The sequence below is a fragment of the Enhygromyxa salina genome, from assembly GCF_002994615.1.
In the GTDB taxonomy this organism is placed as follows: domain Bacteria; phylum Myxococcota_A; class Polyangia; order Nannocystales; family Nannocystaceae; genus Plesiocystis; species Plesiocystis salina_A.
This window is the reverse complement of the sequence record NZ_PVNK01000136.1, coordinates 1-115,343: the sequence shown is the minus strand read 5'-3', so window position 1 is coordinate 115,343 and position 115,343 is coordinate 1. Positions and strand designations below refer to the sequence as shown.

The window sequence follows — 115,343 nt, the reverse complement described above, 5'->3', positions numbered from 1 at the left end:
GTCGCCCGACGACAACCCCGCCGCGTTCGTGGCCGTGGCCCTCGCCCTGGCCGTGTGGCCGCGGGTCGGCGCGCAGTCGATCCTGTTGCTGGCGGCGGCCCTGCTCGCCGCGCGCCTCGTCAACCGCAGCACGGGCAAGGCCGCCGAGCTCGGCGACACGGCCCTCGCGACCGTGGGCTTCGCCGCGCTCGCGTGGTGGGTCAGCTGGACCGTGGGGGTCGTCGGCGCGGTCGCGCTCAGCCTCGACGCCGTGCTCGCGCGGCCCGGAGACCAGCCCGCGCGTCGGCGTCACCTCGGCTGCGCGGTCGGGCTCGCGCTGGTGACGGCGGCGCGTGTCATCGTCGGCGTCGAGGCGCCGAAGCTCCCCGCTCACCTTCCCGTGTTCGCAAGCATCGCGGGCCTGTGTGCGCTGGCGGTGCTGCTCTATCCGAGGCCCAGCTCGGTCGGCGACGTCGATCGTCGGCCGCTCTCGCGCGCGCGGGTCCGCGGCGGCCTCGCGATGGGCTTGCTCGCCGCCGCCTTGGTCAGCCTCGATGGTGGGATCGAGCTGGAGCGCGCGGCGGCCCTGTGGGCGTGCGTGTTGGCGGTCCCGCTGGGCTTGCCGATCGTCGCCCTCCGCCGCCGCAGCAGCAACAAGCGATGAGTCGGCGGGGGTCGGTTTTCGTGGCGCCGAAGCGAACGGTCGACGTGGGGGCTCGCTGTCAGCGCAGCTTGATCCGCCAGATCTTGGCGTTCGACTGATCGGCGACGAGCAGGTCGTCGCCATCGAGGGCGACCCGAGCGGTGAAGCCCAGGGTGGACTCGATCGCCGGCCCGGGGACGCCGCCGCCTTGCACGCCCGTGCCCGCGATCGTGTCGATGACCCCGTCCGGAGTGACCCTGCGGATCTCGAAATTGCCGCGATCGCCGATGTAGAGGGTCCCGTCGTCGTCGCGGGCGAGGCCAAAGGGCTGCTCGAGCCGGGCCTCGGTCGCGGGGCCGCCGTCGCCCTCGTGGCCCCCGACGCCGCTGCCAGCGACGGTCGTGATCGTGCCATCGACGGCCAGCCGCCGGACCGCGTGGTTGAAGGTGTCGACGATGAAGAGGTTGCCCTCGCCGTCGAGCTCGAGCGCGGTCGGCCAGTGCAAGCCGGCTTCGGTGCCCGGCCCGCCGTCACCGCTGAAGGTCGCCGCGCCGGTCCCGGCGACGGTCGTGATGACGCCGTCTTCGATCTTGCGCACGCGGTTGGCGAGGCTGTCCGAGACGTAGATCGAGTCGTCGGGCGCGACCGCGATGCCGTCGAGCTGCATGAACAGGGCCTCGGTCGCCGGACCGCCGTCGCCCTCGTCGCCGACCGTACCCTCGACGCCGTCGGCGGCCCCGGCGATCGCCTCGAGCGTGCCGTCTTCGCCGACCGCGAGCACGCGGGGATCGTGGTAGGACACGAACACGAGCTGGCCGTCGCTGAAGAAGCCGAAGTCGATCGGGTTCTCGAGCGGCGTGTCCAAGAGCGGCAGATCGACCGCGGCGAAGGCATGAAATCCGCTGCCGACCACGGTCTCGACCCGGCCGTCGTCGGCGATCCGACGCAGCCGCTGATTGTTGAAGTCCATGATGTAGAGCCGGCCGTCGGGGCCGCGGCGCGCGGCCGAGGGCAAGAACAGATCGGTCTGCTCGGGCGCCAGGCCATCGCGGTTGTAGCCGAGCTCACCGGTGCCGACGACCAGGCAGATCTCGCCGGGCTCGGGCAGCTCGCACGGCTCCCGGGCGCAGGCCGACAGCGACAGGGACAGCGCGAGCAGCCCGTGGTGCAATGCCTCGCGCCTCATGTGCTCCCCGCCGCCATCACTGCGCAGGTGTGACCATCAGGGCGACCAACTCCCAGCTGTTGGGGCCGTGGTTGTGGACGTGAAGCTGCATCTCGCTGCCGGCTGGCACGGCGCGATCGATCGTGAAGGTCTCGTCGATCTCGGCCGCGTCGCTCGGGATCGGGGCATGAAATTCCCACTCGATCTCGCCGTCGATCGACAGCGCCAGGTAGCCCTCGCCCGGGTCGGGCGCGGTGAGCACGTCGTGAAAGGCGAGGACGTTGACGACGTCGCCGGGGACCAGGGCCTCGAGCGTGGCCTGACGCAGGGTGAGGTAGTTGCAGAGCTCGGTCTCGATCTCGAGGGTCTGCTTGAAGGGATCGAGGTACCAGCCCGCGTCGTCGCAGACGGCGTCGGCCGGCCGCTGGTCCGCGAACAGGTCCACGCTCGGGTCGATGACCCGGGCCCAGCCGTCGACCCGCGCGAGCGCGAAGGGCTCGCGCTCGGGCTCGGGCGTGGGCTCGGCCGGACACCCACACAGGACCACGGCGCTCGCAACCAGCGCCTGGACTGACCGCTTCAGGGGACCGCGCACGTCCACTCGTAACCGTCGGGGCCGACCCCGCAGCCTGTGTGACAGCCGATGCAGCGCGGGGCGTCTTCGTCGAGCACGCGACGGTCGAGATCGACCCGCTGCCACGCCCAGTCGAGGGTCTCGGGCGCGCTCTCGTCGGGCAGTCGGCGCATCACGGTCCACTGCTTGATCGGGCCGGAGCAGGTCAGATCACCGAAGTCGTACTCTTCTTTGAGCACCACGGCGTCGACGGGGAAGGGCTCGACGCGCTCTTGGTAGGGCGCGAGCGCCGAGGGGCTGGCCAGGATCCGGATGTTGTTGAGATCGTGGTCGCCGCTGCCCCGGCAGTTGCGAACCTCGACGTAGCTGCTCTCGTAGTCCGCCGGAAAGTCAGGCTCGGCGCCGTCGTCCTGGGTGTCGTCGGCCGGGCACGCGCTGAGCAGCGCGACGCCGAGGGCGGCCGTCAAACTCCAACTGCAGCGATGAAGGGCGCCGATCATGGCATCACGATGGTCCGGATCACGCTGTTGCCAGTGTCGGACACGACCAGGGTGCCGTCGGCCCACTCGACACCAAAGGGCAGGTTGAGCAGCGCGTCCTCGGGCGGACCGCCGTCGCCCTCGTAGCCAGATTCGCCGCACTGGCCGACCGCGGTGCGGATGATCCCCTCGCTGTCGATCGCGCGGACGCAGTGATTGTAGACGTCGGTGAAGTACAAGGTGCCGTCATCGGCCAGCGCGAGGTCGACGGGGAAGTTGAGCTCGGCCTCGAGCGCGGGCCCGCCGTCGCCCGAGTAGCCGTTTTGGGGCACGCCGTCGACGGGCGCGGTGCCGGCGACGCGGCGGACGAAGCCCTCGGTGTCGATCATGCGGATCAGGTGATTGGCGGTGTCGGCGAAATACAGGTTGCCGCTACCGTCATACAGGATGCGCCCGGCCGGGGACGCGGACTGACCGAAGGGCTGGGCCATCCGCATCTGCGTGGCGGGGATGTCGTCGCCGGAGTAGCCGGGCGTGCACGGCTTGTCACAGTGCTCGTCCGGATCGCCGCAGGTGAATTTGCCGGACGGGCCGTTGGGCCCGTCGGGGCACTGGACCGGCTCGACGCCCTCGGCGCACGGACCGGGGCCGCCGGGGGCCGGGGCGTCGACGATGCAGCGGCCCGCGAGCAGGTGGATGTCGCCGGCCTGGTCGACCATGCGCAGGACTTGATTGGCCTGATCCATGATGACCAGGTTGCCGTCGGGATCGAAAGCCAAGCTGGCGGGGAGATCCAGCGATGAGCTCTCCGCGGGCCCCTCGTCGCCGAAGTAGGCCCGCTTGCCGTCACCGCAGGTGTCCGAGACGAGGCCGGTCGCCCGGTTGACGATGCGGACCTTGCTGTTGTGCCAGGCCGCCATCACGATGTTCTCGCCGCTTTGGTCGAAGATGATGTTGGTCGGATGGTTGAAGTCGCCGTTGGCCGGATCGTCGAGGCTGCCGCCCAGCTCGCCGCGCCCGGCGACCCAGCTGAGGTTGCCGTCGTTGTCGAGCAGGCGCAGGCGGTGGTTGTTCCAGTCGAGGATGTAGATCGAGCCGTCGGGGGCCGTGAGGGTGTCTTGGGGCAGCGACATCTTGGCCTCGAGCGCCGCGAGGACCGTGGTGTCGGCGTCGCGGTCGTAGCCGTTCTCGCCGTTGCCGACGATCGTGCAGATCGTGCCTTCGATGGTCGGATCACACGATGGCTCGGGCTCGGCGGGGCAGCCGGTCAGCGCGAGGAGGGGCCCGAGCGAGAGAACCGAGCGGCCCGACAGGAGCGAGGGCCGGGTCATCGGGCCACCTTCACGATCCGCGAATTGAGTGAGTCCATCACGTAGAGGTTGCCCTCGGGATCGAAGGCGACGCCAAAGGGGCGGCGGAGCTTGATCTCGGTCGCGAGCTGGCCCTCGGCGTCCTCGATGCCGAGCTCACCCGTGCCCACGACGGTCCGGATCACCCCGGTGTCGAGGTCGATCGCGCGGACCTTGCCGTTGTCGGTGTCGGCGAAGTAGAGGTCGCCGTCGGGGCCAATCTCGAGGTCGCGGGGCGCGTTGAGCTGGGCTTCGAGCGCCGGGCCGCCGTCGCCCGCGGCGCCGCCCTCACCCGTCCCGGCGAAGCGATCGATCGTGCCCGAGGCGAGGTCGAGCACGCGGATGGTGTCGGCCTCGGTGTCGGAGATGTAGAGGCGACCCTGGTGGTGGACGATCCCGCCGCTGGGGTTGGGGTTGGAGCCCCGGGCCCACGAGAACTCGGCCATGAGCGCGGGCCCACCGTCGCCGGCGCTGCCGAGCTCTCCGGTGCCTGCGATGGTTGTGATGAGTCCGTTGGTGTCGATCATCCGAATACGAGCGTTTTGTTGATCGACGATATAGAGATTGCCCGCGTCGTCATAGGTCGCGTCGCTGAGCTGCTTGAACAGCGTCGAGGCCGACGCGGGCTCGCCGTCGCCAGCGAAGCCCGCACCGCCGCCGCACACGACCTTCACGAACGCGGTGTCCGGATCGACCGTGAGCAGCTTGTGGTTGTGCCACGCGACAACCAGGACGTCGCCGTCGGGCTGCAGCAACAGGTTGGTCGGGTGATTGAGCAGCCACTCGCTGCCCTCGGCGCCGGTCGGAGGCAGCCCGCCGAGGGGACCGTCGCCAGGAAAGATCGGGTTGGTCGAGCCGATGACCGACTCGACCGTGCCATCGGGCAGGATCCGGCGGATCAGGAAGTTGTTGAAGTCGGTGACCCACGCGCTGCCGTCGGGCAGGAACAAGAGATCTTGGGGCTGGCTGAACGAGGTCTCGAGCCGATGGTTGTCGCCGTTGTAGCCCTCGCCGGTCCGGAGCCCGGCCCAGGTGCACGCGTGGCCCGGCTCGAGGTCTCGGCAGGCCGCGTCGGGGTCGGGGTCGGGCTCACGGTCACAGCCTGGCCCGAGGCCGAGCAGCGCGCACAGTGATGTCGCGATCGAGAACCTCAGTTTTATCTTTAGTTTACTCATAATCCCTCGCTGGGGATGGAGGGCCCCCGATGGATCATCACGCCCTCGTCAAATGGTGGGCTGTAGACTTGCCCGCCGACTGCCCACATGCAACCTTCGTCATCGATCCACGCCGCGTGCAGGGTGTGGGCGAGGTTGAACCCAAGGTCCTCCTCGGCCCAGCCGCCCGCGTCGGAGCGCGTGAACACGGCCCCAAACGCACCGACGGCGACGCCGAGGCCGTCGTCACCGAGCACGACCCCCGACAACCCGGGCGGCGGGGGAGTTGGCGTCACGTTGGTCCACGCGTCCCCTTCGTACTCCAGGATGATGCCCGTCGCCCCGCCGCCGACCGCGGCGTAGCGGCCCTGCTTCGCGTGAACGGTGAACAGCGACGAGCCGACTCCGGTGTCCTCGTACTGGAGTGATGCGCCGTCCCAATGCAGGGCCACGCCGTTGCTGCCGACGAGGTGGGCGTCGTTGGCGGTGGTCCCAAACACTTTCCAGACCGCGGAGTCTGCGGTGACCTCGGCCGGCAGCGAGGGTTCGGGGATCCAGGCGTCGCCGGACAGGCGCCAGGCAAAGCCGCCGCTCGCGTCCGAGGCACCGCCGACGGCCCAGACATCGTCCGGGGTCGCGCCCCAGATGCCGAACACGGTCTCGGTCCCGGGTGTGTCCATGAGGGTGTAGTCCCCGTCCTCGTAGCGGAGGATCACGCCGCCTTCGCCGCCCATGTAGACGGGACCCTCGTCGAAGCCGAACACCCACCACAGGTTGCCCTGTGACTCGCCGGTGGGCACCCGTGACCACGACTCGCCGTCGAAGTGGATCACGGTCGGCCCGGTCCCGTCGAGGGCGTCGCCTCCGACCGCCCAGACATCTCGTGAGCTGGTGCCCCAGACCGAGAGCAGAGCGCCCGACAACCCGCGATGGACCAGCTCCCAGGCGTCTTCAGTCGGTGGAGTCGGCTCGGGACAGGCCGCCAGAGATGACGCTACGACGAGAAGTAGAAGCTGGCGATGCACGACGGGGTCAGGCTATCAGGGCGGGAATTGCGAGACAACGCGTGGCCGCGAGCGCAGCGGTGGCGCCGAGGGGGGGACGGGACGAGCTCACCCTCCTTGGTGCCATCAGCGATGCGAAGCGATCACCTGGGCTCGCGCAGCAGCTGCGCGGCCGCGGCCGCGCTCGCCGGGAGCCCTGCGCCGCAGTTGGCCAGTAGCACCACCGCCCGACGCCCGGGGACGAAGAGCAGCTCCGCCGCGAACGCGACGTTGTTGCCGCTGTGGCCGTAGGCGCGGGTGTCGGCGTCGAGCGCCCACGAGCGGAGGCCGTAGCCGTAGCGCTCGTCAGCTCGGGTGGGGCTGCGCTGCTCGGGCGGCAGGGGAGCGCCAGGCTCGAGCATCGCCGCGCTCCCGGGCAGGCGCTCGGTACCGATCGCGAGGGCGAAGCTCGCGAGGTCTGCGGCCGAGCCGAGTACGCCGCCAGCCGGGTTCATCCAGCGCGGATCGCCGGGCATGAAGTCGAGATCCTCGCGGACCGGGATCGGGTGGCGATCCTCGTCGTGGGTCAGGTGGCCACAGGCCGCGGCCTCGGCTCGTTTGGCCTCGGCGGTGAAGCTGCTCAGGCCGAGCGGGGTCGCAACGCGCTCGGCGACGAGGGCCTCGTAGTCTCGCGCGGCAGCGCTGGCGACCATGGCCCCGATCAGCGAGTAGCCCGCGTTGCTGTAGTGGTACTCGCCCGGTCGGCCGACCTCGCTGCGGCCCAGCGCGGGCAGCCACGCGCCGTCGAGCTCGACGAGGTCTTCGGGGGCGATGTCACGCAGCCCGCTGCGGTGGCGCAGGAGCGCGGCCAGGGCCGGGTCGCGGCCAGACGGGCTCTCGTAGCCGGGGACCACGGCGCTCGCGGTGGTCGTGAGCGAGAGCCGGCCCTCGTCGACGAGAGCCAGCGCGAGCGCGGCGGTGACCGGCTTCGAGATCGAGCCGAAGCGAAAGGGCGTGCTCGGCTCGACCCGCGCGGCCTCGCTGAAGCAGCGCACGCCGAGCTCGAGGTGGAAGGGATCGACGCCGGGCTCGGCGACCGCGAGCGCGACCCCGGGGATGTCGCGCTCGATCCACTCGGCGCACACGGAGCGGATCAGGCCGTGGACGTGGGGGGCGGCGCCGACGAGCGCGTCGCGGACACACGCGCGCTTGTCTGCCGCCTTGGGGTCGGTTGGCTCGGTCGGCTCGGCCGGCCCGGTCGCGTCGGATGCGGGGCCGGGCGTCTCGCGCTTGGTCGGCTGCGTCTCGGTCTGCGAGCGGCTACCCGAGTAGCAGCCCGCGATCAGAACCGCCGTAGCGATGACGCCGCGGCCCGGAGTCGACCACCGGGCGCGGGCCGAGCTCGACACTCAGTACAGCGCCTCGAAGATGCCCGCGGCACCCATGCCGCCGCCGATGCACATGGTCACCATCCCGTAGCGACCCTTGCGACGACGCAGCTCCGACAGCAAGGTCGCGGTCAGCTTGGCGCCCGTGCACCCGAGCGGGTGGCCGAGGGCGATCGCCCCGCCGTTGACGTTGACCTTGGCCGGATCGAGCTTCAGCTCGCGGACGACGGCCAGCGACTGCGCGGCGAAGGCCTCGTTGAGCTCGAAGAGATCGATGTCGTCCTTGCTGAGCCCGCACTGACGCAGGACCCGAGGGATCGCCTCGACGGGGCCGATGCCCATGAGCTCCGGGGCGACGCCCGCGACCGCGAAGCCGACGAAGCGCGCGAGCGGGGTCGCGCCGATCTCCTTGGCCTTGGCGGCGGACATGATCACGCTCATCGCCACGCCGTCGCTGGTCTGCGACGAGTTGCCAGCGGTGACGCTGCCCTTGACGTGGAACACCGGGCGCAGCTTGGCGAGCGCCTTGGCGTTGGTGTCGGCGCGGGGGCCCTCGTCGGTGTCGAAGGTGCCGCCTTCCGTCAGGGTCACGGGGACGATCTCGTCCTTGAAGCGACCCTCGGAGATCGCGGCGATCGCCCGCTTGTGGCTCTCGAGCGCGAACGCGTCCTGATCTTCGCGGCTGATGTCGAACTTGCGCGCGACGTTCTCGGCGGTGACGCCCATCGAGACGTAGACCTCGGGCCGCTCGGCGATCATCTTGGGGCTCACGCGCGGCTTGTTGCCGCCCATCGGGACCATCGACATCGACTCGATGCCGCCGCCGACCCCGACGTCGAGGGCGCCAACCATGACGCGCTCGGCGATCATGGCGATCGTCTGCAGCCCGGAGCTGCAGAAGCGGTTGACGGTCAGGGCCGCGGTCTGGTCGGGGCACCCGGCCCCGATCCCGATCGTGCGGCCGACGTTGAGGCCCTGCTCGGCCTCGGGCATCGCGCAACCGATCGCGATGTCCTCGATCATGCCGGGCTCGAGCCCGTTGACGCTCGCGATGGTGGCGCGGAGGACCTCGGCGCCGAGGTCGTCGGGCCGGGTGTTGCGCAGGGTCCCGCGCGGGGCCTTGCCGACGGCCGAGCGCTTGCTGGCGACGATGACTGCTTCTCGGAGTTCTGCCATGTGCTTGCTTCCTTTGCGTTCAGTCTCGTGCTCAGTTGCGCAGCGGCTTGCGCTTGTCGAGCATGTGTTGGATGCGGGCGAGGGTCTTCTCGGTCCCGCACAGTGACAAGAAGGCCTCGCGCTCGAGGTCGAGCAGATCCTGGGCGGTGACGGTCCCGGCGATCGGCTTCATGCCGCCCGACAGGACGTGGATCATCTTGGTTCCGATCAGCTGGTCGTGCTCGCTGGCGAACCCGCCCCAGCCGAACTCGTGGATCCCGAGGACCAAGTTGGCGCCTCCGGGCGCGCCCATCACGTGGATCGGCTCGTTGCGGTCGGGCGGCACGTAGTTGCCGGCCGCGAGCGCGAGCGCGGCCCGCTTGGCGTCGGCGACGACGCGGTTCTTGTGGAAGGTGATGCCGTCGTTGACGCTCAGCCAGCCCGTGTCCCGGGCTTCGAACGCGGACATCGAGACCTTGCCGGTCGCCGCGGCTTCGAACCCGCGCCGGACCCAGTTGAAGACCTCGCCGGGCTGCAGCTGGGCGGCGTGGGCCGAGGCCCGCCGGGCGATCTCTTTCATGCCGCCGCCAGCCGGGAGGACCCCGACGGCGATCTCGACCAGGCCCATGAACAGGTCCGCGCCCGCCTGGATGTGGTCGGCGTGCATCGAGACCTCGCAGCCGCCGCCGAGGGTCTGGCCGTAGGGGGCGACCACGACCGGGAGCGGCCCGTGGCGCAGGTTCATCAGCGTCTGCTGGAGCGCGTTGACGGCGGTGTCGAGCTCGTCCCACTTCTTTTGCATCGCGGCCATGCCGATCTGCAAGAGGTTGGCGCCGCGGCAGAAGTGGTCGTCCTGCGAGCCGATGACCAGGGCGTCGAAGCCCTTCTCGCGCAGGAACTCGGGGGCCTCGCTCATCAAGGTGACCACGCCCTCGTCGAGGACGTTGGCCTTGCTGCGGAACTCGAGCAGCGCGACGCCGTCGCCGATGTCGATCAGCGCGGCCGAGGAGTTGGACTTGATCTCGCGCTCGGGCTTGTGAGCGCCGAGGATCAGCATCCCAGCGGGGGTCTCGACGTCGACGTAGGCCTCGCCGTCGAAGATCTGCTGGTCCTTGCCGGGCCGACCCTTGTACCAGGTCGCGTCATCACCCTGGGCGAGCAGCTTGACGATCGAGGGCGCCGGCTCGATGCCCAGCTCGCGCATCTGGGCCGCGCACCAGGCGGGCCCGGCCGCGTCCATCAGCTCGAAGGGCCCCATGCCCCAGCCGTAGCCCCACTTCATCGCGTCGTCGATCTGCTTGGGCGTGTCGCAGATCTTGCCCGTGAGCGTGGCCGAGTAGTTGAACAGCGGGAGGTAGACCTTGCGGTAGAAGTCGCCGGCCCGGCCTTCGAGGCGCATGGCCTTGTTGACCTTGGCGGCCGGGGAGCCGCGCAGCCCCTTGAGCTCGGGGAAGTCGGGCTTGATCTGCTCGCGGTACTCGCCCGTCTCGAGGTCGAGCGAGAGGATCACGCGCTTGCCGCTCGCGTCCTTGGTCTTCTTGTAGAAGCCCTGGCCCGCCTTGTCGCCGTACCAGCCCTTGTCGAGCAGGGTCTGGAGCGCGGGGCTGATCTGCATCTTGTCGTGGAGCGGATCGTAGTTGTCGGCGCTCGGGTCGCCGCTGAGGGCCTCACGCAGGTTGCGGATCACGTGGCCGGCGACGTCGAGGCCGACCATGTCGCCGAGGCGGTAGCTGCCGGTCTTGGGCCGCCCGACGGGCTTGCCGTTGAGGGTGTCGACCTCTTCGATCGTGTAGTTGCCCTCGGCGGTCGCGGCGAAGGTCAGGAGCATCTCGCCGATGCCGATCCGGTTGCCGATGAAGTTGGGCGTGTCGCGGCACAGGACCACGCCCTTGCCGAGCACGCGGTCCGAGAAGCGGGCGACGTCGTCGACGATCGCCTGAGCCGTGAACTTCGAGGGGATGACCTCGAGCAGGTGCATCCACCGCGGCGGGTTGAAAAAGTGGAGGCCGAGCAGGCGCTCGCGCGCGCCCTCGGGCAGGGCCTCGGCGATGTCGCCGATCGGGATGCCCGAGGTGTTGGTGGCCAGGATCGTGTGCTCGCCAGCCGCGGCTGCGACCTGCTTGAACACGCTGCGCTTGATGTCGAGGCGCTCGACGATCGCTTCGATCACGATGTCGCTCTGGCCGACAGCGTCGGCGAGATCGTCGTCGAAGTTGCCCGCCGTGATCCGGGCTGCGAAGCCCTTGAGCATCAGTGCGGGCGGCTTGGCTTTGGGCAGGGCCTTGAGCGCCCCGGCGGCGAGCTTGTTGCGGGCGGCCTTGGGGGCGTCGGCGCCGACGCCCTTGGGTACGATGTCGAGCAGGTAGGTCCGGATGCCGGCGTTGGCCAGGTGGGCGGCGATACCTGCCCCCATCGTCCCGGCACCCAGCACTGTGGCCACGAGCTGGTGAGGAGGTCGATTCAGCGTCACGGGGCGGACCATAGTCGCCGCGGCCGGCCTTGGCTACATGGAAGGGGTCACGCGGGCGCGCGGGTTGTGCGCGAATGCGCACGGCGCAGCGATCTCGGCCACCGTCGAATGGACCCAGCGGCTGCTGCGTAGCCCCACGGGCGGGCTGTCCTGCGCAAACCCTCGCGCGGTGGCCGAGAAGATTCTCCGTAAAATGGCCCCAGGCGACCGAGTTGCTAGAATTGCATGGGTCTTGGGTGTGTCGAGCAAACGTCGAGCCTACGGGACGATCAGCGCCGCGCTGATCGTGGGCCTGGCGTTCGGGGCTGCCGAGGGCTGCGTGACCTCCGAGCCGCTGGCCTCGGTCCCGCCCGACGAGGTCGTCGATGCGCAGGGGACACAGGTCGAGGTCGCGAGCCGTGAGCTCAGCACCGAGCCGTCCGAGCCCGAGCGTCCGCCGCCGTGGTCCCCGCCCGACGAGCCGATCCTCGACGGCGTCGACGGAGCCGCGCAGCTCCTCGCGCGCGGGCAGGCCGAGGCCGCGCTCGAGCAGCTCGAGGCCGCCAACAAGCTCGACACCGTCGAGGGCGAGGCCGCGCTCGAGCCCGAGTCGCGCGAATGGTTCCTGGCCGGGGCGATCGCCGGTCGGGCGTACATGCAGACCGGCCAGTGGGAGCTGGCCGTGCTCGCGCTCGAGCCCCTCGCGGCGAGCAAGAAATTCGCCGACATGCTCCCGCGGGACATCGTCGGCTACGAGCTCGCTCGGGCTCGGACCGCGTGGGCGACCGCGGGCGGCCTCGATCCGACGACCGCGGACATCCAGCTGCGCAAGGCGGTCCGCGAGCTCGGCAAGCTCAAGGGGGCCAAGCCCAATCGGATCCAGGCGGCGCTGCGCGTGGCCCAGGGCGAGGCGATGGTCGCGATCGCGGGCGCCGACAAGCGCTCGCGCAAGACCGCGGCCAAGAAGGCCGACCAGGCCCTCGAACGCCTGATCTCGAGCTTCCCCAACCACGCGGAGGTCGGCGAGTGGATGCTCGAGCGCGCCCTGGCCAAGGAGCGCGCGGGGCAGACGAGCGAAGCGGCGGCGGCCCTGCGTCAGGTCTCGATCGACCGCGCAGGTGAGCCCGAGGCCGCTCGGGCCTGGGCCGAGCTCGAGCGCCTCGCCGCCGAGCACGACAAGATCGAGGCTCGCCCGCTCGATACCGCCGAGCGCCTCGCCGCCGGTCAGGCCGCGCGGATCCTGCGGCGGATCGAGCGCTCGAAGGAGCTGCTCGAGGGGGTGTGGAACGATCCCGAGCAGCCCCGCCACCGCCACCGCGAGGCCGGCCACTCGCTCGGCTGGACCTACTACAAGGCCCGCGAGTACAGCCGCTGCGCCGACGTGCTCAACGAGCTCTACGCCGACGTCCGGTCGATGAGCACGCGCAACGATCTCTCGCGCTGCCTCGAGCGAGCCGGGCGCTACGACGAGCTCATCCAGCTGTGGGTCGAGGTCTACGACGGCAACAAGAGGGCGTCCGGGTCCACGGCGCTGTGGAACGCGATCGAGCTGGCCGTCAACGGCGGCGAGTACCAGCGCGCGAGCGAGCTGCTGGCCGAGTTCGAGACCCGGTTCAAGGGCCACGGGAGCGAGCGCCGCTGGCTCCGCGCGTGGCTGCCGATGCGCCTCGGTCAGGATGACGAGGCCCGGGACGCGTTCACCCAGTTGCTCGACAGCGGTCGAACGGGCGGGCGCGAGCGGGCGATCACCTACTTCCTGGCCAAGCTCGAGCTGCGCAGTGACGACCCGGAGATCCGTCAGCAGGGCGTCGCGCGCCTGCGCGGCCTGGTCGACACGGCCTACCAGCGGATCGCGGCCAACGGGGTGATCGGCGGTCACCCGATCTACTACGGGCTGATGGCGCGTCAGCGCTTGCTCGAGGCGGGCGAAGATCCTGGCGAGCCGCCGCGGGTCGAGCCGATCGAGCACACGCAGCCGTGGATCGGCCATCGCGAGACCCTCGCGCTGCTGGCCAAGATGGCGGCCGAGCACGGTGACTCGTTCAGCTCCCTGGTCCGGGCCGAGCAGCTGTTCGCGGCTGGCTGGCACGAAGAGGCCAGCCGCGAGGTTCGGATGGCCGCCGACGAGTTCATCAACGGCGCGAGCGTCTACGGCGGCTCGTCGATGCCCGGGACCCGGAGCGAGGCGCTCGTCGCCGGGCTCGCGTGGGCGCCCGAGTGGCGTCAGCCCGTGGCGACCGCGGGCCGCAACGCGCGCAAGGCCATGCGCGACGAGGACTACCGCGCCGTCCTCAACGCCGACTTCTCTCGGCTGACCTGGGCGATGAACGAGCCCTACCGCTTCGGCAAGCTGTCGAGCTCCGGGGAGCCCTACCGCGCCCGCTGGCACCTGCGCGCCTATCGGGAGCCAATCGAGCGCCACGCCTGGGAGCGCGAGGTCGATCCGCACCACCTGTGGGCGCTGATGTACACCGAGTCACGCTATCGTCGGCACGTCGTCTCCTACGTCGGCGCGCGCGGGGCCCTGCAGATCATGCCGTGGACCGGTCGTCAGCTCGTCGAGGACCTCGGGGAGATCGAGCGCGGCGAGCGTTTTGATCCGGATATCCTGTTCTTGATCGAAGACAACAGCCGCCTCGCGACCTACTACATCAGCGAGCTGCTGACCAAGTTCCACGGCCAGCCGGCCTTCGCCTACGCCAGCTACAACGGCGGCCCCAACAACGTCGCGCGGTGGCTGGCGGCCAAGAGCCAGGGGCCGACGGGGGTCGGGCTCGACGAGTTCATCGAGGAGATCCCCTTCCAGGAGTCGGCCCGCTACGCCCGGCGGGTGATGGAGGTCCACGCGACCTACGATCTGCTCTACCGCGGAAGCCTGCCGACCTGGACCAACGAGGTCGATCCGGTGTTCGAGGACAACATCGACTACTAACCCAAAGCCCAAAGCCCAAAGCCCAGAGCCCATGGCAAAGCCCGTGAACCTGGCCCGATGTCGGGCAAGGTTCACGGGCTTCGATCGCCGGGGCGCTGTGAAGGATCAGGCGGCTTCGGCCTGTTCGGCGGCCTCGTCCGTCGCGTTCACGACTTCGGGCGGCGGCAGCTCGTACTGAGCGAGCAGATCCTCGCGCGCGGCCTTTCGCAGCGTCTCCCAGATGAAGTCGTAGACGTCGAGCAGGTCCCGGGGCGGGAGCCCGGCGGCCTCGAGCTCGTCGGACACGGTCTTGGCCATGTGCAGGTAGCGGGCGTAGTTCTTGAAGCGCGGGCGCCTCACGGCCTTGAAGTTGGGCAGCAGCATCGTGCCCTGTTCGGTGTACACGCTCGGACGCACGCAGGTGTGGTGCTCGGGGTCGACGAGCCCGCCGATCATGCTGACGATCGGCCAGGTCGCGGCGTCGCCGAGGTAGCGCACGAGCACGTTGAAGCGGCGCTCGGTGTCGTCGTCGTCCATGTCGCTTTTGAGCCAGTCGTAGATCGCAACCGAGAGGTCACGCGACGGCCTGATCTTGCGCAGTTTCTTGACGTGTGAGCTCGGGACCAGGTTGCTGCCGGTCGCGAGGGCGAGCAAGCGGTCGAAGATTTCGTCCCAGTCGCGAGCCTCGATCAGCGGCTCGAGCTTGTCGACGCTGAGCCGATGGGCGTCGCTGATCGCCGGATCGCGGTGCCGCTTGAGCCGCTTGCGTGCATCGAGGCCGCGGTACTTCTTCATCCACGCCTTGCCACTGAAGCCTTCGGGGAAGTTGCGACGAAACAGCAGGATCTGATCGCGGAGCGTGGGCAGGCGGGTTGACTCGGTGACCGAGTCGGCGCGGGCGAGGCGTGTGAGCCTGCGAACCGCCTTGGCGCTGCCGTCGCCGGGCGCCTGCGCGTCTTCCAACAGGTGGTAGTAGCCCTCTTTGAACACGCGCATCTTGCCATCGGAGAACTGATATCCGCGCTTGCCGTCGCGCTCCCACAAGAGCCCTGCGACGCCCCAATGGCCGCGCTTGCTATGACGATACAATGGAATATTGGTGGTGGTGGGTTGGGCTACTTGCTGCATCCGGCGATCTCCTTACAATCGGCGTGGCTGGGGAAGGGGAGGCCTCAATGGCTCCCTGCGACTATCATGAGTGGCGCCAACGACTGGCGACGAGTGGCGTGTCGACCGGAGATGCGCAGCACCTCCACGGGACACGAACCTCCACACTATAACACGTCTGAGACCGAACGCAAGTCTCAGGCCAGTCTGCGCGGGTTGGCCCGCACAGATCGACGCTCAGTTGTGATCGCGAGCGACGCTCAGCTCATCAGCTTGTTGATCGCGATCTGCCAGTGTTGGCGTGCAGGCGGTCGAGCGCGAACACGAATTCCTGATTCTTGTCCTGATTCTTGTCCTGATTCTTGTCGAAGTGGAACAGTCGCTTCTTCTCGACCTCCATCATCACCTTCACGTTGGTCCCGAAATACTCGATGTCGAGCTTGACGTCGGTGATGTCGAGCTTCTGACGCAGGCCCATCGGCGTACTGGCGTACTGGCGTACCGTGGCTGAGTTGGCGGCGCGGCCTGCTGTTGCTGCGCACGCAGGGCCAGCATCACCAGCATCACCAGCATCACCAGCATCACCAGCATGACCGGCGAGGGCGGCGCCGTGTTGGTCGTGGCCTGCGCGCCCTGTGCAGGCCATCCGACGTGGGTGGACCAGATCGCTGTGACGCTGACCGGTGATCGAGGGGGCGTGACGGGATTCGAACCCGCGGCCTTCGGAGTCACTCCGAGCCGCGCTGGGTTCTTCAGCAGCCTGCTAGCAGCCCGGGGTGCAATGCATCGTGTCGCCTCGCGCCGGAATGTTCGCCGAGGGCTCGAAGCCAAAACGCCGCTGTACCGGGCGTACTGCAAGTTTTGGCGACAAAGCTCTCGGCGAAAAGGCCAAGCGAGGCGGCGCGAGGCATTGCACCCCGGGCTGCTAGGAAGTTTCTCCGTCGGTGGGATACTGCGCCCGCCGTGCCGCCCTTGCCGCAGTCCTTCTTTCGCGTCCCCGTCGACGAGCTCGCGCCCGCGCTGCTCGGCTGTCGGATCAAGCGTGGGCCGGTCGTCCTGGCGATCACCGAGGTCGAGGCCTACGCCGGCCCCGAAGACACGGCCAGCCACGCGCGCTTTGGTCGGACCGAACGCAACGCCGCGATGTGGGGGCCCGGCGGTCGGGCCTACGTGTACCTGTGCTACGGCGTCCACAACATGCTCAACGTCTCGGCGGGTGAGCCCGGGCAGGCGTCGGCGGTGTTGATCCGGGCGTGTGAGCCGGTCGCGGGGCTCGACGAGATTCGTCGGCGTCGGGGTGGCAAGTCGGGCGTCGAGCTGCTGGCGGGGCCGGGCAAGGTCGGCGCCGCGCTCGAGCTCGACACCAGCTGGTCCGGGCACCCGCTCCACCGCTCTGGCGGTCTGAGCCTGCTGCCCGGCGACGCGCCGCGGCGCGTGCTCGCGGGGTCGCGCGTGGGTATCGACTTCGCCGCGCCGGCCGACCGCGATCGTCCGTGGCGATTCGCGGCAGCCGACACGGCCTGGGTCAGCCACGCAAAGGGCCTGGCGTGCCTCTGAGGGGGCGTGAAGGTTCGGTGCGCGGTATTGAGCGCGCGCGAATGCGACCCGACCGCACCCGTTCTAGCCGCCCCCAGCGCTGATAGACTCCGCGAACATGCGCGCCACCCTCGATGCCCTTCGCTGCACCGTGCTGTTCGTCGTCCTCGCCTTGCTCGGCGGCTGCGCGGGCAAGGACAAGGTCCTCGTGCTCGTCGCCGACAACCACCCGACGATCAACCTGTTCGGCTTCGAGGAGAGCGAGCTCCACCACATCAACAACACGGTCGAGATGCACCGTAACGTGTTCCTGGTCCGCTACGACGTCGAGCGGCCCAACGAGCTCGACTGGATCAACTGCCCGATCGACGCGACCTACGTGTGGGACCTGTCCAAGGGCCGCCGGGTCGAGAGCATGTACATCCGCTCCTTCCAGGAGCTACAGGCCAAGGTCCCGGTCAACTACGCGCGCTTCGCTGGCTACGTGAAGAACGGCAAGGCGCTCGAGTTCAACTACGTGACGGTGGGCTCGTGGGAGCTGGTCAGCGACTTCAGGATCCCCAAGGACGATCCCGACTGCGAGCGCGCGACCCACTACGTGACCACGCTCAGCGTCGGCGCGTTCAACTTCTCCGAGGAGAAACAGATCGAGGGCGGGCTCAGGGCGGAAGAGACGACCACGGGCGCGGGGGTCGGCGTGGCCGCTGGCCGCGGCTCGGGCGAGAGCACGCAGATGGGCGACCTCGACTCGTGCATGGATGACCAGGCCGCGCTCAACGACTGCTTCACCCCGCTGCAGGTCCTGATGATGCCGCTGGCCTCGCGCCACTGGGACGACGGCAGCCCCGCGCGGGCCGTGGAGCCCGAGCAGCCCGAGTCGGCCCGGGTCGCCGCGGACGCGAGCCCACGGACGCCGGCCGAGGGCGAGCGTCAGGTCGCCTCCGATCTCACGCTCCACGTCGACGAGAACGCCTGGCGGCCGGGCTCGTTCATGGCCGCCGCCTTGCAGCAGCTGCTCGTGACCGCCTCGCGGATCGACAACACGACCAAGTTCGGCTTCGACGACAAGGGCAGCACGGTCGTCGCGGGCTTCTTGCGGCCCGACCACCCCCAGCACTTTAGCCGGCCCTTCGAGGCTGGCATGACCTACGCGGTCATCGGCGCGAGCGCGACCGGGGCCAACATCGACATTCAGATCACCGACTCGAGCGGCAACGTGATCGCCGCCGACACCGACCCCGACGCCAACCCGACGGTCAGCTTCACGGTCCCGACGACCGACAACTACCGGGTTCAGCTCGCGGTCGTCGGACAGGACGAGGAGTTCGGCGCGATCGTGGTCATGCAGGACGGCGGCCTCCGGATCGAGGCCGAGATCCTCCAGAAGGTGTTCCAGCGCTTGCTCGACTCGGGCGCGTTCGCCTCGGCCAAGGTCCAGGACCTCGGCTTCCCCAACGGGCTGGTCTTCCACGAGAGCGACTGGGCCGTGCAGGGCACGATCCTCTATCCGGGTGAGGCGATCCGCCAGCGGGGGATCACGCTCGGGAGCAAGTCGGCGGTGTTCGGGGCCGTCTCCCACGAGGACTCGTTCAACGTCGACCTCGAGGTCATCGACGCGAACAGCGGCGAGACCTTCGCGGACCATGAGCCCGACAGCAACCCGATCGTGATCGTCGATCAGCCCGATCCGAACACGAGCTACGATCTGCGCGTGATCTACGGCGAGGGCGAGTCGGCGACGCTGGCGACCTCGCTGATCCTGATCTTGAGCGACTGATCGGGGACCGGGCACCAGGGGCGCCCGCGAGCAGCACGATCTTGCCCGTGCCCGAGCCGAGGTCCACGAAGTGATCGTCAGCGTGGAGCTCGAGCCGCGCGAACAGCTCGAGCGCGGCGCTCGGCAGCAGCTCACCGTAGATGGCCGACCCCAAGGACTGGTGGACCCGGCGGGCGTCGGCCATGGGGATCGAGAAGCCGTCGAGGCCGCGGTAGAACCGGTCGAGCGGGCGGGGCGGATCGCCTGTTGGCGACCCTACAGCCACTCGACTCGCTCCACCGTGGCGCGCAACTATGCCAGCGCGTCGCCGACGTCGACGTCGATCTCGACCAGGAGGTCGCCGGCGATCAGCGAGTCTCCGACCCCGACCGCGAGGCGCTTCAAGGTCCCGGCGACCGGGGCTCCGACCACGGTCTCCATCTTCATGGCCGAGAGCACGACCAGCGCGTCGCCAGTCGCAACCTGCTGGCCAGCCTCGGCCCGGAGCTCGATCACGACCCCGGGCATCGGCGCGCCGACGGACCCGGGCTCGTCGGGCTTGGCCCGCTCGCGGGTCACGGTCTCGTGGGCGACCGAGGCGTCGGGCACGAGGATCGAGCGGGGCTGGCCGTTGAGCTCGAAGAAGACCTCGCGCTGGCCGTCGTCGCGGACGTCGCCGATCGCGGTCAGCTTGACGATCAGCAGCTTGCCGCGCTCGATCTCGAAGTTGATCTCTTCGCCGAGGCGCATCGGGGCGATGAAGTTGCGCGTGGGCAGGAGCGAGACGTCGCTGTAATCGCGGCGGAAGGCCATGTATTCGTCGAAGACCGCCGGGTAGAGGGCGGCCGAGACCACGTCGACGTCGCGGACGTAGGCGCCCCACTTGGTCTCGAGCTGGCGCTGGAGGAGGTCGAGGTCGAGGGCCGGGAGCGTCGCGCCGGGCCGGCCTTCAATGACCGGGAGGCCGCGGACGACCTTGGAGCGCAGGGGCTCCGGGAACCCGCCGTGGGGCACGCCGAGGTAGCCCTGGAAGAACTCGACGACCGAGCGCGGGAACGAGAGGGTCTCGGCCCGCTCGCGCACGAGCTGCTCGTCAAGATCGTTTTGGACCATGAACTGGGCGAGGTCGCCGACGACCTTCGAGCTCGGGGTGACCTTGATGACGTCGCCGAGCAGGCGGTTGGCGGCGGCGTAGGCCCGCTTGATCGCCTCCCAGCGCCGCGCGAGGCCGAGCGCGCGGGCCTGGAACTGCAAGTTGGTGTACTGCCCGCCGGGCATCTCGTGCATGTAGACGTCGGCGCTGCCGCTCTTGAGGCCCGACTCGAACGGAGCATAGAGGCCGCGGACTTGCTCCCAATAGCTGTTGAGCGGCGAAATACCCCCGAGCTCGAGGCCGGTGTCGCGCTCGGTCCCGGCCAGCGCGGCGACGATCGCCCCCATCGCGGGCTGCGAGGTCAGGCCAGCCATGGCGTCGAGGGCGACGTCGACGACGTCGGCTCCGGCCTCGGCGCAGGCGAGCATCGAGGCCACGCCGGTCCCGGCCGTGTCGTGGGTGTGGACGTGGATCGGCAGGTAGGGGAAGGCCTCGCGCAGGGTTCGGATCAGGAGCCGAGCGGCGCCGGGCTTGAGCAGGCCGGCCATGTCCTTGATCGAGAGCACGTGGACGCCGCGATCCTGCAGCTGCCCGGCGAGGTCGACGTAGTACTGCAGCGAGTACTTGGTCCGCTCGGTCGAGCTGACGTCGCCCGTGTAGCAGATCGCGGCCTCGATCACCCCGCCCGCGCTGCCGACCGCGTCGATGCCGAGCTCGAGGTTGGGGATGTAGTTGAGGCAGTCGAAGATCCGGAACACGTCGACGCCCGAGCGCCGCGCGAGCTCGACGAAGCGGCGGACGACGTTGTCGGGGTAGTTGGTGTAGCCGACCGCGTTCGCGCCCCGCAGCAGCATCTGAAACGGGATGTTGGGGACCAGCGCGCGGAGCCGCTCGAGCCGATCCCAGGGGCACTCGCGCAAGAAGCGAAGCGCGACGTCGAAGGTCGCGCCGCCCCACATCTCGAGCGAGAAGCAGCGGCGCAGGACGTGGGCGGTGGCCGGGGCCGCGGCCGCGAGCTCGCGGGTGCGCACGCGCGTCGCGAGCAGGCTCTGGTGAGCGTCGCGCCAGGTCGTGTCCATCAGCAGCAGGCCCTGGTGCGCGCGCACGGCCTTGGCGAAGGCCTTGGGCCCCTGCTCGAGCAGGATCCTGCGCCAGCCCTCGGGCGGCGGGGTGTCGATCCGGGCGAGCTCGGCGGGCAGCTCGGGATCGGGCCCGGGCTTGGCGTCGGACGCGGGCGCGACCGTGGGCCCGTTGACCGCGACCTCGCCGAGGAAGCGCAGCGCTCGCTGGGCGCGGTTGCGCCGACGCGGGAAGGTGAACAGCTCGGGCGCGCTGTCGATGAAGTCGGTCCGCGCGTCGCCCGAGAGGAAGGTCGGGTGGCGCAGGACGTTCTGAAGGAAGGGGATGTTGGTCTTGACCCCGCGGATCCGAAACTCGGCCAGCGCGCGATGGAGCTTGGCGGTCGCCGAGCCGAAGCTCAGCGAGTGGGCGGTGACCTTGGCGAGCAGCGAGTCGTAGTGGGGTGAGACGCGGGCGCCTGCGTAGCCCGAGCCGCCGTCGATCCGGATGCCCATGCCCGCGGCCGAGCGGTAGGCCTCGATCCGACCGGTGTCGGGCTGAAAGCCGTTGAGGGGGTCTTCGGTCGTGACCCGGCACTGGATCGCGAAGCCGCGGGTTGCGATCGCGTCTTGGCTCAGGCCGAGCTCGGCCAGGGTCGCGCCGCCAGCGATGCGGACCTGGGCCTGGACGAGATCGACGAGGGTGACCTGCTCGGTGACGGTGTGCTCGACCTGGATGCGAGGGTTGACCTCGATGAAGTAGTGGCGGCCCTGCGCGTCGACGAGGAACTCGACGGTCCCGGCGTTGCGGTAGCCCGTGTGGCGCGCGAGCGTGACCGCGTCGCGGAGCACGGCCTCGCGCAGGTCGGGGTCGAGGTGGACGGCGGGCGCGACCTCGACGACCTTCTGGTGGCGGCGCTGGACCGAGCAGTCGCGCTCGAACAGGTGGATGACGTCGCCGCGAGCGTCGGCGAGGATCTGGACCTCGATGTGGCGCGGGCGCTCGACGAAGCGCTCGATGAACACGGTCCCGTCGCCGAACGCCGACTCGGCCTCGGACCGCGCGCGCTCGAAGGCCGAGCCGAGCTCGGCGCGCTCGCGGACCACTCGCATGCCCCGGCCGCCGCCGCCCATCGCGGCCTTGATGATGACCGGCAGGCCGTGGGCCTCGACGAAGGCCTCGGCCGCGGCGAGATCCTCGATCGGCCCGTCGCTGCCGGGGACGACCGGGACGCCGGCCGCGATCGCCAGCGCGCGGGCGCGGGTCTTGTCGCCGAGGACCTCGATCACGTCCGGCGAGGGCCCGACGAAGCGGATCCCGGCGGCCTCGCAGGCCCGGGCGAAGTCGGCCCGCTCGGACAGGAAGCCGTAGCCCGGGTGGATCGCGTCGACCTGGCTCTGGCGGGCGAGCTCGATGATGCCCTCGATGTCGAGGTAGGCGGCGACGGGGGTCTTGCCCTCGCCGATCAGGTAGCCCTCGTCGGCCTTGTAGCGATGGAGGTGGACGCGGTCCTCACGGCTGAAGATCGCGACGGTGCGGATCCCGAGCTCGGTCGCGGCTCGGAACACGCGAATGGCGATCTCACCACGGTTGGCGCACAGGAGCTTGCGGATCGGCCGATCGGGCACGGGCGGATTGTACCCGCCTCGCAGCGCCTCCAAAGCGCCTATTCGATCTCGTTGGTCGACGAGCTGCACTCGCTCAGGCCGAGCCGGTCCTGGTAGGCGCAGTTCCACTCGATGAGGCGGGCCGAGATCTCGGCGGCGGTCTGGGCGTCGCCGGCCGTGACCGCCTCGAGGTAACCTTGCCAGTCCGCGCTGTAGGCATCGGCGTCGAAGCCCTCGGGGCTGAGGGCCTCGCGCATGCTCGGGAGGATGACCTGGGTGTAGATGACACCCTCCCAGGTCTCGGCGATCGCGTCGGGGGTCGCGAGCTCGGCGGAGCTCACGGCCTTGTCGCAGTACTTGCGCGCGCGCTTGGTGAACGCGACCGCGAGCTCGCGCTCGATCTGGGTCGCGTCGATGTCGGCGGGCGCCGCGTCGAGCTGGGCGCGGATGCGCGCGAGCCCCGGGCCGTTGCGATCGGCGAGGCGATCTTCGAGGGCGTCGACGAGCTCGCGGGCCTCGGCTGCTCCGAGCGCGGTCCTGGACTCGGCCTCGGCGAGGATCAGCCGATAAAAGACGGCGTACATGCCCTTCTCGATCTGCTGCTTGGCGGCCTTGACCTCGGCGCTGGCCTTGGCCGGATCGTCGAGCGCTGCGCGGCCGTTGGCGAAAGCCTCGGCGATGCTGGCCTCCCAGCCCTCGCCGCCGCGGGCCGGGAGGGCGTCGGCGCGGGTCGCGAGCTTGCGCAGGCCGCCGCTCCACAGGCAGTGGGCCTCGTCCCACCGGGCCAGGGCCTCGGGCCCGGTCGCGCGCTCGTCGGCGACCTCGGCGAGGAGGCGACGCATCTCGAGCAGCGTGACGGCGCGCAGCCGCGTGACGATGCGCGTGAGGTCGGCGCGGAGGCTGGCTTGGTCCCGCTCGGCCAGATGAGCGAGGAGCTCGTTGGCCCACATGAGGTCGGTGGGCTCGCCCTCGGACACGCGCCCGAGCGCGCGGTCGCTGTCGGCGAGCCAGTCGAGCAGGTTGGCCTCACCTTTGGTCCGGGTCAGGATCTCGCGGATCTTGCTCGGCTCGAGGGGCCACTCGACGCCGCGGTAGACGTCGAGGCGGTCGAGCACGGCCATCGCGTAGGTGCACGACTCGCTGGCGAGGGCGCCAGGTGAGTCGTCGGGCGGGGCGGGCTCGCGCGCGCGCTGGCCCGTCGTGGCCTGCTGATCTTCGCTGCGGTGACTCTTGCAGCCGGTCACCAGCGTCACGCAGGCCACGGCGCCCGCCAGCACCCGGGACAGACCCACGGTCAGGGCTCGCATGACGCTGCTCCTACTTGGCCCGCTTGACCTTGATGATCTTGAACTCGGTCCGCCGGTTCTTGGCCCGGCCTTCCTCGGTCTCGTTGCTCGCGATTGGATCGGACTGGCCGGCGCCGCGGGTCTCGAGCCTGTCTTCGCCGACGCCGCCGTCGACGAGGTACTGCTTGACGCTCTCGGCCCGGTTCTTGGACAGCTCTTCGTTGTACTCGGCGGTGCCCTCGTTGTCGGTGTGGCCGACGATCTCGATCCGGATGTCCGGGTAGTCCTTGAGCACCTTGATCGCGCGGTCGAGGACCGGCTTGGTGTCTTCGCGGATCTCGACGGAGTCGGTCTCGAACTCGATGCCCTCGATGATGCCGCTGAACTCGCGGACGTCTTCGGGGATCTCGTCGGGGCAGCCGTCCTCGTCCTCGAAGCCGTTGTCGGTCTCGGGCCGGTCGACGCACTTGTCGACCTTGTCGGGGATCCCGTCGCCGTCCTTGTCGCGGATCGGGCAGCCGTCGGGCTCGACGCCGGCCTCGTAGGGGCACGCGTCTTCGGTGTCGACGAAGCCGTCCTCGTCGGTGTCGCGCGGGGGGCAGCCGTCGGGCGAGACGCCGGGGGTGTCGGGGCAGTCGTCGCGCTCGTTGAGGAAGCCGTCCTTGTCGCGGTCGGGGTCGGGCGGCGGCTCTTTGAGGGGCTTGGCCCGGCCGAGCGTGAAGCTGAGGCCGGCGAGGAACTCGGCGTGGCTGGTGAACGAATTTTGCGTGGCCTGCTTGGCGGCCAGCACGTGGCGGCCCTCGAAGCGCAGCGCGACGTAGCGGTGGAGGTAGAGCTTGACGCCGCCGCCCCAGTGGATGGCGGGGTCGACGTCGCTGCCGAGGATGATCGGGTTGGACGACACGCCCATGGCGCCGGCGCCGACGAGCACGAAGGGCGCGACGTTCCACCACGGCAGCTGCGCGATGACGTGGCCGCGCGCGGTCCACAGCGGCGCGAGGTCGTTGGTGCTCGTGCGGACCTTGGCTGGGATCGCGGCGCCCTCGACCTCGACGCCGATGTAGCGCTCGGGGAAGAAGGCCGCGCGGAGGCCGGCCTCGCCGTTGACGACCCACAGCGGCTTGTGGCCGCTGGCCGGATCGTAGAAGTCGTGGTTTTGCGCGGGGAAGAACATCCCGCCGAACAGGCCGATCTCGGCCATCATCCGCTCGGGCGCCCAGCGCTTGATCCACGGGACGTCCCGGCGCTTCATCTCGCGGGTCTCGGCGACGACGCCGACGCGCAGCTTCCACGGCAGCGCGTCTTTGTTGGTCGCCGTGGTCGGGCCGTCGAGATCGGCGGCGAGCGAGGCCTCGGCGCCCGCGTCGTCGGACGCCGCGGCGCTGGGCTCGGCCTCGGGCTCACCCGCGCGGGCCGAGGGCGCCGCCAGCAAGAGGGCCGAGAGTCCGAAAGGAATGAGCGATAGCAGGCGCGCAGGGGTTGTCATCGAGTGAGCGGGCTCGCAAAGGGGGATGGAGTCACGCGTGAGGGAGAGATCACTCGCAGGCTTCGGCTTCTTCGATGCAGCCTTCCGGCTCCGGATCGTTGCCGTTGCCTGCGATGCAGGTCAGACAGTCTTGGTCCGACGCGTCGGGCCCACATGCGCCCTCGTCGGCGCACTTGTTACCGATACACTCCGCCAGCTTGATGAGCTTGTAGGCTTCCTCGGTGGTCAGGCCCTTGTCGCACTCGAGGAAGCAGCTCAGATCGGGCTCGGGCTGGGGATTGAAGAGCATGATCGTCTGGCAGGTGATCAGGCACTCGATCGCGTCGCGGCAGGTGGTCTCGGCCGGGCCCGTGTCCTCGGCGGTCCAGTTGTCGTCGCCGCCCTCGTCGGACTCGTCGCTGTAGATCGCTACGGTCTCGCCGCCGTCACCGGTGGTGCCGTCGTTGCTGCTGCGCAGCTCGTCGGAGTCGAAGCAGCCGCTGAGGCCCCCGGCGCCGACGATCACAGCCAGGACCGCGGGCACCAAGACAGAGTGTTTGGTCATGGGAGCCATGCCTACGTGGGCCAAGGTAGCAGTATTTGGACCTCACGACGACCTGAGAGTCGGGCCCTCGAGGCCTGCGCGAATTGACCACGACATTCATGTCATGGGGTACGAGTGAGCACTGGCAGCGCACAGATCCACTCCAGGGTGGGGGAGCGTGGCGAGCCTTTGCGGTCAGCGTTTGCTTGTCTTGGCCGGCGGAGGCCGCCAAAATGCAGGCATGCTCCGTGCTTGGCTTGGTCGCGCCCGCTCTCCCCGCATCGGGCCTGGAACGCGAAGGTTGGCCGGCGGCGCGGCCCTCGGAGCCGTGCTCGGCATGCTCGCCGCGACCGGCGGATGCCGGGGCGAGGACATCTACTTCGACTGCGAGTATCAGGAGTCGGAGTTTCGGGCCGAGGTCGCTCGGACCTCGGAGCTCCTGGTCCCGATCCCCCAGGGCGAGCCCTACCCCGTGGCGATCAAGTTCTCCGAGGCCGGCGTCAACACGCTGCTCGAGGGCGTGGTCGGCCAGGACGTGCCGTTCACGGGCGAGCTGCCCTTCGTCTGGTACACGGGCCCGGGGACCCTGAAGTTCGAGGCCACCAGCGCGCCGGTCATCGAGCTCGAGTCGCTCGAGGGCTGCCCGACCTGCGTGCAGTACTCGTTCGACTTCAGCTGCGTGATGTACGGGCTCGACGACGAGCCCCAGGGCGCGGGGGTCGGGAGCGTGAAGTTCCGCATTCCGATGGAGCTCGAGCCCAAGGGCGAGACCTCGACGGTGCTGGTCGCCGACTACTCGCGGCTGCGCGTTCAAGAGCTGTACCTCAACGCGTTTGGGCTCGAGACCGAAGAGCACCCGGCCCTCGTCGAGGCGCTCGGGTTGTTCATGGAGGAGAAGATCCGCGAGAGCTACGGGGCGACCGAGCTCCTGACCCTCGACTCGTGGGAGATCGGCGAGGGCGACGTTCGCCTGCTCGCGCGCAAGCTGCTCGTGTTCCCGGAGCAAGACACGATGGTCCTGGCCATGCAGAGCAACCTCGCGCTGCCGCCCGGCGGGGGGCTCGAGATCGACGGCGAGATGCCGATGGGCGTGCCGATGGTCGTCGACTTCGACATCGCGCTGTTCGAGTCGATGGTCGATCGCCTGATGGACGAGGGCGAGATCCCGCGGATCTACGACGAGGACGGTGTGCCCGACGAGGACGGCAACTACGGCGTGACCCTCGAGCACATCGTCGGCGCGCCCGGGGGCCAGGAGTTCATGACCACCCAGTTCAAGGTCTGGCGCTTCGCCGACGGCTACTGCGGCTATGCCCTCGCGACCATGGACCTCGACGTCGACCTCGTCGAGGGCGAGGGGGTGGTCCTGACCGCGGGCGAGGTCGCGGTCCTCGGTGGTCAGGGGGCCGGGGCCGTCGCGGCCCAGGAGAGCCAGCTCGTCGAGGACAACCAGGACGTGGTCAGCACCTTCCGCGATGGCGTGGCGGGCAACCTCGGGACCACGATCAACTACGACGCGCTGGCGATCGAGGGCAGCTCGATCGTGTTCACCACTTTGGCCAAGGACGTCGAGGTCGACCACCTCGAGACCTGGATCGACTTCTTTTTGGTCGAGCCCAGTGATAGTGATCCCTGAGCTCCGAGCTCGGAGCTCGAAGGGCAGCGACAAGGTGGAGATCGACGCACGAATTCATGGCCGCCCACGGGTCGGCGAGACTCGCAGCGGTGACGCTGGCTTCGTGCGCAGGGTCGACGGGGTGACCTGGGTCCTGCTCGTCGACGCTCTCGGGCATGGGCCGCTGGCCGCCGACGCGGCCGAGCTCGCGCTCGACGAGGCTGGCGCGTTCGAGGCCGAGCTGTCAATCGACGCGGGCCTGCGTCGCCTGCACACGCGGCTCGTGCATTCGCGCGGGGCCGCGGCCGCGCTGCTGCGCTTCGAGGCCGGCAGGGTCAGCCTCGGCGGCGTCGGCAACGTCGAGCTGCGGACCCTGGTCGGACCGGCGCTGCCCTACGTGCCCGCCAACGGGGTCCTCGGCCATCGGGTCCCGCGCATGCGCTCGACCGAGCTCGAGCTCAGCGGGACCGGACGGGTCTTGCTGTTCACCGACGGCATCGAGCGCTGCGCCCCGCTGCGGCAGCTCGGCTCGCTCGACCCCGACCTGCTGTGCCAGCAGCTGATCGCCGAGCACTCGCACGACCGCGACGACGCAACGGTGATCCACGTCAGCTACTCGACCCAAATCGAGCGCTGAATTGAAAAAGCTAGTGATTTAGGGCTCGTACTCGCCGAGAGGCGAGCGTTTGGGGTCAGCGGAGGGGGCTTCGCCGCCGCAGCGAGGGGCCTGTTTGAAAGGCCCCTTGAAGACTCGACCTAAAGACTTCCCGGCCGTCCGCAACTCTGCCACGCACTGCCGCTGCGCGGACTCGCTTCGCTCCCCTCCGAGGCGGCCGCAGGGGCGAGGCCGGTTAGGGTGCTGTGGTCAAGACCGCCAGGCAGGCCCGGAGCGCGTCGCCGAGATCTCGGTAGCTTGGGACCTCAAAGATGTCGAGATCCATGTCGACGAGGACCTTCGCGGTCTTGGGGCTGATCCCACAAAACACTCCCTGGGCCCCGATCAGGCGGAGCGAGCGGATCATGCGGGCGAGGTACTGCACGGTCTCGCTGCGAAACTCGGCGCCGGTCAGATCGAGAATAGCGAAGCGGGTCGCGCTGGCGGCCACGCGCTCGAGCAGCACGGCGGTCATGTCGGTCGCGCGCTCGTCGTCGACGGCGCCGATGATCGGCACGCACAAGATGCCCTTCCAGACCTGGAGGATCGGCACGCCGAGCGCCCGGATCGTCGCGTTTTGGATCTCGATCAGCTCCTCGTTGCGGAGCCGCTCGCGCTCCTGTTGGCGTCGCTCGGTGATGTCGGTGTGGACGCCGGCCATGCGCACGGGCTTGCCCTCGTCGTCCCATACGCCCTGACCGCGGGCCTGGATCTCGCGCCAGCTGCCGTTGCGGGCCCGCATCCTGAACTCGACCAGGTAGGGCTCGCGCCGCTCGAGGTGGGCCTCGACGGCGGCCTGGACCTTGGGTCGATCGTGTTCGTGGATGAGCTCGAAGAAGGCCGCGGCGTTGCTGGCGATCTCGTCTTGCTCGTAGCCGAGGATGCCCGCCCAGCGGCTCGAGAAGACGGTCTGGTCGGTGGTGAGATCCCAGTCCCAGACCCCGTCGTTGGTCGCCTCGAGGACCAGCGCGCTGCGGGTCTCGGCCTCGCTCAGGGCGGCCGCGAGGCGCTCGTTCTCGGCGCGCAAGGTTGCGATCGTGCCTCTCGCGTCATCCATCACCGTGGACCTCCAAGCTCGCGCTCGCGCTCGCGGACGCCGAACAGGTCTTGGCTGAGCAGGTCGTCGTCTTGGTCGGGGCCTCGCCGAACTCGGGTGATCCCCATCGAACCGAGGGCGTCCTCGAGCGTGGCCACGGTCTCGATCCCGCGCAGCTCGATGCCCATGGCCTCGAGGGTCATGGCGATCTCGGGCTTCATACCCGAGAGCACGGTCTTGGCCCCCATCATCCGAGCCGCGAGCGCGAGGCGGGCGAGCGTGGCGCACAGGTGACTGTCGAGGGTCCAGACCCCCGAGAGATCGACGAGCACGCCGAAGCTCTCATCTTTTTGGATGCGCTCGAGGACCTCGGTCACGAGCTGATCTGCGTGGGTGTCGCTGACGTCGCCGTGCAGGGGCACGAGCAGGCAATCCCACAGGGGGATGCAGGTCACGTAGTTGATGTCGTCCATGTCTTGCGTCCCCCATAGCGAAACGCGGTCGTCACGATCGTGCCGGCGGCTGAGGTCTCGATGTGGAAGTGATCGGCGAGCTCGCGCGAGCCGAGCAGCCCGCGGCCGAGGCCCGTCCGGCTGCGGTAGTCGCCGGCCAGGATCTCGTCGAGGTTGGAGATCCCGGGGCCGTCATCTTCGGCGACGATGATGATGTGCTCCTCGGTCGCGTCGACACGAAAGCGGACCCGCCCCCCGCTTGCGTAGCGCGCGATGTTGCGGGCGAGCTCGCTGACCGTGGTCACGATCTTCTGGGCCTGGTAGCCGCGGACGTTGACGAGCTTGCAGGTCTCGCGCGTGACCATGCGCGCATGGTTGAGATCCGACTCGTTGCGGATCGGGACCACGAGCTCATCGTCCCGGCGTTGGGCGGCGTCATTCATACAGGTTCGTTCGGCGCGATGCCCCGTAACATTGTAGGGCACAACGGGGCCATGTCGGGCGGCGTTGCTTGCCTTTGTGTAGCCATGTAGTTTGGCGCGCACTGCCCCTGCGTCAGATGCGCGCAAGTGGCGCCGCCAACTCGATGACCTCTCCCACGGATCTCCGCGCCGCCCTCCACCAGCAGTTCGGCTTCGACGCGTTCAAGCCGGGGCAGCGCGAGGTGATCGAACACTTGCTGGCTGGGCGCTCGTCGGCGGCCGTATTCGCGACTGGCGCGGGGAAGTCGCTTTGTTACCAGCTGCCCGCGACCCTGCTTCCGGGTTTGACCCTGGTGGTCTCGCCACTGATCGCGTTGATGAAAGACCAGATCGGCGCGCTCTCGGCCCGGGGCATCGTGGCCCACAACCTCGACTTCACGCTGAGCTTCGACGCCTACAAGGCCGTGATGGACGAGGTCCGCGATGGGACCGCGCGCCTGCTCTATGTCGCTCCCGAGCGCTTCAACAACGAGCGCTTTCGTCAGACCCTGCAAGACGTCCGCGTGTCCTTGTTCGCGGTCGACGAGGCCCACTGCATCTCGGAGTGGGGCCACAACTTTCGGCCGGACTATCTCAAGCTGGCCATGTTCGCGCGAGATCTCGGCGCCGAGCGGATCTTGGCCCTGACCGCGACCGCGACCGAGCCCGTGCTCGACGACATCTGTCGGTCGCTGAACATCGAGCGCGGGTGCGCGGTGCGTACGCCCTTTTATCGCGCCAACCTCACGCTCGTGACCACGCCCGTGTCGGCGGTCGAGCGCGATGCGGCCCTCGTGGCTCGCTTTCGTGACCGCCCGCGCGGACCGGCGATCGTCTACGTCACCTTGCAGCGGACCGCCGAGGAGGTCGCGGAGACGCTCGCGCGGGCAGGGATCGACGCCAAGCCCTACCACGCAGGCATGGCCGCCGAGGCTCGGGCCTCGACTCAGGACTGGTTTACGGCGTCGGACGACGGCGTGGTGGTTGCGACGATCGCGTTCGGGATGGGCATCGACAAGGCCAACATTCGCTACGTCTACCATTACAACCTACCCAAGAGCCTGGAGAACTACTCGCAGGAGATCGGTCGCGCCGGGCGTGACGGCGCGCCCTCGACCTGCGAGATCCTGGCCTGCGTCGACGACCTCGTCGTGCTCGAGAATTTCGTCTACGGCGACACCCCAACCCTCGCCGCGATCGCCGGCCTGATCGCGCACCTGTTCGCGCAGGGCGAGCAGTTCGACGTCGCCTTGACGACCTTGTCGCGGGCCTATGACGTCCGGGTGCTGGTGCTCCGGACCCTGCTCACCTACCTCGAGCTGCGCGGTCACCTCGTCGGCGGCACGCCCTTTTACTCGGTCTACGAGTTCAAGCCGCTGATGCCCTCGGCGAAGATGCTGGCGCAGTTCGCGGACGGCGAGCGCCCCTTCATTCGCGCGGTGCTCTCGCGCTCGAAGAAGGCGCGGGTGTGGTTCTCGATCGACGCGGCCGAGGTCGCCGCGCAACTCGACGTCGACCGCGGTCGGGTCGTGCGCGTGCTCGACATGTTGGCCGAGCGCGAGATGATCGAGCTGCGCGCGAAGGGCGTGCGCCATCGCTATCGGGTCGTGCGGGCGCCCGAAGATCTCGACGCGCTCGCGGCCGAATTGCACGCCCAGGCGATCGAGCGCGAGGGCGACAACATCGATCGACTCGGCCAGGTCCTCGCGCTGATCCGGCGCGACGGCTGTCAGGTCTCGGCTCTCGGCGCGCACTTCTCCGAGCCCCTCGACGATCCCTGCGGCCACTGCTCGTGGTGCATCTCGGGCACGGCGAGCGCGCTGCCGACGAGCCACGGCGATCCGATCGACGAGGCCGTGTGGCAGCGTGCGCTCGCGCTGCGTGACGAACGCTCGCAGGTTCTCGGCCATCCGCGGACCCTCGCCCAGCTGCTGTGCGGGATCCCCTCACCGGCCCTGACCAAGGCCCGGCTCAGCAAGCACGCGCTGTTCGGCGCGCAGCGGCGCGTGGCCTTCGCCGACGTGATGCGCCGCGCGGAGGAGCAGCGGCCGCGCTCACTGTAGCTCGCCTTGCGGCTCGTACTAGCCTAAATCATTCAGCTCTTTGAATTCAGCGCTTGATCTAGGTCTAGCTTCGCGGGCGCGTCGCGGGCCTTGATGATCAGGTACTGCAGCGGCTCGTCGTCGCGGTGGTTGATGAGCTCGAGGGTCTCACCCTGCGGCAGGTAGACCACGTCCCCGGGCCGGAGGCCGAACTGCTGCTTGCCGACGACCGCCTCGCCGAGCCCCGCGATGCCCACGACGATCTCCGGAAATTCCTGCTGGCGGTGTCGGCCGACGCGCCCGCCGGGGTCGAGCTCGCACGCGAGGACGGCGGTGAATGGCGGCGCCTTTGTCCGCAAGAGGTTCCAGACTTTGACGGTGCCGATCCCGCCGAACAGATTTTCGCGCGGATCCGGGGCGCCCTTGCTGTTGATCTCCACGGCCCGACTCTAACAGGCTCCTGAAGAACCCATCACGGCCCCGCAGATCTCGTGCTGGTAGGATGCTGGCGATGGCTCGCTTCGCCCTGGTCCGTGTCGCGCCCATGGTCATCGCCGCTTCGCTGCTTGGCTGCGACCCGTCGGGCACCAGCACCAGCCCCGACCGCAGCGAGCCCGCGCAGGCTCGCCCGCTGCCCGAGAGCGAGGGCGATCCAAACGGCGGCATCCGCCTCGTGCTCCACGATCCCAGCGCCAGCGCGGGGCCGGCCGATCGCTGCGAGGTCGAGCTGTGCACCGCGCTGCTCGAGCTGATCGAGGGCGCGCAGACGAGCATTGACTTTGCGGTCTACGGGGTGCGCAATCAAAGCGCGATCGTCGACGCGTTGAAGGCCGCCAAGGCTCGCGGCGTCGAGATCCGCGGGATCGTCGACCGTGACGTCGACGGCGACAACTACTACACCAGCACCGACGCCGTGGCGACGACGCTCGGTCAGGTGCGTGACGATCGCAAGGTCGACCAGGCCCTCGAGCGCGAGCAAAAGGCCAGCGACCGCAGCAACCGCTTCGAGGCCGAGCCGCCGTGTCAGCGCCCGGAGGGCTTCGCGGGCTACGTCCAGTGCCTCGCCTACGACCTCGGTGACCGCTGCCTGCTCGCGACCCACGCCAGCCGCGAGCCCTTTGGCGCCGACGCCGACGGCAACACGGGCAAGGCCTTCAACAAGATCATGCACGACAAGTTCTTCGTGGTCGACGGCCGCTACCTGTGGACGGGCTCGACCAACGTCAGCGACTCGGGCACCGGGGGCTACAACGCCAACCTCGTCGTGGTCCTCGACTCGCCGACGGTCGCGAGCTGGTACACGCGCGAGTTCGAGAACATGTGGGTCGACGGCAAGCACCACCAGCGCAAGCCCAAGAGCGGCGAGCTGCGCACGACCGTCGGCGACGCTGAGGTCGAGGTCCTGTTCTCGCCCCAGGACAAGGCGATCAGCAAGGGCGTGCGCCCGCTGCTCAAGAACGCCAAGACCCGGATCGACATCGCGGTGTTCTTTTTGACCAACAAGGCGATCACCAAGGATCTGATCGAGGCTCACCTCCGCGGGGTCGAGGTCCGGGTGATCCTCGACGCGACCGCGGCCACGAACGGCTACACCAAGCACGAGCTCCTGCGCGAGGTCGGGATCCCGGTCAAGGTCGAGGCCTGGGGCGGCAAGATGCACATGAAGTCGGCGGCGATCGACGGCGAGTACGTGATCGCCGGCTCGATGAACTGGACCTCGGCCGGTGAGTGGGACAACGACGAGAACACCCTGCTCATCAAGAGCCCGGCGCTCGCGAGCCAGTATCACGAGTTCTTCGAACAGCTGTGGGCGGGGATCCCCGAGCGGTGGGCGGCGGCCAACCCCGATCCCGAGTCGCGTGACTCGGGGATCTCGTGCAGTGACGGGTTCGACAACGACTACGATCACCGAGCCGACGGCGAAGACCCGGGCTGTGGCGACAACCCGCCGCCGCTGGCCGAGCTGCCGCCGCACTGGATCGTGACCAAGGACAAGATCACCTGTCAGCACCCGCCGCGCAGGTGAGGGGGTCTCGACGCAGCTGCCTTGGGCCGCTGACGAGGGGCTCAGCCGTCTGTGAACAGCGCCGACGCCCGCTCGACCTCGCGGGCGAGCCGGGCCCAGCGCTCGAGGGTTGCGAGGTCTTCACAGCCACGGATTCGGACCTCGTCGTCGGGAGCGAGCGGGACATTGCGGACCTCGAGCACCGCGAGGATCAGCTCGACGAGGGTCGTGCGCCGGCCTTCTTGGCGGCCTTCTTGGCGGCCGAGCAAGAAGGTCCCGCTGCGTCGTTCGATCGCCCAGATTTCTTCTTGTTCTTCCACGCTCAATTCTCCCATGACGATTTCCTTGTGAGCCTCCGGCAGCGCCGCCAAGATGGTCGCCGTGTACGAGTCGCGCTTGTCTTTCGGCAGCTCGAGTGTAGCCCGAATCCCAACCCTTGCAGCCTCGACGTCGCCCTGGCACCCGTGCAAGGCGGCAGCCAGCACAGCTGCCGTCGGGCGCCGTCGAGCCTGATCGAGGTCGACGACCCGTGGGACTGTGTTGACGTCGAGAACCAGCACATCGACCATCGGAGGCGGGCCGACCTTCCACGCTGCGAGCGCCGCGGACAGGCGCGCGGAGTAGGAGACGACCACGACCCAGGTCTGGAGCTGGTGATCTTTGGCCACCGCGGCCTGGTAGTAGGGGAGGGTCCAGCGCTTGCCGTGGTCGAGGTCACCCTGGGCCTCGACGCAGATCGCGATCCCGACGCCCGGTCGCCTCGGGTCCTCGTAGACCAGGACGAGGTCTGGGTAGTTGGACTCGACCTGCCCCGGCCGGCCGGGCGCGTCGCGTTCGACCTCGGCTCGACGATCGATCGGCGTCCCGGTTACGGGCCGCTCGAGACCGAGAAGATCGAAGGCGAGCCAGGGATCGTCCCGGAACAGCTCGAGGGTCCCCTGGTGAAGTTTGCCCGGCACGTAGGCGGTGTCGGCCCGGCCAGAGGGGGGTTTGCAGCAATTCGATCGTGTTTTGTCGGGTGCGCGAGCCGTGTCGCTGCGGGTGTGGCGCGGTGAGAGCCTACGGGCTCGTTTCGAGCGTTGCTCCTACTCTGGCGCGGTGTCGCGCTCGAGCAGCTCGCGGGCGGTCGCAACCGCGTGCTCGGCTCCGGCGAGCACGAGGGTCTCGCCGGCCTCGATCCGATCGTGGCCCGAGGGCATCGAGGTGGTCCCGTCGGCGCGCGAGATTGCGACGACCGTCGCCCCGGTCAGCGCGCGGATGTGGAGCTCGGCGAGGGTCTGACCGCTGGCCCACGCGCCGCTCGGGACGACGATCGCGGTCGTCGAGCCGAGCCCGGGCAGCAGCTCGTGGGCGGCTGGCAGCGACGGGGATTGATCGTCGGCCATCTGCCGCTCGAGCAGATCGACCAGCGCGGCCGCGCCCGCGCGGACGTGGCCTTGGAGGTTGGTGGCCGAGCGCCAAAACAGCACGGAGAGCACGACCGTGATCATGGCCAGCCCGAGCAGGCCCCAGGTCGGGCCGACGAAGGGAGCTGTCAAGACGACGACCGGCACGCCGACGGCGAGCACGACCATCGACTGCAGCGCGACGACGAAGGCGCGGCGCGGCGCCTGGCCCGGATCGAGGACGCCGGGTTTGCGCGCGGGGATGACTCGCTCGGCGAGCAGGTGACCCGCCCGACGGGCCGAGCGCAGCATCGCGATGACCAGCGGGAGGGTCAGCAGCACCCCGGTGCTGATCACGACCAGACCCAGCCACGCCGGTGGGATCGGCACGCTCGCGCCGATCCAGGCGCCGAGCTCCTCGCGCCAGCGCGCGACCAGCACCCAGATCGTGGTGATCGCCGCGCCGTCGACCGCGATCACGATCGCGGTGTTGCGCAGGTGTGAGCGCCTCCCGGGGGCCGGCGCGGCGTTGCGCGCGGCCTCGAACCATGACTCGCACAGGCTGGCGAAGGTCTGCAGCGGCCGCGGCAGCGTGCGGTCGACTGCGTTTGCGACCCGATCGGACACCCGCGCCATCAGCGGGGTCGTGAACGCCGTGAGCACCGCGACCGTGACGACGACCGGCTGGAGGAAGGGGCCGACCACGCCCGCGCTCGCGCCGATCGCCGCGATGATGAACGCGAACTCGCCGATCTGGCCGAGCGCGAGCCCAGCCGTAACCGAGCGGCGGACGCCGTTGCCGCTGAGGATCCCGGCGGTGCTGATCGTGGCGAACTGCGCGGTGATCACGATCGCGGCGACGAGGGCCGAGAGCCCGAGGTGCTCGAGCGCGAGGATCGGGTCGACGGACATCCCGACCGAGACGAAGAACACCGCCGCGAACAGGTCGCGGACCGGGTGAACGAGCTCCTCGATCTGGTGGGTGCGGCCGGCCTCGGCGACCAGCATCCCGGCCAAGAAGGCCCCGAGCGCGACCGAGTAGCCGAGGTGCTCGGCCAAGGTCGCGAGCCCGAAGCACAGCGCGATCGCGCCGACCAGCAGGGTCTCGGTGCTGCCCTGATCGGCGATGAAGCGGACCAGCCGGGGCACGATGAGCAGCCCGACGATCGTCAGCGCGACCAGGAGCCCGATCAGGTTGGCCAGCGTCGAGCCGAGCATGTCCGAGGACAGGCCGGCTCCGGTTGCGACCGCGGTCAAGACCGCGACCAGCACGATCGCGGCCAGATCCTGGACGACGAGCACGCCAAACACCAGCTCGCGGACGCGGGGCTCGGGCGGGCGCTCGGCGAAGACCTTGGCGACGACCATCGTGCTGGAGATCGCGATGCAGGCGCCGAGGAACACGGACTCGATCAGTTCGAAGCCGAGCGCCCGCCCGAGCCCGAAGCCAACCGCCATCATCGCGCCGACTTGAAACAACCCGGTGAAGCCGGCCGTCGGGAGCACGCGCAGGAGTCGACGGATGCTGAACTCGAGCCCGACCGCGAACATGACCAGGACCACGCCGAACTCCGACAGCGCGGCGATGCGCTCGCCGTCGGCGAAGATCGGGATCGGGATGTAGGGGCCGACGACGAGGCCCGCGAACAGGTAGCCGAGCACGCTCGATTGACCGAGGCGCTGGAAGATCGCGCTGATGATCGCCGCGACCCCGAGCACGACGGCGAAGTCTCCCAAGAAGTGATGCACCGGCCTTGTATGACTGAGGCGCGCCGAGGGGGCAACCGTGCCACCGGGTGCTCGGCACTTGCACCGGGAGCCCGCGCTGGACCATGCTCGGGGCGTGCGCCCGCCGAGCGAAGCGCGTCGTCAGCAGGTCGTCCGAACGGCCGCGCTGGCCGTCGGATTGGTCTTCGGGGGCGCGAGCACGGCCGCGGCGGCGCAGCCGTCTGCGGTCGAGGGCCCCGCCGAGCCCGAGCCCGAGCCCGAGCCGAGCACGCCGGCGGACCCTGAGGCCGAGGACATCCCCTCCGAGAGGCCCCCGCGGATCTCGGGCACCTACCTCGGGATGACGATCTGGCCCGCGCTCAGCTGGGCCTACTCGCCCAACCTCGAGGTCGATCAGAGCGCGGTGCTGCCGGGCGGCGGAGGGGCGCTGCGCCTCGGCCAGGCCGTGTACCCATGGATGACGATCGGTCTCGACGCGAGCGGCGGCTTCTATTTTGGGCGTGACACCTTCTTCACGAAGGGCGGGCTGCTGATCGAGCTCGGCTTTTACCCCGTGCCGCGCTTTCCGTTCTCGTTTCGCGCGGGGTTTGGGTTCGGGGCCGGCCTGATCCTCGACGACCGAAGCGAGGAGCGCGGCGGGGTCGGCGGTCCCCGCTTCATGGGCAGCGTGCGCTATGAGTTCTTCCCCCAGGCCGAGCGCAAGCGTCCCCGGCGACCCGGGGGGTGGGTCGTCGGTCCAGAGCTGGGTTGGCGCGGGTTCACGCCAGCGGCCAAGGGCCGGCCGATGAGCAACACCGTGCTGCTCGGGCTGTGGTTTGGCTACTACTGGGGACGCTGACTGGCCGCGCGCAGGGTCAGCAAGGTGATCTCGGCCGGGGAGCCCGCGCGGTTGGGGGGGCCCCAGTAGCCGGTGCCAGCGCTGACGTAGATCATCGTGTCTTCGTGGCGGGCGAGCCCGTGCACGTAAGGCTGCATCAAGTGGATCAGCAGGCTCATCGGGAAGTACTGGCCCGAGTGGGTGTGGCCCGAGAGCTGGATGTCGAACCCGGCCTTGGCGGCGGCGTAGATGCTGCGCGGTTGATGGGCGAGCAGCAGCGAGAGGTCGTGCTCCGGGGCGCCGGCCTTGGCCTGGGCGGGATCCGAGAGGTGGCTGGGCTCGTGGCGGGCGGCGCCGAGGTCGGTGACCCCCGCGAGCAAGAGCCGCGCGTCGCCGCGCTCGATGACGCGGTGTTCGTTGACGAGGACCGTAGGCCCGAGGGCGTTGATCGCCGCGCACCAGGCCGGGCCGTCCCAGTAGTACTCGTGGTTGCCGGTCACGAAGAACGAGCCGTGGCGCGCGCGGAGGTCGGCGAGGGCGGCGAGCTCCGGTGAGAGATCGGCGACGAAGCCGTCGACGAAGTCGCCGGTCAGCGCGACGAGGTCGGGGTCGAGCTCGTTGACGGCGTCGACGACCTTGCGCAGCCAGGTCCCGCGGATCGTCGGGCCGACGTGGACGTCGGTCAGCTGCACGATGCGCAGGCCGTCGAGGTCGGGGTGGAGATCCGTGATCGGGACGTCGACCTCGACGACCCGCGGGACCCGCCGGGCCTCGACGAAGCCGACCGCCGAGAGCCCGGTGGCCCCGCCGACGATGCCGTAGTTGGCGACGTCGGCGAAGAACTTGCGGCGCCCGGGCGAGACCAGGTCGGAGGTCGCGGTCGGCTCTTCCGGGCCCGAGCCCCGGCGCTCGTGCCAGCGCTTGCGAAGCGCGAGGCCGCCCTGGGCCACCAGCCGCGGAGTGTCGGCGATCATCGTGAAGGTGATCAGCAGCGACGACAGGCCCATGAACACGAAGCCGACCCACTGGAGGAGGTCGGTGTCGGCGCCGGCGACGTCGAGGCGGCGGCCAAAGAAGCCGAGCATCGGCACGACCGCGAGCGCGACCAGGACGCCCCAGATCATGCGCCGGAGCCACGGCGGGTACTCGCGACCTTGCCGGACCAGCCGCCGGGCGACCCACACGTGGAGCGCCGCCCACATGGACAAGAAGGTTGCGAAGAACAGCACGTTGGCGAGGGGCATCGTGTCGTCGGTGAGGTGGGGCCGGGACGTCGAGACCCGCGGCGCTGCGCCTGGGTCATACGAGAGCGCGGCCCAGATGCTACTCCCCTGGTTGTGGCAGCGCTCAAATGCTCGCGTAGACCGGCGAGATCGGCCGCCCGCGTCGGGCGAGCGCGACCACCACGCGTTCGAGCCGTCCTCGCCCTCGCAGCCTGCCCGCAGCCTGCGAGGGCGACATCGCCAGCCGCCGGTCGCCGTCGCGCAGGCCCAGCGATCCCAGCGGGCTGCCGCCGTGGATGTTGCGCAGCTCGTCGATCCACGAGCTGGTTGCGATCGCCAACGCGAGACCGAAGCTCGGGATGTTGCCTGTTCCCACTGTCCCCGCTGCGAGTGTCGCAGTCACCCGGGCGCGCGGCTTGCCGTGATGAACTCAGTTCGCGAGGACTGGCTGGTGCTTTGTCTGGTGCGTTGTCTGCTGCTTCGTCGAGACACCGAAGAAGATGAAGTGCGTTCCCCCGGTGAAAGTGGTTGCTCGATCCGATCTTCGCGCAGCCGGGAAACGCCCGTAGAGACGCATCTGCGTGACCGTGGCCGCGCACAATTTTTCGCGACCCGACGCGAACGCGATCGTGGCTGCGCCGTCACCTTCGGCGTGAGTCGAGGTGCGGTGTGCGGCGCTGGTCAAGCGAGTTGAACCGTGTTTATACCGCCCCCCAAGGGCAGGTTGATCTAGTGAAGCGCTTCAAGATCCTCGGCACCGGAATGGCAGTCCCCGAGCGGGTCCTGACCAACCACGACCTCGAGCAGATGGTCGACACCTCAGACGCCTGGATCACCGAGCGGACTGGCATCAAGCAGCGACACATCGCCGACGCCGAGACCTCGTCGGCGACCCTCGGCGCGAGGGCGCTGCGCAGCGCGTGCGAGCAGGCCGAGCTCGAGACGAGCGAGCTCGACGTGATCGTCGTCGCGACCTCGTCGGCCGACACCGTGTTTCCCTCGACGGGCTGTTGGATTCAGAACGAGCTCGGGATCCGCGGGATGCCGGCCTTCGACATCGCGGCCGGGTGCACGGGCTTTTTGTACGCGCTCGAGGTCGCGGCCTGCATGCTCGCGGCGGGCTCGGGCAAGCGCATCGGCGTGGTCGGCTGCGAGGTCATGAGCAAGGTCGTCGACTGGACCGACCGCACGACCTGCGTGTTGTTTGGCGACGGATCCGGGGCGATGGTCATCGAGTCCTGCGAGGAAGACACCGGGCTGCTCGCCTCGAACTGGGGCGCCGACGGTGGCCTCGCGCCGATCCTCTACCTGCCCGCTGGCGGCACGCGGATGCCCGCGACCGCGCAGACCGTGGCCGAGGGCATGCACACGGTGAAGATGACCGGCAACGCCGTGTTTCGCCACGCGGTCCGGGCGATGACGGCCGCGGGCAAGGCCGCGCTGAAGGACTCGGGGCTCGAGGCCGACGACATCGATCTGCTGATCCCGCATCAGGCCAACATGCGGATCATGGAGGCCTGCCGCTCGCGCCTGAAGATCCCGGTCGAGAAGATGTTCTCGATCGTCGATCGCTACGGCAACATGTCCGCGGCGACGATCCCCGTGGCGATCCACGAGGCCCGCGAGGCCGGGCGCATGGGCCCGGGCACGACCGTCGCGCTCGCGGCGTTCGGGACCGGGCTGACCTGGGGCGGCGCCGTCCTCCAGACCTGAGGCGGGCTCCGCAACCCTCAGGCGTTGACGACCGCGACCCAGGTCAGGGCCGCCAGCGACGCGTGCCCGCTGGCGAGCGCGAACGCGGCGACGCGCATGCGTGTCTCGGGGGCGCTGACCAGGACCAGGACCGACATCGACAGGCCCGCGCCAAACCACAGCAACGCGACCTCGACCAGCTCGGGATCACCCTCGGCGGACAGCAGCGCGCGTCCGACCAAGACGAGAATCGCGAGGGCGCCCCACCACAACCCGCGGTGCCCGATGCGCGCGACGCCGCTGCGCCGGGTCCACAGCCAGGCCCCGCTCGAGCTCAGCGCCCGGCCCAGGGCCGCCGCCGAGATCACGGTGGCCCGAGCCAGGCGTGGCCACAGCCACCTCGCACTGACGGCGGTCGCTCCGGCGAGGGCGCGCGCGGCCGTGGTCAACGCGTGAACGGTCTTGGTCGTCGCCTCGCGGACCGCGGCGACCGCCTCGGGGTCGACGAGGGGGGGCGGCTTGGCCCGCGAATTACTCGATTTACCCGCGCCCACGGTCGATTTGCGCGCTGAACGCTTGCCTGGCGAGGGAGCCATCGGCGCGAGTGTTTCAGCTGTGGGCGAGGCGTCAACTTTCTCGCGAACACGAGCGCGGCGATACCCGCGGTGGTAGCCTCCCGCTGTGACCCGAGGCCGGCTCATGATCCCGACGCTGCTCGGTCTGTCGCTGACCGTGAGCGCGGTGGAGGCCGAGGCCAAAAAGTTGCCGGCGAGCGAGGCCAGGTCAGTCCCGCTCCCGCCGCCGCGCGAGCCTCCGGCCTGGGACCGCGCCAACGAGATCGGCAACGGCGGGGTCGTGCCCGAGGGACCCGAGGCCACGGGCGTGAAGCCGAGCGAGCCCAAGCAGCTCGTCGAGGCCACGGCCACGGTCTGGGCCCTGGCCGGGAGCCGGTCGTGGACGGGCTGCTCGAACGTGGCCGCCGAGGCCGGCAAGCAGCTGTCGGGCTACGGCGAAGAGGTCAACAACTACCGCGAGAATCACCACTGGGGGATCCAGGCCGGGGAGTGCCCCAACGCGCCCGAGGTGCTCACGATGGCGGCGCGCAGCGAGCTGCTCCGGCGCTTCGATCTGCCCGAGGGCCTCGACGGCGAGACGGATCTGAGCCTGCTCGAGAGCTCGGTGAGCGAGAGCCGCGCCCAGGCGATCGCGTGGATCGACGACGCCCAGACCGAGCTCCAGCGCCGCCGCGACCCGCGGCGTCTCGGGCTCGAGTACTGGCGCGGGCGGGCGCTGTTGTCCTCGGGTGACCTCGTCGGCGCGCGGGCGGCCCTCGAGCGGGCGCTGCGGCGGGCCAGCGTCGAGGGGTGGAAGCTGCGCCGCCTCCTCGCGCTGGTCGAGCTCTACGAGGGCAACCTCGAGGCCGCGCTCGTGCTGGCCAACCGCGCGTTCCTCGACTCGCCGAGCAGCGATCGCCTCGGCTCGTACTACGTCCTCGCCCTGGTCCTCGATCGGGCCGGGGATCAGGGGGGGGCGCGGCGTCGCATGGGGATCGCGCTCGACCGTGACGACGGCCGACATATGCGCGTGCTCGAGACCGCGATGCCGCTGCATGAGCGCCTCTACCTGCGCGCTTACGCTCGGACCGTGCGCCGAGAGAGCAGCAGCGCGCTGCGGCTGTGGGACGCCTACCTCGCCCGACCCGAGCCCGAGGCGCCCGAGCGTCGCCTCGCCGAGCGCCACCAGACCGCGCTGCAGCCCTTGCCGAGCAACCTGGGAGGCCCGGCCCACGCCAACGAGGGCGCGGCGGCCAGTCAGTCCGGCAACAAGAAGTCGAGCGTCAAGAAGGCGACCTCCAAGAAGGCGACCAAGAAGGCGACCAAGACCAAGACCAGCGCCAAGGTCCGGCGCAAGGTTCGGGCGGGCTCCAAGCTCGTCACGGCCCGGCGGCGGCGCCCGGCCTAGTTTGCAAGTCGCGCTAAAACATCGTACGTGAGCCCCCATGGTCCCATCCGTCCCGCGCAAGCCTGTCACCGTGCCCGACATCGTCGCGCGCAAGCGCGACGGCGTGCCGGTCGTGATGGTCACGGCCTACGACGCAACCTTTGCTCGGCTGGTCGACGCGTGTGACGTCGACATCGTGCTCGTCGGCGACAGCCTCGGGATGGTCATGCAAGGCCACGAGCACACGCTCGAGGTCACGGTCGAGCACATGATCTACCACGCCCGCTGTGTGCGCCGTGCCCTGCGCTGCGCTCACCTGACGGTCGACATGCCGTTCATGAGCTACCAGACCACGCCCGAGGCCGCGGTCGAGAACGCCGGGCGCCTGGTCAAGGAGGGCGGCGCGGCCTCGGTCAAGCTCGAGGGCTGCGCGCGGGTGCTCCCGGCGATCGAGCGCATCGTCGCCGCCGGCATCCCGGTCATGGGCCACCTCGGGCTCACGCCCCAGAGCGTCCACGCCTTCGGCGGCTTCAAGGTTCAGGCCCGCAACAGCGACGCCGCCGAGCGCCTGCGCAGCGAGGCCGCCCAGCTCGAGCAGGCGGGGTGCTACTCCATCGTGCTCGAGGGCATCCCGGCACCGCTCGCGACCGAGGTCTCGGCCTCGCTCTCGATCCCGACGATCGGCATCGGCGCAGGCAAGGGCTGCGACGGGCAGGTCCTGGTCATGCAGGATTTGCTCGGCCTCGACGACAGCTTCAAGCCCAAGTTCGTCAAGCGCTACGCGACCCTCGCCGACCCGATCCGCGAGGCCTTCTCGGCCTTCGCCGCCGACGTCCGCGCGCGCGCGTTCCCCGGGCCCGAGCACAGCTTCGGGATCAAGAAGTCCCGCGTCCGCGCGGCGCCTGAGCCCGAGCCCGAGCCCGAGCAGACCCAAGACGAGCCACCTCGGCGCACGGGCGGCTACGGCCCCCGCTGAGTCCCACGGAGCCCCTCGTGTTGGTCCTGCGTAGCGTGTCCGAGCTCTGCGAGTGGCGGACCGAGCTGGCCACGCAGGGGCGGTCGGTCGCGCTGGTCCCGACCATGGGCTACCTCCACGACGGTCACCTCGCGCTGATGCGCGAGGGTCGACGGCGGATCCCGCCCGCGCGCGGCGAGCTGGCGATCTCGATCTTCGTCAACCCCACGCAGTTCAACGACCCGGCCGACCTCCGCAGCTACCCGCGCGATGAAGCCGGCGATCTCGCCAGGGCCGAGTCGGTCGGCGTCGACGTGGCCTTCGTGCCCGACGACGGCCAGCTCTACGCGCCCGCGGCCAGCACCTTCGTCGAGGTCGGCGGCCTCGACGAGCACCTGTGCGGGGCCACGCGGCCGGGGCACTTTCGCGGCGTCTGCACGATCGTCGCCAAGCTCTGGCAGCTGTTTCAGCCGAGCGTGGGTTTGTTCGGGCAAAAGGACTACCAGCAGCTAGCGATCGTCCAGCGCATGCATCGCGACTTGTTCTGGTCGGGCGAGGTCGTCGGCGTGGCCACGGTCCGCGAGCCCGACGGGCTGGCGCTGTCGAGCCGCAACGCGCGGCTGGGCCCGAGCGCCCGCGCGGCCGCGGTCGCGATCCCGCGCTTTTTGGATCGCGTGCGCGAGCGCCACGCAGCCGGTCAGCGCGAGGCCGCAAGCTTGATCGCAGGCGCCGAGCAGGCGCTGGCGCCGGGGCGCATCCACTATGTGTCGGTCGTCGACGCCGAGCAGCTGCAGCCGGTCGAGCAGGTCGATCGCCCGACCCTGGTCGCGGTCGCGGTGTTCTTCGACGGCGTGCGCTTGATCGACAACGTCCTGCTGGGCTGAGGGGCTGGATCAGCTCGGCCAACGGGCCCACGGTCTCGAGCAGGGCAGCGGGCCGGGTTTGGTCGTCGCCCAGCAGTGGCGAAATCGAGCCGACATCGTCTGGCGGTTGCTGCCGATTCAGTGACCACAATAACGCCATCTACAATCGCGTCGGCGGGCCGAGTGAAGGGCGCTGGCCAGGGCGTTGGGACATCTCACGGGGCTGCCATGCCCCGACCCTTGTCGACACCGCGGCGTCGCGCCTCACGAGCATCGCGTCAGGCTCACGTTCATGGGCCCTGGGGCCAGCTTCACGTGGTCGCGGCATTTGCGTGCGTTCGCGAGAGGTCCGGGGGTCAATGACCACAGCCGATCCGAGCGACCGCAATTGACCCCATCGCAATTGCTAAATGATCACCAGCGCGCCGATCGGGCGCCCGAGGTTTTGCTTTGACTTGGAGGCGCGCGGCTGTGTAATCGAGGCCATGGACTCTGCTCGCCGGACTTCGCGTAGGACCCTTGGCCTCGCGTGTGTCTCTTCGTTGGCCCTGACCGCCTGGGTCGCCAGCGTGGCCTGCTCACCCGAGCAGGACCAGGAGCTCGCCCGCGCCCTGGTCGGCCCCGATGGCGGCTCCGTCAGCGGGGGCGGCGTGACGGTCGAGATCCCGGCGGGCGCGCTCGCGGTCGAGACCGAGATCATCCTCCGCCGGGCCGACGCCTCGCTGACCACCGCCGGCTACGAGCAACAGGGCGACACGGTCACGATCGAGCCGGTGGATCTGCGCCTGGCCCTGCCCGCGACCGTGACCGTCGGGGGCGGCGGCGACGACACCAGCGTGCTCGTGGCTGCCGTCGACCGGACCGTGGCCTACCCCGGCAACGTCGCCTACGTCGAGTACCTCGGCGACGTCGCGCTCGCCCACGGCGGCGCACCGACGATCACCTTGGTCGACCCGGAGCTCGGATCGAAGCCGTCCCAGCCCGGCGGCGACTTCGTCGACAACCTTCACTTCGAGCTCGACCTCGACGGCACCCATCGCGTCGACTTGCTGCTCACGGCTTGGGACTTCGACGGCGAGCAGACCGTGCTCAACGGCAAGGGCCACTGCGGGTTCAAGGTCGCGCAGCTCGAGGGCGGGAGCGTGACGACGGGCTGCGCCGCGGGGGTGGTCACGGCCTCGATCAACGCCGCGGGCGACCACGTCTCGTTTGACGTGCTGCCGCTCCACGCCCCGGCGATCGACGCGCCAGTCAGCGTCGGCGTGATCGCGGGCGACGAGGAGCTCGGCTACAGCCTCGGCTACTTCCAGTTCGACACCGGCAGCTGCTACCTCGAAGAGTGCGACGGCAACGGCACCTGCGTGGCCAACGGCGAGCCCGCGTGCGAGTGCGCCGAGGGCTTCGCCCAGGCCCCGGACGATCCGCTCTCGTGTGTCTGCGTGCCCCAATGTGACGGCCGCGCGTGCGGATCGGACGCGTGCGGGGGCAGCTGTGGTGACTGCGACATGGGTGAGATGTGCGTCTATGCCGAGGGCCAGTGCGTGCCCGAAGGCGGCGACGGCGACGGCGACACCGGCGACGGCGACGGTGATACAGGCGACGGCGACGGCGACACGGGCGACGGCGACGGCGACACGGGCGACGGCGACGGAGACGGCGACACGGGCGACGGCGACGGCGACGGCGACGGAGACGGCGACGGAGACGGCGACGCCTGACCACCGGGCGCATCGACTCAATCGAGAATCATACGTGGGAGCTTCGGGAGTTACAGATCATGACCAGGTATCGACAGCGTGACCTACGAGCAGCCTCCAAAAACCTGAGGGCCCGAGCGAAGCGAGGGGGTCGGGCCCGAAGCCCGAGTCAGGAGACGATGAGGACGCTCGGGGCCTTGACCCTCGTCTTCGGCGGCTTCGCCCTCGGCGGTTGTCAGGCCGAGGAGCCCGAGCAGTGCGTCTCCAACGAAGACTTCTTCAAGGAGCAGATCTGGGCCCCGGTGATGTCGAAAAAATGCATCACCTGCCACAGCCCGACCGGCGTGGCCAAGAGCTCGCAGTTCGTGCTCCAGTCGGCGGACTGGACCGGCTACCTCGAGGCCAACCTCGCGACCGTCGAGCGCCTCGCCAAGCTCGAGTACGAGGGCGAGCCGTGGCTGCTCGTCAAGCCGACCAACACCGTCGACCACGGCGGCGGGGTCCAGATCGAGCGCGGCAGCGCCGAGTATGACGCCTTCGTCGAGCTCGTCGACCGGATCAAGAATCCGGTCGAGTGCGCCGAGGACGGGACCGAGATCGAGACCTACTTCGCCGACGTCAGCACCCTCAGCGACGTCGAGACCCTGCGCAAGGCCAGCCTCAGCCTCGTCGGTCGGCTGCCGACGCCGGAGGAGGAGCTCGCGGTCGCCAACGGCGGGCTCGAGGCTCTCGACCTCGTGCTCGACGAGATGATGACCGAGGACGCGTTCTACGAGCGCCTCATCGAGCTCTACAACGACCACTTCCTGACCGATCGCTACCTGCCCAGCGTCGACGCCATCGACCTGCTCGACGGCGAGGACTACCCGAACAGCTACTGGTTCGAGGCGATCGAGGACGAGGCCGAGCGCAACCTCGCCCGGGCGCGCAGCAACGAGGCCGTGGCCCGCGAGGCCCTCGAGCTCGTCGCCCACGTGGTCCGCAACGACCGCCCGTTCACCGAGATCCTCACCGCCGACTACACGATGGTGAACCCGTACTCGGCCCAGGTCTACGGGATCAACGCCAACTTCCAGGACCCGAGCGACGAGAACGAGTGGGTCGAGGCCAAGCTCTCGGGCATCCCCCACTCGGGCCTGCTGACCTCGCACATCTGGCTCAACCGCTTCCCGACCACGGCGACCAACCGCAACCGCCACCGGGCGCGGATGGTGTTCAAGTTCTTCCTCGCGACCGACGTGCTCAAGCTCGCCGAGCGGCCGATCGACCCGAGCTCGATCGAGGACTTCAACCCCACGCGCGAGAGCGACGCGTGCACGGTCTGCCACGCCAACATCGACCCGGTCGCGGGCGCGCTGCAAAACTGGGACGACCAGGGCCGCTACCGTCCGCCCGAGATGGGCTGGTACCAGGAGATGTTCGCCCCGGGCTTCGGCGACGCCGAGCTGCCCGCGGGCGAGAAGCTCGACGCCACGAGCTGGCTGGCCGGGCAGATCATCGGGGATCCGCGCTTCGCCGCCTCGCAGGTCGACATCGTCTACCAGGGCTTGACCGGCGCCCCGCCGCTGCGCGAGCCGAGCGACCCGTCCGCGCCCGACTACCTCGGCAAGCTCGTCGCCTTCGACGCCCAAAACGCCGAGCTCCAGCGGATCGCCGACCTGTTCGTCGAGTCGGAGTTCGACCTCAAGACCGTCATCAAGGAGATCGTCAAGTCGCCCTACTACCGGGCCAAGAGCTTCGACCCCGGCTGGAGCGAGGACGAGAAGGAGTCGGTCGAGGCCCAGCAGCGCCTCGACGAGCTGGCCCCGGTCGGGACCGCGCGCTGGCTGACGCCCGAGCAGCTCGAGCGCAAGGTCGAGGCCGTGACCGGCTACCCCTGGCGGGAGTCGGTCAACGGTCAGAGCTACCTGCTCGACTTCAACGAGTACCGGATCTTCTACGGCGGCATCGACTCCGACACGATCGTCGAGCGCATGACCGTGCCCAACGGGATCATGACCAACGTCTCTCAGCGCATGGCCAACGAGGTCGCGTGCTGGAACACCGCGCGCGACTTCACCAAGCCGGCCGCGGCCCGCAACCTCTTCCCCTACATCGACCCCGGGTTCGAGCCCGAGGACGACAACGGCTTCGAGATCCCCGCGGTCACCGAGGCGATCCGGGTCAACATTCAGTACCTGCACTGGCGGCTGCTCGGGGAGCAGCTCGACATCGACGATCCCGAGATCGACCGCAGCTACGCGCTCTTCCTCGAGGTCTGGCGCGACGGCAAGCGCGGGATCGAGCTCGGCGAGTACTCCGTCACGCTGCCCGGCGAGTGCCAGGCGACGAGGGACTTCTGGTCCGACCAGGCGCTCGCCGACGCCGAGCGGATCACCAGCGACACCAACTACACGATTCGGGCGTGGATGGCCGTCATGACCTACATGCTCTCGGACTACCGCTTCTTGCACGAATGAGCCACGGAGGACCAACACCATGAATCGTCGAGACTTCTTCAAGTTGGCCGGCCTCGCGGGCCTCACGCTCATCCCTGGCTCGAGCGCCGCGACCGGCGGCATCGCGGGCGAGCCCCTGACCCCGCGGGCCTACGAGGGCACCTTCTGGATCTTCGTCAACGCTGCCGGGGGCTGGGATCCGACCTCGCTGTGCGACCCCAAGGGCCGCGCGAACGAGATGGATCCGGACCCGATGAACATGTACCTGACGAGCGAGATCCTCAGCGCGGGGAACATCAACTACGCGCCGCTCGGGTACAACGACACCTTCTTCCAGAAGTACTACCAGGATCTGCTGATCATCAACGGGATCGACATGCAGACCAACGGCCACGACAGCGGCTCGCGCCACACCTGGAGCGGTCGCCTGGTCGAGGGCTTCCCGAGCCTCGCGGCCTTGGTCGCGGCCAACGCCGGGCCCGAGCTGCCGATGTCCTACCTGAGCTTCGGCGGCTACGATCTGACCGGGGGCCTGGTCGCGCGCACGCGCAGCGGCAACGTCAACGCGCTCGGGCGCATCGCCTACCCCGAGCGCTTCGACCCCAGCAACGCCGACGATCGCTTCCACTCGGTCCGGGCCGCCGAGCTGATCCAGCAGGCCCGCGACGGTCGCCGAACCACCCAGGAGATGGAGGCCACGCTGCCGGTCGAGCAGGTCGCGATGAACCAGATGTTCACCGCGACTGACGGCGCCAACGAGCTCAAGCTCCTGCAGCAGTACCTGCCCGACGAGCTGGCCCAGGACAACGCCCTGCGTCGCCAGGCCCAGGTCGCGCTCGCGGCCTACCGCGCGGGCATCTCGATCGCCGTCAACCTCAACTACGGCGGCTTCGACACCCACGGCGACCACGACAACGCCCACATCCCCCGGCTCCAGACCCTGCTCGAGGGCGTCGACGCGATCTGGCAAGAGGCCGAGGCCCAGCAGGTCGCCGACAACGTCATCGTGGTCGTGGGCTCGGAATTCGGGCGCACGCCCGGCTACAACGCCAACAACGGCAAGGACCACTGGTCGGTCTCCAGCATGATGCTGATGGGCAAGGGCATCAGCGGCAACCGGGTCATCGGCGGGAGCACCGATCGCCACCAGCCGCTGACCGTCGACCCGGGCAGCTTGAGCCTGAGCGAGAGCGGGATCCGCATCGAGCCGCAGCACATCCACTACGAGCTGCGCAAGCTCGCGGGCATCCACGAGGGCGACTTCGCCACGATGTTCCCGCTCAGCCCGGCGCAGCCGCTCAGCGGTCTGCTCAGCTGAGCTCGCCAGGAGCTCGCCAGGAGCCCGCCGGGTTCTCGGCGGGTGCCTGCGCCGATCGCAGCTGCTTCGGGCCATCACTTACCCGAGCGGCCTCGCGCGTCGTTGCGGCCCTCGAGCGCGCAGGCGCGGTCAGCCTCTCAGCCGCGCCGGACCGGGTACAGGGCCAAGAAGGCCACGCCGACGCAGGCGACGATCGCCATGACCCCGACCTCACCGATGCTGCGCAGCCCGGCGTGGTTCGCGGCGAGCAGACCCGAGAAGCCGGCGACCGTGGTCATGGCGGCGAGCAGCGAGGCCTTGCCCGTAGCAGCCAGGGTCGCCTTCTTGCGCCCGTGCCACAGGTGGATGCTCGCGTCGATGCCGAGGCCGACGACCGCGGGCATGACCACGAGGTTGAAGAAGTTGAGCCGCATCGGCCACAGGCCCATGACCGCGACCGCGAGCGTGACCCCGAGGCCGAGGGTCGCAAAGCAGGCCAGGGTCCCGCCGACGCGGCGCACGTCGATCGCGATGAACAACAAGATCACCCCCAGGGCGAACAGCGGGATGCGCTTGGCGTCGCGCTCGACGAGGGTCATGAGATCCGCGAACACGAGGCGGCTGTCGGCCGCGCGGACCTCGGTGCCCTCGAGGATCTCGTCGAGGCGCTCGCGGACGGCGACGAGCTCGTCGATGCTCCAACCCGCGATCCGCAGATAGGTGTGGGCGATGCGATCGCTGCGGCCGCTCTCGCTCTCGCGGAAGGGTTCGAGCGACCAGTCGGGCAGCTCGTCGACCGTCAGCGGGTCGGCCTTGGCCATGCGCTCGAGCGCCTCGAGGTGGGTCTGGTAGCGCCGGGCCTCGTCGTCGAGATCGGGCAGCTCGGCCAAGAGGTCGTTGGTCCGGGCGCCGATCTGCTCGATGACCGGGGCCTTGGCGGCCTGGTCTGTGGGCATGATCGTGCGCAGGCTGTAGACCTCTTTGACCCACGGCTGGCGGGGCTCGCCGATGTCGATCGCCCCGGGCAGGAGCTCGCCGGACTCCTCGATCGCGATCAGGCGATCGACGACGACGTCGAGCTGCTCGGGGCTGTCGGCGACGAGCGCGAGCGACTTGTAGCGCCCGCCGGTCTGGCGGTAGGAGATCTCCTTGTTGCTCTGCGCGTCGCCTGCGTTGCTCGCGTTGAGGACCCGCGTGTCCTTCTCCATCTGGAGCTTGGGCGCGCCGTAGAGGGCGACGCCCGCGAGCAGGACCAGGAGCACGTAGCGGGCCTTGGCGAACCACCCGGCGAAGCGCGGCACGATCGGTGCGGGGCTTTGGTCCGAGAGCTCGGGCAGCGGCGCCCGAACCTTCGGCGCTCGGCGCAGCGGCCCGATCAGCACGTCGATGACCGGGACCAGGATGATCGCCGCGACAAAGCACAGGACCACGCCCGCCGCCGAGATCGCCCCGAACTCGCGGAAGGCCTTGAACTCGGCCAGCATCAGGACTAGCAAGCTCGCGGAGGTCGTCGACATCGTCGCGAGCAGGGGGCGAAAGTGCTCGCGGATGACCGCTGGCCAGTCGGCGTCGCGACCTTGGCGCTCGCGCAGCGCGTAGAGGTGGACCGAGAAGTCGACGCCCATCCCAAACAGGACCGCGAACAAGAACACGGTCAGCGCGTTGAGCTGGCCGAAGCTGAGCTTGGCCACGGCCAGGGTCAGGCTCATGGCCACGGTCATCGGGACCATGACCAGCGGCAGGACCCGGAGGTTGCGAAAGCCGAGGAGCAGGACCGCGAGCACCAGCGAGGCCGAGATCCAGGTCGCTCGCCGGGCGTCGCGCAGGATCGTGTTGACCGGGCCCGAGACGTTGTAGGCCGAGACAACCTGAACCCGGGTCTCGGCCGCCACGCCCTTGGCCCGCAGCGACGCGGCCCGACGCTCAACCCGCGCGATCGCGTCCTGGGCGAACTGCACGTCGGTCGCCGGTTTTGACAAGCTCGCGTGGATCGTGCGGATCTTGCCGCCCTCGGCCGCGTAGGGCATCCCGACCCGAGCGGTCCACGGGATCTCGCCGCGCTCGTTCTCCTCGGGCCAGATCAGCGCGATCTCTTTGGGGTCGAGCACGCCCTGGGCGAGCAGACCTTCGCGCTGATCACGGAGAAACTGCTCGAGGTCGGGCCCCTCGCCCGGGGGCTCGTCTTTTTGCTGTTCGGGCTGGGGCTGTTCGGGCTGGGGCTGCTCGGGCGCGGGCTGCTCGGCCTTCGGCTCGGGCGCGCCCCAGTCGAGCTCCTCGAACTCGTCGTCCCAGTCGTCGCCGACGCTGACGTCCGAGGTGTCGACCTCGCCCTCGACGAGGCCGGGGCCCATCATCCGCGCGATCGCCTGCTTGCGCTCGGCCTCGAGCTCGTCGCGGAGCTTCTCGAGATCCTCGAGCTCGAGCATGTACAGCGCGTGGGCCCGCAGCGGGGTGTAGTCGCGCTCGACCGTCAGCGAGGTCGTCTCGGGCCAGCTCGCGACCTCGGCGGCGATGCCCAGGACCATCGCGTTCGCGTCGCCCGGGCTCGGGGCCTCGATTGCGATCACGAAGCCCTCGGCGCTGCCCTTGCGCTCCTCGAGCAAGTCGAGCGCGGCGACGCTCGGCGCAGACGCGGGCAGCAAGCTGCGCAGATCCGTGTCGATCGAGATCGACGCGCCAAACCACACCGCGAGCAGCCCGAGCAGCACGGCCGTGATCAGGGCCACGCCGCTGCGCGCCTTGCCGCGAGTCAGCCATCCGACCAGGTTGGCGCTGCGACGCGCGAGGGGCCCGGGGCGCGCAGGCACGGTCTCGGTGGCCATCGGTCGGGAGCGTAGCAGTGACTGGCAAGCCGTCGAATGCGCCGGCTCGCCAGCGCTCGCCGACCAGCGGATCCACACGTGAGCTTGCCCTCTAGGCGCGGGCACTAGCGGGACCCGGCCATATCCGGCAGGATTCGTCCGACGTCCGGTCCGCCCGGGCGACGCCCTCCGATGCCATCCCTGCAGCAACCTCCCGAGGCGAGCTTGATCGCCCTGAACGCGTCGTGTATGCGGACGGCGCGCTGCGGTCTTGCTGCGGCCAGTACGAGGGCTCTGTGAGTCGCACCTTCAAGGTCCTGACCCCGACTGAAGCACGGATCGTCGGGGCGCTCGGACAGACGATGTACCCCCGCGAGGGCGGCATCCCGATCGACGCCGCCCAGGCGCGCGCGATCGAGTACGTCGACGAGTGGCTGGCGGCCTTGCCTTTGCGCGAGCGCGTGCTGGTGCGTCTGATGTTCGTGCTGTTCGAGGTCGCGATGCCCGCGTTCGGCCCCAGCCGCACGCGGACCTTCACCCGGGCCGCGCCCGAAGCTCAGTACGAGTACCTGTGCGCGTGGGAGAGCAGCCGGTTTTACTTCCGCCGGGCGTCGATGTTTGGGCTCCGCTCGGTGTTCGCGTTCGCGTACCTGGCCGACCCCGAGGTCCAGCGCCAGATCGGCGTCAACGATGGCGTCGACGTGCTCCGTCGTCAGCGGGCCGCGAGCGTGGCCGACCAAGTCGGCGCCGACATTGATCCCAACGCCAACGTGGCGGTCCTCGTCGACGCCGTCGATGCGGTCCGCGTGCTCGACCGCGAGCGCAGGACGGCCGCGAGCGGGGGCGAAACCTAACTATGCGTGTTGAAAAACTCGAAAACCGTTGGTCGACCGAACAGCTGATGACGGGCGTCGAGCTGCCCGAGTGGCTCGAGATCCTCAAGGCCAACGACTTCAAGGTCAGCCCCGAGTACTACCACCGCCTGGCCTGGATCACCGGCTGGGGCATCCCCTCGACCGTGCTCGGCCGCCTCGAAGAGGCGATCTACGCGCGCAAGCTCGCGCAGATGCAGGTCGATCCGACCCCGGTGTTCTTGCTCGGCCACTGGCGCACGGGCACCACCCACCTCCACAACCTGTTCGGCCGCGACCCCAACCACACGGTCCCGACCTACTACCAGGTCATCTTCCCGACCTCCTTCCTGCTCACGGGTGAGGTCGTCCCGCGGATCGCGGCCGGGGCCCTGGCCGAGACCCGGTCCTACGACAACGTCAAGCAGGGCTGGCACGAGGCCGCCGAAGACGAGATCGCGCTGGCCAAGCTCACCGGCTTGAGCCTCTACCTCTCGTTCATGTTCCCCGACGAGGCCGCGCGCTACGAGAAGTACATCGACTTCCTCGAGGCCACGCCCGACGAGCGCGAGCGCTGGAAGTCGGCGCTCGTCACCTTCATCAAGCGGATCATGCTCGCGACCGAAGGCAAGCGGGTCATCGTCAAGTCGTGCCCGCACACGGCGCGGATCCGCATGCTGCTCGAGCTGTTCCCCGACGCGCGCTTCGTCCACATCCACCGCAACCCCTACGAAGTGTTCTCGTCCACGCTCCACATGCGCTCGCAGACCGACTGGGAGAACTTCTTCCAGCGTCCGCAAGAGGAGTTCATCACCCAGCGCTGGGAGCACACCGCCGCGATCGGCAAGCGCATCTACGAGCGCGTGATCGAAGACCGGGCCCTGATCCCGCCCGAGAACTTCGTCGAGATCGCCTACGAGGACTTCGCCGGCAACGAGCTCTCGATGCTCCACGACATGTACGCCAAGCTGCGGCTGCCCGACTGGGATCGCTACGAGGCCACGATCCGCCCGTACCTCGACTCGCTCAAGGGCTACAAGCGCAACAAGCTCAACATCAGCGAGGAGCTGCGCGAGTTCGTCTACGACCGCTGGCGGCTGATCTTCGACACCTACGGCTACTCCAAGGACTATCCCGCGTGACCGGAAGCATGAAAGAGCTCATCGAGGGCCACCTGGCCTCCGCCACCCACCTGTCCAAGCGCCACATCCACCCGCGCTTGCTCAAGATGTTCGAGATGGGCGGGCTGTCGGCGGCGTTCACCCGCGGCGACGGCCAGTACCTGTGGGACAAGGACGGCACCCGCTACCTCGACCTGCTCGCGGGCGGCGGCGTGTTCTTCATCGGCCGCAACCACCCCAAGGTCAGCGCGGCCCTGCGCGACGTCATCGATCTGCAGCTGCCCAACCTCTGCGTCGTCAACGCCTCGGCGCTCGGCGGGCTGCTGGCCGAGCGCCTGCTCGAGCTCGCCGGACCGCCCTTCTCCAAGGTCGTGTTCGCCAACTCCGGGTCCGAGGCGATCGAGGTCTGCATCCGCTTCACCCGCTACATGACGCGGCGGCGCCGCTTCGTGTTCTTGGAGGGGGCGTTCCACGGCCGGACCTACGGGGCGATCTCGCTGTGCGGCTTCGGCCAGATGAAGGAGGGCCAGGATCCGCTGATGCCCGTGTGCACGCCGATCCGGCCCAACGACATCGGGGCCCTGCGCGCCGAGCTGTCCAAGCAAGACGTCGCCGCGCTGTTCATCGAGCCGGTCCAGGGCATGACCACCGAGGTCATGGACGCGGCCTACCTGCGCGAGGCCGAGGCCCTGTGCAAGCAGTACGGCACCGTCTTGGTCGCCGACGAGATCCAGACCGGCCTCGGTCGAACCGGCTCATGGTTCGCGAGCAACGCCCTCGGCGTGCGCCCCGGCATGATCACCGTGTCCAAGACCCTCTCGGGCGGGCAGGTCCCGGTCAGCGCCGTGCTGATGTCCGAAGAGGTCTACGAGGGCGTCTACAGCAAGTTCAAGGCCGGGCCGATCTACTTCTCGACCTTCGCCGAGAACAACCTCGCGATGGCCGCGGGCCTCGCAACCCTCGACGTGCTCCGCGACATCGACGCGCCGGCCCGCGCGACCGAGCTCGGCAACCAGCTCCGCGCCGGGCTGATCGAGCTGGCCTCGCGCTACGACTGCATCGATCGGATCAGCGGCAAGGGCCTGATGATCGCTGTCTACTTCAAGCCCTCGGATCAGCTGAGCCTGCGCGTCCAGCAAGAGCTCGTCGGCGCGGCCGACAAGGGCGGGTTCGCGGCCGCGGTCAACTGCGAGATGTTCGCCAACCAGCGCGTGCTCGTGCAGATCCCGGGGCCCGAGCTCAACGCGATCAAGATCCTCCCGCCGGTCACGATCAGCGACGAGGACGTGCGCTACTTCCTCGGCGCGTTCGAGGACGTGCTCGAGAGCTACTACAAGGTCGGCGGCCCGGTCGTGTCGCTCGCGGGCGGCGTGGTCAAGGACGCCATGCGCAAGGTCAAGCGGGCGGTCCCGGGCCTCGGCCGTGACGAGGCGCTCGAGCCCGCGGCGGCGGCCTCGCCGTCGATCGCCGAGGCTGAGGCTGAGGCTGAGCCCGAGCCCGAGCCCGAGCCCGAGGCTGCGCCCGAGCCCGAGCAAAAAAAAAAGTCCAGCTCCCCCGAGCCGAGTCTAGGGTTCTAGAGTTCGTCGACTACACCAGCCCGGTCATCGATCACTGCGACTTCGCCGTGATCGGCTCCGGGCCTGGCGGGGCCTACCTCGCCCAGCGCCTCGCCGCTGGCGGCAAGTCCGTGGTCCTGGTCGAGGTCGGCCCGGTCGTGCGGACCCACGACTTTCGCAAGGAGGCCGGCTCGACCCTGGCCCGCTACTTCTTCGACGGCGGCCTCCGGCGGACCAACGGCAACCTGTTCATGCCGACGATGCAGGCCCGCTGCCTCGGCGGCGGCTCGGTGTTCAACTCGGCGATCTGCATGCGCACGCCGCTGTTCGCCGCCAACAAGTGGCGCAGCGAGCACGGCGTGATCGGGATCGAGCCCGAGGCCATGCGCCCGCACTACGAGCGCGTCGAGTCCTTCATGGGCGTGCGCGAGGTCGACCCGGCGGTGCAAGGCCGCCGCAACGAGCTGTTCGCCGCCGGCTGCGAGGCCGTCGGCGCGACCGCGACCGTGATCTCCCGCAACGAAGAGGGCTGCCGCGGCTCGAGCGAGTGCTTCACCGGCTGCCCGACCCGGGCCAAGAAGTCGCTCGACGTCCGCGGCGTCCCCGAGATGGTCGAGGCTGGCGGCCGGGTCTACACCTCGGTCCGCGCCGACACCCTGATCATGGACGGCAAGCGCGTGCGCGGGGTCGAGGGCGTGGCGATCGAACCGTTCACGGGTAAGAAGGGCGAGCGCGTGCGGCTCACGGCCCGGTGCACGATCCTCGCCGCGGGCGCGATCGCGTCGCCCGTGATCATGCAGCGCAGCGGCATCGACCGCGCGCCGGTCGGCCGCAACCTCCAGTTCCACCCGGGCACCGCGCTCATGGGCCTGTTCCCCGACGAGGTCGCGCCGTGGAGCGGGGCGACCCAGGGCTACCACTGCCTCGACTTCATGGCAGACGGCATCAAGCTCGAGTCGCTGTGGGTCGCGCCCTCGCTGCTCGCGTTTCGCTTCCCGGGGATCGGCGCGGGGCTCAAGGATCTGGTGTCCCGCTACAACCACATGGCCTCGTGGGACGTGTGGGTCAGCGGCGAGGACTCCTCGGGTCGCGTGCGCGCGCGCCCGGGCGGCGGTCACGACCTTCGCTATCGGATCGAGAAGCCCGACGTCCAGCGCATGCAAGAGGGCATCGCCAAGCTGGTCGAGATGTACTTCGCGGCCGGGGCGACCGCGGTCTATCCCGGGGTTCACGGCTTGCCGCCCGAGATCAGCGACGCCGCCGACGCGAGGATCGTGCGCGAGGCGGACCTCTCGCCGAGCGACTTCCCGATCGCGTCCAACCACGTGTTTGGCTCGACCTCGATGGGCGAGGACCCGAAGCGTCACGTCGTGGATTCGAGCGGGGCGGCGTGGGAGGTCGATGATCTCTATGTGTGTGACACGGGCGTGTTGCCGACGACGCCCGCGGCCAACCCGATGCTCACGATCATGGCGATCGCCGATCGCATGGCCGACACCTTGCTGACCCGCTACTGACATGACGCTGGCGACCGTCTTGATCGTGCTGGGCGCGATCGTGCTCGGGATCTTCAGCGCGATCGCGCCGCTCGGTCCGGTCACGGTGCTGGTGATTCAGCGGGCGATGAACGGCGACGCCCGGGGGGCTCTGCGGATTGGTCTCGGTCGGGTGCCGGCCGAGGTGCTCTACAGCGCGCTCGCGACCTTTGGGATCACCGCGCTGCTCGAGCAGTTTCCCGGGGCGCGGCTGGCGATCGAGATCGTCGGGATGGTGGTGTTCTTCGCGGTTGGGGTCTGGCTGGTGGTCCAGGACCCCAACCGCCCCGCCGACGCAGCTGCGCCCGACGAGGAGCCACCGCGGCGGCGCTGGGGCGACTGGTCGGGGTTGATCATCTCGATGCTCAACCCGACCCTGGTCTTGTCGTGGTCGGCGGTCGTAGCGATCGCGGTCACGATGATCGGGGTCGAGCCGAGCTTGACGCAAAAGATCGTGTTTCCGCTCGGGCTCGGGCTCGGGATTGCGCTGGGCTACGTGATCCTGGTCGAGGTCCTGCGTCGGCATGGGGCGCGGATCGAGGACCGCTTCGTGCGGGGGACGATTCGGGTGATGGGGGTGGTGTTCATCCTCGCGCCGCTGTGGAACGGGTTGCGGCTGCTCGGGCTCGTCTGAGGGCTGGGCTCAGCCGGGGCAGCCGTCTTCGTCGTGGTGGCCGTCAAAGGTCTCCGGCTCCATCGGGCACTGGTCGTCGATGTCGAGGATGCCGTCGAGGTCGTTGTCGGGCTCCGGGCAGCCGTCCCCGTCGTCGAAGCCGTCGAGGTCCTCGGGGTCGGCCGGGCAGGCGTCGACTTGATCGGGGATGCCATCACCGTCGCCGTCGGGCCCTTCGGTCCTGCGTGAGGGCGGCGGGGGCTCGCCCGCGGTCGGCTGCGGCTCCTCGTTCTCGATGAACAGCCAGGGCTCGGCCGCCGCGTCGCCGGGTGTCGGGTTGCCTTCGCTCGCGGGCTCGACGCTGCGCTCGTGGGGGTGACAGGCGCCAAGAGTGAGGAGCGCGATGACGACCGAGGCCGCGCGGAGTGTTCGATCACGAGGTAGTGACGGCATCGTGGCTGCGAGCATAGCGCTCTGGGGCTCGGCGCGAGCACGCAGTGGTCCCAAACGGTCGATGCTCGGTCGTGCTGGTGCTCGATCAGCTCATGCTCGTTGATGAGCCCCGCGCATGGCGACAGGAGGTCCGAGTTTGGGGCGTCGCCTCTCGAGCTGGGGTGCAGAGAGCTCTTGGTGCGAGAGCTCCATGTCGGTCGGCTGGGCGTCGAAGATGCTGTCGCGGGGGCCCTCGCCGTCAGACAGACCCGGAACGGACTTCGGGCACGCGACCTCAGCCTTCGCTGACCACCGCAGTGTGTCGCCCGCTCCCGCGCCGGACGTCGACCTTGGCGTGGCTACGATCGGCCTCGAGCGCGGCGATGATCTCGATCACCGAGCTGACCGTCTTGCCGTTGATGCGCTCGAGCACGTCGCCCTGGCGCAGCCCGAGCCGGTGGCCGAGCCCGCCTTCGACGACGCGCTCGATGACCACGCCGCCCGCGGTCTCGCGGACCTCGACGCCGAGCCGCGCGGGCTTGCCCTTGTAGAGGTCAGCGGAGCGCTTGGACTTGGGGGTCGGCGTGGGCGTGGGCGTACGGCCCGAGGGCATGCGCGCGAGGGAGCCGGGCTCTGGACGCTGGCCGAGCTCGACCTTTAGCTGCTCGCGCTTGCCCGCGCGCATCAGCTCGAGCGTGACGGTGTCCTTGGGGCTGTACTCACCAATACGCGTGCGAAGCTCGTCGAAGTCTTCGATCGCCTTGCCGTCGATCTCGATCACCTGATCCCCGGCCTGCAGCCCCGCGAGCGCGGCGGGCGTGCCCGCGTGGACCTCGCCGATGATCGCGCCCTTTTGCGGCATCGCCCCAAACGCGGGGGGCTCGTCGCGCCCGCCGACGCCGAGCCAGCCGCGGGTGACCTTGCCGTCCTTGATCAGCTTGGGGATCACGACCGTCGCCTGGTCGATCGGGATCGCAAACCCGAGCCCGTCGTGGCCGCCGACGGCGGTGTTGATGCCGATGACCTCGCCCGCGAGGTTGAACAGCGGACCGCCGCTGTTGCCCGGGTTGATCGCGGCGTCGGTCTGGAGGAAGTCGGCGTAGCCATCTTGATAGAGCCCGAGGCTGCCGCGGCCCTTGGCCGAGACGATCCCGCGGGTCACCGTCTGCTCGAGGCCCATCGGGCTGCCCATCGCCACGACCCAGTCGCCGACGCGCAGGCCCTCGCTCGAGCCAAAGGTCACCGCTTTGAGGCCCCTGGCGTTGGTCAGGCGCATGACCGCGACGTCAGTCTGGGGATCGCTGCCGACGACCGTGGCCTCGAAGCGGCGACCATCTTGGAGGTGGACCTCGAACTCGTCATTGCCCGCGACGACGTGGTGGTTGGTCACGACCAGGCCGTCGGCGGAGATCACGAAGCCGCTGCCGATCCCGCCGCCGCTGCGGCGCCCGAACATCCCGGACCTGCTGCTGCGCGCCTGGATGCTGACGACGGTGGGCTGGACCGACTCGATCAGGGGCGCGAGGCTCTGGTTGGGGTCGTACTGCTTGGACGCGACGACGGGGCTCGGACCAGGGGGGGACGACACAGACGGAGAAGCCGCCGGGACCTTCTTGGCGGTCTCGGCGGCTTCGTCGGGCTGCGTCGGGGGGCTGGCTTGGGCCTCGTTGGAGCAACCGGCGCTCGTGATCAGCGCCGGCGCTCCAAGGACACAGAAGGCCAGGAAGAACAGACCGTGAGGGCTCAGCTGACGCACGCTCATCGGGCGCGAGGAACAGGGGCTCGGCGAGATCATTCCCAGGGATTTTCGACCCACCGAAGAGCTGGCGAAGAGCTGGCGAATTACTGCACGAGATCGGCGATCTCGGGGTCGAGGAGCACGCCAGCCGCGACCAGGCGCTCGGCGTCGCGTGGATCACTCGTCCGTCGCCAGCGCTCGTAGACCGTGAGCAGATCGCCCTCGGCCCCGTCGTCGGCCGCGATCATCCGGCCGAGCAGCGCGACGATCTCGCGGAAGCGATCGGCGAGCCGGGCGAAGACCTGCAGGCGGGCCGAGCGGACGTGAAGCTCGCGGTAGGCCGCCTCGCCGATGCCCGAGACGTAGGCGACGTTGACGGGGCCCCGATCGAGCGAGCGCGGGACCACGCCCGCGATGTAGAGCGCCCGGTCGCCGACCTCGCGCAGGGCCCTCGAGCCGTGCTCGCGGGCGGCCAGAAATTCAGTGGCGAGGGCCGGGCTCGTGCGCCCGGCGACGTTGGTCCGACGCGCGTGGGCTGCGAGCATGTAGACCAGGTAGGCCTCGATATCCTCACCGAGCGTGTCGCGCTTGCCGGCGCGGGCGTGCCTGAGTTGTTCGAAGAAGAAGGACTCCAGCGTGCCCTCGAAGGCAAGATCGACCGTGTGGCTCATGATGCTCTTTGGATCAGGGTGGTTCCTCGACTGTCGTTATTCTCACGCTAGCAGGCTTGGCGGGCGCATCAAGAGCGCGGATCACTCGTTTGTGAGTTGGCTCGCTGATGTTCGGCCCAAAGTTTCTGTCTCGCGGCCTTGATCGCTCTGGTTGCAGCTTTACCCTCCGCCCGCTGGCAGTCGGACACCCCGACTGCCAAAGCGCTCCGCCGCCACCTTTCCTGGGTCATTTTCCGCGCTCGCACCGAGCCGGTCAGACGCAGGGCGGCCAACGCCACATCACTCCTCACTCCTCACCCGCGACCCGACTGTGCATCCAGGGTCCGGGCCCAGACATCGGAGACCGCACCAAATGAACGTTCGTCCCCTCAACGACCGCGTGCTCGTCAAGCGCCTCGAAGAAGAGGAAAAGACCGCTGGCGGCATCTACATCCCTGACTCCGCCAAGGAAAAACCCACTCGCGGCAAGGTCGTCGCTGCTGGCAGCGGACGCGCCGACGACGACGGAAAGCGCAAGCCCCTCGACGTCAAGGCCGGCGACGAGATCCTGTTCGGCAAGTACGCCGGCACCGAAATCAAGATCGAGGGTGAGGAGCTCATCATCATGCGCGAGGACGACATCCTCGCCGTGATCGAAGGCTGAGCCCTCCCTTCTTCAAACCCTAGCTGAGAATCAGAGAATCAAAGGAGATCCACCATGGCAGCCAAAGAAGTACGCTTCGATGCCAGCGCCCGCGGGGCGATCTTGCGCGGTGTCAACACGCTCGCCGACGCGGTCAAGGTCACGCTCGGGCCGCGCGGCCGCAACGTCGTGATCGAGAAGTCCTGGGGTTCGCCCACGGTCACCAAGGACGGCGTCACCGTCGCCAAGGAGATCGAGCTCGAGGACAAGTTCGAGAACATGGGCGCGCAGATGGTCAAGGAGGTCGCCTCCAAGACCTCCGACGTCGCCGGTGACGGGACCACGACCGCGACCGTGCTCGCCCAGGCGATCTACCGCGAGGGCCTCAAGATGGTCACCGCCGGTCACGACCCGATGGAGCTCAAGCGCGGCATCGAGCTCGCCGTCGAGTCCGTCGTCAACCACGTCCAGAAGCTCTCGGTCGAGACCAAGGGCGAGGAAGAGGTCGCGCAGGTCGGGACCATCTCGGCCAACGGCGACGAAGAGGTCGGCAAGCTCATCGCCGAGGCCATGAGCAAGGTCGGCCAGGAGGGCGTGATCACCGTCGAGGAGAACAAGGCCAACACGACCGAGCTCGACGTGGTCGAGGGCATGCAGTTCGACCGCGGCTACCTCAGCCCCTACTTCGTGACCGACCAAGACCGCATGGAGGTCTCCTACGAGGACGCCTACATCCTCCTGCACGAGAAGAAGATCTCGAGCATGAAGGACCTCCTGCCCGTGCTCGAGCAGGTCGCCAAGCAGCGCAAGCCCCTGCTGATCATCGCCGAGGATGTCGACGGCGAGGCCCTCGCGACGCTCGTCGTCAACCGCCTGCGTGGGACCCTCGAGGTCGCGGCCGTCAAGGCCCCGGGCTTCGGCGATCGCCGCAAGGAGATGCTCAAGGACATCGCCGTCCTGACCGGCGGCAAGGCCCTGACCGAGGATCTCGGCGAGAAGCTCGAGAGCATCCAGCTCAGCGACCTCGGCACCTGCGGCCGGATCACGGTCGACAAGGACACCACCACCATCGTCGACGGTGGCGGCAAGAAGGACGACATCCAGGCCCGCGTCAAGCAGATCCGCGCGCAGATCGAGGACACCTCCTCGGACTACGACCGTGAGAAGCTGCAAGAGCGCCTCGCCAAGCTCGTCGGCGGCGTCGCCGTGATCAAGGTGGGCGCGGCGACCGAGGTCGAGATGAAGGAGAAGAAGGCCCGCGTCGAGGACGCCCTGCACGCCACGCGTGCGGCCGTCGAAGAGGGCATCGTCCCCGGTGGCGGCGTCGCGCTGCTTCGCTCGAGCACCGGGCTCGACGAGCTCAAGGCCAGCACCGAGGAGCAGCAGGTCGGGATCTCGATCGTGCGTCGCGCGGTCGAGGAGCCCCTGCGCCAGATCGTCTCCAACGCGGGCGGCGAGCCGAGCGTGGTCGTCAACAAGGTGCTCGAGGGCGAGGCCGGCTTCGGCTTCAACGCGCGCAGCCAGGAGTACGGCGACCTGGTCAAGCAGGGCGTCATCGACCCGACCAAGGTCGTGCGCACGGCGATCCAGAACGCGGCGTCGGTCGCTGGCATGATGCTGACGACCGAGGCGATGGTCGCCGAGGTGCCCAAGAAAGAGGCCCCCGCCGCTGGCGGCGCGCCCGACATGGGCGGCATGGGCGGCATGGGTGGCATGGGCATGTGAGCCCGGCTCACTCACCCTAGCCAATCAAACAACGAGCCCGCGGCATCCGCCGCGGGCTTTTTGTTGGTTCGAAGAGCCGACTACCATCTCGGGGTGAAGTCCGGGCCGAATCCGCGTCGAGTTGCTGTGCGTACGCTGCGAGAAGTCGAGCAGCGTCAAGGCTTCAGCAACCGGATCTTGTCCGAGCAGCTCGAGCGCTACCCCGAGCTCGCGCGCCGGGATCGAGGGCTGATCACCTTGTTGGTCTACGGCGTGCTGCGCCACCGCGCGCGGCTCGACAAGCTGATCGACTCGTTCGCCGACAGGCCGAACAAGATCAAGGGGGAGCTGCGGATGATCCTGCGCGTGGCCGCGTTCGAGCTCGTCGAGCTCGAGCGTCCGCTGGGCATCGCGGCGGCCGAGGCTGGCAAGCTCGCGCGGCGCATCGATCCGCAGGGGCGGCTCAAGGGGATGATGACGGCGATCTTGCACATGATCGATCGGGACTGGCCGATCATGGACGTGGCGATGAGCGACGGCGAGGTCGTCGACGCCCTGAGCCTGCGCTGGTCGCTGCCGCGCTGGCTGGCGACGCGCTGGGTCGAGGCGCTCGGGGCCGAGCGCGCGGTCGCTCGCGCGCGGGCGCTGAGCGTGGCGCCGACCGTGGATCTGCGGGTCGACCTTCACCGCGGCGGCGCGGCCGAGCTGCGCGAGGCGCTGCTCGCCGAGCAGCCCAAGCTCGAGTTCGTCGCGTTGCCCGAGGCCGCGGGGGACCAGCCGCAGTGCCTGCGGGTCCGCGGCGGGGGCGACCTGTTCTACGGGCCCTCGTTCGAGGCCGGGCTGTTCTCGATCCAGAGCCTGGGCAGCCAGCAGGCGGTGCGGGTCCTGGATCCCCAGCCGGGCGAGCGGGTGCTCGACGCGTGCGCGGGGATGGGCACCAAGACCGTTCAGATCGCCGAGCACATGCAAGGGCGAGGGGAGCTCGTCGCGGTCGACAGCTCGGGCGAGCGGCTCGCCGTGCTCGAGGGCCAGCGCGAGCGCGCGAGCCTCGGCGGCGAGCTGAGCGTCGAGATCGTCGAGGCCGAGCTCGGCGCAGCGCTCGAAGCCGAAGCCGCGACGCACCTGCGCGAGGCCAGCTTCGACGCGGTGTTGCTCGACGCGCCTTGCACCGGGCTGGGCAACCTCGCGCGTCACCCCGAGCTGCGCTGGACCGCCAACGAGGCCGACATCCGCGACCGCGCGAGCTTGCAGGCCGCGCTCCTGCGTCAGTGCGCGGGCTGGGTTCGACCCGGGGGGCGCCTGGTCTACGCGGTCTGCAGCCTCGAGCCCGAGGAGGGCGAGGCGATCGTCGCTGGCTTTTGTGACTCGGAGGCCGGCCGCGACTTCACCCGCGAGCTGACCCAGGCCTGGACCCCCGAGGACCACGAGAGCGATGGGTTCTGGCTGGCCCGGCTAGTGAAACAGCAGGTGGATGCCGGCATCTGACGCGTAGACGACCCGCGAGCTGTGCGGGTGGCTCGCCTCGAGCGCGACGAAGTGCAGGTTGGGCGCGTCGAGACCAACGAGCTGGGTCCACGCCTCTTGAAAGTTGGAGAAGCGCTCGAACCTCGAGCGCCCCTGAACGGTCGCCTTGCAGTTGGTCCCGAAGGTCCCCGCATGATCGCTGGCAGCCTGGATGTGCCAGACCTCGCGGCTGGCGTACTGCATGCGCAAGGCGATGCGGGCGGCCTTGGCCCAGGTCCTGCCCCCGGGGTCGCGCATGGCCTGGCGCGCGAGCTTGCGATCCACGGGCCGGAGGTAGCGGTCGATCGCAAAGTTGGCCGCGCGCGTGGCTCGGTCGCCCGGGGCCCGGTCCAACCCGCCGAGCCCGTAGCCCCAGTTGTCGTAGCCCTCGCAGCCGCGCGGGGCGGTCCAGCGCCAGCCGCCCGTGTCACCGCGCCCGACCCCGGGTCGCAGCGAGGTCTGGCCCGGCGGGAGCTTGCGGGTCATCAGCGGAAACACGTAGAGGCCCGGGTTGGTCGGCACGTAGCGGACGTGGATGCCCTCGTTGTCGAGGTGCTCGTGGACGCCCGCGCCGAGCAGCGCGTAGCGATGGACCGTCTGACCTCCGGCCGAGTGCCCGAGCACGACGACCGTGTCGAGCTTGGGGAATTTTACGACCGCCGCGCGCAGAAACTCGTCGATCACGTCAAACGAGGACACGCTGTCGGCCTTGACGATGCCCACGGGGGTCTCGCGCGGCCAGCGTCCCGATGTTGTAGGTGCTTCGGTCCCAGGTCCACACGCGCTTGTCCTCGTCGGTGTAGGGCTGCCACTGGGTCGTGCGCTGGAAGGTCGGGGCGACGATCGCGATCGAGCTCCGGTCGAGCTCGGGGTCGAGCTGCTCGGCCCGGCGCAGGGCGTTGGTGACGCTGCGCAGCTGAACCAGCCCGGGCGGGACGTGGAGCTGCGCGAGCGCCTCGGGGGTCGTACCGACGACGCCGTGGACCACGAAGATCATGCGGGTGACCGCGGGGTTCGGCCGCCCGTCGAGCTCGCTGCCCGGATCGCAGTGGTAGGGCATGCGCCCGCGGTGGAATTCGGCGTTGGCCCAGCGGCGAAAGCTCAGCTTGGCCTCGACGCACTCGCCGGGCTCGCACTGATCGAGCTCGGCGGCGGGCTTGTAGGGCGGGGGGCCAGCGTTGCGGCCCGCGCAGGCCGCGACGCCGAGGATGAACGCGAGCGAGAGAGCGAGGCGCGCGAGCGCGGTGGCGACTCGGGGCACGCGCGCAGTCTACCCGCTCGAGGGTCCGACGCGGGGGCTACACTGGTGGCGATGGCGGCTCCGGAGCCGAGTGAGGACGACGACGACGACCGGCTCCGGGCGGTCGTGCGCGGCGCGTGGATCGACGGCGAGGCGAAGGCGCCCGAGCCCGACATGCTCGCGCGCGAGGAGCCGCTCGAGATCCGCGTCAACCAGGTCGCGATCGCCGTCGTCATGCGGACCCCGGGCGACGACGAGGAGCTCGTGCGCGGCTTCTTGCTGTCCGAGCGGATCGTGGCCGAGGTCTCGGCCATCGCCAGCGCTCGCCACTGCACGACGGTCGACACGCCCGAGGCCGAGGACAACGTGATGCTCGTGCGCCTCGGCCCCTCCGTCGAGGTCGACCTCGCGGCCCTGCGCCGCAACCTCTACGCGAGCAGCTCGTGCGGGGTCTGTGGCAAGGCCAGCATCGAGGCCGTGATCGGCGAGCCCGGGCTGGCCCGGGCCGGGTTGCCGCTCGGGCTGCGCGTGGCCGTCGACACGCTCACGGCCTTGCCCGAGCGTCTGCGCGCCCGCCAGGACGTGTTCGAGCGGACCGGGGGGCTCCACGCCGCGGGCCTGTTCACCGCGGACGGCCAGCTGCTCGCCGTGCGCGAGGACGTCGGTCGCCACAACGCCGTCGACAAGGTGATCGGCTGGGCCGCGGGTGAGGGCGTCGCGCACGAGCGCTGCGTGCTGATGGTCTCGGGCCGAGTGTCGTTCGAGATCGTCCAAAAGGCGCTGGCGCTGGCGATCCCCGTCGTCGCCGCGGTCTCGGCTCCGACCTCGCTGGCCGTCGAGCTCGCGCGCGCGGCCGGCATGACGCTGGTCGGCTTCGTTCGGGATCGGCGGCTGTGCGTGTACGCGGGCGCCGAGCGGGTCTACTCGACCGCGAAGTCGGTGTAGCGCTCGCTGACCCGGGTCTGGCCCTCGGGCGGCCGTGATTTTCCAGTCGCTCACCGCGGACTCAACCGCCGGGCGCTTCGTGTATGCTCCGTCGGACCTGCTCTGGAGACCCTGATGAAGCGCTTGCCACTGTTGTTGTCGATCCCTGCTTTGACCCTGTCGCTCGCGACCTCGCCCGGCTGCGGCGACGACAGCCCGGCCGACGGCGACTCGAGCGAGACTGGAGGCGACGGCGACGGTGACGGTGACGGCGACGGTGACGGCGACGGTGACCCCGGAGACGGCGACGGTGACATGGTCGAGGAGCCCGCTCCCGAGGTCGCGTGGCCGACCCTCGAGTGCGACTCGCTGGTCCCCGAGTACTGCCTGTTCCCCTTCCCCAGCAACGTGTTCACGGCCGAGGACGCCGACTCGGCGACCGGCCGCCGGATCGCGCTCAACAGCGATCGGCTCCCGAGCAAGAACGACAACCCGATCCTCGCCGACCCCTTCAACGAAGGCGACGGCTTCTCGGCCGGCCTCGCGATGCTGACCTACATGCCCGGCGCCTCGACGACCGGGCTGCCGACCTGGAAAGACATCGAGACCTCGCTCGACCCGGCCTCGCCGACCGTGCTCATCAACGCCGAGACCGGCGAGCGCGTGGCCCACTTCGCCGAGATCGACGCCTCGCTCGCGGGCGCGACCGAGAACGCGTTCATGATCCGCCCGGTCACCCGGCTCGAAGACAGCACCCGCTACATCGTCGCGATCCGCGACGTCGTCGACGCCGGCGGCGCCACGCTCGAGCCCAGCGCCGAGTTCCGGGCGCTGCGCGACCTGCTGCCGACCGAAGACGCCGACGTCGAGGCCCGGCGCCCGCTCTACGCCGACATCTTCACGCGCCTCGCAGACGCGGGCGTCGAGCGCGAGTCGCTCCAGATCGCCTGGGACTTCACGACCGCGAGCCTCGACAACAACACCGCCAACGTCCTGCACATGCGCGACGACGCCCTCGCGACCTACACGCCCGAGATGGGCCCGACCTACACGATCGACAGCGTCGACGATGAGTGGAACACCGACAACATCGCCTACCGGATCGAGGGCACGATCGACGTGCCGCTCTACCTCGATGATCCCAACCCCGGCGGCCGCCTCGTCTACGGCGACGACGGCTTGCCCGAGGTGCAAGGCGTCGCTCAGTTCCCCTTCTTCGTGCTGATCCCCAACAGCGCGATCGACACCCCGGCGCCGCTGCTGCAGTACGGCCACGGCCTGCTCGGCAGCGCCGAAGAGCTCGGCAGCGGGCACATGCGCTCGTTCATCAACGAGTACAACTACATCCTGTTCGCCGTCGACTGGGTCGGCATGGCCGACGAGGACGCGCTCAACATCGCCGCGTTGCTCAACTCGGGCGAGGTCCACCTGTTCCAGGATGTCAGCGATCGCCTCCAGCAGGGCCTGGTCAACTTCGTCGTCGCCACGCGCATGATGAAGACGAGCTTCGCCAACGACGTGATGTTCGGCAGCTACATCGATCCGAGCGCGGCCTACTACCTCGGCATCAGCCAGGGCGGGATCTTTGGCGGGACCTTCATGGCCATCACCCAGGACATCGAGCGCGGGTGCACGGGCGTGCCTGGCCAGCCCTACAACATCCTGCTCAACCGCAGCGTCGACTTCGACCAGTACTTCGCGATCTTGCAGCAGGGCTTCACCGACTCGCGCGACCTCCAGATCATCCTCGCGCTGATGCAGGGCCTGTGGGACGAGGCCGAGCCGACCGGCTACAGCTTCAAGATCACCAACGATCCCTTTCCTGACACGCCCGAGCACCAGGTCCTGATCCGGGCCGCGATCGGCGACCACCAGGTGACCACGCTCGGCGCCCACATCATGGCCCGGGCCGTCGGCGCGCCGCACCTCGACACCGGGATCCGCGAGATCTGGGGTCTCGACTCGGTCTCCGACATGAACGTCGGCAGCACCTACGTCGAGTACGACTTCGGGCTGCCCGAGGACCCGCTCGAGAACGTGCCGCAGACCGCGTGCGACGACCCCCACGGCAAGCTGCGCAAGCTGCCCGAGGCGCGCGATCAGCTCGACAACTTCTTCCAGACCGGGATCGTGCAAAACTTCTGCATGGACGGGGTCTGCTCGTTCCCCGAAGACAACGGCTGCTGAGTCGCTAGCTCCGCGGCGGCAAAGCTTGCGCGTGGTCTGAGGGGGGACAGCCGTCCCCTCTCGCGACACGATCGCCGCGTGCAAATGCAACGGAGGCGAGCGTGAAGTGGGCGTGGCGGATCGGCCGGGTCGCCGGCATCGATATTCGCGTCCACGTGACCTTCTTGGCCCTGCTGGCCTGGATCGCGTGGATCAGCTACGCGACCACCGGGACCGCGGCGGGCGCGATCGACGGTGTGATCCTGGTCTGTCTGGTGTTCGGGATCATCGTGCTCCACGAGCTCGGGCACGCGTTGACGGCCCGTCGGTTTGGGATCCGCACCCGCGACATCACGCTGCTGCCGATCGGCGGCGTGGCCTCGCTCGAGCGGATGCCCGAGGACCCGCGCCACGAGCTGCTCGTCGCGCTCGCCGGGCCCGCGGTCAACGTCGTGCTGGCCTCGCTCCTGGCAGTGGTCGCGCTCGGGCTCGGCGAGCCGCTGGTCCCGGGGGCGCTCGACCAGTCGGTCTCGATGGTCGTGCGCTTGATGTGGATCAACGTCATCCTGGCCCTGTTCAACCTGCTGCCGGCCTTTCCGATGGACGGTGGGCGCGCGCTGCGGGCGGTGTTGGCCCTGCGTCTGTCCGACCTTCGCGCGACTCAGATCGCGGCCGGGCTCGGCCAGGCGATGGCCGTCGCGTTCGGGATCATCGGCCTGTTCGGCAACCCGCTGCTCGTGTTCATCGCGCTGTTCTTGTGGATGGGGGCGTCGGGCGAGGCGCGAGTCGCGGAGGCCAAGTTCGTGGCCCACGGTGTGCCGGTCGCGGCGGCGATGGTCCGCGACTTCGAGGCCGTGAGTCCGAGGGCGCCCGTGCTCATGCCCCTGCGCCGGGTGATCGAGACCTTCCAGCACGACTTCCCCGTCGTCGACGACGGCCGGGTCGTCGGGATGCTCAGCCGCGAGGCCCTGCTCCAGGCGCTCGCGGCCCACGGGCCCGAGGTCAGCGTGGCCGAGGTCATGCGCAGCGAGCCCAAGATCGTCCACCCGAGCGACAACCTCGACGACGCGCTGATGCGTGTCATGCAAGACGGCGAGCCGATGTCCGTGGTCGACAGCCAGGGGCGCCTCGTTGGCATGCTGACCGGGCAGAGCGTCACCGGCTTCTTGACGGCCCGCCAGGTCCTGCGCAAGCGGGCCGAGCGAGGGCAGCGTCTCCCGGGCGGCCGCATGGAGCTGCCGGTCGCGCGGATCCTCGAACAGTCTGCCACGACTCGAGTCGGGGCCCCGCGCTGAACGCGAGCGCGAAAATCGAGCGCTCGACGACCGCGGCGCCGCGGACAACGATTGGGCCGACGATGGCAAACTCAGCTCCCCGTACCCCTACAATCGGCGGATCGAGCCAGCTCGATCGGATCGAGGCCCAGCTCGGCCGGATCGAGACCCGGCTCGAGCGCGCCGATCCCCTGCTCGCGCAGCTGCCTGGTCTGCTCGCAACCTTCGGCAACACCATCGACGACATCGCGGGGCGCGATGGCGAGGTCAACTTTGATCTGCGCCTGCGCCGGGCCCTCGCGGTCATCGTCAAGCTCGGTGATCCGGGCCTGCTCGAGGCGCTCGAGCGCCTGCTCGAGCCCGAGACCATGGCCGTGCTGGCCGACGCGGGCGCGCAGCTGCCGAGCGCGGCCGCGGACCCCGGCGAAGCGCGCGGCGTGTTCGGCTTGGTCGGAGTCCTGCGCGAGCCCGAGGTCCAGCGCGCGACCAGCTTCTTGATCCATTTTGCCCGTCGGCTCGGGCGCACGCTCGATGCGCGCGACTCCAACAGTCCGGGCGCCGTGACCGAGCGCGAGGAGGCGCAGTCGTGACCAGGCATCATCAAGTCGTCATCATCGGAGGCGGGACCGCGGGCATCAGCGTCGCCGCGCGGCTCCACAACCTCGCGCCCGAGCTCGACGTCGCGATCGTCGAGCCCTCGCAGGTCCACTACTACCAGCCGCTGTGGACCTTGGTTGGCGGCGGCGAGTTCGCTCGCGACGTCACCGCCCGACCCGAGGCCGACTACATCCCGTCCGGCCACACCTGGATCTGCGACGCCGTCGAGGGCTTCGAGCCCGAGCAAAAGCGCGTGCTCCTGCGCGAGGGCGAGCCCGTCGAGTACGAGCAGCTGGTCGTGTGCGCGGGCATCCAGCTCAACTGGTCCGCGATCGAGGGGCTCGAGGACGCGATCGGTACGGGCGGGCTGTGCTCCAACTACAGCTACGACACCGTGGCCTACACCTGGGAGTGCATCTCGAGCTTCCGCGGCGGGCGGGCCGTGTTCACGGCGCCCGCGACCGCGATCAAGTGTGGCGGCGCCCCGCAAAAGATCATGTGGCTGGCCGAGGAGAATTTCCGCCGCCGAGGCCTGCGCGACGACGCCGAGGTCAGCTTCGCAAACGCCGGGGCGCGGATCTTCGGCGTGCACAAGTATCGGATCGCGCTCGAGCGGCTGGCGGTCGAGCGCAAGATCGTCACGCGCTTCGGACACAACCTCGTCGGGGTCGACCCCGGCAAGAAGATCGCGCGCTTCTTGACCGGCGAGGAGACCGTCGAGCTCGACTACGACATGATGCACGTGACGCCGCCGCAGTCGGCCCCGTCCTTCATCGCCGACAGCCCGCTGGCCGACGAGGCCGGGTGGGTCGAGGTCGACAAGTACTCGACCCAGCACACCCGCTTCGCGGACGTGTTCTCGCTCGGCGACTGCAGCAGCTTGCCCTGCGCCAAGACCGGGGCCGCGGTTCGCAAGCAGGCGCCGGTGACGGTCGCCAACCTCCTCGCCCACCGCGGAGGTCAGCCGCTCGAGGCCGCCTACGACGGCTACTCCTCGTGCCCGCTCGTCACGGGCGTCGGCCAGGTCATGCTCGCCGAGTTCGACTACGACGGGAACCCGTGCGAGAGCTTCCCCTTCGACCAGGCCCGGCCGCGCTACAGCATGTACGCGCTCAAGGCCTACGGGCTGCCCGAGCTGTACTGGAACGGGATGCTGCGCGGACGGATGTGAGCCGGCCGCTCAGGCCAGGACCAGGCGCGTCTTGGCCGGCGGTCGGGTCAGCGGCACGAAGGTGGGGCGCGGCAGCTCGCCCTCGACGAGCGGCCGTCGGCCCCACTTCGACAGCGTCCGCGCGACGTGGACCAGGAACATGGTCCCCTCGAGCAGGGCCATGTGATAGCCGAGGCAAAAGTGGGCGCCGCCGCCGAACTGGCAATTCTCGATCGGCGTCGGCTTGTGCCCGAGGTCCAGCCACCGCTCGGGCCGCCACGCGTCGGGTTGCTCGTAGCGGGCCTCGTCGCGGGACAGGTGCAAGAAGCTGGTCCCGACCACGGTCCCGGGCTCGATCCGATAGCCGGCCAGCTCAAAGGTGGTGTGGGCTCGGCGTGAGTCGATCGTAACCGGCGGGTACAGGCGCAGGCTCTCGCGGAACACCCCGAGGGCGTAGGGGGCCCGGCTCATGAGCTCGGCGTAGTCGTGGGGCGGGTCGCCGATCGCGGCCGCCTCTTCACACAGTCGATCCCAGCGCCGCGGTGAGCTGCCGAGGTGGAGCATCGACCACGCCATCGTCGACGCCGTGGTCTCGTGGCCCGCGAACCCGAGGATGAGGAGGTTGTCGACGAGCTCGGACTCGCTCTGGCCCGCGCCCTGATCGTCCTTGCCGTGGACCATCGCGCCGACGAGGCTGTCGTGGTCGTCGCGGGCTCGGGCGTCGGCGATGATGGCCAGGACCCGGGCCTCGAGCCAGCGCCGGGCCCGACGGGCGCGCCACTTCGGCGTGCCCGGGAGGTTGATCGGGATGTCGATCAGGCCGAGCAAGAACTCGGCGTACCAGCGCGACCACTGGGGCAGGTCGCGGACCTCGATGCCCATGACCCGGAAGATCACCTCGAGCGCGATGACCTTGGTCTGTTCGACGATCGCCACGCTGTCTTGGCCCTGCCAGGTTGCGACGCGGCGCTCGAGGGTCTCGGCGATCGTGTCGCCGATCTGCGCGCGGGACAGGCCCGCGGGCGTGAACGCGTGGCTGCTCGCGGTCCGCATCCGCCGATGATCGGGGCCGTCGACGGTCAGCATCGATTTGCCGAGGAAGGCGGCGAAGTCTCTGAGGTGAGACGAGTCGGCGTGCTTGGACTTGAACACCGCGAAGCCCGGCTCGGACACGACCATGAGCGTGCGGTTGCCGAAGCCCAGGTCGATCCAAAACACCGGTCCTAGCTCGCGCGCGGCGTCGCGCAGGAAGCGGTAGGCGTCGCGGTTGAGCCGCGGGAGGTGGCCGAAGAGCGGCCAGCGACCAGAGAGTGTCGGGGCATCTTTTATATTCTTCGGCATCGGACTCCTCGTACTGAGTACCTCGACACGCGAGCTTCGAGTAGTCCGGGACGCCTGAAACGCTACGACTGCGCGAGCGACCTGAGCTTCGCCCCGACTGGATCGGCGTATTTAGGTGTCTTTCAGGAGCTCTTCGAGGGTCGGGGCGCCAGACCGTGCGAGCAGCTGGGAGACCAGCCCGACGCCAGCCTCGATGTCGATGTGCTCGGACCCGAGGTACTCGAACGCGGTGTCGATGTCGTTCCAGCCAAAGCCCCGGATCTTGAGCCCCATCCAGCCGAGGGCGGTCGCAATGCCCCGCGCCACGCTGCTGCCGAGCACCGCCGCGATCCGCTTGTCGTGCATCGCCTGGACGAGCTTGCGGCGCTGCCGGCTGTGGACGTTGATCGAGCCGATCCCGATCCCGAGCATGCGGTGGGTGGAGTCGCGCAGGATGTCCTCGACGAAGTGATCCCAGTTTTCGTCCGGGACGGGACCCTCCTGGGTCAAGGAGATGATCACGTCATCGGCCACAACCCAGGTATGGGGCCAAAAAACGCCTTCTGGCGGCACATTGAACGCTGGCTTGACCATCGGGGCGTGATGGGAGGGGCGGGGCCGAGCGAGTCTAGGCGCGTTGGCGCGCGAACACCAGTGTGGCGCAAGCGCACCCTGTCGCACACTGGATCTGGAAAATTTACCGTCAGAGTGGATTTTTGTTGACCGCGTCGGTAGGTGCTTGGTACACAAGGTCGTACACAAAAAAACCCAGTCCAAGGATCGGACAGAAGGGGTAGAGCCATGGAAACGGCCACGATCATCAGCACCAGCGAGCGGCGCATCGGTATCGACATCCAAGGACCTTGGGGATCGATGCCGGGCAGCTTGAGGCTCCCATTTCGTTCTGGGGTGAACCCCCACGTGGACGCCGTGCGCGAGCAGAACCTCGCTTGGGCGATCGAGCTCGGTCTGATCCCCGAGGATGACCACGAGCTCGCCGACGCCCTCGCTCGCTGCCGCTTCGAGGAGCTCGCGGGCCTGTGCCACCGCGACTGCTCGCTCGAGGCGCTGCGCCTGATCACCAACTGCTACACGGCGATCTTCGTGTTCGACGACATGCTCGACGACGCGAGCTCGGAGATCGGCGGCAACGAGGCGCTCGCCGAGCACGTGACCGCGTACCTGTCTGCGGCCGTCGCCGATGAGCCGCGCCCGCTCTTGTGCCTGAACGTCCCCGCTCGCGCGCGGATCATCGCGGTCGGCGACGCCTACGCCAACGTCGCCAAGCGGCTGCTTCGGTACACGAACCGGGCCGGGCTCCGCCACTACGTCGAGGGCATGCGGACCTACTTTCAAGGCTGCGTGATGGAGACGCGCAAGCGAAACAAGCGCATGACCCACGTCGCCGACTACACGATCGTGCGCCTGCGCTGCAGCGCCGTGTACCCGACCCTCGACATCGGGGCGATCGTCGAGGACTTCGACGTGTCCGACGAGGTCCGCGAGGATCCGGCCTTCCAGACCATGATGTCGGCGACCAACCTGTGCGTCTCCTACGTCAACGATCTCTTCTCCTACGCCAAAGAGTCGAGCGCCGGAGAGCACAGCAACCTCGTCGCGGTCTACGCGACCGCCTACGGTATGGGTCTGCGCGACGCGATGGACGCGGCCATGCGGACCAACGACCGCGTGGTCGAGGAGTACTTCGAGGCCAAGGCCCACTTCGAGCTCGAGCACGAGGTCGACGAGGCGACGCGCGGCTACATCAAGATCATGGAAGACTGGATGCGCGGGAACTTCGACTGGTACCACCAGCGTCGGACCGAGCGCTACGCGCACAACCTGACCGCTGCGATCCCGGCCTGAGGGCGGTCCGAGCAGGTCAGGCCGGGCGCGCGGGCAAGGAATTTTCACGCAGGGCCGCAGGCGGCGGCGCAGATCGGGTCGCGGGGGGCTACTGGCACTCGGACCCGCCGCAGGCCCCGACGCGCTCGCTCGCGTTGCCGGCCCCCATCGCGCACCAGTCGGGCCACGGCGAGGGCAGCTCGGCGAAGTCCTGATAGGGCGAGTAGCCGTCCTCGAGCCAGTAGGGGTGGGCGTACATGAACTCCCACGCGGGCGCGAAGATCGGCAGGTCCGGCTGGTCGGGGGGCGGCTCGAAGGGCGGGGTCGCGTGGGTGCAGTTGTGGATGCACTCGAGCACCGGGTGGCCCTCGCCCTCGAGCTCGCTCTCGAGGTCGACCGAGCCGACCGCGAAGTCGATCGCAATGCAAAAGTCGTCGCGTCCGCCCCACAGGACCATGGCCGGCATGATGTTGCCGCCGGCCTGCCAGGGCTTGACGAGCCCGCCGACGCCGCCCGAGAGCGAGAGGAAGCTCGACAGGTTGTCGCCGTGGCGGCTGGCGAGCATGCTCGTGAACATCGCCCCGGCGCTGACGCCCATCGCCGACACGCACTCCTTGTCGACGTTGTACTGCTCGGCCGTGCACGCGAGCAGGTCATCGAACATCTCGAAGTCCTCGTTCATCAGGAAGTCGAGGTCGGTGACCGCGAAGGGCCACTTGAAGGGCACGAGCTGGTTGATGTCGCGGCCGTCGGGGATCACGGCCAGGAAGCGGTAGTGATCGACGGCGTCCTGGACCTCGGCCTTGTTGTAGAACGAGTTGGCGCTGGCCCCGAGCCAGTGGAACATGAACATGACCGGCAGGACCTCGTCGTCCTGCAGATCCGAGGGCGCGACGAAGATGAAGGTGCGGTCGCCGCCGCCGGTCGAGATCACGTTCTCCATTCCGGACTCGAACACCGGGCAGGTGCCGCCGTAGGTCGGCAGCGGCGGGGCGAGCTCGGCTCCGTCGGGCGGGGGGGTTCCGCACAGCGGGAGCATCGGTCCGTCGCCGTCGCCATCGCCATCGCCCGTGTCGCCGTCTCCGTCGCCCGTGTCGCCGTCTCCGTCGCCCGTGTCGCCGTCGCCGTCGCCCGTGTCGCCGTCCCCATCACCGTCTCCCGAGTCGCCGTCGCCATCTCCGGGATCGCCGTCGCCGTCTCCGTCACCCGTGTCGCCGTCGCCGTCCCCGGAGCTCTCGCCCGTCGCGCTCGTACCGTCGGTCTCGTCCCCGCCGACGCCAGCATCGTCGGCGCAGCCCGAGGCGAGCAGACAGAGGGCCACGGGCAGCGAGAGCGCGAAGTATGAGCGGTCCATCCGCGGATGATACCCAAGCACGGGCATGCGGCACGATTCCCCGCGCCGAAGCTCCGTGCGCGTGACCCGAGCCCCTTGAGGGGGCCACGCATGCCGCTGCGAGGCTCATCAGGGCCGACCGACCGAGGGAGGGAGCGATGCATGCGAGCGAGCGACTGCTCGCGGCCCTGCTCATAGACCACCCGTCGCCGCGTGGGCGGCGTGGAGCCGGAGGAACTCGGCCTCGTGCTGGTCCTCGATCTCGACGTGGATGATGTTGAGGTAGGTGTAGGCCGACGAGGCCAGCAGCGTCAGCAGGCCCTGATCGTCGAGGTAGCCCGCGAGCACGGCCTCGAACAGCGGATGGCCGACGTCGATCTCGGTCACGCCGTCGGCGTGGCGAAACAGCGGGCCGCGCCGGACGGGCTCGCCGAGCACGAGCGACTCGAGGTGGTGGTTCGAGACCAGCCCGGCGTTCGCGGCTCGGACCAGGCGCAGCTCCTCGCGCAGGGCCTCGAGCAGCAGCTCCTCGGGCAGCGGGGCCCGGGGCTTGGCGCGGGCTCCTTTGGACTTGGCACGCTCGGCTCGCTTGGCCTGTTTTTTTGGTTGGGCCTGCCCGGCCGCCGCGAGCTTGGCCGCGGCCTCGCGCTCGCGCTCGGCCTCACGGGCGGCGCGTCGGCGGCGTTGGGCCTCGCGTTTGCGGGCCTCGGCCTCGGCGCGTCGGCGCTGCTGCTCGCGCTCGCGCTGCTGCTGGCGCTCGCGCTCGCGGGCGCGCTTGCTCTCGCGCCGTTCGACGGCCCGCTGGTGGGCGATCTCCTCGGCCGAGGGCCCCGACCACAGCTTCAGCGAGGCGAGCTCGAGCGGTCGCTCGCGCTCGGCCGTCTCGGCGCTGATCCAGCGACCGGTGCTGAGCTCGAGCACCGCCAGCGTCCGCAAGCGCTCGTAGAGCTGCTCGTAGCGGTTGCCCTTGCGCTTGCGCTTGCGCTTGGAGCGTCGCTTGCGAGCGCAGCGAGGGTGGAGGCGCATGAACAGGTCGTGGAGACGCTCGCGGAGCTCGGACAGCAGGCGCCGCGCGTCGCGGTCGCGGGGCGCCTCGGCGTCGACCCGGCGCTCGAACTCGTCGATCAGTCGGTCCCACAGCGCGGCCGCGAGGCGCTGGAGCAGCCGCTCCTGCGCTCGGGTGAGGGTCGCGCGGCTCCAGTTTGAGGTGATGCTCAGCCCCTCGCCCCAGACGGCGCCGCCGCACCAGCACAGGTCGGAGATCACGCGCTTGTCGGCGACGTGGCCGTCTGCGCCGAACAGGACCTCGGCCTGGTCGTCAGCTAGCCACAGCCAGCCCTCGAGGTCCTCGCCCTCGACCTCGACGACGAGCAGGGCCTGGTCTGGGGGTTGGCTGGGCATCCGCGGCGAGTTGGCCTTGCGGGCCGCGAGCTCGCGGCGGCGCTCGATCTCTCGATCGAGGTCGCGAACGTCACCAAAGAGCGCCTCGAGGGCGGCCTCGACGTCGGGGGCGTCGAGCACGACGACCGGCGTGTCGGGCAGCTCGAGGCTGGGGCGGCGGTAGGCGATGCTCGCGATGCGCCCGCGCTCTCGGGCCTCGGCCAGCTCGAGCGCCGACCAGGGCTTGCGCGCGCCCGCGAACACCGCCAGCCCGGCGAGCCGCTTGAACATGGCTGGACGCTTTGCTGCCCGGGCCTGGTAGCCGCCGACGCCTGGCGGCCACCCGACCAGGAGGTGACGGACGAGCTCGGCGGCGCGGCCCTTGTCGCGCGAATTGAGGCCCGAGTAGCGCGTCGCGAGCTCGGTCAAGAGCGCGTCCGTCTGGGCCCGCACGAGCTTGCGGACGCGCTCGCGCTCGCGCGAGGTGATGTCGGTGTGGGCCTCGTTGAGCTCGAGCTCGTCGAACTCGATCGCGCCGACGAGGGCGACCGGCCGGGCCGGGAGCTCGACGACCGCGACCTCGCGCGACTCGGTGAACACGCGGATCTTGCTGCGCTCGATCTGGCTGGGTGACTCGCGCGAGATGCCGAGCTCGCCGCGCACGCCGGGTGAGCTCAGGGGCAAGAGCACGATCGCCGAGCCCCGGGCCACGCGGATCTCGGAGATCGTGCGTCGCCGCTCGAACCGGGCCCGGCCGATCAACCAGTCGCTGACCAGCTCGAGCCCGTCGCTGCCGAGGAGTCGGTCGAGCAGGTTCTGCTCGACCGGATCGAGGACCGAGACCTCGAGCGTGACTGTGGGCTTGGACTCGAGATGGAAGTCGTCCGCGACCCAGCTGATCGGCTCGCCGGCGCCGACCCGCGCGAACAGCTGGTCGAGGGGGACCGTGCGCGCCGTCTTTGCCCCGCGCTGGGCTGGCTCGAGGCGGCGCAGCAGTGGGAGCTCGAGGAGCTCGGTGAAGGCCGGCAACAGCCCGCGGCGCAGGACCAGGAGGTCTTGCTCGGCCTGGCTGATCCGCCGGTTGGGTCGTCGGAGCCGCCCGCGGACGGCCTCGGCCGTCGGCAGCTCCCCGCGGCCACGCAGCGATCCGATCGCGCGGTCGAGGTCGCGCCTGGGGTAGCGCTCGAGCAGCTCGAGCAGCGCGGCGAGCTCGGTCAGGGCCGCGTCGAGCCCGAGCTCGTGGCGCAGCCACACGAAGGCCTGGGCGAGCCTGCCCGGGCCGAGGACCACGCCCGGGACCATGGTCAGAAACCACCACTCGCAGCGGAGCAGCTCGTCGGGCGCCGCGCGGGCGCGCTCGAGCTCGAGCTCGACGAGCGCGACGAGGCCCTCGAGCAAGGGCCCGCGCAGCGAGAGCGGATGGGCGAGGGCCTCGAAGCTCGGGGCGATCTCGAGCGCCTCGCTCTCGACCCAGGCGCACAGCCCCGGCAGCGGCAGCTCGAGCTCGACGTGGCACAGCTTGCGGGCGCGGTAGTAGACCTGGACCGGGGTCTGACCCTCGGTCGCGGCCGTGAACGCGTACTCGCGCAGGCCGAGCGCGCCACGCAGCTCGGGCTCGGCCGCGCGCAGCTCGACCCGAACCAGCGACGCGTGGGGCAGGGCGAGCTCGGCCTGCGGGCACTCGAGGAACGCGTCGCGGCGACGGAGCTGCGCGAGCCGCTCGGCGAAGGGCGCGAGCACGTCCTTGCCCAGGAGCGCGCGCAGGGCCTCGCGATCAGCTTGTTCGAGGAGCAGGACCTCGGCGTCGAGGGCGGGCAGCGGCCTCGTCCCGGCTTCGAGCCAGGCGAGGCGCTGGCCCTGCGCGACCCGAGCGGCGAGCTCGGCGAGGCTCGCGGGCTCGCCGTGGGCGCGGTCGTAGAGCGGGACCCGCAGGAGCTCATGATGATCCTCTGCGGGTCCGTCGAGGCCCCAGCGCGGCGTGATCGCGGCGCCGAGGCGCTTGACCTCGCGCCTGGCCTGCCTGCGCGCGAAGCCGAACTGATCGAGGAACGCGGGGCCAAAGTCTGCCTGACAGGCCTGGGCGACGTAGGTCCGCAGCAGCGCGCGCAGATAGGGGCTGATCGCGCCCGAGCCCGCGAGCTTGGTGATCGCGCGCTCGAGGGCCTCGAGCACGGCCACGAGCGCGGCCGCGAGGCTGCGGGTGGCTCGCGCTTGATCGTAGTCCTCGTTGGGCTCGAGCGGGGCGCTGACGACGGCGCACAGGCCGGGGACCGGTCCGTCGAGGGCGAGCTCGCGCAGGAGGCAGCCCTCGGTCAGCAGCCGGACCCAGCTGTCGCCGTGGCCGAGCGATCGCAGCCCGAGCTCACCGCGGATCGGCGCGGCCGTGTCGTCGTCACCGCTCTCGGCCCGGAGCTCGCCCCGGATCGGCTCGCGGATCAGGTAGTAGCCCTCGCCGAGCTCCGGGAGGTGGCGGCGGGTCATGAACTGGAGCCGGCAGCGCTGCCGCTCCCACTCGCGCCGCAGCGCCGGGGTGTAGTCGTGGAGGCGAGCGCCGAACAGCTGTTCGAGCAGGGCCTGGGCCGGGCCGGGGTCGATGCGCAGGACGAAGGGCACGTCGACCGGCGCAAACTCGAAGTCCTCGCTCGCGTGGCGCAGCGGCCCCTCGGCCTCGATCAGCGCGCGGGTGCTGATGTTGGCCGCGCCGACCACGGGCCACAGCGGGACCTCGGCCACGGTCGCAAGCAGCGGGTCGTCGATCAGCGCGCGGCGCAGCTTGCTCGGGCGCGAGTAGTTGGCGTGCTTGGTCAGCCACTCGATCAGCATGTCGTCGGCCCAGCTCGGCGCGCCCTGGGCCAGGTAGCGCTCGGCGAGGCGGGCGATCGCGTGATCCTGGGCCGCGATGATCCGGTCGATGACGGCGTCGTAGCCGGCGTCGTGGAGCAGCTTGGTCTGGGACACGTCCTTGCCGAAGCGCGGGCTGTCGACGATCGCCTCGAAGCCCGCGACCGCGCGCTCGTCGAGGGCGAGCTCCTCGATGAACACGCCGTTGGAGACCAAGAAGGCCCGGGGGCGGCCGCGCAGATCTGCGCTGCTGAGCCCGATCGCCGCCTGACCGATGGGCTCGCCCTCGTCGGTGACCTCGACGCTCGTCCACGGCTCCCACTCGAAGGTCATCGGACCCGAGACCTGCGCGCCGTTGACGACGACTGGCCGCCGCGACCACCGGCAGTGCGCGCGCAGGAGCACGACCTCGTCGAGGGTGTCGCCGAGGCTGCGGAAGAACTCGACGATCAGCCCGGGGCGGAAGCTGTCTTTGACGTGGATCCAGTTGCCGGGCTCGCCCTGAACGCGGGTGAGCTCGTCGGGTTGATCGGGGCGCAGCTCGAGCAGCGTGCCCTCGCCGTCGTCGCCGATGCTCGTGATCCGGACGTAGCGAGGGTTGATCGCCATGGCCGAGTTGACGGCGAAGGCCAGCTGCGCGAGCCCGCGCATGCGCGCGAGATCCTCGGGCCGGAGCTCGTCGACCTCGGTGAACAGCGCGCCGTAGATGTTCTCGAGCTGCTCGTAGGCGAAGGTCGAGCCGTCAAAGCGCAGGTGGAGATCGTCGCTGTCGACCTCGAACTCGAGCGAGGTCGCGCCGTTCGAGAACGCGGCCTCGACCAGCAGCAGCACGTAGCGGTTGGGATCGGCCAGCTGATACTGGCGCAGCTTCTCGCGCGCCTTCTCGGGGTCGATCGAAAATCCACCGCGGGCCTCGACCGCGCCCGCGGCCTCGAGCCGTGCGAGCAGGTCTGGCCTGGCCCTCTCCCGAGCTTGGGACCGCTTGTCTTTGGAGGCTGGCTTGGTCATGCGCGGGCCCCCACTCGCAGGATGCGGCGATCGTGGGTCAGGGTCGCGAGCTTCTCGTCGGTCTCGGCGTCGAGGCGGCTGCCCAAGAAGAAGGCCTTGACCGCGAGGTAGGCCCCGAGCTCGGGCTCGGTCTGGGCGAGCGCGGCGATCGTGCGGATCGTCGGGTGGTCGGCGTTGAGCACGACGACCCGGCGGCTCGCGAACAGCCCGGTCCCGAGCTCGCCCGCGTCGTCGAGCGCCGTGGCCTCGCCGAACTCGGCCTGGGTGATCGCGACGCGCTCGGCGACCGAGGACTGGGCGTAGTCGAGGTGACCGAGGCGGACCCCGCCGATCTTCGCGCCCCAGTCGTCGAGGAGCCGCGCGACCTCCGAGGCCAGGATCTGCCAGCGCACGGCCTCGTCGGTGTCGCGCGGGGGCAAGGCGGTGCACCACTGCTCGAGCCGGACCGTGTCCGGGGCGAGGGCGTCGAGGAGGGCCCGGCCGCGGATCCAGGGCTCGGGCAGCCACACGACGGTCGCGCCCTCGCGCTCGAGCAGCTCGGCCAGCGGGCTCGGGCCCCGGGCGATGATGACCCGGCGCCGCTTGGGCTTGCGCACGGCCTGCCACCCGACCAGCGCGCCGCTGGGGCTGCGAAACAGGGCCGCGTTGGGGCTGACCGGGACCGCGTGATCGGCCTGCTCGTGGAAGCGCGCCGCGTCCCACAGGTACTCGAGCCACTCGCGTTGCTCGTCGTCGGGGCTGGCCGCCGGGTCGGGCGTGAGCTCGCGGATCGCGGCGTCGAGCTTGGCGAACACCAGCTCGCACAGCTCGCCCGCGATCAGCTCGTTGACCGCCGCCATCAGCCGGGTGAAGCCAGCCTCGCGGATCACGTCGTCGCGGGTCAGGGTGTGCTCGAGCTTGGCCGACGAGGCCTTGAACGCGATGCCGGGGATCATCGGCTCTTCGACCAGGGTCAGGCCGCGGTTGTAGAAGCCGGCGAAGGCCTCGCCGTCGCGGGGGTGGCCGACGACGACCTGCTCGTCGTCCCGCCCGCGGCTGACCTTGCAGGGCAGCTCGAGGTCGAAGGGCTCGTTGATCAGCTCGCCGTCGACGCGGATCTCGCCGCTGACGTGCTTGCACCAATAGCGCACGACCTCGCTCGCGCGGGTCCGGAAGGCCTCGAACTCGGACGCGCTCGCGGGCTTGTAGATCTCGATCTTGGTCCCCTCGACGGGCTCGTCGCGGCGGATCAGCGAGAAGCGGCGCTGCTCGTCGAACACGATCCGCCAGTGCTCGCCGTCGCGCGAGGTGTCGATCGACACCGCCTGGGGCGCGATCGCAAACACCGACACGAAGCCGATGCCGAACTTGCCGATCTTGGTCAGATCGCCGTCTTTGCTCGACGAGAACAGGCGCGTGAGCCGGGTGTCGATGATCTCGCGGTTCATGCCCGCGCCCCAGTCGTCGACGTGGATGACCATCAGGTCATCGGTCGGGCCCGGGCGGTGCTCGAACCACACCTCGACCTCTTCGGAGCCGGCGTCGAGCGCGTTTTGGATCAGCTCGCGAAAGAACGCCATCGAGTCCGAGAACTGGTTGACGAGGCGGTCGAGGGCGTCGTCGACGGACAGCGGTTCCGGCTGCGGCACGGCTGCGCCAGGATACTCGCCCGGGCCGACCCCGCCAACCGGCTCGGCGAAGCTCGCAGCCAAGGTCGCGCCCGACTCTGGGGATGGCCCGCGGGCTAGCAGCCCGGGCTGCTAGCGGGAGATCTCGACGGACTTGGGCGTCCAGTGAGGGTGGGTCTCGAGTCCCACGATTCGGTTTCGGCCGGCGTCCTTGGCCTCGAGCAGCGCGTGGGTTGCCTTCTCCCGCGCCTCCCGGGCGGTAATGATGCTACCCGGATTCAAGGTCACAAAGCCGATCGACACCGTGGGGTTCGAGCGAAGCGCTGACAGGCGATAGCGAATCTTCGTCATCCGCCGTTGGAGCTCGCACAGGAATTGGCGGGCGCCTTCGTAGGACATGTTGGGCAGCAGCAAGATGTACTCATCGCCGCCCTCCCGATACGCGCGACCGCGAAAGAACACGTGGGCCTCGAGGCCCTGCTGAAACTGCGGGAGCAGGTCGAAGTCGACGGTCGTGTGGCCAAATTCGGTGTTGATGTCCTTGAATTTGTCGATGTCGACGAAGGCGAGGGTGATCGGCACCTCGCGGATGTCACAGCGCTTGCGGTAAAACTGAAAATCGGGCGTCACGCGATTCGCCGACAACAGAATGCGGAATTTGACGTCGTATTCGAGGGGCGGGTCGTCTTGGGGGAGTTGCCCGACCAGCTCGGCCTGGTGGACTGACATGTAATCGGTGAGGACCGGCATCCGCTCGGGCTCAATCAGGCGCAGCTCGTTCAGCAGCCAGTCGATGGCCTGAATCTCTTCATCGAGGACCATCACGACCTTGCTGTCGGTCGTGCGGCTGCGCGGAACCTCGATCTCGGCGGCACGCTCACGCCGCCACAGCAGCAGCGCCATCTTGATCATCGGCGCGAGCGGGTCACGGCGCATGTCGTCCACGGTGCGACTGTTGTTCAACCAGCTGCGGAGGGTCTCGAGCTTGACGTAGAAGCGCCCGACCTCTTGGGGCGTGACCTGGAGCGCGTCCTTGATCGGTTTGGCGATCTCTTGCCTGTAGAGCCTGTCGAGCGCGCGGACGGCGACCGTCAGCGCGTGGAGCTGGGCGTGGTGAGAGGGGGTCTCCACGATCGCACTCTACACTCGATCGACGGGGGCGATGCGAGCCTCGAAGGCCGCGAGCCTGGGGCTTTATCCTGCGCGCGGAGTGCGCGGGCTCCAGCTGTCGACGAGGGCCTCGATCTCGGCGCGCAGGGCCTCGGACACGGTCAGATCGCGCAGCGCCTCGTCGAGTGAGAGCTCCGCGCCAAGGTCGACGAGGGCGTGGAGTCGCGCGAGCTGATAGCCGAGGCGCAGGAGCGCGAGGGCGGGGGGCAGGTCATCTTCGCCGTCGAGCTCGTGGGTGACCCAGCAGGCATCGTCGATGTGGCGGTGGTGCTCGACGACGCCCTCGCGCGCGAGCTGGTCCATGATCGCGGGCGGGAAGCACAGATCGAGCTGACCCCCCCGGTGGACGTGGCCGATCTCGTGGCCGCCGGGGCCGAAGAAGCCGATCGCGTTGCCCCGGGTCTTGGCCACGCGGAGCTGGTCGAGCTCGCAAAGGCCCGCGACGAGGCCGTCGATCAGCGCGCAGCGGCCGGGGCTCACGCCTCGCATCGACTGCGAGGCCCGGGGGGCCGCGGCTGGTTCGACGCCCTCGTCGGCGTCTTCGTCGGGGTGGTCTGCGGGGTCGTAGAGCTCGCCCGCCCACAGGTTGGCGATGACCGCCGTGATCGCGGTTGCGAGCGCGACCCCGATGAAGATGCCCAGCGTGTCGGCGAGGTAGCTGCCGACCAGGGCCAGGGGGATCGCCAGGAGCAGGCTCCGCGTCGCCGACAGCAGCGTCGAGCGGATCGCTCGGTCGATCGCGTTGAAGGTCGCGCTCACGACGCTGACGAGCGCGTGGGCGCCGTAGGTCACGGGGATGACCCAAAAGAACAGGCGCAGGACCTCGTGAACCTCGGGGTCGTCGGAGAACGCGCTGGCCACGAAGTCGCCGAGGGTGATCAGAAACAGCCACGCGCCCGCGCCCCACAGCAGCACGAAGCGCCGCGATTGCCGGAGCGCCTCGGCCGTGCGATCGCGGCGAAGGGCGCCCCAGTTTTGTCCGACGAAGGGCGTGAGCGCGGCCGACAGGGCCATCGGAGCGATGAGCACGAGGCCCTCGAGGCGCGAGCCCACGCCCCACGCCGCCACCGCTGCGTTGCCGTGGGTGGCGATCAGCGCGGTCATGACCCCGGTAGCGATCGGCGCGAGCATGTTGGTCAGCGCCGCCGGGACCCCGACCGAGAGGATCGAGCGCCACGACTCGCGCAGCTCGGCGAGCTTCGGCGTGTGCATCTCGATCATGTTCAGGCGCTTGCCGAGCACCCACAGCGCGCCGACGAAGGTCAGGAGCCGCGCGGCCAAGGTCGCGAGCGCGGCCCCGCGCAGGCCGAGGGCGGGCACGGGCCCGAGCCCGAAGATCAGCAGCGGATCGAGGAGGCCGTTGACGATCGCCGCGACCATCATGATGTACATCGGGGTCTTGGCGTCGCCCGTCGCTCGGATCGCGCCGGAGCCCATCATCGGGATGACCAGGAAGGCCGCGCCCAAGAACCAGATCGTCATGTACTCGACGACCAGGGCGAGGATCGGGCCCTCGGCGCCGAGGCTCGCGAAGAGCAGCCGCTGGGTCACGAGCCCGAGGCCCGAGAGCAGCGCGACCACGAGCACGCCGAGGATCAGCGCGTGGGTCGTGAGCCGTCGGATCTTGCGCTCGTCACCGCCGCCGATCGCCCGGGCGATCGCCGAGGTCGTCCCGACCCCGAGGCCCATGGTCGCGGACATGACCAGCATGATCACCGGGAAGGTGAAGCTGATCGCCGCGAGCTCGTCGGTCCCGAGCTGGCCGACGTAGTAGGTGTCGACCAGGTTGAGGGCGATCAAGAACACGATGCCGAGCGACATCGGCAGCGCGAGGCTGACCAGGGCCGAGCGGATGTCGCCTTCGACCAGGGTCGCGCGGGGCGGCTTTGGGGCTCCGGGGGTAGACATCGAGCGGTTCGAGCTTACGCGAAGCTCGGCGGGTGGTTTCGTGGGATCCCCGATGTCGGGCTCGTGGTCGGGGGGCGACCTACATCGAGCTGGCCATGCATGGTTGAGGCGGGCGAGAAGCGTCAGCCTTCGCGCTCGAGGACATCAACCCGCAGCGCCCGCCCCTCGACCACCGGAAAGCCCAGCGCCGTGTAGGCGTCGGGATCGACATCTGGATTGGGGACCAACTCGACCGCCCCCGCCCGAGGGATCTCAACAAAGACTCCCCGCGGCAGCGCGGCCCCGATCAGCAGCGCCCGGACCCGCAGCGCGTCCTCGCGCAGCAGCTCCGGCAGCCAGATCATCCGCCGCCCCACGCGGACGCCGAGCGCGTCGAGGAGCTTCCGATCGCGGCCCCGGAGCCGTCGCAGCTGGCCCTTGGCCGCGCTCCGATGGATCGTCCCGAGCCCGCGCTCGAGCTGGTACACGAGCCCCCGGCCATCGCTCGACAAGCGCTCGACCCCCGGCCCCCGCAGCGGCGCGAGCAGCTGCCCGGCGAGGTCCCGGGCCCAGGCGACCAGCCGCCGCTGGATCCGGGCGCGGGCCCCAGCGCCGAGCTCCTCGATCGTCAGCGCGACCTCCGGCCGAACCAGGTCGACCCCACGAACGAGCTGGCCCAGCTCGCGGTCGCCGTCGAGGATCGTCCCGCGCTCGTCACAGGAGAAGCGCTCGTGCGGCGCCGAGACCAGGTCCTCGACCCAGGCGTCGTCGCGCGTGTCGACCCGCGGGGCGTCACCAAGGTCGAGCTCCAGGAGCTTGGCGAAGGGCCCCTCGGCGACGGCCTCACGATCGACCCGGGCCCGCCGCCCGAGCTTGGCCTGGGCGGCCCGGCCCCTCTCGCGTCGCCCGGCCCCGCGTCCCCGGGGCGCCGCCGCTCGGCCCTCGTGCTCGACGAAGCGGGCGACCAGGCGCTCGTGGAGCGCGTCGCTGAGCCGATCCTCGAGGGCGCGCGTGCGCCCCTGCCAGCTCTGGGCGTCGACCAGCCACGCCTCGCGGTTGCTCACGTAGGTCCAGGTCCGGACGGAGGCCACGCGGCGCATGAGCACGTGAATGTCGCCCTCGCTGTCGTCGATCCGCGCGATCTGTCCGGCCATCCAGTCCGGATCGATCCGCCCTCGCGGCCCCGCGAGCTGGCGGTAGATCTCTGCGAGCAGATCGGCGTGGCCGTCGAGCACCAGCGTCTCGGGCCCGCTCGGCTGCGAAGACAGGCGCAGCGTCAGCTTGCGAAAGTCGGGGATCTGGCAGACCTGCCACAGGAGCTCGACCGCCGCGCGCCCCCTGGCCCGCGCGCGGATCTCTTCGCGCCGCGCGAGCGAGGCGAGGGCGTCGTAGTCCTCGGCCTGGCGGACCAACTCCAACACCTTGCGCGGCGACTTCTGGCGCAGCGAGCCCAGCAGCGCGTCGATCGAGCCAAAGTCGAGGTCGCGGTCCGAGGTCCGCCAGACCACCCGGCGCAGGGCCGCAAAGCGATGCATCTCGATCGCGTCGACGACCCGCTTGGGCAGGCCGGGGACCGGCGCGAGCGTGCAGAATTGTCCGTCAGCGTGGGCGCGGCCGGCCCGACCGGCGATCTGCGCCAGCTCATCGGCCTCGAGCTCGCGCCGCTCGTGGCCATCGAACTTGCGCAGCGAGGCGAACGCGACCGTGTCGACGTCCATGTTGAGGCCCATCCCGATCGCGTCGGTCGCGACCATGTAGTCGACCTCGCCGGCCTGATACAGGGCGACCTGGGCGTTGCGGGTGCGCGGTGACAGGGCGCCGAGCACGACCGCGGCCCCACCTCGACGCTGACGCAGGCGCTCGGCGAGCTCGTAGACCGCGTTGGCCGAGAAGGCGACGACGGCCGTGCGCGGGGGCAGGGCGCCGAGCGACATGCTCCCGGCCCCGCGCAGCTGGCTCAGGCGTGGGTGGCGGTGGATCTCGGCGGTCGGGACCAGCTGCTCGAGCACCGGGCGAATTGTGTCGGCGCCCATGAACCAGGTCTCGCGGGCGCCGCGGGCGTGGAGCAGGCGGTCCGTGAACACGTGGCCGCGCTGGGGGTGCGCGGCCAGCTGGATCTCGTCGACGGCGACGAAGTCGACCTCGCGCTCGACCGGCATCGACTCGACGGTGCACACCCAGTAGTCCGGCCGCGGCGGGACCCGCTTCTCTTCGCCCGTGATCAGCGCGACCCGGGACTCTCCGATCCGCGCCGTCACCCGGTCGTAGACCTCGCGCGCGAGCAGGCGCAGCGGCAGACCGATCATCCCGCTGCGGTGGTCGAGCATGCGCTCGATCGCCCGGTGGGTCTTGCCGGTGTTGGTCGGCCCGAGCGCGGCGGTGATGCCGACGTCGGGCGGCGCGGGTTGCCCGTGCACGCGGCCAAGGTAGCAGGGGGGCTCGCGGGTGCCCGGCCTGGGCCCGTCGGGCACGCCAGGAGCCCGCCTGTGCCGACCTGAATCCACGCGCGAGCGATGGTCTTTGATCCATGAGTCGGGGCTGACGCCCGCGTGCTACACACGGCCCAGGAGATTGCCATGAACTCGCACGACAAAGGTCAACCCCGCGGCCCGCGATCACCCTCGAGGGGCCTCTTCACCGTCGCCCTGCTGCTCGCGGCCGTCCATGGCTGCGGGCTCGTTGGGGTCGAGCCCGAGGAGATCGACCTGGCCGAGGGCTCGGAGACCGGGGGGCTCGACACCAGCGCCGAGGATGGTCCAGGGGACAGCGGCGGGTCGATGGGCGGGGACGGCGATGGAGACCCCGGCGACGGCGACGGCGACGGCGACGAGGGCCCCGACGACTCCGGCGACGGAGACGGCGACGAAGCCTCGACCGCAGAGGGCGACGGCGACGGAGACTCCACCGGCGACGGCAACGGCGACGGCGACGGCGATCGAGGCTGCGAGCCTCCGACCCCCGACGAGTGCGGCGAGTGCACCGCGCAGATGTGCTGCGACGAGCTCCTGGCCTGCACCGACGATCCCGAGTGCGGCTGCTTCCTCGACTGCCTCGCGGACCTCAACGACGCCCAGACCTGCGTCGACGACTGCAACCTCGATCCCGAGACCAACGCGGCCTCGCTCGCCCTCGACGAGTGTCAGCTCGGCGGGTGCGAGCAAGCCTGCGGCTGACTCGGGCTCGGGCTCGGGCTCGGGCTCAGCGACAGCGGCGCGGGGAGCCGGCGCGGGTCCACACGGCCTCGCGCTCGAGCCCCTCGTAGAACTGATGCAGCCGCCCGCGCAGCTCCTTGTCGAGCTCCGCGGTGGTGTTCGGCAGCAGCTTGGCCCGCTCGCGCAGCCACGCGGACCAGTAGTTGATCTCCGCCTCTTCCCACGCCTGCAGCAGCTCGAGGGTCGGCGTCCGGGCGTCGCGGGCGGCCTTGTCGGCCCGGTGGCGCTCGAGCCACAGCGGCCAGCAGGCCTCGCGCCACAGATGGTGGGCCATGGCCACGGCCATCCGCGCCCGCGGGCCCGGCTCGATCGTGACCAGCGCGCCGCAGTGGCGGCAGTTGAGCTCGACGGTCTGGAGATAGACCGCGGACTCGAGCTCGGCCCCGCACTGGCTGCAGCGCAGCGCGGCCTGCTCGGTCGCGGCCATGGTCAGGAGGCTGCGGAGCGCGTCGGCGAAGATCTTGGTCTCGACGCGCTCGAGCTCGATCTCGATCTCGTCGATCATGTGCTCGGCCCGGGCCCAGGCGGCGTCGGCCTGATCGTAGGCTTCGGCGTCGTGATACTTGTCCTGGACCTGGTCGTTCCAGGCGTCGCTGATCTTGGCCTGGAGCCCGAGCCCGCGCATGCGCATGCCCTGCCAGGCGTTGCTGACCGGGACGGTGTCGCCCCCGGTCTGGGCCAAGAGCGCGGCGCAGCCGGCCAAAGACTCGCTCATCAGCAGGTCAAAGCGTTCGCGGATCTTGGCCAGGAATCCATCCCAGCGGGCATCGAGGGCGTCGGTCATGAGGTCTGTCCACAGTAGCGGCAGCTGAGGTCGCTGCGATCTTGGCGTGGCGCGCCGCAGCAGCGGCAGCACTCGGCGCTGGCGTCGGCGGACCCGACCATCGCGGCGGGCGAGCTCGCCGCGCCGGCCAGGGCGTTGGCGAAGATCGAGGCGGTCGTGACCACGGGCCTGACCGCGCCGACGTAGTCGCGCACGGCCTGGTCGACGGCGTTGGTCAGCTGCCAGGGTTCATCCATGTGCTTGCACAGCGGCGCGACGGCGGCGTCGAGGGCCCAGCGCAGCTCGAGCAGCAGCGCGCCGCAACGCTGGCCCGGGCCCTCGCGCAGGTGCCGAGCCCGGGCGTCGGCGGCGAGGCCCTCGACTCCGAGCTCGGCCAGCGTCGCGTCCCAGCGCGGGTCGCCGCCGGCCGGACAGCTCGAGGCGAGGGTGACGATCGCGGTGATCGCCTCGTGCCCCTGGCCGAGCAGCGCTGCGTCTGCGGCGGCCATCAGAACGAGATGTCGTCGTCGGCCGAGGCGGCCTTGTACTTGGCCTCGAACTGGTCGCGCAGCGCGGTGTAGCGCTTGTGGAGCTCAGCGTCGTTGCGCATCGCGTTTTGGCTGATGTACATCGACCACCAGCCGCCGACCTGGCCCCACTCCATCGGGCTCATGCCGAAGCTCTGGAGGATCGCGGCGGCGTCCTTGCCCTGCTCGGAGCCCGCGGCCTGGGCCATCTCGATCTCGCAGTAGCGCTCGAGGGTGATCGGCGCGTCGGCCTCGGACGTGGCCTCGCCCGCAGCGGCAGACGCCGCGGCCCCGGCGAACTGGCCGGCGCCCGCGGACTGGAAGTGCTTGCTGTACTCCATCGTGATCGTCAGCGAGGTGTCCCGGCTCATGCGGGCGTTCCACTCGGCCGAGACCCGGTCCCACTTGGCCCGGTCGACGCCGAGCTCGGCGATCAGCGGCTCGGCCTCGCCGCCGCCGGCGATCTTGGCCTGGACCTTGGCCCACTGCTCGAGGGTCACGCCCTCGACCGGAGCGAGGTCCTCGGCGAGGGCCTCTTGCTGGTTGCCGATGTTCATCGACGCCATCGCGACGCTCTGGGTCGCGTTCATCTGGGCCTGGACGAGATCGCCGGCCGTCGGATATTTGGCCCGCGCGGCCGGTGACTGGCTCCAGCGCTCGAAGGTCGCCTTGACCTGATACCAGTGCTGGCTGTTGCGGATCCCGTACTCGCCGAAGAGCTCGGCGCGCTCGTCTTCGTCGTCCCACTTCTGCTCGATCAAGAACTGCGCGCCGAAGTAGCGATCGATGTCGTTGTCGAAGTCGAAGCTCGCGCGGTCGTCCTTGGCCTCGAGGGCGTAGTCGCGGCCCTCGTCGTCGTCGTCGTCGTCGTCGTCGTCGTCGTCGTCATCGTCGGCGACGGCGGCAGCGGCGGCGGGCGGAGCAGCGTTGGAGATGTCCGGGGCTTGCTTGCGCAGACCGAGGGCGGAGAGGATGGTGTCGAGGAGGCCCATTCGGTGCGGACTTTACGCGCTCGGACGCCCCCGGCGCCAGGGCGCCCGGGCACTTGGCCGACCGCAGGGCCTATCGCCGTTATACCGGCTCGTAGAAGACCTCGTAGAGGATCAGGCCTGAGGCGGGGGCCGTGCCGGGCGCGGCCTTGCGGTCTTTGGCCGCCAAGATCCGGGGGATCTCGGCGGCCGCGGTCCGGCCCTCGCCGACACGAACGAGGCAGCGGACGATGTTGCGGACCATCTTATAGAGGAACCCGTCGGCCTCGAGGATGAACTCGACGACGCCCTCGCGCTCGGAGATGTCGAGCCGCCGCAGATCTCGGACCGTGTTCTTTTGCTGAAAATTGGGTCGCGTGGCGAACGAGGCGAAGTCGTGCTGGCCGAGGAAGTGGGGCGCCGCCGACTGCATCGCGGCGACGTCGAGGGTCCCGGAGATCGTCCACACCCGCGGCTTTTGATCCGCGGGGCACGGGCCGCCGGTCCACACGACGTAGCGATACTGCTTGCCGGTCGCGCTGGTGCGGGCGTGGAAGTCGGCGGGCGCCTCCTCGACCGAGGTCACCTCGATCCCCTCGGGCAGGGTCTCGTTCAGGCGGCGGGTGAGCTCGTCGGAGATCGTGACGCTGGCCGGGAGCGAGGCGGTTGCGACCTGGCCCTCGGCGTGGGCGCCACGATCGGTCCGCCCGGAGCCGGCGATCGTGATCGGCTCGCCGCAGATCGCCGACAGCGAGGCCTCGACGGCGCCCTGAACCGTTGGCTTGGTCCCGTGCCGTTGCCAGCCGAAGAAGCGCGAGCCGTCGTAGCGCAGGACGAGCTTGCAGTTGCGTTGGGTTGGGGTGGTCACGGGTGGTCTGGGGGCGGGAGGCGGCGGCCGAGGTCGAGAAAAGCACGCAGCTGTGGCACGCGTCGAGTCGCTCGGCCAGCCGTGTAACTACCAGAGCAGGCGCCGGGTGTGGCCGCCCCGCGTGAATTCGTGGCCGTCACGGGGTCCCCGGCAGGCTCGCGAGCACCTGCGCGGCGAAGGCGTCGGTGTTCCAGCTGGCCGGCGCCCGGGTCAGGCCGAGGCGCACGATGACCGCCCGGCGCGAGGGCACGATCAGGACCGACTGCCCTTCGTAGCCGACCATCTCGAAGGCGTCGGTCGGGACCGAGGGCAGGCGGCGATCGTCGGGGTCTTCGGCCGCGCCGAGGTTGGTCTGAAACAGGGCCCCGTACTCGCCGCGCGGGGCCGCGGGCGCGGGCGTGCGCGAGTACGCGACCCAGCCCTCGGGCAGGATCCGGCGCCCGTCGAACACTCCATCGTCCAGGTAGAGCTGCCCGAGCCGGGCCCAGTCGCGCGCGCTCATCAGCGCGAAGGAGCTGCCGACGAAGGTCCCGCTCGGATCGAGCTCGAGCACGGCGCTGCGGATGCCGAGGGGCTCGAACAGCTCGCGGGCAAAGAAGGCCAGCTGCGCGCTCGGGTCGTCGAAGCGGTCGCGAATGATCCGCGCGACGATGTTGGCGGTCCCGCTCGAGTAGGCGTAGCGCGTGCCCGGCTCGGCGATCAGCGGCTGGTCGATCGCCAGCGCGGCGCAGGACTCGTCGACGAAGAGCATGTCCGAGCCCGCGCCGAAGGGCCCGTACTGCTCGTCGAAGGCGAGGCCCGAGCTCATCCGCAGCAGCTGGCTCGAGGTGATCGCCGCGCGCGGATCGTCGGGATCCTCGCGCCACTCGGGCACGGGGGCGGGCGCGTCGAGCTCGAGCTCGCCACGGGCGACGAGCAGCCCGAACAGCGCATTGGTCACGCTCTTGGCCATCGACCAGCCGGGCAGGGCGGTGTCGGCGTCGAAGCCCTCGGCGTAGCGCTCGGCGACGAGCCGGCCGTCGTGGGCGACGAGCACCGCCCGGGTCCTGCGCGAGGCTTCGGGGTCGGGCTCGGCGAAGGCCCGGTCGAGCGCGGTGTTCAGCGCCGCGCGATCGAGGCCCGGTGGATCCGGGCGCGGATCGTCGCCGTCTCCGAGCGGCCACGGTGGCTGGGGCCCAGGGTCCAGCGGCGCTCGGACCGGGCGGCGCTCGGCTGCCCAGGCCTCGGTCTGGGTCGCTCCTGCGCTCGTGCTCAGGGTGCACCCCGCGTCGCGGCGTCGCCGAGCCTCCTGCCTGGCGAGGCCCAAGACCGAGGCCTCGACCCGTTGAGCGCTCGCATCAAATTCAACTCCCACGAAGCTGACGCTGGCGAGCTCTTCGGCGAGTATTTGCTCGGGCGCGCGGCCGCTGACGAACGCTGCAGAGCAGCCGATCTTGGCCGCGTAGCCGGTCGCGCGGGGCAACATCACGCGCACGGCGTAGGTCCCGAACGCGATCACGCCCAGTCCCAGCGCTCCGAGCGAGACGTACAGTGCTGGCCTTCGCTTGCGCTTGCGCTTGCGCTTGCGCCCGGGCCTGGCCGCGACGCCCTCGGTCTCATTCACGCGCGCAGCATAGCAGCGAAGCCACCGAACCACGAGTTCGCAGCGCCCTCAAACGGATCGGCGCTCTCGCAGGTGGTCATGGTAGAGCGTGGCGCCGAGACCATGCGCCTGCGCCCCTACCAGATCGAGGCCGTCGAGGCGGTCATCGCCGCCCGGCGTCGCGGGGTCCGCCGCATGGTGGTCGCGCTGCCGACCGGCGCGGGCAAGACGGTGATCTTCTCCGAGCTGATCCGGCAGGCCAAGCGCGACGTCCTGGTCTTGGCGCATCGAGACGAGCTGCTCGCCCAGGCCAAGGCCAAGATCGAGGCTGCGCTGCGTCGCTGCGAGGACACCCGGCGGGTCGAGATCGAGCGGGGGCAGACGCGGGCGAGCTCCAGCGCGCGGGTGCTCGTGGCCTCGATTCGCTCGCTCCATGAGGGGCGCATCGGGCGGGTGCTCGCGCGGCGTGAGCTCGGGTTGGTGATCTACGACGAGTGTCACCACGCCCTCGCCGATGGCAATCGGGCCGTGCTCGAGCGCCTCGGCGCGTTCGAGCCGGACTGGCCCGGGACCCTGGTCGGGTTCACCGCGACCACCCGTCGCGGCGACGGCCGCGGGCTCGGCGAGGTCTTCGAGGAGATCGTCGCCGAGCGAACGCTCGAGCAGATGATCGCCGACGGCTACCTGCGGCCGCTGCGAGGCATCCGGATCGAGACCAAGGTCTCGCTCGAGGGCGTGCCCCTGCGCGCCGACGACTTCGAGCTCGACGCGCTCGAGCAGGCGGTCGACGTCGAGACCCGCAACCAGCTGGTCGCCCGGAGCATCACGGAGCTGTGCCGCGATCGCAGGACGATCGCGTTTTGTGTTGGGGTCCGCCACGCCGAGCACCTGTGCGCGGCGCTCAATCGCCTCGGCGTGCGCGCGGCGATCGTCCACGGTGAGATGCCCAAGGCCGCCCGCGAGCGGACCCTGGCCAGGTTTCGTGACGGGTTCTTTCGGGTCATCACCAACGTCGGGGTCTTGACCGAGGGCTTCGATGATCCCGGAGTCAGCTGCGTGGCGATGGTCCGGCCGGTCCGATCGGAGTCGCTCTACTTGCAGTGCGTGGGTCGGGGCATGCGCCTGCACCCGAGCGCGCGCGACTGCCTGGTCCTGGACTTCGTCGATCTGTCCTCGCTCGAGATCATCACCACGGCCACGCTCGAGGCCGGCAAGGGCGCGCCGCCGCCCGAGCGCGAGGCCAAGGGCGAGCGGCCGGCCTTCCTCCCGCTGCCCGAGGACGATCGAGACGAGGCGCCCGCGACGCTCGACGAGATCATCGAGCGCCTGTGCGAGTTCGATCCGCTGACGATGGCGCAGCGCAGCGAGGCGGCGGCGATCTCGATCAACGCGTGGTTGTCGCTGGGGGCGCGGGGGATGATGCTTCACTTCCTCGATCACGACGCGCAGCTGCGTCAGTTCGAGCTGCGCCCGGGGCCGCGCAGCGGGGTCGAGATCTGGCTCGACGATCGACGGCTCACGCGCTGCCCGACCATGGCCGACGCGATCGAGGCCGTGGACTACGAGCTGCCCAAGCACGGCGAGCCCGGCAGCGCGCGGGCCGAAGCCGACTGGCGCCAGCACCCGATCACCGCGCCGCTCGAGCGGGCGCTGGCCGAGCTGCGACCTCCGCGGCGGGCCCAAACTGTCGGCGACGCGATCGCGCACCTGGCCCTGGGCCTGGCGCTGGAGCGACCATGAACAAGGGGGCGCGAGTTGGCCAGGCTCCATCTTCGGCAGCGTGTTCTCGCCGCTGATCACCTTTCACGAGGACATCGTCGCCGAAGTGCTGCGTGACGGGTACCGCGAGCGGGGGGCGACATCACCACAGTGACCCGTACAACCATCATGCCGCACCACGAACATTTGCTGCGTTCGACACGACAAACCATCCCGGCCTGTGGCGGCAGGAAGTTCGCAACCCCCGGGGTTGCGGGGAGCACGAGTTGGCGGAGCCTTTGGATGTGCCGGACTCGACCGCCGAACACCGAGGTGCTTCGCCCAAGTACGGCGCCTCGCTCGTCCTGCTCGTCCTCGCGTGCTGGCTGAGCGCCGCCCCTCGAGCCCACGCGACGACCCTCGGCTCACTGCTCCAGCACGTCCTGTGGGCGGGCCCCAACGCGGGTAACTCAAGCCCACAGCGCACGCCCTCGTCGCCGGTCGGCACGATCCCGGGCACCTTCAGGGTCGACGAGCGGGGCGCCGCGCGCTTCTCGATCCCGCTCGAGGTCCCCCGCGCGGCGCGCGGGCTCGAGCCCGACCTCTCGCTCGAGTACGACAGCCAGCTCGGCAGCGGAGCGCTCGGCGTCGGCTGGGCGCTCGGCGGTCAATCGGCGATCACTCGCTGCGCTCACACGCTGGCCGAGGATCACGAGCTCGCGCCCGTGCGCATGACCAACGACGACGCGCTGTGCCTCGATGGCCAGCGCCTGGTCCTCGTCGACGGCGCGCCATTCCAGATCGGCGCGACCTATCGGCTCGAGCGCGACGACTTCTCGCGGATCCGCGTCATCGCCACCGCCAACCACCTGAGCCACGCCTGCGAGGGCGGCTACGGCTACGGCTTCGAGCAGCGTCGGCGCGACGGCACGATCGCGACTTACGGCTGCCAGCAAGACGCGACCGTGACCACCCACCTCGGTCCGAGAACGTGGGCGCTCTCGAGGGTCCGCGATCGCTTCGGCAACTACGCCGACTACCGCTACGCCTACGAGAGCGAGACCGTGACCGACGCCGAGGGCCAGGTGCTCGGCGAGGCCGAGGTCGAGCACTACCTACTCTCGATCGACTACGGCGCTCATCTCGAGCTCCACACACCCACTCGCCAGGTCCGCTTCGACTGGGAGCCGCGGCCCGACCCCTGGCAAGGCTGGGAGCTCGGCGCACCGCGACGTCAGTCCAAGCGCCTCGCGGGGATCTCGACCTACGCCGCGGGCGCCCTCGTTCACCGCTACGAGCTCGACTACGACACGCCCACGGTCACTGGTCGCAGCCTGATCACCGCCGTGCGCCACTGCGACGGCGAAGGCGTCTGCAAGCCCGCGACGACCTTCGAGTGGGAACCCGGCGAGCTCGAGCTCGACGCGCTCGACAACGGCGCCAACTTTGGCGGCCTGCTGACCTTCCCGTACATGGCCTTCGAGGGCGACCCGCAGGTCGTCGCGCCCGCGGTCCTCGCCCAGACCGTGCTCGACGCCAACGGCGACGGCCGCACGGACATGTTGCTGGCGGCGGGCGAGGGCAGCATGAGCCCGCCGGTCGGTCGCGGCTGGGAGCTGTGGACCTCGCAGCCCGCCGCCTTTGGCGGGGACCAGGGCTACTTCTGCGGGACCTCCGACCCCGACTTCGAGGCCTGCGCCGACAATGGCCGCTACCTCGTCCACGAGGCCGCAGCCAGCGGCGCGCTCGCGTACAGCACCTACGACGATCTCGGCTTCGCGATCCCACCGATCTTCGCGGCCGACTACGACGGCGACGGCCGCGACGACGCCTACGCGCTCGGCGACAACCTGCCCCTGGGCGGCGGCGCGCCGCCTGCCGGGTCCAGCTTCTACATCGTGCGCAGCTTGCCCGAGGGCGGCGTCGAGCAGCTCGAGTTCGACCCCGGCACCGATCCCATCTGGTGGTTCTCCGGCGCCGACCAAGACGGCGACGGTCTCGGCGACCTCCTGTTTTGCGGCGGCGAGGCGCAGCTCGACGCGAACGACGAGCCCGTGACCGCGACTGGCACCTGGCACTTCGTCCCCAATGTTCCGGGCCAGGGTTTCTCTAACAACCAGCTCGTCGACACCGAGCTGGCGTGCTCGGCCTACGACAAGCTCCACCACTTTGATCATGACGGCGACGGCCTCGCCTCGCTGGTGCTGATCCCTGTGTGGGACCCCGAAGCGCACGCGTGGATCGGCTCGCTGTCGTGGCCGGACTACCGCGCGCTAAAGCTCGACCCCAACGACGGCTGGGCGGCCTCGCTCGAGCCTGTCGGTCTGCCCCCGGACCTCGCCCAGCGCTGGCGCCCGAGCATCGCCGCCAACTACAACGTCGCGCACACCGGCGACGACCTGCCCCGCTCGCAGCAAGGCTTTGGCCTCGACCGTGTGCTCGACGTCAACGACGACGGCCTGCCGGACATCCTGCGCTACGAGCTGACGATCGGCGACGGGCCCGAGCAGCTCGGCGTCATGATGCAGACGATCGTCGTTGATGACGCGCCGTGGGACGAGTGGGGCGGCCTGCGCTTGTGGATCAACACGGGCGCGGGGTTTCGTGACGGCGGCTGGGTCATCGAGGCCAGCGAGCCCGGCGATCGCCTGTTTCGACGCTTCCTGGCCTCGGGCGTTATCGACTTCGACGGCGACGGCGGCCTCGACTTGCTGATCCCAGTCGAGGACCCCGAGGACCAAGACGGCTACTGGGACTGGTCGGTGCTCGTCAGCGAGGGCGACGGCAGCTTCACCGAGCACCCCGACGTGTTCGAGTTCTCGCTGCCCGAGTACACCCACCTCGCGCGCACCTTCGGGGCCTTCGATCTTCGCGGTGACGCGCTCCACGACGTCGGGGTGTTCCACGCGGGCGAATGGGTGCTGTGGCAGCACGCCGGAGCCGCGCCCGACAAGCTCACACGGATCGAGAACGGGCTCGGGGCCGAGATCGAGATTCACTACCGCTCGCTGACCGACTTCGACGCACCCGCAACGCTCTACGCCCTCGACCTCGACGCGTGTGCCTACCCCGAGCGCTGCGAGCGAGCGCCGCGGTTGGTGGTCGAAGGGCACGTGCTCGACAACGGCCTCGCGGGCGATCAGCGTCGCTTCGAGCATCGCTACGGTATGGGCCGGAGCGATCGTGAGGGGCGCGTCGGGCTCGGCTTCGAGTTTCACGAGACGATCGAGATCGACGAGCAGGACCGGCCGATCTTTCGTCGACGCGTCGACTATGACCACGCTTACGACCCGGTGCTGCGCGCCTTCCCCCACGCGGGCATGCCCGCCAGCGTGATCACGGATCAGCGCGATCCCGAGACCGGCCGTCACGTGGTCTCGTACAACCAGCGACAGTTCGGCCTCCTCGCGACCACGCCGCACAGCTACTACCCCTACGTCTCACAGGAGATCGCGCGCAGCTACGAACTTGCGAGCTGCGTCGAGACCTTCTGCGAGCCGCTCGACCTCGACCCGGACAGTCGGACCCGCGAGGTCATCGACACCACATTTGAGATCGATGACTACGGCAGCCCGAAGCTGTGGACGGCGTGGGTCGACACGGGCTCGACGACGATCGAGTACCGCCACGAGCGCGAGTACCTCCACGACGCCAAGTCATGGCTGCTCGGCCTGCCGGTCCACGGCCGGCTTCGATTTCTCGAGCTCGGCGAGGAGCTTGGCGAGCGCGACTGGGTTGCGGCCTACGACCCGGACACTGGCGCGCTCGAGACCCACATCCTGGAGCCGACCGAGCCCGACTACTTCCTGCACACGAGCTACGTCTACGACGAGCACGGCAACCTCACCGACCAGCTCTCGACGGAGATGGGCGGCGAGCAGCGCGGATCCTCGGCCGTCTACGACGAGCACGGCGTGTTTCCGGTTTTTGGCAGCAACGCGCTGGGCCACGGCTCGGAGCTGGTCTGGGATCCAGGCCTCGGCGTGCCGATCGAGGCGATCGATCCCAACGGCGTGCGCGTGGTCGCCGACTACGACGGCCTCGGCCACCTCACGGGTCTGCGCAGCTTCGTGGGTCAGCTTCCGCGCGGGGCCGAGACCACCTTCACCTACGAGATGCTCGGCCTCAACTTCGCGGGCGCGGTGCTCGAGATCCGCAGTGACACGGCCGGCCACGGCTACGAGGTCACCCACTACGATCGTCTCGGCCGCGTGATCGACACCCGCCGTCCCGGCCTCGACGGCATCCCTCGCGACGTGCACACCCACTACGACCGGCTCGGCCGCGTGTCGCGGGTCAGCCTCCCGACGCCGCTCGGGGCGCTGCCAGCCGGGCACGAGCAGATCGCGTACGACTTCGCTGGTCGCCCGAGCCACCACCAGCTGCCCGACGGGACCAGCCAGACCTGGCTACACGACGGGCTCGAGACGGTGCACATCGACATCGGCGGCTCGATCTCCGTGCGCGAGCACGACCTCGGCGGTCGCCTGGTCCGGAGCATCCGCGCCCTCGGAACCCCCGATGAGGAGCAGATCTGCTTCGACTACGGCGCCTGGGAGCAGCTCACACGGGCGCGGCCGGACTGTGTGCTGGACACGCCAAGCGGCATCACCACGGGCGAGGCCCCGCCCACGATCAAGACCTTTACCCACGATGACCTCGGCCGGCTGATCGCCAGCTACGACCCCAGCGAGGGCCCGCGCAGCTACTTCTACAACGGCCACGACGAGCTCGAGCTCTACGTCGACGGCAACGACCACGAGGTCTCGCTCATGCGCGACGCCCTCGGCCGCGTGGTCGCCCGCGTCGACGTCGACGGCGAGACGACCTGGACCTGGGACCTCGACTTCATCGGTGAGCTCCACGCGAGCGTGAGCCCCGACGGCCACGAAGAGCTGTTCACCTACGACGACTTCGGCCGGGTCCAGACCCACACCAAGGTCATCGGCGGCGAGAGCTTCGAGCTCGGCTTCGTGTACGACGAGTTCGACCGCGTCGCCGAGCTCCACTATCCGGCGTCCGAGCAGCTCCCCCCGTTCTGGGCGCGCAAGGTCTACGCGGCCAATGGCGAGCTGACTGAAGTTCGAGCGGGGCCGGACGACGCGCTGCTGTGGCGGGCCGAGGATGTCGACGCGTGGGGCCGCGTGAGCGTCGAGCGCTTCGGCAACGAAGCGGTGACCGAGCGCAGCTACGACCCGCTGCGGGCGTTCACGCGCACGATCGTTACCACCTCCGCGCTCGGCGGCACGCTGCAGTCGCTCGAGTACCAGTGGAGCCACGACGGCACCCTCGAGCGCCGCGACGACCTCGTGCACGGCCAGCACGAGAGCTTCGACTACGACTTTCTCCACCGCGTCGCGGCCGTCCACACCGCCAACGGGCAGCAGGCCTACTCGCGTCACTTCGCCTACGACAGCCTCGGCAACCTGGCCTTCGCCACCGACCGCGGCGAGTATGAGTACGACGAGAGCGGCCGCCTCGCGGTCGCCGACGGCAGCAGCCACCAGTGGGATCAAAACGGCAACCTGCTCGCGCGCGCGGGCGCTCGGCCGGTCGGGCTGACCTACACCGCGTTCGACAAGCCAGCCACGATCGACGACGACGGCGCGCTAGCCGAGTTCGAGTACGACGCCTCGCAGGCTCGGGTCTACCGCTACAGCGAGCAGGACGCCCGCGAGACGATCTACGTCGCGGATCTGTATCAGCGCCACCACGACGATCTCACTGGCGAGACAGAGCACCATTACTACGTTCCCGGCCTCGAGCGGATCGTCGCCAACGTGGTCGACACCGTCGACTTCGCCGCCGCGACTCGTGCGACTCACTATGTGCACGCGGATCACCTCGGCTCGACCGACGTCGTCAGTGACCAACTCGGCGTGGTTGAGCAGCGCCTCTCCTTTGATGTCTGGGGCCAGCCCCGCGACGCCGAGGATTGGACTCTGCCCGAGGAATTCGCCGAGCTCGGCGCCGTCAACCTCGGCTACACCGGGCACGAGCTGCAGCAGGACGCTGGGCTCGTGCACATGCGCGGGCGGCTCTACGACCCGCATCTCGGGCGCATGACCGGGGCGGATCCCTTGATCGTCGCGCCGACGAGCACGCAGGGGTGGAACCGCTACGCTTACGTGCTCAATCGGCCGCTGACGCTGACGGATCCGAGCGGCTTTTCGCCACCGAAGAGCGAGCCCGACTCGAGCGACGACAGCGAGGGCGGTGGGTACTCCGTCTCGGCCCAGGGCATGCTCGGCGCGAGCACCTCGACGCCGGGATCGGGGCCCGGCGGCGGCACGCGCTACGGCGGCAGCTCCGTGCCCAGGGCGGACCAGCGGCCCGGCGACAGCGGTCCGCCCGCGACCGGGTCTTCGATGGTCGCGCAGGTGTTGCTCGACACCGTGCACTACGCCGGGCGGCGGCTCGGAGGCGGGGTCCCCTCGAGCCCGATCGGACCCGCGATGGACGGCCTCGTCCGGCCGGAGAACCCGTCGCAGGAGCAGCGGCGCTTGCAGCACGCCGACGAGTACGGCGAGCGCTTCGTGCAAAACATGCAGGACCCGCCCGACTACGTCGACGCGTCGATCGGGCTGACGATGATCTTCATCGGCGGCGACCTCGAGCTGGCGACCGGGCTCATCGAAGGGGCGGCGGCGAAGATCGCGTCGCGCCGGGCGGCGAAGAAGCTGGCTGACGCGGCGGCAAAGAAGGCGGCGAAGAAGGCGGCGGCGAAGAAGGCGGCGAAGAAGAAGACAGGGGGGAAGGGACCCGTGCTGAAGGGCCAGGCCGGCGAGGACGCTGTCCGGCGGGTGTATGACATCGGCAAGAAAAGGAAGATCAACATCCATGGTCGCGACCGGATCCCCGATGGAGTCACGAAGGATGTGGTCAGCGTCGTGAGTGAAGTCAAGAACACCCAGAAGCTGAGCTACACTCGCCAGCTGCGAGACTACGCCGACTACGCCGCGCAGACCGGCCGGGAGTTGCATCTCTACGTCAGGCGCGACACCAAGATCTCGCGACCCCTGCAGCGGGCCATCGACGCCGAGATCATCATCTTGAGGTACATCCCATGACCAAGAAGAAGGTACCGGCGGAAGGGCCGGTCACGGCAGAGGAGCTGGTCGAGCGGCTCCACGCTGACCCGGACTGGCTACGCCGTCGAGAAGAGAAGAGGCGAGAGGTCATGGAGTATCAGGCCGAGCTCCGTAAGGCCGAGCTGCCGGTCATCGAAGACCTCAAAGCGGTCGGCATCGAGGTCAACCGCCTCTGGGATCTCCAGAGCCTAGACGAGCCCTACCCCGAGGCGTTCCCGATCCTCCTCGACCATTTTCAGCGACCGCACCGCGGCGAGGTTCACGAGGACATTGGCCGCGCGTTTGGTGTACGCGAAGCCTGGCCGCTGTGGCCGACGCTGGTGGAGCTCTACGAGCAGGCGACAGACAAGCACGCGCAGGATGGCATGGCGGTCGCCCTCAGCACGATCGGCAAGCAACACAAGGAGCTCCTCGATGACGTGCTCGCCCTCGTGAAGGATCCGAGCAACGGCCCGAGCCGGGTGCTCCTGATCGATGTCCTGTCGGGTTCCCGCGAGCCACGCGCCTATGAGGCGCTGGTCGAGATGCGAGACGACCCCGACCTCTACAAAGAGGTCGAGTTCCGGCTCAAACGCAAGGAGCGCGACGCCAAATACCGGGCCAAGCGCCGCCAAGCCGGCTCGTGATGCGCGTGTATCGGCGGTCAGGGAGTTGGGCGCTGCATTTCATGCGTGGGGGATCCGGTTCGGTGGCGGGCGCTGCAGATGGGCGCCAAACTCGATGAACTTCATGGAAGACTCGAGGCCGGCGAGTGCAGCGAGCACCCTCCTTCCCAAGCGGGCTCCCGGCATCCGTGGGCGTAGGTTCGGCCAGGATCGAGGCTGCGGGGCGCGTCATCATTCGAGAGATTCCGTTCGAGTGAAGAAGAAGGAAAAACAGCAGAAAATCGACGTCGGGCCAGGGTCGATGACGTTGGCTGAACACCACGCGTACTTGAAAGAAGCGGGTCTCTACGAGCAAGTCCTCGAGAACCAGCGGAAGCGGGAAGAGAAGGTGCGAAAGGCCCAGGCCGAGCTCCGCAAGGCCGAGCTGCCGGTCATCGAAGACCTCAAAGCGGTCGGCATCGAGGTCAACCGCCTCTGGGATCTCCAGAGCCTAGACGAGCCCTACCCCGAGGCGTTCCCGATCCTCCTCGCCCATTTTCAGCGACCGCACCGCGGCGAGGTTCTCGAGGACATTGGCCGCGCGTTTGGTGTACGCGAAGCCTGGCCGCTGTGGCCGACGCTGGTGGAGCTCTACGAGCAGGCGACAGACAAGCACGCGCAGGATGGCATGGCGGTCGCCCTCAGCACGATCGGCAAGCAACACGAGGAGCTCCTCGATGACGTGCTCGCCCTCGTGAAGGATCCGAGCAACGGCCCGAGCCGGGTGCTCCTGATCGATGTCCTGTCGGGTTCCCGCGAGCCACGCGCCTATGAGGCGCTGGTCGAGATGCGAGACGACCCCGACCTCTACAAGGAGGTCGAGTTCCGGCTCAAACGCAAGGAGCGCGACGCCAAACACCGGGCCAAGCGCCGCCAAGCGGGCTCGTGACGCGCGATGTCGTCGGTGGCGGGGGTCGGCGCGAGCTCGTCGACCACCACCGAGGCAACGTCACAGCTTGTCGACCACGCGCAGCAGGGCCGCGAGCGCGCCCTGGCCGAGCTTCTCGCAGCGCGCGGGCGACCAGCCAAACTCGCGGTCCGGCGCGTCGGCGTTGTCCTTGAAGGGCATCTCGAGGGTCATCGAGAGGGCCCCGAAGGCGTCGGCCAGCCAGTTGGTCGCCATCGTCATGTTGGCCTTGCCAGGCGCGGCGACGGGGTAGCCGTGCTTGGTCTGAAAGTCCGGGTTGGCGGCGACGAGCTCGGCCTCGAACTCGGCCTGGAGCTCGCGCCTGGCCGGGCTGACCGACTCGACGCCGTCGGGCCCGGCGATGAAGTTGTAGGGCAGGGCCTCGTCGCCGTGGACATCGAGGGCGAAGTCGAGGCCGGTCTCCCGCATCTTCTCGCGGACGAGGTAGACCTCGGGGCTGCGGCTCATGCTCGGCTCGAGCCACTCGCGGTTGAGGTTGGCGCCCGCGGCGTTGGTCCGCAGGTGACCGCGGCGGCTGCCGTCGGGGTTCATGTTGGGCACGATCCAAAAGTCGGCCTTGGCCAGCAGCGCGCGGGCGACGGGGTCGGCGGGATCGAGCAGGCGGGCGAGCAGCCCGTCCATGAAGTGCTCGGCCATGCTCTCGCCCGGGTGCTGGCGGGCGAAGATCCAGCAGCGCTTCTTGCCCTCGCGCGGGGCCGCGCCGCCCTCGGTCACCCGGCACAGATCGAGATCCTGGCCGTCGAGGGTCCGCCCGAGCAGCTCGTGGTGGACGCGCGGGGAGTGGAGGCAGCGGGCGATGAGGTCGTGGTGACGCTCGATCGAGTAGGGCGCGAAGTAGGCGTACCAGACCGCGTCGCGCTCGGGCGTGTGGGCGATCGTCAGGGTCCCGTCGCCGTAGCTGGTGCCCTCGACCCGGCGCCAGGTCTGGCGGTCGTAGCTGTAGCAGGCGCGGTAGTCCTTCCAGCCGTCGACGTAGCTGGCCTCGCCGGCGTTGATCAGGTTCAGCTTCAGGGGGGTCCCGCGCACCCCGCAGACCCGGAAGTAGAACCACTGGAAGTGATCCGCTCCGTGGTCCTTGCGGATCCGGAGCTGGACCTTGCCGGGCTCGCTCGCGTCCACGATCTCGATGTTGCCTGCGTCGAAGTTGTCGCTGATATCCACGGGTTTCTCCTCTTCGGCCGGGTCCGGCGCGTGCGCGCAACGTAGCGCGCCCGCTCGGGGTCAGGCCAGCGCGGCCTCCCCGACCCCCGCGCGGCGGACACCGCTCACGGGCCAAGGTGGCCCTGTGCAGGGGTCTGCGTGGCGCTGAGCGCCAGATCTCGGCTGTCAGCATCCCGACACTTGCACCCTCGCCGGGCGAAGCCGCACACTCGGCGGCCACGAAGGTATGGACCCTTCGAACACCGACATGGGCGGCCGCGCCGACATCGACTCCAAGACCCTCGATCTCGAGGACGTGGAGGACGTGGGCGACGCCGCGCGCGATCGAGATCTCGACTCGGGCCGCCACGCGGGCTCTGACCGGGGCTTCGACCGCGACCTCGACGACGATCTCTACGACGACGGGCTCGCGCCCGAGGCTGGCGGCCGTCGGCCCTCGCTGCTCTCGCTCCTGCTGCTCGCGGCCGGCGCGATCTGGATCGTCGTCGCGCTGCTCAAGCTCAGCGGAGCGCCCGCCGATGGCGCCCCGCCGATGGCGATCGGCGACCACGCCGAGACCGGCAGCTCGCTGCCGAGCCTCGACGAAGAATGGGTCGAGCCCGGCGATGAGGCTGGGCACGCGTCCGATTCACAACAGGCCCCAGAACCGGCGAATTCTGGCGAAAATAGGCCTGTTTCGGATAGGTCCGATCCCATTTTGCCGTCCGAAGATGGCAACCCCGCGAGCGAGCGCGGCCCGCCCGAGGACTCGCTGTTGGCCGGCAAGCGCTGGCCACAGGACTACGTCGCGCCCGATGTCGTCAGGTACACGATCAAGCGCGGCGGCTCGATGAAGGTAGTAGCAAATCTTTACAAGATATATCACCACGAGATCGAGGCGCTCAATCCTGGGGTCGAGCTCGACCGTGAGCTCCCGCCGTCGACGAAGCTCATCGTCTACCGGGCCACGCCGGGGATCTCGAGCCAGTCGGTCGGGTTTCCTGGCAGCGGCACCGTGGAGGGCGGGATGCCCATGCTCGACGGTCCTGGGCGGATCCTGAGGCACACGCCGTGGAAGGCCTGGGCCACGAAGACGACCGTCGCGACGATCGACCTGGTCCTGCGCGAGTGGGCGCGACGCTACCCCAACCGCCAGCCGATCATCGTCGGTAATTTGAGTGCACGCAATGGCGGTCGGCTCAAACCGCATAGTTCTCACCAGTCAGGACGTGATGTTGATTTGAGCTACCCGCAGATCTGGGATCACAAGAGTGAGCTCGCGCCCCAGGTCATGACCGAGCGCAACCTCGACCGCGAGCTGACCTGGTCACTGCTCGAACTCTTGCATGAAACCGGCGGGGTCGAGGTCATCTTCATCGACTCGAAACTGCAGGCCCTACTTTACGAATATGCCCTGGAAACCGGTCGATACAGCAAAAAAGAGCTGAAAAACTGGATGGAGCATCCGGGTTCCCCTGGAAGTGGTTCGCCGCTCATCCAGCATGTTCGCGGCCACGGCGATCATCTTCACGTCCGGTTCAAGTGTGCGCCGAGCGAGTCTCGCTGCGCCTCGCGTGAGCGCTGACGCGCCCGAGTCAATCAGTACTGTGCAAATTATAAATCGAGGCATCCTCATGGGGGTGCCTCGATTTGTAATTTGAGCACTTTCCTCAGTTGTGGAGGTTGTTGTACGCGTCGTTGTGGGCGGCCTTGACCGAGCGCGCACCCGCGGCGCTCGGCTGGGCGGGGAAGGGCTGGGGCGCGCCGCCCTTGCTCGGCGGGCGCGAAGGTCCGTGGTCGAAGGCGACGCTGGCGGTCGAGACGGCCCGACGGGCCTGGCGGGCGAGGCTCCTGAGCTCGGGCTCGAGCGCCGCGAGCCGCTCGGCCTGGGCCCGCAGAACCTCGTCTTCGAGGGTTTTGGCCGTGTTTTTGGCCCACTTGACAGCCTCGGCCATCCGCGCCTTGGACTCGTCGAGCTGGCCGGCGCGGGCGAGCGCGAGGACCTGCAAGGTCGCGGCGTCGGTCCGAGCCCGGGCCCCGGCGCGGGCGATGTCGAGGTCGCGCCCCGCGTCGATCGCCTGGTCGTCGGCGCTGGCCCTGACCGAGAGGAAGCTGCGCTCGAAGCGGCTGCCGGTCCCGGTGTAGACGTCGGTGAAGCTGAGCTCGAGGTCGCTGAGCTCGACGGTCGCGCCCTCGCTGTGAGGCCCGACGGCGAGGCGCACGATCAGCTCCTGGGTCTGACCCTCGGAGATGCTGCCGAGCACGATCTCGTTGTGGCCGAGCTGGGCGTTCCACTGGACGGTGTGGCCGACGACCTCGATCAGCGACACGCCTGGCCCGAGGCCCATGCCGAGGCGGAGGTCGCGGGCGACCGTGCGCTGGATGTGGAGGAGCTCGTCGCGGAACAAGGCGGCCACGGCGTCGGGCTCTTCGACGAAGCGGAAGTGGCCGTGGGTCGCCTCGGCCAGGCTCGCGAGCAGGACCTCGTCGTACTCGAGGCCGTAGCCGAGCGCGGTGATCTCGGCTCCGCGCGCGGCGAACTCCTGGGTCAGCGCGGCGATCGGGGCGGGGTCGTTGGGCACGCCGTCGCCGAGCAGGACGACGCGCTCGAGGACCTGGGGGTCGGGCCCGTTGTTGACCCACACGCCCGCGCCCGCCTGGACCCCCGCGCCGGTCTCGGGCTCGGGGGTCGCCATGCTGATCGGCGCGGCCGCGAGCTGGCCGAGGGCCTCGCGCATGCCGCCAGCGAGGTCCGTCGTGCCCCAGGCCTGCATCTTCTCGATCTCGGCCTTGGCCGCGGTCCGGCTGTTGGCGCCGATCAGCGTGGCCGACATCAGGGTCTCGGCGCGGGAGTGGAAGACCACGAGCGAGAAGCTGTCGCCGTCGGACAGGCTGTCGACCAGCTCGATCGCCGCCGCCTTGGCGCCCTCGATCGCGTCGCCCTTCATCGAGGCCGAGGTGTCGACGACGAGGACCACGCGCGCGGGCGGGCGGGGCAGAGCGAGCTCCTCGGGGGCCTCGACCCGGATCCGCGCGACCAGCTCGCTGCCCCGCTCGGCCGGGACCAGGGCGTTGGCGAGGGCCCAGTCGAGCTCGAGGTCGACGGGCGCGACGTAGGGCCGCTCGGCCTCGACGAGCTCCTGGGTGTGGTCGAAATTCTCGACCCGCTCGGCGTCGAGAGGCCCGAGCGGCCCGCCGCCGCCGTCGCGGTCACAGGCGGTGCCCACGAGGGTCAGCGCGGACAGCAGCAGGACCCTCTTCCAGGACCTGGGGTGGGTGGAGACGGCGCGAGGGGAGCGGTCAAGGCGTTGCATGGGCTTGCGAGGGCCCACAACGCGGGCTTTTTCGAGGCTCTTACAGACACGCGGGAATCGAACGCGCGCCACCCCCGAGCCCCGAGTCGGGCAGAGCGCGAACTCATGTTATCCAACTGGCCCGTGGACCCCCGCCGCGAGGCTCGCCTGGCCCGATGGGCCCCGTGCAGCAAGGGCTGCGTCGCCGCCCGTGTGCTCGCGCTCGCGTGCGCGGTCTCGGCCCCCGCGATCGTCGAGGCTGCGCCGCCCGAGGCCGCGCCTGCGCCCGCGCCCGCGCCCGAGCTGGTCCCGCCCGTGCTCGAGAACGAGGTCCAGCCCTACGCCTACCCCGAGCAGCTGCTCGAGCGCGACGAGCCCCCGGGCGGCGAGGTCCTGGTCGAGTACGTGGTCGGAGCCGACGGCGTGCCCAAAGAGATCAACGTGCTCGACGGCCTCGACCCCGTGCTCGACGCGATCGCGGTCGAGGTCGTCGCCGCGCTGCGCTTCTCGCCGGCCACCTACGAGGGCGAGGCGGTCGAGGTCGTGCTCTCGATCGCGATCCCGTTCACGCCGCCGGAGCCCGAGGCCGGCGAGGGGGAGGGCGAGACCGGCGAGGGCGAGGGTGAGGTCGAGACCGTCGAGACCGGCGAGGGCGAGGTGGGGACGGGCGAGGGCGAGGGCGAGACCGAGGAAGCCGAGCGGCCGCTGCGGATCTCCGGTCGCGTCCGCGAGGCCGGCAGCGGGGTCCCGGTCGTCGGCGCGACGATCCTCGCGGTCCCGGCCGGCGACTACCCCGAGGGCAAGGTCCGCCACAAGCTCTACGGCGACGAGCCCGAGCCCGCGTGGATGGTCAAGGCCCTGTCCGACGACGACGGCGGCTTCGATCTGCGCGGCGTGCCCGACGGCCTCGTCCGCCTGATCCTGCTCGCGCCCAACTTCGAGCGGCTCGAGTGGGTCGTCAAGCTCGACGCCGACCAGCGGCTCGAGACCAAGTACTTCCTGACCCGGACCTCGGCCAACCCTTACCGAACCGAGGTCGCAACCGAGCGCGATCACATGCCCGAGGCGGTCGTCCGCACGATCACCGTCGAGCAGATCAACCAGATCCCGGGCACCCAGGGCGACGCGCTCAAGTCGATCCAGAACTTCCCCGGGGTCGCGCGCGCGTCCTTCGGGGCCGGCCAGCTGGCGATTCGCGGGGCCGCGCCCGGGGACTCGGGCGTCTACCTCGGCTACCACGAGATCCCCACGCTGTTTCACTTCGGCGGCCTGACCTCGGTGTTCAACTCGGACATCCTCGCCCAGATCGACTTCATCCCCGGCAACTTCGACAGCCGCTACGGCGACGCGCTCGGCGGGATCATCAACGTCCAGCCGCGCAAGGGCCGACGCGACGGCTTCCACGGCTACGTCGACACCGATCTGTTCGACACCGGGGTCCTGGCCGAGGGTCCGATCGGCAAGGGCAGCTTCATCCTCTCGGGTCGGCGCAGCTACGTCGATCTGATCTTGCCGCTGGTCATCCCCGACGAGGTCGGCTTCGGCCTGACCCTGGCCCCGCGCTACTGGGACTACCAGGCCCTGTTCGACTACCCCGTCGGCGGCGGCGAGCTCTCGGTCCGGGTGTTCGGGTCCGACGACCGCAGCAAGCTGCTGTTCACCGAGCAAAACGACATCAGCGAGGACGACCGCAACGCGCTCGAGACCATCCAGTGGTTTCACCGCGTCGACCTCGTCTACCGCAAGGTCGACGGGCCGTGGGAGTTTCTGGTCACGCCCTCGTACAAGCGCGAGTTCTTTGGCGGGTCGATCTTCGGCAACTTCGACTTCGAGGCGAGCACCGACACGCTCTCGGCCCGCGCAGAGATCAGCCGACGCCTGGCCAAGAACCTGCGCCTGCGCGTCGGCGGCGAGTTCATCAACGAGTGGTGGCGAGGGCGCGCGGACATCGTGCCCTTCGGCGACAACGCGGTCGGCACGAACTCGGGCGACGCGACCGTGCGCGAAACCACCTACACGCGGATCGTGCCGAGCCTCTACACGACCTTGACCTGGCGCGTGGCCGAGCGCCTGCTGCTGTTCCCGGGCCTGCGCCTCGACTGGTACGCGGCGCCGCAAAACCGCGCGGCCGTGGATCCGCGCCTGCGCTTCATCGCCAACCTGACCGACAAGACCGCGATCAAGGGCGGCGTCGGGCTCTACAGCCAGGGCCCGGGCGAGGTCGAGAACGACCTGTACTTTGGCAACCCGCGGATCGGCCTGTCGCGCTCGTTTCACACCAGCTTGTCGCTCGTCCAGCAGATCCCCTGGGACGTCAGCGTCGAGCTCACGGGCTTCTACAAGCGGCTGTGGAACCTGACCAGCGCGTCGACGCGGATCATGCTGTGGCCCGGCGAGGACAGCCCGCGCCCCGAGAGCTTCGCCTCGACCGGGACCGGCGACATCTACGGCGGCGAGATCCTGCTCAAGAAGGAGCTCGGCGATCGCTTCTATGGCTGGGTGTCCTACACGCTGATGCGCTCGGTCCGGGTCCCGGCGCCGGGTGAGCCGCAGGAGCTGTTCGACTTCGACCAGACCCACATCCTCACGCTGATCGCGAGCTACGACTTCCCGTTCAACTGGCGGGTTGGGGCCCGGCTGCGGGTGGTGTCGGGCAACCCCTACACGCCCGTGGTCAACGGGGTGTTCGACGCGACCTCGGCGGCGTACATCCCGATCCAGGGCCCGGTCAATTCCGCGCGCCAGCCGACCTTCCATCAGCTGGATCTTCGCGTCGACAAGACCTGGGTCTACAAGCGGATCAAGGTCACCAGCTACCTCGACATCCAGAACGTCTACAACGCCGAGAACACCGAGTTTCTCAGCTACAGCTACGATTTTCGGGTCACGCAGCCGGTCCTCTCGCTGCCGACGGCGCCCTCGATCGGGCTCAAGCTCGAGTGGTGAGCGGGCGCGATCGCGTCTACCATCTTCACTGCTCTCGCTCATGTCCGCGCGCAGCCCCAGTGTTCGACTCGTAGCCGCCGCGATGCTCGCGCTGAGCGCGTTGGGCTGCCGCGGCGTCATCGAGGGCACCGAGCCGTGGACGCCGCCGAGCTACTGGGCGCAGGAGCGCTACATCGAGCTCGAGGGTCTGAACATCTGCTACCTCGAGGCCGGGCCCGCCGACGCCGAGACGATCGTGTTCGTCCACGGCTGGAGCGGCAACGTCCAGAACTGGTGGGATCAGTTCGAGCACTTTCAGAGCCGCTACCACGTGGTCGTGTTCGACGCGCCGGGTCACGGCAAGTCCGAGCGCGGCGACCACGTCGACTACTCGATGGCGCTGCATGTCGAGCTCGTCGACGAGCTCCTCGACGCGCTCGAGGTCGACGAGGCGATCGTCGTCGGCAACTCGGGCGGCGGCTGGATCGCGGCCGAGTACGCGATCCAGCACCCCGAGCGGGTGACCAAGCTGGTGCTCTCGGACTCGACCGGGACCCGCTACACGGGCTCGGCCGGGGCGGTCCTCAACCTGCTGACCGCGCGCTGGCTGCAGATCGCCAACATGACCACGGGCGAGCACTACCCGGGGCTCGACCCCAAGAGCCAGGCCCGGCAGGAGTTCGTGAGCAGCTTCGCGGGCACGGTCGAGGAGGCGCCCTACCTCGAGGCGCTCGCGGCTCTGCTCGCGCCGACCTACGAGCGCATCCCCAAGAGTCGGCTGGCGCAGATCGAGGCGCCCACGCTGATCTTGTGGGGCGACGACGACGCAGTCGTGCCGATCAACGCGATGAAGGTGTTCGACAAGGCGATCCCCGACAGCCAGACCTACATGGTCCACCTCGGCGGGCACACCCCGATGATGAACTCGCCCAACGAGTTCAATTGCGCGATGGATATGTTCCTCGGGGGCGGTGAGCTGCGCGAATGCAAGCGCTACGCGCTGACGCCAAAGAAGCAACGCGACCGGCTCGCGGGGCGCGACTGGGGTCCGCACTACGAGAACTGAGCCGGCGAGACGAGCTGGCACGACCTGGGGCCGCTGCAAGCAGGCGCGAGGCGGTGTCGCGCTGTTGGCCGGATCTGCGACATTCGCAGGCTCTGCGGGTCTCGCAGGTGACGAGCTCGGCGCGAGCGCGCCGCGCGTCACCGCGCCGTCCAAATTTCCAAACCATGTTGGAGATATTCAACCAGGCACACGATTTGCTTTGTCGGCGTCCGAGCCGAAGGCAAATCAGCATGACTACAACTTCGTTGATCCGATCACTCACCGCCGCCGCCGCCGTCCTCGTGGCGGGCTGCGACAGCTCCTCCTCCGACACGATGTCCGGCGCGACCGGGACCGAGACCGCGGGTTCGGAGACCTCCGGTTCGGAGACCTCCGGGTCGGATACGTCGAGCACGGATACGTCCGACGGGGGCGAGGGTCTCCACCCTGCGTTCGCAGAATTCGACGTCGACAACACCGACATCTACCTCGACGGCGACGAGGTCGTGCTCGAGACCAACGGCTTGCCCAACCACACTTCACCGTACTGGGGCTCGGGCCACGAGCTCTACGAGGAGCCGGTCGAGGGCTGGGAGGACAACGCGACCCCGAGCCTGATCCCGGGCTACGACGGCAGCTTCACCCTGCGGGTCCCGGGCGACCCGGAGATCGCCGACACGGCGACGGAGACCCCCCTCGACGTGATCGGGCTGTCCGTGAGCGGCGCCGCGATCTTCAACGAGCAAGAGGGCATGGGCATACTCACCGAGGGCGTCGCCGCCGGCCTCGACTACTCCGGCGGACACATCGGCCCGAGCCGCTACCACTATCACACGGAGCCCAAGGCGATCACCAACGACGACGACACGCTCGTCGGCGTGCTGACCGACGGCTTCTTCATCTACGGCCGCAAGTGCGCGTCCACGGGGGACTACCCCGACGACCTCGACGCGGCGGGTGGGCACACCAGCACGACCCAGCACACCGACACGCCGGAGTACCACTATCACATCGAGAACATCCTGTTCCTCGATAGCTACTACATCATCTTCGACGGCGACTTCCAGGGCTCGCCGGGAACCGTGCAGTGAACCGTCGACTCCGCACGCTCACGCTCGCGGCCGTGCTGGTCATCGCGGGCGCGTCCGCGGCCGCGGCGTTCGAGCCTGCGATGGTCGTCGACGAGTCCGAGCTGGTCCTCGCGCCGCTCGAGGGGCGCTGGTACTACGAGGGCGAGGCCTTCGAAGGCCGGGCCGAGGTCCGCGGCGAGGACGGTCGCCTGCTCGAGTCGACCGAGTTCGCCCAGGGCAAGAAGCACGGCGAGGCCATCTCGTTCCACGCGAACGGTCAGCCGCGCCGACGGGCGACCTACGTCATGAATCGGCTCGCGGGCCGCGCCCGGGCCTGGTCGCCGAGTGGCGTGCTCATCGAGGAGTCCAACTACAAAGACGGCGTGCGCCACGGAGTCCAACGGACGTGGCACTCCAACGGTCCGCTGGCCAAGGAGCGGCACCTCGTCGACGGCCATGAGCAGGGCATGCAGCGCGCGTGGACGCGAGAGGGCAAGATCTATGTCAACTACGAATACAAAAACGGGCGTCGATTTGGGCTCAGGCGCTCGAACCTGTGCCTGGGGCTGGACGATGGCGTCATTCAACTCTAGCAGCCCGGGGTGCAATGCCTCGCGCCGCCTCGCTTGGCCTTTTCGCCGAGGGCTTTGTCGCCAAAACTTGCAGTACGCCCGGTACAGCGGCGTTTTGGCTTCGCGCCCTCGGCGAAAATTCCG

General features: G+C 69.6%; 85 protein-coding genes (1 of these 85 running past the window's edge). 40 read left to right on the top strand and 45 right to left on the bottom strand.

The features are described from left to right. On the top strand, positions 1–643 hold the 3' portion of the coding sequence (locus ENSA5_RS14060; RefSeq protein WP_146155687.1) for a hypothetical protein. It extends 227 nt beyond the left edge of the window; 643 of the gene's 870 nt are visible here — the last part of the coding sequence; its start codon lies off the left edge, out of view; its stop codon occupies positions 641–643. A gap of 58 nt (positions 644–701) precedes the next feature. On the opposite strand, the gene ENSA5_RS14055 is transcribed toward ENSA5_RS14060, so the two are convergent. From ENSA5_RS14055 to ENSA5_RS14015, 9 genes are all read right to left on the bottom strand, one after another. Next, the gene (locus tag ENSA5_RS14055; RefSeq protein WP_146155686.1) at positions 702–1,808 is read right to left on the bottom strand and encodes an NHL domain-containing protein; all 1,107 of its coding nucleotides are present in this window, start codon (positions 1,806–1,808) and stop codon (positions 702–704) included. A gap of 16 nt (positions 1,809–1,824) precedes the next feature. Next, complete coding sequence (locus tag ENSA5_RS14050) at positions 1,825–2,382, bottom strand: hypothetical protein (protein WP_106392160.1); 558 nt, start codon at positions 2,380–2,382, stop codon at positions 1,825–1,827. Beyond that, entirely contained in the window at positions 2,367–2,861 is a 495-nt protein-coding gene (locus ENSA5_RS14045; RefSeq protein WP_146155685.1) for a cytochrome P460 family protein, read from the bottom strand. The genes ENSA5_RS14050 and ENSA5_RS14045 overlap by 16 nt, the downstream gene beginning before the upstream one ends. Then, complete coding sequence (locus tag ENSA5_RS14040) at positions 2,858–4,171, bottom strand: NHL domain-containing protein (protein ID WP_106392158.1); 1,314 nt, start codon at positions 4,169–4,171, stop codon at positions 2,858–2,860. The genes ENSA5_RS14045 and ENSA5_RS14040 overlap by 4 nt, the downstream gene beginning before the upstream one ends. Beyond that, complete coding sequence (locus ENSA5_RS14035; protein WP_106392157.1) at positions 4,168–5,364, bottom strand: NHL domain-containing protein; 1,197 nt, start codon at positions 5,362–5,364, stop codon at positions 4,168–4,170. Before ENSA5_RS14035 ends, ENSA5_RS14040 begins: the two co-directional genes overlap by 4 nt. Beyond that, positions 5,361–6,368, bottom strand: a complete 1,008-nt coding sequence (locus ENSA5_RS14030; protein ID WP_181197744.1) for a beta propeller repeat protein — start codon at positions 6,366–6,368, stop codon at positions 5,361–5,363. Before ENSA5_RS14030 ends, ENSA5_RS14035 begins: the two co-directional genes overlap by 4 nt. A 122-nt stretch (positions 6,369–6,490) precedes the next feature. Further along, on the bottom strand, positions 6,491–7,735 hold the full coding sequence (locus ENSA5_RS14025) for a serine hydrolase domain-containing protein (RefSeq protein WP_106392155.1): 1,245 nt from the start codon (positions 7,733–7,735) through the stop codon (positions 6,491–6,493). Beyond that, positions 7,736–8,890, bottom strand: a complete 1,155-nt coding sequence (locus tag ENSA5_RS14020; RefSeq protein ID WP_106392154.1) for an acetyl-CoA C-acyltransferase — start codon at positions 8,888–8,890, stop codon at positions 7,736–7,738. It abuts the gene before it with no gap. Positions 8,891–8,921: 31 nt separating this feature from the next. Further along, positions 8,922–11,351 (bottom strand): 3-hydroxyacyl-CoA dehydrogenase/enoyl-CoA hydratase family protein, encoded by a 2,430-nt coding sequence (locus ENSA5_RS14015; protein ID WP_106392153.1) that lies wholly within the window; start codon positions 11,349–11,351, stop codon positions 8,922–8,924. A gap of 226 nt (positions 11,352–11,577) precedes the next feature. Between ENSA5_RS14015 and ENSA5_RS14010 the strand changes: the two genes are divergently transcribed. Continuing rightward, complete coding sequence (locus ENSA5_RS14010; protein ID WP_106392152.1) at positions 11,578–14,250, top strand: lytic transglycosylase domain-containing protein; 2,673 nt, start codon at positions 11,578–11,580, stop codon at positions 14,248–14,250. 105 nt (positions 14,251–14,355) lie between these two features. On the opposite strand, the gene ENSA5_RS14005 is transcribed toward ENSA5_RS14010, so the two are convergent. Continuing rightward, positions 14,356–15,318 (bottom strand): hypothetical protein, encoded by a 963-nt coding sequence (locus ENSA5_RS14005; protein WP_146155683.1) that lies wholly within the window; start codon positions 15,316–15,318, stop codon positions 14,356–14,358. 286 nt (positions 15,319–15,604) lie between these two features. Continuing rightward, on the bottom strand, positions 15,605–15,982 hold the full coding sequence (locus tag ENSA5_RS37655; RefSeq protein ID WP_181197742.1) for a hypothetical protein: 378 nt from the start codon (positions 15,980–15,982) through the stop codon (positions 15,605–15,607). A 317-nt stretch (positions 15,983–16,299) separates the two neighbouring features. Here ENSA5_RS37655 and ENSA5_RS13995 point away from each other — a divergent pair, with 317 nt between their 5' ends. Together ENSA5_RS13995 and ENSA5_RS39180 are read left to right on the top strand one after the other, a co-directional pair. Next, entirely contained in the window at positions 16,300–16,893 is a 594-nt protein-coding gene (locus tag ENSA5_RS13995) for a DNA-3-methyladenine glycosylase (RefSeq protein WP_106392149.1), read from the top strand. Between the two features lie 97 nt (positions 16,894–16,990). Beyond that, on the top strand, positions 16,991–18,649 hold the full coding sequence (locus ENSA5_RS39180; protein WP_258182844.1) for a hypothetical protein: 1,659 nt from the start codon (positions 16,991–16,993) through the stop codon (positions 18,647–18,649). 291 nt (positions 18,650–18,940) lie between these two features. On the opposite strand, the gene pyc is transcribed toward ENSA5_RS39180, so the two are convergent. From pyc to ENSA5_RS13970, 4 genes are all read right to left on the bottom strand, one after another. Then, positions 18,941–22,408 (bottom strand): pyruvate carboxylase, encoded by a 3,468-nt coding sequence (gene pyc / locus ENSA5_RS13985; RefSeq protein ID WP_106392173.1) that lies wholly within the window; start codon positions 22,406–22,408, stop codon positions 18,941–18,943. A 38-nt stretch (positions 22,409–22,446) separates the two neighbouring features. After that, entirely contained in the window at positions 22,447–23,694 is a 1,248-nt protein-coding gene (locus ENSA5_RS13980; protein WP_146155682.1) for a hypothetical protein, read from the bottom strand. 10 nt (positions 23,695–23,704) lie between these two features. Then, positions 23,705–25,105, bottom strand: a complete 1,401-nt coding sequence (locus ENSA5_RS13975) for an OmpA family protein (protein ID WP_106392147.1) — start codon at positions 25,103–25,105, stop codon at positions 23,705–23,707. A 103-nt stretch (positions 25,106–25,208) separates the two neighbouring features. After that, on the bottom strand, positions 25,209–25,703 hold the full coding sequence (locus tag ENSA5_RS13970; RefSeq protein WP_146155681.1) for a hypothetical protein: 495 nt from the start codon (positions 25,701–25,703) through the stop codon (positions 25,209–25,211). Positions 25,704–25,923: 220 nt separating this feature from the next. Here ENSA5_RS13970 and ENSA5_RS13965 point away from each other — a divergent pair, with 220 nt between their 5' ends. Both ENSA5_RS13965 and ENSA5_RS13960 read left to right on the top strand, forming a co-directional pair. After that, positions 25,924–27,318 (top strand): hypothetical protein, encoded by a 1,395-nt coding sequence (locus ENSA5_RS13965; RefSeq protein WP_181197741.1) that lies wholly within the window; start codon positions 25,924–25,926, stop codon positions 27,316–27,318. Next, on the top strand, positions 27,308–27,934 hold the full coding sequence (locus ENSA5_RS13960; RefSeq protein ID WP_106392144.1) for a phosphoserine phosphatase: 627 nt from the start codon (positions 27,308–27,310) through the stop codon (positions 27,932–27,934). Before ENSA5_RS13965 ends, ENSA5_RS13960 begins: the two co-directional genes overlap by 11 nt. A 214-nt stretch (positions 27,935–28,148) precedes the next feature. Here ENSA5_RS13960 and ENSA5_RS13955 read toward each other — a convergent pair whose 3' ends face one another. From ENSA5_RS13955 to ENSA5_RS13945, 3 genes are read right to left on the bottom strand one after another with little or no spacing between them, the layout of a single operon-like run. Then, the gene (locus ENSA5_RS13955) at positions 28,149–29,009 is read right to left on the bottom strand and encodes a PAS domain-containing protein (RefSeq protein WP_106392143.1); all 861 of its coding nucleotides are present in this window, start codon (positions 29,007–29,009) and stop codon (positions 28,149–28,151) included. Then, complete coding sequence (locus ENSA5_RS13950) at positions 29,009–29,461, bottom strand: STAS domain-containing protein (RefSeq protein WP_106392142.1); 453 nt, start codon at positions 29,459–29,461, stop codon at positions 29,009–29,011. The genes ENSA5_RS13955 and ENSA5_RS13950 overlap by 1 nt, the downstream gene beginning before the upstream one ends. Further along, the gene (locus ENSA5_RS13945; protein WP_106392141.1) at positions 29,440–29,883 is read right to left on the bottom strand and encodes an ATP-binding protein; all 444 of its coding nucleotides are present in this window, start codon (positions 29,881–29,883) and stop codon (positions 29,440–29,442) included. Before ENSA5_RS13945 ends, ENSA5_RS13950 begins: the two co-directional genes overlap by 22 nt. 143 nt (positions 29,884–30,026) lie before the next feature. Here ENSA5_RS13945 and ENSA5_RS13940 point away from each other — a divergent pair, with 143 nt between their 5' ends. After that, the gene (locus ENSA5_RS13940; RefSeq protein ID WP_106392172.1) at positions 30,027–31,964 is read left to right on the top strand and encodes a RecQ family ATP-dependent DNA helicase; all 1,938 of its coding nucleotides are present in this window, start codon (positions 30,027–30,029) and stop codon (positions 31,962–31,964) included. A gap of 32 nt (positions 31,965–31,996) precedes the next feature. On the opposite strand, the gene ENSA5_RS13935 is transcribed toward ENSA5_RS13940, so the two are convergent. Beyond that, positions 31,997–32,383, bottom strand: coding sequence for a cupin domain-containing protein (locus ENSA5_RS13935; protein ID WP_106392140.1), 387 nt, complete (start codon positions 32,381–32,383; stop codon positions 31,997–31,999). 71 nt (positions 32,384–32,454) lie between these two features. Here ENSA5_RS13935 and ENSA5_RS13930 point away from each other — a divergent pair, with 71 nt between their 5' ends. Next, a complete protein-coding gene (locus tag ENSA5_RS13930) occupies positions 32,455–33,969 on the top strand; it encodes a phospholipase D-like domain-containing protein (RefSeq protein ID WP_181197740.1) in 1,515 nt (504 codons plus the stop codon). Positions 33,970–34,010: 41 nt separating this feature from the next. On the opposite strand, the gene ENSA5_RS13925 is transcribed toward ENSA5_RS13930, so the two are convergent. Both ENSA5_RS13925 and ENSA5_RS13920 read right to left on the bottom strand, forming a co-directional pair. Then, positions 34,011–34,907: a hypothetical protein gene (locus ENSA5_RS13925; RefSeq protein ID WP_106392138.1), complete on the bottom strand. Its 897-nt coding sequence runs from the start codon at positions 34,905–34,907 to the stop codon at positions 34,011–34,013. A gap of 126 nt (positions 34,908–35,033) precedes the next feature. Beyond that, positions 35,034–37,082 (bottom strand): monovalent cation:proton antiporter family protein, encoded by a 2,049-nt coding sequence (locus ENSA5_RS13920; RefSeq protein WP_106392137.1) that lies wholly within the window; start codon positions 37,080–37,082, stop codon positions 35,034–35,036. Between the two features lie 94 nt (positions 37,083–37,176). On the opposite strand from ENSA5_RS13920, the gene ENSA5_RS13915 reads away from it, so the two are divergent. Next, a complete protein-coding gene (locus ENSA5_RS13915) occupies positions 37,177–37,899 on the top strand; it encodes a hypothetical protein (RefSeq protein WP_106392136.1) in 723 nt (240 codons plus the stop codon). Here the strand turns inward: ENSA5_RS13915 and ENSA5_RS13910 are convergent. Together ENSA5_RS13910 and ENSA5_RS13905 are read right to left on the bottom strand one after the other, a co-directional pair. Further along, complete coding sequence (locus ENSA5_RS13910; protein ID WP_106392135.1) at positions 37,884–39,122, bottom strand: metallophosphoesterase; 1,239 nt, start codon at positions 39,120–39,122, stop codon at positions 37,884–37,886. The genes ENSA5_RS13915 and ENSA5_RS13910 overlap by 16 nt on opposite strands. Positions 39,123–39,225: 103 nt before the next feature. Next, complete coding sequence (locus ENSA5_RS13905; protein WP_146155678.1) at positions 39,226–39,477, bottom strand: hypothetical protein; 252 nt, start codon at positions 39,475–39,477, stop codon at positions 39,226–39,228. A 356-nt stretch (positions 39,478–39,833) separates the two neighbouring features. Between ENSA5_RS13905 and ENSA5_RS13900 the strand changes: the two genes are divergently transcribed. Further along, entirely contained in the window at positions 39,834–40,814 is a 981-nt protein-coding gene (locus ENSA5_RS13900; protein WP_258182843.1) for a beta-ketoacyl-ACP synthase III, read from the top strand. Between the two features lie 17 nt (positions 40,815–40,831). Here the strand turns inward: ENSA5_RS13900 and ENSA5_RS13895 are convergent, their stop codons facing one another. Further along, positions 40,832–41,389 carry a hypothetical protein gene (locus tag ENSA5_RS13895; protein WP_146155677.1) on the bottom strand — a complete coding sequence of 186 codons (558 nt, stop codon included), beginning with the start codon at positions 41,387–41,389 and terminating at the stop codon, positions 40,832–40,834. A gap of 85 nt (positions 41,390–41,474) precedes the next feature. Between ENSA5_RS13895 and ENSA5_RS13890 the strand changes: the two genes are divergently transcribed. From ENSA5_RS13890 to ENSA5_RS13865, 6 genes are all read left to right on the top strand, one after another. Then, on the top strand, positions 41,475–42,755 hold the full coding sequence (locus ENSA5_RS13890; protein WP_146155676.1) for a tetratricopeptide repeat protein: 1,281 nt from the start codon (positions 41,475–41,477) through the stop codon (positions 42,753–42,755). A gap of 37 nt (positions 42,756–42,792) precedes the next feature. Next, entirely contained in the window at positions 42,793–43,710 is a 918-nt protein-coding gene (gene panB / locus ENSA5_RS13885) for a 3-methyl-2-oxobutanoate hydroxymethyltransferase (protein WP_106392131.1), read from the top strand. A gap of 17 nt (positions 43,711–43,727) precedes the next feature. After that, on the top strand, positions 43,728–44,573 hold the full coding sequence (gene panC, locus ENSA5_RS13880) for a pantoate--beta-alanine ligase (protein WP_106392130.1): 846 nt from the start codon (positions 43,728–43,730) through the stop codon (positions 44,571–44,573). 521 nt (positions 44,574–45,094) lie between these two features. After that, the gene (locus tag ENSA5_RS13875) at positions 45,095–46,270 is read left to right on the top strand and encodes a hypothetical protein (protein ID WP_106392129.1); all 1,176 of its coding nucleotides are present in this window, start codon (positions 45,095–45,097) and stop codon (positions 46,268–46,270) included. Between the two features lie 176 nt (positions 46,271–46,446). After that, on the top strand, positions 46,447–48,708 hold the full coding sequence (locus tag ENSA5_RS13870) for a DUF1588 domain-containing protein (protein WP_181197739.1): 2,262 nt from the start codon (positions 46,447–46,449) through the stop codon (positions 48,706–48,708). 19 nt (positions 48,709–48,727) lie between these two features. After that, entirely contained in the window at positions 48,728–50,005 is a 1,278-nt protein-coding gene (locus ENSA5_RS13865) for a DUF1501 domain-containing protein (protein ID WP_106392127.1), read from the top strand. Positions 50,006–50,142: 137 nt separating this feature from the next. Here the strand turns inward: ENSA5_RS13865 and ENSA5_RS13860 are convergent, their stop codons facing one another. Beyond that, entirely contained in the window at positions 50,143–52,806 is a 2,664-nt protein-coding gene (locus ENSA5_RS13860) for an MMPL family transporter (protein ID WP_106392126.1), read from the bottom strand. 275 nt (positions 52,807–53,081) lie between these two features. Between ENSA5_RS13860 and ENSA5_RS13855 the strand changes: the two genes are divergently transcribed. From ENSA5_RS13855 to ENSA5_RS13835, 5 genes are read left to right on the top strand one after another with little or no spacing between them, the layout of a single operon-like run. After that, entirely contained in the window at positions 53,082–53,639 is a 558-nt protein-coding gene (locus ENSA5_RS13855; protein WP_106392125.1) for a hypothetical protein, read from the top strand. Between the two features lie 47 nt (positions 53,640–53,686). Then, complete coding sequence (locus ENSA5_RS13850) at positions 53,687–54,778, top strand: sulfotransferase family protein (protein ID WP_181197738.1); 1,092 nt, start codon at positions 53,687–53,689, stop codon at positions 54,776–54,778. Positions 54,779–54,786: 8 nt separating this feature from the next. Further along, on the top strand, positions 54,787–56,334 hold the full coding sequence (locus tag ENSA5_RS13845; protein ID WP_146155674.1) for an aspartate aminotransferase family protein: 1,548 nt from the start codon (positions 54,787–54,789) through the stop codon (positions 56,332–56,334). A gap of 47 nt (positions 56,335–56,381) precedes the next feature. Further along, entirely contained in the window at positions 56,382–57,830 is a 1,449-nt protein-coding gene (locus ENSA5_RS13840; protein ID WP_106392122.1) for a GMC family oxidoreductase N-terminal domain-containing protein, read from the top strand. A gap of 1 nt (position 57,831) precedes the next feature. Continuing rightward, complete coding sequence (locus tag ENSA5_RS13835) at positions 57,832–58,482, top strand: LysE family translocator (protein WP_106392121.1); 651 nt, start codon at positions 57,832–57,834, stop codon at positions 58,480–58,482. A gap of 9 nt (positions 58,483–58,491) precedes the next feature. On the opposite strand, the gene ENSA5_RS39565 is transcribed toward ENSA5_RS13835, so the two are convergent. The 3 genes from ENSA5_RS39565 to ENSA5_RS13820 form a co-directional block, all read right to left on the bottom strand. Further along, the gene (locus ENSA5_RS39565; protein ID WP_146155673.1) at positions 58,492–58,914 is read right to left on the bottom strand and encodes a hypothetical protein; all 423 of its coding nucleotides are present in this window, start codon (positions 58,912–58,914) and stop codon (positions 58,492–58,494) included. A 274-nt stretch (positions 58,915–59,188) separates the two neighbouring features. Continuing rightward, a complete protein-coding gene (locus ENSA5_RS13825) occupies positions 59,189–60,655 on the bottom strand; it encodes a trypsin-like peptidase domain-containing protein (RefSeq protein WP_181197737.1) in 1,467 nt (488 codons plus the stop codon). Positions 60,656–60,735: 80 nt separating this feature from the next. Next, the gene (locus ENSA5_RS13820; protein WP_106392118.1) at positions 60,736–61,302 is read right to left on the bottom strand and encodes a hypothetical protein; all 567 of its coding nucleotides are present in this window, start codon (positions 61,300–61,302) and stop codon (positions 60,736–60,738) included. A 352-nt stretch (positions 61,303–61,654) separates the two neighbouring features. On the opposite strand from ENSA5_RS13820, the gene groES reads away from it, so the two are divergent. The 3 genes from groES (at position 61,655) to ENSA5_RS13805 (ending at position 65,113) form a co-directional block, all read left to right on the top strand. Continuing rightward, positions 61,655–61,945 (top strand): co-chaperone GroES, encoded by a 291-nt coding sequence (groES, locus tag ENSA5_RS13815; RefSeq protein ID WP_106392117.1) that lies wholly within the window; start codon positions 61,655–61,657, stop codon positions 61,943–61,945. Between the two features lie 54 nt (positions 61,946–61,999). Further along, the gene (groL, locus tag ENSA5_RS13810) at positions 62,000–63,649 is read left to right on the top strand and encodes a chaperonin GroEL (RefSeq protein WP_106392116.1); all 1,650 of its coding nucleotides are present in this window, start codon (positions 62,000–62,002) and stop codon (positions 63,647–63,649) included. A 93-nt stretch (positions 63,650–63,742) separates the two neighbouring features. Beyond that, on the top strand, positions 63,743–65,113 hold the full coding sequence (locus tag ENSA5_RS13805) for a transcription antitermination factor NusB (RefSeq protein ID WP_258182842.1): 1,371 nt from the start codon (positions 63,743–63,745) through the stop codon (positions 65,111–65,113). Here the strand turns inward: ENSA5_RS13805 and ENSA5_RS13800 are convergent. Then, a complete protein-coding gene (locus ENSA5_RS13800; protein ID WP_106392114.1) occupies positions 65,081–65,854 on the bottom strand; it encodes a hypothetical protein in 774 nt (257 codons plus the stop codon). The two genes, ENSA5_RS13805 and ENSA5_RS13800, sit on opposite strands and share 33 nt — an antisense overlap. Continuing rightward, a complete protein-coding gene (locus ENSA5_RS13795; protein WP_106392113.1) occupies positions 65,817–66,392 on the bottom strand; it encodes a hypothetical protein in 576 nt (191 codons plus the stop codon). Before ENSA5_RS13795 ends, ENSA5_RS13800 begins: the two co-directional genes overlap by 38 nt. A 51-nt stretch (positions 66,393–66,443) precedes the next feature. Here ENSA5_RS13795 and fdhD point away from each other — a divergent pair, with 51 nt between their 5' ends. The 5 genes from fdhD (at position 66,444) to ENSA5_RS13765 (ending at position 72,503) form a co-directional block, all read left to right on the top strand. Continuing rightward, positions 66,444–67,316, top strand: coding sequence for a formate dehydrogenase accessory sulfurtransferase FdhD (fdhD, locus tag ENSA5_RS13790; protein ID WP_106392112.1), 873 nt, complete (start codon positions 66,444–66,446; stop codon positions 67,314–67,316). A gap of 114 nt (positions 67,317–67,430) precedes the next feature. Next, positions 67,431–69,482, top strand: coding sequence for a hypothetical protein (locus ENSA5_RS13780; RefSeq protein WP_181197735.1), 2,052 nt, complete (start codon positions 67,431–67,433; stop codon positions 69,480–69,482). Between the two features lie 101 nt (positions 69,483–69,583). Beyond that, entirely contained in the window at positions 69,584–70,756 is a 1,173-nt protein-coding gene (locus ENSA5_RS13775; RefSeq protein ID WP_106392109.1) for a site-2 protease family protein, read from the top strand. A gap of 62 nt (positions 70,757–70,818) precedes the next feature. Next, positions 70,819–71,325 carry a DUF1641 domain-containing protein gene (locus ENSA5_RS13770; protein ID WP_106392108.1) on the top strand — a complete coding sequence of 169 codons (507 nt, stop codon included), beginning with the start codon at positions 70,819–70,821 and terminating at the stop codon, positions 71,323–71,325. Next, the gene (locus tag ENSA5_RS13765) at positions 71,322–72,503 is read left to right on the top strand and encodes an NAD(P)/FAD-dependent oxidoreductase (protein ID WP_106392107.1); all 1,182 of its coding nucleotides are present in this window, start codon (positions 71,322–71,324) and stop codon (positions 72,501–72,503) included. Before ENSA5_RS13770 ends, ENSA5_RS13765 begins: the two co-directional genes overlap by 4 nt. A gap of 9 nt (positions 72,504–72,512) precedes the next feature. On the opposite strand, the gene ENSA5_RS13760 is transcribed toward ENSA5_RS13765, so the two are convergent. Further along, positions 72,513–73,823 (bottom strand): cytochrome P450, encoded by a 1,311-nt coding sequence (locus ENSA5_RS13760; RefSeq protein WP_106392106.1) that lies wholly within the window; start codon positions 73,821–73,823, stop codon positions 72,513–72,515. 111 nt (positions 73,824–73,934) lie between these two features. Continuing rightward, positions 73,935–74,336, bottom strand: a complete 402-nt coding sequence (locus ENSA5_RS13755) for a hypothetical protein (protein ID WP_106392105.1) — start codon at positions 74,334–74,336, stop codon at positions 73,935–73,937. Between the two features lie 375 nt (positions 74,337–74,711). On the opposite strand from ENSA5_RS13755, the gene ENSA5_RS13750 reads away from it, so the two are divergent. Continuing rightward, a complete protein-coding gene (locus tag ENSA5_RS13750; protein ID WP_146155672.1) occupies positions 74,712–75,668 on the top strand; it encodes a terpene synthase family protein in 957 nt (318 codons plus the stop codon). A gap of 88 nt (positions 75,669–75,756) precedes the next feature. Here ENSA5_RS13750 and ENSA5_RS13745 read toward each other — a convergent pair whose 3' ends face one another. From ENSA5_RS13745 to ENSA5_RS13715, 6 genes are all read right to left on the bottom strand, one after another. Continuing rightward, positions 75,757–77,001 carry an alpha/beta hydrolase family protein gene (locus tag ENSA5_RS13745; protein WP_146155671.1) on the bottom strand — a complete coding sequence of 415 codons (1,245 nt, stop codon included), beginning with the start codon at positions 76,999–77,001 and terminating at the stop codon, positions 75,757–75,759. A 171-nt stretch (positions 77,002–77,172) separates the two neighbouring features. Continuing rightward, the gene (locus tag ENSA5_RS37650; RefSeq protein WP_181197734.1) at positions 77,173–82,209 is read right to left on the bottom strand and encodes a hypothetical protein; all 5,037 of its coding nucleotides are present in this window, start codon (positions 82,207–82,209) and stop codon (positions 77,173–77,175) included. Further along, the gene (locus ENSA5_RS13730; protein ID WP_146155670.1) at positions 82,206–83,837 is read right to left on the bottom strand and encodes a sacsin N-terminal ATP-binding-like domain-containing protein; all 1,632 of its coding nucleotides are present in this window, start codon (positions 83,835–83,837) and stop codon (positions 82,206–82,208) included. Before ENSA5_RS13730 ends, ENSA5_RS37650 begins: the two co-directional genes overlap by 4 nt. A 111-nt stretch (positions 83,838–83,948) precedes the next feature. Continuing rightward, positions 83,949–84,947 carry a GGDEF domain-containing protein gene (locus ENSA5_RS13725; RefSeq protein WP_106392101.1) on the bottom strand — a complete coding sequence of 333 codons (999 nt, stop codon included), beginning with the start codon at positions 84,945–84,947 and terminating at the stop codon, positions 83,949–83,951. A 63-nt stretch (positions 84,948–85,010) separates the two neighbouring features. After that, on the bottom strand, positions 85,011–86,894 hold the full coding sequence (locus ENSA5_RS13720; protein WP_106392100.1) for an MATE family efflux transporter: 1,884 nt from the start codon (positions 86,892–86,894) through the stop codon (positions 85,011–85,013). Between the two features lie 122 nt (positions 86,895–87,016). Continuing rightward, the gene (locus ENSA5_RS13715) at positions 87,017–89,290 is read right to left on the bottom strand and encodes a helicase-related protein (protein ID WP_258182840.1); all 2,274 of its coding nucleotides are present in this window, start codon (positions 89,288–89,290) and stop codon (positions 87,017–87,019) included. Between the two features lie 159 nt (positions 89,291–89,449). Here ENSA5_RS13715 and ENSA5_RS13710 point away from each other — a divergent pair, with 159 nt between their 5' ends. After that, positions 89,450–90,046 (top strand): hypothetical protein, encoded by a 597-nt coding sequence (locus ENSA5_RS13710; protein ID WP_106392099.1) that lies wholly within the window; start codon positions 89,450–89,452, stop codon positions 90,044–90,046. A 25-nt stretch (positions 90,047–90,071) separates the two neighbouring features. Here ENSA5_RS13710 and ENSA5_RS13705 read toward each other — a convergent pair whose 3' ends face one another. From ENSA5_RS13705 to ENSA5_RS13685, 5 genes are all read right to left on the bottom strand, one after another. After that, positions 90,072–90,869 carry a hypothetical protein gene (locus tag ENSA5_RS13705; protein ID WP_106392098.1) on the bottom strand — a complete coding sequence of 266 codons (798 nt, stop codon included), beginning with the start codon at positions 90,867–90,869 and terminating at the stop codon, positions 90,072–90,074. Beyond that, on the bottom strand, positions 90,866–91,357 hold the full coding sequence (locus ENSA5_RS13700) for a hypothetical protein (protein WP_106392097.1): 492 nt from the start codon (positions 91,355–91,357) through the stop codon (positions 90,866–90,868). The genes ENSA5_RS13705 and ENSA5_RS13700 overlap by 4 nt, the downstream gene beginning before the upstream one ends. Continuing rightward, positions 91,357–92,367 (bottom strand): DUF6620 family protein, encoded by a 1,011-nt coding sequence (locus ENSA5_RS13695; RefSeq protein WP_106392096.1) that lies wholly within the window; start codon positions 92,365–92,367, stop codon positions 91,357–91,359. Before ENSA5_RS13695 ends, ENSA5_RS13700 begins: the two co-directional genes overlap by 1 nt. A 79-nt stretch (positions 92,368–92,446) precedes the next feature. Continuing rightward, entirely contained in the window at positions 92,447–93,211 is a 765-nt protein-coding gene (truA, locus tag ENSA5_RS13690) for a tRNA pseudouridine(38-40) synthase TruA (RefSeq protein ID WP_106392095.1), read from the bottom strand. Positions 93,212–93,347: 136 nt separating this feature from the next. Continuing rightward, positions 93,348–94,814: a serine hydrolase domain-containing protein gene (locus tag ENSA5_RS13685; protein ID WP_106392094.1), complete on the bottom strand. Its 1,467-nt coding sequence runs from the start codon at positions 94,812–94,814 to the stop codon at positions 93,348–93,350. 78 nt (positions 94,815–94,892) lie between these two features. Here ENSA5_RS13685 and ENSA5_RS13680 point away from each other — a divergent pair, with 78 nt between their 5' ends. The 4 genes from ENSA5_RS13680 (at position 94,893) to ENSA5_RS13665 (ending at position 105,115) form a co-directional block, all read left to right on the top strand. Next, entirely contained in the window at positions 94,893–96,533 is a 1,641-nt protein-coding gene (locus tag ENSA5_RS13680) for a DEAD/DEAH box helicase (RefSeq protein ID WP_146155669.1), read from the top strand. Positions 96,534–96,796: 263 nt separating this feature from the next. Continuing rightward, the gene (locus tag ENSA5_RS13675) at positions 96,797–103,561 is read left to right on the top strand and encodes a putative toxin (protein ID WP_181197733.1); all 6,765 of its coding nucleotides are present in this window, start codon (positions 96,797–96,799) and stop codon (positions 103,559–103,561) included. Further along, the gene (locus ENSA5_RS13670; protein WP_106392091.1) at positions 103,558–104,208 is read left to right on the top strand and encodes a hypothetical protein; all 651 of its coding nucleotides are present in this window, start codon (positions 103,558–103,560) and stop codon (positions 104,206–104,208) included. Before ENSA5_RS13675 ends, ENSA5_RS13670 begins: the two co-directional genes overlap by 4 nt. A gap of 94 nt (positions 104,209–104,302) precedes the next feature. After that, positions 104,303–105,115 carry a hypothetical protein gene (locus ENSA5_RS13665; protein ID WP_146155668.1) on the top strand — a complete coding sequence of 271 codons (813 nt, stop codon included), beginning with the start codon at positions 104,303–104,305 and terminating at the stop codon, positions 105,113–105,115. Between the two features lie 60 nt (positions 105,116–105,175). Here ENSA5_RS13665 and ENSA5_RS13660 read toward each other — a convergent pair whose 3' ends face one another. Next, entirely contained in the window at positions 105,176–106,315 is a 1,140-nt protein-coding gene (locus ENSA5_RS13660) for a M14 family metallopeptidase (protein ID WP_106392089.1), read from the bottom strand. A 247-nt stretch (positions 106,316–106,562) separates the two neighbouring features. Between ENSA5_RS13660 and ENSA5_RS13655 the strand changes: the two genes are divergently transcribed. Beyond that, positions 106,563–107,879 (top strand): penicillin-insensitive murein endopeptidase, encoded by a 1,317-nt coding sequence (locus tag ENSA5_RS13655; RefSeq protein WP_181197732.1) that lies wholly within the window; start codon positions 106,563–106,565, stop codon positions 107,877–107,879. A gap of 85 nt (positions 107,880–107,964) precedes the next feature. Here the strand turns inward: ENSA5_RS13655 and ENSA5_RS13650 are convergent, their stop codons facing one another. After that, positions 107,965–109,608, bottom strand: a complete 1,644-nt coding sequence (locus ENSA5_RS13650; protein WP_106392087.1) for a vWA domain-containing protein — start codon at positions 109,606–109,608, stop codon at positions 107,965–107,967. A gap of 123 nt (positions 109,609–109,731) precedes the next feature. Here ENSA5_RS13650 and ENSA5_RS13645 point away from each other — a divergent pair, with 123 nt between their 5' ends. The 4 genes from ENSA5_RS13645 to ENSA5_RS13630 all read left to right on the top strand — a co-directional run bounded on the left by ENSA5_RS13645 (position 109,732) and on the right by ENSA5_RS13630 (position 115,220). Beyond that, on the top strand, positions 109,732–112,533 hold the full coding sequence (locus ENSA5_RS13645) for a TonB-dependent receptor domain-containing protein (protein WP_258182839.1): 2,802 nt from the start codon (positions 109,732–109,734) through the stop codon (positions 112,531–112,533). Between the two features lie 82 nt (positions 112,534–112,615). Then, positions 112,616–113,578 (top strand): alpha/beta fold hydrolase, encoded by a 963-nt coding sequence (locus tag ENSA5_RS13640; RefSeq protein WP_181197731.1) that lies wholly within the window; start codon positions 112,616–112,618, stop codon positions 113,576–113,578. A gap of 245 nt (positions 113,579–113,823) precedes the next feature. Continuing rightward, positions 113,824–114,648, top strand: coding sequence for a YHYH protein (locus tag ENSA5_RS13635; RefSeq protein ID WP_219906784.1), 825 nt, complete (start codon positions 113,824–113,826; stop codon positions 114,646–114,648). Further along, positions 114,645–115,220, top strand: coding sequence for a toxin-antitoxin system YwqK family antitoxin (locus tag ENSA5_RS13630; RefSeq protein ID WP_106392084.1), 576 nt, complete (start codon positions 114,645–114,647; stop codon positions 115,218–115,220). The genes ENSA5_RS13635 and ENSA5_RS13630 overlap by 4 nt, the downstream gene beginning before the upstream one ends. Positions 115,221–115,343: the final 123 nt, after the last annotated feature.

Bases quoted from the DNA above. Each gene is read 5' to 3' on its own strand.
- ENSA5_RS14055 (WP_146155686.1), bottom strand. From the start codon at position 1,808: ATGAGGCGCGAGGCATTGCACCACGGGCTGCTCGCGCTGTCCCTGTCG.
- ENSA5_RS14045 (WP_146155685.1), bottom strand. From the start codon at position 2,861: ATGATCGGCGCCCTTCATCGCTGCAGTTGGAGTTTGACGGCCGCCCTC.
- ENSA5_RS14040 (WP_106392158.1), bottom strand. From the start codon at position 4,171: ATGACCCGGCCCTCGCTCCTGTCGGGCCGCTCGGTTCTCTCGCTCGGG.
- ENSA5_RS14035 (WP_106392157.1), bottom strand. From the start codon at position 5,364: ATGAGTAAACTAAAGATAAAACTGAGGTTCTCGATCGCGACATCACTG.
- ENSA5_RS14020 (WP_106392154.1), bottom strand. From the start codon at position 8,890: ATGGCAGAACTCCGAGAAGCAGTCATCGTCGCCAGCAAGCGCTCGGCC.
- ENSA5_RS14015 (WP_106392153.1), bottom strand. From the start codon at position 11,351: ATGGTCCGCCCCGTGACGCTGAATCGACCTCCTCACCAGCTCGTGGCC.
- ENSA5_RS37655 (WP_181197742.1), bottom strand. From the start codon at position 15,982: ATGGCCTGCACAGGGCGCGCAGGCCACGACCAACACGGCGCCGCCCTC.
- ENSA5_RS39180 (WP_258182844.1), top strand. From the start codon at position 16,991: ATGCGCGCCACCCTCGATGCCCTTCGCTGCACCGTGCTGTTCGTCGTC.
- ENSA5_RS13980 (WP_146155682.1), bottom strand. From the start codon at position 23,694: ATGCGAGCCCTGACCGTGGGTCTGTCCCGGGTGCTGGCGGGCGCCGTG.
- ENSA5_RS13970 (WP_146155681.1), bottom strand. From the start codon at position 25,703: ATGACCAAACACTCTGTCTTGGTGCCCGCGGTCCTGGCTGTGATCGTC.
- ENSA5_RS13965 (WP_181197741.1), top strand. From the start codon at position 25,924: ATGCTCCGTGCTTGGCTTGGTCGCGCCCGCTCTCCCCGCATCGGGCCT.
- ENSA5_RS13955 (WP_106392143.1), bottom strand. From the start codon at position 29,009: ATGGATGACGCGAGAGGCACGATCGCAACCTTGCGCGCCGAGAACGAG.
- ENSA5_RS13950 (WP_106392142.1), bottom strand. From the start codon at position 29,461: ATGGACGACATCAACTACGTGACCTGCATCCCCCTGTGGGATTGCCTG.
- ENSA5_RS13945 (WP_106392141.1), bottom strand. From the start codon at position 29,883: ATGAATGACGCCGCCCAACGCCGGGACGATGAGCTCGTGGTCCCGATC.
- ENSA5_RS13940 (WP_106392172.1), top strand. From the start codon at position 30,027: ATGACCTCTCCCACGGATCTCCGCGCCGCCCTCCACCAGCAGTTCGGC.
- ENSA5_RS13930 (WP_181197740.1), top strand. From the start codon at position 32,455: ATGGCTCGCTTCGCCCTGGTCCGTGTCGCGCCCATGGTCATCGCCGCT.
- ENSA5_RS13910 (WP_106392135.1), bottom strand. From the start codon at position 39,122: ATGCCCCTCGCCAACGTGCTGTTCTTCGCAACCTTCTTGTCCATGTGG.
- ENSA5_RS13895 (WP_146155677.1), bottom strand. From the start codon at position 41,389: ATGGCTCCCTCGCCAGGCAAGCGTTCAGCGCGCAAATCGACCGTGGGC.
- panB (WP_106392131.1), top strand. From the start codon at position 42,793: ATGGTCCCATCCGTCCCGCGCAAGCCTGTCACCGTGCCCGACATCGTC.
- ENSA5_RS13865 (WP_106392127.1), top strand. From the start codon at position 48,728: ATGAATCGTCGAGACTTCTTCAAGTTGGCCGGCCTCGCGGGCCTCACG.
- ENSA5_RS13860 (WP_106392126.1), bottom strand. From the start codon at position 52,806: ATGGCCACCGAGACCGTGCCTGCGCGCCCCGGGCCCCTCGCGCGTCGC.
- ENSA5_RS13850 (WP_181197738.1), top strand. From the start codon at position 53,687: ATGACGGGCGTCGAGCTGCCCGAGTGGCTCGAGATCCTCAAGGCCAAC.
- ENSA5_RS13845 (WP_146155674.1), top strand. From the start codon at position 54,787: ATGAAAGAGCTCATCGAGGGCCACCTGGCCTCCGCCACCCACCTGTCC.
- ENSA5_RS13835 (WP_106392121.1), top strand. From the start codon at position 57,832: ATGACGCTGGCGACCGTCTTGATCGTGCTGGGCGCGATCGTGCTCGGG.
- ENSA5_RS39565 (WP_146155673.1), bottom strand. From the start codon at position 58,914: ATGCCGTCACTACCTCGTGATCGAACACTCCGCGCGGCCTCGGTCGTC.
- ENSA5_RS13825 (WP_181197737.1), bottom strand. From the start codon at position 60,655: ATGAGCGTGCGTCAGCTGAGCCCTCACGGTCTGTTCTTCCTGGCCTTC.
- ENSA5_RS13820 (WP_106392118.1), bottom strand. From the start codon at position 61,302: ATGAGCCACACGGTCGATCTTGCCTTCGAGGGCACGCTGGAGTCCTTC.
- groES (WP_106392117.1), top strand. From the start codon at position 61,655: ATGAACGTTCGTCCCCTCAACGACCGCGTGCTCGTCAAGCGCCTCGAA.
- groL (WP_106392116.1), top strand. From the start codon at position 62,000: ATGGCAGCCAAAGAAGTACGCTTCGATGCCAGCGCCCGCGGGGCGATC.
- fdhD (WP_106392112.1), top strand. From the start codon at position 66,444: ATGGCGGCTCCGGAGCCGAGTGAGGACGACGACGACGACCGGCTCCGG.
- ENSA5_RS13780 (WP_181197735.1), top strand. From the start codon at position 67,431: ATGAAGCGCTTGCCACTGTTGTTGTCGATCCCTGCTTTGACCCTGTCG.
- ENSA5_RS13770 (WP_106392108.1), top strand. From the start codon at position 70,819: ATGGCAAACTCAGCTCCCCGTACCCCTACAATCGGCGGATCGAGCCAG.
- ENSA5_RS13760 (WP_106392106.1), bottom strand. From the start codon at position 73,823: ATGCCGAAGAATATAAAAGATGCCCCGACACTCTCTGGTCGCTGGCCG.
- ENSA5_RS13745 (WP_146155671.1), bottom strand. From the start codon at position 77,001: ATGGACCGCTCATACTTCGCGCTCTCGCTGCCCGTGGCCCTCTGTCTG.
- ENSA5_RS37650 (WP_181197734.1), bottom strand. From the start codon at position 82,209: ATGACCAAGCCAGCCTCCAAAGACAAGCGGTCCCAAGCTCGGGAGAGG.
- ENSA5_RS13720 (WP_106392100.1), bottom strand. From the start codon at position 86,894: ATGTCTACCCCCGGAGCCCCAAAGCCGCCCCGCGCGACCCTGGTCGAA.
- ENSA5_RS13710 (WP_106392099.1), top strand. From the start codon at position 89,450: ATGAACTCGCACGACAAAGGTCAACCCCGCGGCCCGCGATCACCCTCG.
- ENSA5_RS13705 (WP_106392098.1), bottom strand. From the start codon at position 90,869: ATGACCGACGCCCTCGATGCCCGCTGGGATGGATTCCTGGCCAAGATC.
- ENSA5_RS13700 (WP_106392097.1), bottom strand. From the start codon at position 91,357: ATGGCCGCCGCAGACGCAGCGCTGCTCGGCCAGGGGCACGAGGCGATC.
- ENSA5_RS13695 (WP_106392096.1), bottom strand. From the start codon at position 92,367: ATGGGCCTCCTCGACACCATCCTCTCCGCCCTCGGTCTGCGCAAGCAA.
- ENSA5_RS13680 (WP_146155669.1), top strand. From the start codon at position 94,893: ATGGTAGAGCGTGGCGCCGAGACCATGCGCCTGCGCCCCTACCAGATC.
- ENSA5_RS13670 (WP_106392091.1), top strand. From the start codon at position 103,558: ATGACCAAGAAGAAGGTACCGGCGGAAGGGCCGGTCACGGCAGAGGAG.
- ENSA5_RS13665 (WP_146155668.1), top strand. From the start codon at position 104,303: ATGAACTTCATGGAAGACTCGAGGCCGGCGAGTGCAGCGAGCACCCTC.
- ENSA5_RS13655 (WP_181197732.1), top strand. From the start codon at position 106,563: ATGGGCGGCCGCGCCGACATCGACTCCAAGACCCTCGATCTCGAGGAC.
- ENSA5_RS13650 (WP_106392087.1), bottom strand. From the start codon at position 109,608: ATGCAACGCCTTGACCGCTCCCCTCGCGCCGTCTCCACCCACCCCAGG.
- ENSA5_RS13640 (WP_181197731.1), top strand. From the start codon at position 112,616: ATGCTCGCGCTGAGCGCGTTGGGCTGCCGCGGCGTCATCGAGGGCACC.